The 115,343-nt window shown below is 33.0% G+C and carries 107 protein-coding genes and 1 pseudogene (1 of these 108 only partly in view); 29 read left to right on the top strand and 79 right to left on the bottom strand.

Features of this window, described 5'->3' with window-relative positions:
• Nucleotides 1-72: 72 nt before the first annotated feature.
• From uvrA to fakB1, 11 genes are all read right to left on the bottom strand, one after another.
• Nucleotides 73-2,907: an excinuclease ABC subunit UvrA gene (gene uvrA / locus E2558_RS00835; RefSeq protein ID WP_126565117.1), complete on the bottom strand. Its 2,835-nt coding sequence runs from the start codon at nt 2,905-2,907 to the stop codon at nt 73-75.
• Nucleotides 2,908-2,914: 7 nt separating this feature from the next.
• On the bottom strand, nt 2,915-4,900 hold the full coding sequence (uvrB, locus tag E2558_RS00830; protein ID WP_126565116.1) for an excinuclease ABC subunit UvrB: 1,986 nt from the start codon (nt 4,898-4,900) through the stop codon (nt 2,915-2,917).
• Nucleotides 4,901-5,184: 284 nt separating this feature from the next.
• Nucleotides 5,185-5,412, bottom strand: a complete 228-nt coding sequence (locus E2558_RS00825; RefSeq protein WP_126565115.1) for a CsbA family protein — start codon at nt 5,410-5,412, stop codon at nt 5,185-5,187.
• Between the two features lie 5 nt (nt 5,413-5,417).
• Nucleotides 5,418-6,059, bottom strand: a complete 642-nt coding sequence (locus E2558_RS00820) for a YfbR-like 5'-deoxynucleotidase (RefSeq protein WP_103298326.1) — start codon at nt 6,057-6,059, stop codon at nt 5,418-5,420.
• Nucleotides 6,060-6,276: 217 nt separating this feature from the next.
• Nucleotides 6,277-7,230, bottom strand: coding sequence for a COG3942 and LysM peptidoglycan-binding domain-containing protein (locus E2558_RS00815; protein WP_126565114.1), 954 nt, complete (start codon nt 7,228-7,230; stop codon nt 6,277-6,279).
• Between the two features lie 210 nt (nt 7,231-7,440).
• A protein-coding gene (prfB, locus tag E2558_RS00810) for a peptide chain release factor 2 (RefSeq protein WP_126565113.1) occupies nt 7,441-8,557 on the bottom strand; the annotation gives its coding sequence in 2 pieces (ribosomal slippage) (nt 7,441-8,484 and nt 8,486-8,557; 1,116 coding nt in all).
• Between the two features lie 222 nt (nt 8,558-8,779).
• Nucleotides 8,780-11,317 carry a preprotein translocase subunit SecA gene (gene secA / locus E2558_RS00805; protein ID WP_126565112.1) on the bottom strand — a complete coding sequence of 846 codons (2,538 nt, stop codon included), beginning with the start codon at nt 11,315-11,317 and terminating at the stop codon, nt 8,780-8,782.
• A 305-nt stretch (nt 11,318-11,622) separates the two neighbouring features.
• On the bottom strand, nt 11,623-12,201 hold the full coding sequence (hpf, locus tag E2558_RS00800) for a ribosome hibernation-promoting factor, HPF/YfiA family (RefSeq protein ID WP_126565111.1): 579 nt from the start codon (nt 12,199-12,201) through the stop codon (nt 11,623-11,625).
• 61 nt (nt 12,202-12,262) lie between these two features.
• On the bottom strand, nt 12,263-12,937 hold the full coding sequence (locus tag E2558_RS00795; protein ID WP_126565110.1) for a ComF family protein: 675 nt from the start codon (nt 12,935-12,937) through the stop codon (nt 12,263-12,265).
• Nucleotides 12,930-14,186, bottom strand: a complete 1,257-nt coding sequence (locus E2558_RS00790) for a DEAD/DEAH box helicase family protein (RefSeq protein WP_168210216.1) — start codon at nt 14,184-14,186, stop codon at nt 12,930-12,932. The genes E2558_RS00795 and E2558_RS00790 overlap by 8 nt, the downstream gene beginning before the upstream one ends.
• A gap of 129 nt (nt 14,187-14,315) precedes the next feature.
• Entirely contained in the window at nt 14,316-15,182 is an 867-nt protein-coding gene (gene fakB1, locus E2558_RS00785; protein WP_126565109.1) for a fatty acid kinase binding subunit FakB1, read from the bottom strand.
• A 142-nt stretch (nt 15,183-15,324) separates the two neighbouring features.
• Between fakB1 and E2558_RS00780 the strand changes: the two genes are divergently transcribed.
• A complete protein-coding gene (locus tag E2558_RS00780; RefSeq protein ID WP_126565108.1) occupies nt 15,325-15,966 on the top strand; it encodes a YigZ family protein in 642 nt (213 codons plus the stop codon).
• Nucleotides 15,967-16,039: 73 nt separating this feature from the next.
• Here E2558_RS00780 and E2558_RS00775 read toward each other — a convergent pair whose 3' ends face one another.
• Entirely contained in the window at nt 16,040-17,116 is a 1,077-nt protein-coding gene (locus E2558_RS00775; protein WP_126565107.1) for a glycosyltransferase family 4 protein, read from the bottom strand.
• Nucleotides 17,117-17,520: 404 nt separating this feature from the next.
• On the opposite strand from E2558_RS00775, the gene gdpS reads away from it, so the two are divergent.
• From gdpS to pepT, 4 genes are all read left to right on the top strand, one after another.
• A complete protein-coding gene (gene gdpS / locus E2558_RS00770) occupies nt 17,521-18,591 on the top strand; it encodes a GGDEF domain-containing protein GdpS (protein WP_126565106.1) in 1,071 nt (356 codons plus the stop codon).
• Between the two features lie 252 nt (nt 18,592-18,843).
• A complete protein-coding gene (locus E2558_RS00765; protein WP_126565105.1) occupies nt 18,844-19,605 on the top strand; it encodes a threonine/serine exporter family protein in 762 nt (253 codons plus the stop codon).
• A gap of 16 nt (nt 19,606-19,621) precedes the next feature.
• Nucleotides 19,622-20,116, top strand: coding sequence for a threonine/serine exporter family protein (locus E2558_RS00760; RefSeq protein WP_126565104.1), 495 nt, complete (start codon nt 19,622-19,624; stop codon nt 20,114-20,116).
• 14 nt (nt 20,117-20,130) lie between these two features.
• The gene (gene pepT / locus E2558_RS00755; protein WP_126565103.1) at nt 20,131-21,360 is read left to right on the top strand and encodes a peptidase T; all 1,230 of its coding nucleotides are present in this window, start codon (nt 20,131-20,133) and stop codon (nt 21,358-21,360) included.
• Between the two features lie 90 nt (nt 21,361-21,450).
• Here pepT and E2558_RS00750 read toward each other — a convergent pair whose 3' ends face one another.
• The 3 genes from E2558_RS00750 to E2558_RS00740 form a co-directional block, all read right to left on the bottom strand.
• Nucleotides 21,451-22,572: a glycerate kinase gene (locus E2558_RS00750; protein WP_126565102.1), complete on the bottom strand. Its 1,122-nt coding sequence runs from the start codon at nt 22,570-22,572 to the stop codon at nt 21,451-21,453.
• Nucleotides 22,573-23,067: 495 nt separating this feature from the next.
• A complete protein-coding gene (ytxJ, locus tag E2558_RS00745) occupies nt 23,068-23,388 on the bottom strand; it encodes a bacillithiol system redox-active protein YtxJ (RefSeq protein WP_126565101.1) in 321 nt (106 codons plus the stop codon).
• A 182-nt stretch (nt 23,389-23,570) separates the two neighbouring features.
• Complete coding sequence (locus E2558_RS00740; protein WP_126565100.1) at nt 23,571-24,446, bottom strand: EMYY motif lipoprotein; 876 nt, start codon at nt 24,444-24,446, stop codon at nt 23,571-23,573.
• A 111-nt stretch (nt 24,447-24,557) separates the two neighbouring features.
• Between E2558_RS00740 and E2558_RS00735 the strand changes: the two genes are divergently transcribed.
• The 3 genes from E2558_RS00735 to E2558_RS00725 all read left to right on the top strand — a co-directional run bounded on the left by E2558_RS00735 (nt 24,558) and on the right by E2558_RS00725 (nt 26,509).
• Nucleotides 24,558-25,073: a GrpB family protein gene (locus tag E2558_RS00735; RefSeq protein ID WP_126565099.1), complete on the top strand. Its 516-nt coding sequence runs from the start codon at nt 24,558-24,560 to the stop codon at nt 25,071-25,073.
• Nucleotides 25,074-25,231: 158 nt separating this feature from the next.
• Nucleotides 25,232-26,155 (top strand): UDP-N-acetylmuramate dehydrogenase, encoded by a 924-nt coding sequence (gene murB, locus E2558_RS00730; protein ID WP_126565098.1) that lies wholly within the window; start codon nt 25,232-25,234, stop codon nt 26,153-26,155.
• Nucleotides 26,156-26,194: 39 nt separating this feature from the next.
• Nucleotides 26,195-26,509, top strand: a complete 315-nt coding sequence (locus E2558_RS00725; protein ID WP_126565097.1) for a CHY zinc finger protein — start codon at nt 26,195-26,197, stop codon at nt 26,507-26,509.
• Nucleotides 26,510-26,737: 228 nt separating this feature from the next.
• Here the strand turns inward: E2558_RS00725 and E2558_RS00720 are convergent, their stop codons facing one another.
• The 8 genes from E2558_RS00720 to nrdI form a co-directional block, all read right to left on the bottom strand.
• The gene (locus E2558_RS00720; protein ID WP_126565096.1) at nt 26,738-27,775 is read right to left on the bottom strand and encodes a ferrated catecholamine ABC transporter substrate-binding lipoprotein SstD; all 1,038 of its coding nucleotides are present in this window, start codon (nt 27,773-27,775) and stop codon (nt 26,738-26,740) included.
• Nucleotides 27,776-27,931: 156 nt separating this feature from the next.
• Entirely contained in the window at nt 27,932-28,969 is a 1,038-nt protein-coding gene (locus E2558_RS00715) for a ferrated catecholamine ABC transporter substrate-binding lipoprotein SstD (RefSeq protein ID WP_126565095.1), read from the bottom strand.
• Between the two features lie 120 nt (nt 28,970-29,089).
• Entirely contained in the window at nt 29,090-29,869 is a 780-nt protein-coding gene (locus E2558_RS00710; protein WP_126565094.1) for an iron ABC transporter ATP-binding protein, read from the bottom strand.
• A complete protein-coding gene (locus E2558_RS00705; RefSeq protein ID WP_126565093.1) occupies nt 29,866-30,825 on the bottom strand; it encodes an iron chelate uptake ABC transporter family permease subunit in 960 nt (319 codons plus the stop codon). Before E2558_RS00705 ends, E2558_RS00710 begins: the two co-directional genes overlap by 4 nt.
• Nucleotides 30,815-31,783: an ABC transporter permease gene (locus E2558_RS00700; RefSeq protein ID WP_126565092.1), complete on the bottom strand. Its 969-nt coding sequence runs from the start codon at nt 31,781-31,783 to the stop codon at nt 30,815-30,817. The genes E2558_RS00705 and E2558_RS00700 overlap by 11 nt, the downstream gene beginning before the upstream one ends.
• 250 nt (nt 31,784-32,033) lie before the next feature.
• A complete protein-coding gene (gene nrdF / locus E2558_RS00695) occupies nt 32,034-33,002 on the bottom strand; it encodes a class 1b ribonucleoside-diphosphate reductase subunit beta (RefSeq protein ID WP_126565091.1) in 969 nt (322 codons plus the stop codon).
• A gap of 138 nt (nt 33,003-33,140) precedes the next feature.
• A complete protein-coding gene (nrdE, locus tag E2558_RS00690) occupies nt 33,141-35,246 on the bottom strand; it encodes a class 1b ribonucleoside-diphosphate reductase subunit alpha (protein WP_126565090.1) in 2,106 nt (701 codons plus the stop codon).
• Complete coding sequence (nrdI, locus tag E2558_RS00685) at nt 35,209-35,607, bottom strand: class Ib ribonucleoside-diphosphate reductase assembly flavoprotein NrdI (protein WP_126565089.1); 399 nt, start codon at nt 35,605-35,607, stop codon at nt 35,209-35,211. The genes nrdE and nrdI overlap by 38 nt, the downstream gene beginning before the upstream one ends.
• 872 nt (nt 35,608-36,479) lie before the next feature.
• On the opposite strand from nrdI, the gene E2558_RS00680 reads away from it, so the two are divergent.
• The 4 genes from E2558_RS00680 (at nt 36,480) to E2558_RS00665 (ending at nt 40,784) form a co-directional block, all read left to right on the top strand.
• The gene (locus tag E2558_RS00680; RefSeq protein WP_126565088.1) at nt 36,480-37,364 is read left to right on the top strand and encodes a DMT family transporter; all 885 of its coding nucleotides are present in this window, start codon (nt 36,480-36,482) and stop codon (nt 37,362-37,364) included.
• A 5-nt stretch (nt 37,365-37,369) separates the two neighbouring features.
• The gene (queF, locus tag E2558_RS00675) at nt 37,370-37,870 is read left to right on the top strand and encodes a preQ(1) synthase (protein WP_126565087.1); all 501 of its coding nucleotides are present in this window, start codon (nt 37,370-37,372) and stop codon (nt 37,868-37,870) included.
• A 302-nt stretch (nt 37,871-38,172) separates the two neighbouring features.
• Complete coding sequence (locus tag E2558_RS00670) at nt 38,173-39,678, top strand: S-Cys-Gly-3M3SH uptake peptide MFS transporter (RefSeq protein ID WP_126565086.1); 1,506 nt, start codon at nt 38,173-38,175, stop codon at nt 39,676-39,678.
• Nucleotides 39,679-39,854: 176 nt separating this feature from the next.
• On the top strand, nt 39,855-40,784 hold the full coding sequence (locus E2558_RS00665; RefSeq protein WP_126565085.1) for a diacylglycerol/lipid kinase family protein: 930 nt from the start codon (nt 39,855-39,857) through the stop codon (nt 40,782-40,784).
• A gap of 71 nt (nt 40,785-40,855) precedes the next feature.
• Here the strand turns inward: E2558_RS00665 and E2558_RS00660 are convergent, their stop codons facing one another.
• The 7 genes from E2558_RS00660 to E2558_RS00630 form a co-directional block, all read right to left on the bottom strand.
• Entirely contained in the window at nt 40,856-41,392 is a 537-nt protein-coding gene (locus E2558_RS00660) for a 5' nucleotidase, NT5C type (protein WP_126565084.1), read from the bottom strand.
• Nucleotides 41,393-41,515: 123 nt separating this feature from the next.
• A complete protein-coding gene (hisC, locus tag E2558_RS00655) occupies nt 41,516-42,571 on the bottom strand; it encodes a histidinol-phosphate transaminase (protein ID WP_126565083.1) in 1,056 nt (351 codons plus the stop codon).
• Nucleotides 42,572-42,697: 126 nt separating this feature from the next.
• Complete coding sequence (locus E2558_RS00650) at nt 42,698-44,212, bottom strand: peptide MFS transporter (RefSeq protein WP_126565082.1); 1,515 nt, start codon at nt 44,210-44,212, stop codon at nt 42,698-42,700.
• Between the two features lie 169 nt (nt 44,213-44,381).
• Nucleotides 44,382-45,896: an ABC transporter permease/substrate-binding protein gene (locus E2558_RS00645; RefSeq protein ID WP_126565081.1), complete on the bottom strand. Its 1,515-nt coding sequence runs from the start codon at nt 45,894-45,896 to the stop codon at nt 44,382-44,384.
• Nucleotides 45,893-46,855 carry an ABC transporter ATP-binding protein gene (locus tag E2558_RS00640; protein WP_126565418.1) on the bottom strand — a complete coding sequence of 321 codons (963 nt, stop codon included), beginning with the start codon at nt 46,853-46,855 and terminating at the stop codon, nt 45,893-45,895. The genes E2558_RS00645 and E2558_RS00640 overlap by 4 nt, the downstream gene beginning before the upstream one ends.
• A 171-nt stretch (nt 46,856-47,026) precedes the next feature.
• A complete protein-coding gene (recQ, locus tag E2558_RS00635; protein WP_126565080.1) occupies nt 47,027-48,805 on the bottom strand; it encodes a DNA helicase RecQ in 1,779 nt (592 codons plus the stop codon).
• Nucleotides 48,806-48,818: 13 nt separating this feature from the next.
• Complete coding sequence (locus tag E2558_RS00630; protein ID WP_126565079.1) at nt 48,819-50,699, bottom strand: ABC-F family ATP-binding cassette domain-containing protein; 1,881 nt, start codon at nt 50,697-50,699, stop codon at nt 48,819-48,821.
• 117 nt (nt 50,700-50,816) lie between these two features.
• Here E2558_RS00630 and E2558_RS00625 point away from each other — a divergent pair, with 117 nt between their 5' ends.
• Complete coding sequence (locus tag E2558_RS00625; protein ID WP_126565078.1) at nt 50,817-51,635, top strand: ZIP family metal transporter; 819 nt, start codon at nt 50,817-50,819, stop codon at nt 51,633-51,635.
• A 66-nt stretch (nt 51,636-51,701) separates the two neighbouring features.
• Here E2558_RS00625 and ltaS read toward each other — a convergent pair whose 3' ends face one another.
• The 6 genes from ltaS to E2558_RS00590 form a co-directional block, all read right to left on the bottom strand.
• A complete protein-coding gene (ltaS, locus tag E2558_RS00620) occupies nt 51,702-53,639 on the bottom strand; it encodes a polyglycerol-phosphate lipoteichoic acid synthase LtaS (RefSeq protein ID WP_126565077.1) in 1,938 nt (645 codons plus the stop codon).
• A gap of 511 nt (nt 53,640-54,150) precedes the next feature.
• Nucleotides 54,151-55,155: a 5-oxoprolinase subunit C family protein gene (locus E2558_RS00615; RefSeq protein ID WP_126565076.1), complete on the bottom strand. Its 1,005-nt coding sequence runs from the start codon at nt 55,153-55,155 to the stop codon at nt 54,151-54,153.
• The gene (locus E2558_RS00610) at nt 55,143-55,859 is read right to left on the bottom strand and encodes a 5-oxoprolinase subunit B family protein (RefSeq protein WP_126565075.1); all 717 of its coding nucleotides are present in this window, start codon (nt 55,857-55,859) and stop codon (nt 55,143-55,145) included. Before E2558_RS00610 ends, E2558_RS00615 begins: the two co-directional genes overlap by 13 nt.
• 314 nt (nt 55,860-56,173) lie before the next feature.
• Nucleotides 56,174-56,782 carry an aminotransferase class IV gene (locus tag E2558_RS00600; RefSeq protein WP_126565073.1) on the bottom strand — a complete coding sequence of 203 codons (609 nt, stop codon included), beginning with the start codon at nt 56,780-56,782 and terminating at the stop codon, nt 56,174-56,176.
• Nucleotides 56,783-57,928 (bottom strand): chorismate-binding protein, encoded by a 1,146-nt coding sequence (locus tag E2558_RS00595; RefSeq protein WP_126565072.1) that lies wholly within the window; start codon nt 57,926-57,928, stop codon nt 56,783-56,785. It abuts the gene before it with no gap.
• A complete protein-coding gene (locus tag E2558_RS00590) occupies nt 57,912-58,505 on the bottom strand; it encodes an anthranilate synthase component II (RefSeq protein ID WP_126565071.1) in 594 nt (197 codons plus the stop codon). Before E2558_RS00590 ends, E2558_RS00595 begins: the two co-directional genes overlap by 17 nt.
• A 369-nt stretch (nt 58,506-58,874) precedes the next feature.
• On the opposite strand from E2558_RS00590, the gene queC reads away from it, so the two are divergent.
• From queC to E2558_RS00570, 4 genes are all read left to right on the top strand, one after another.
• Nucleotides 58,875-59,546 (top strand): 7-cyano-7-deazaguanine synthase QueC, encoded by a 672-nt coding sequence (gene queC / locus E2558_RS00585; RefSeq protein WP_126565070.1) that lies wholly within the window; start codon nt 58,875-58,877, stop codon nt 59,544-59,546.
• 1 nt (nt 59,547) lies between these two features.
• Complete coding sequence (queD, locus tag E2558_RS00580) at nt 59,548-59,967, top strand: 6-carboxytetrahydropterin synthase QueD (protein WP_126565069.1); 420 nt, start codon at nt 59,548-59,550, stop codon at nt 59,965-59,967.
• Nucleotides 59,967-60,683, top strand: a complete 717-nt coding sequence (gene queE, locus E2558_RS00575; protein WP_126565068.1) for a 7-carboxy-7-deazaguanine synthase QueE — start codon at nt 59,967-59,969, stop codon at nt 60,681-60,683. The genes queD and queE overlap by 1 nt, the downstream gene beginning before the upstream one ends.
• A gap of 103 nt (nt 60,684-60,786) precedes the next feature.
• Nucleotides 60,787-61,401 (top strand): hypothetical protein, encoded by a 615-nt coding sequence (locus tag E2558_RS00570; protein ID WP_126565067.1) that lies wholly within the window; start codon nt 60,787-60,789, stop codon nt 61,399-61,401.
• Between the two features lie 51 nt (nt 61,402-61,452).
• Here E2558_RS00570 and E2558_RS00565 read toward each other — a convergent pair whose 3' ends face one another.
• The 9 genes and pseudogenes from E2558_RS00565 to norA form a co-directional block, all read right to left on the bottom strand.
• Entirely contained in the window at nt 61,453-62,451 is a 999-nt protein-coding gene (locus tag E2558_RS00565; protein ID WP_126565066.1) for a glycosyltransferase family 2 protein, read from the bottom strand.
• A gap of 152 nt (nt 62,452-62,603) precedes the next feature.
• Entirely contained in the window at nt 62,604-63,443 is an 840-nt protein-coding gene (locus E2558_RS00560) for an aldo/keto reductase (protein ID WP_126565065.1), read from the bottom strand.
• Nucleotides 63,444-63,545: 102 nt separating this feature from the next.
• Nucleotides 63,546-64,928, bottom strand: coding sequence for a hemolysin family protein (locus E2558_RS00555; RefSeq protein WP_126565064.1), 1,383 nt, complete (start codon nt 64,926-64,928; stop codon nt 63,546-63,548).
• 385 nt (nt 64,929-65,313) lie between these two features.
• A pseudogene (locus E2558_RS00550) lies at nt 65,314-67,286 on the bottom strand (PTS fructose transporter subunit IIABC).
• 5 nt (nt 67,287-67,291) lie between these two features.
• The gene (pfkB, locus tag E2558_RS00545; protein ID WP_126565063.1) at nt 67,292-68,212 is read right to left on the bottom strand and encodes a 1-phosphofructokinase; all 921 of its coding nucleotides are present in this window, start codon (nt 68,210-68,212) and stop codon (nt 67,292-67,294) included.
• Nucleotides 68,209-68,970 carry a DeoR/GlpR family DNA-binding transcription regulator gene (locus tag E2558_RS00540; RefSeq protein WP_126565062.1) on the bottom strand — a complete coding sequence of 254 codons (762 nt, stop codon included), beginning with the start codon at nt 68,968-68,970 and terminating at the stop codon, nt 68,209-68,211. Before E2558_RS00540 ends, pfkB begins: the two co-directional genes overlap by 4 nt.
• Nucleotides 68,971-69,125: 155 nt before the next feature.
• The gene (gene ybaK, locus E2558_RS00535; RefSeq protein ID WP_126565061.1) at nt 69,126-69,605 is read right to left on the bottom strand and encodes a Cys-tRNA(Pro) deacylase; all 480 of its coding nucleotides are present in this window, start codon (nt 69,603-69,605) and stop codon (nt 69,126-69,128) included.
• A gap of 88 nt (nt 69,606-69,693) precedes the next feature.
• Nucleotides 69,694-70,170 (bottom strand): hypothetical protein, encoded by a 477-nt coding sequence (locus E2558_RS00530; protein WP_126565060.1) that lies wholly within the window; start codon nt 70,168-70,170, stop codon nt 69,694-69,696.
• A 214-nt stretch (nt 70,171-70,384) separates the two neighbouring features.
• Complete coding sequence (gene norA / locus E2558_RS00525; protein ID WP_126565059.1) at nt 70,385-71,557, bottom strand: multidrug efflux MFS transporter NorA; 1,173 nt, start codon at nt 71,555-71,557, stop codon at nt 70,385-70,387.
• A gap of 196 nt (nt 71,558-71,753) precedes the next feature.
• Here norA and E2558_RS00520 point away from each other — a divergent pair, with 196 nt between their 5' ends.
• The 3 genes from E2558_RS00520 (at nt 71,754) to E2558_RS00510 (ending at nt 73,249) form a co-directional block, all read left to right on the top strand.
• Nucleotides 71,754-72,173 carry a PPC domain-containing DNA-binding protein gene (locus E2558_RS00520; protein ID WP_126565058.1) on the top strand — a complete coding sequence of 140 codons (420 nt, stop codon included), beginning with the start codon at nt 71,754-71,756 and terminating at the stop codon, nt 72,171-72,173.
• A gap of 186 nt (nt 72,174-72,359) precedes the next feature.
• Nucleotides 72,360-72,977, top strand: coding sequence for a DUF1361 domain-containing protein (locus tag E2558_RS00515; RefSeq protein ID WP_126565057.1), 618 nt, complete (start codon nt 72,360-72,362; stop codon nt 72,975-72,977).
• On the top strand, nt 72,974-73,249 hold the full coding sequence (locus tag E2558_RS00510; RefSeq protein WP_126565056.1) for a hypothetical protein: 276 nt from the start codon (nt 72,974-72,976) through the stop codon (nt 73,247-73,249). Before E2558_RS00515 ends, E2558_RS00510 begins: the two co-directional genes overlap by 4 nt.
• 115 nt (nt 73,250-73,364) lie before the next feature.
• Here the strand turns inward: E2558_RS00510 and E2558_RS00505 are convergent, their stop codons facing one another.
• From E2558_RS00505 to E2558_RS00490, 4 genes are all read right to left on the bottom strand, one after another.
• Nucleotides 73,365-74,738, bottom strand: a complete 1,374-nt coding sequence (locus E2558_RS00505; RefSeq protein ID WP_126565055.1) for a cryptochrome/photolyase family protein — start codon at nt 74,736-74,738, stop codon at nt 73,365-73,367.
• A gap of 94 nt (nt 74,739-74,832) precedes the next feature.
• On the bottom strand, nt 74,833-76,401 hold the full coding sequence (locus E2558_RS00500) for an SLC13 family permease (protein ID WP_126565054.1): 1,569 nt from the start codon (nt 76,399-76,401) through the stop codon (nt 74,833-74,835).
• Between the two features lie 168 nt (nt 76,402-76,569).
• A complete protein-coding gene (locus tag E2558_RS00495; RefSeq protein WP_126565053.1) occupies nt 76,570-76,866 on the bottom strand; it encodes a hypothetical protein in 297 nt (98 codons plus the stop codon).
• 92 nt (nt 76,867-76,958) lie between these two features.
• On the bottom strand, nt 76,959-77,885 hold the full coding sequence (locus E2558_RS00490; RefSeq protein WP_126565052.1) for a CobW family GTP-binding protein: 927 nt from the start codon (nt 77,883-77,885) through the stop codon (nt 76,959-76,961).
• Nucleotides 77,886-78,108: 223 nt separating this feature from the next.
• Between E2558_RS00490 and mgrA the strand changes: the two genes are divergently transcribed.
• On the top strand, nt 78,109-78,546 hold the full coding sequence (gene mgrA, locus E2558_RS00485; protein ID WP_126565051.1) for a global transcriptional regulator MgrA: 438 nt from the start codon (nt 78,109-78,111) through the stop codon (nt 78,544-78,546).
• 508 nt (nt 78,547-79,054) lie between these two features.
• Here the strand turns inward: mgrA and cydC are convergent.
• The gene (gene cydC, locus E2558_RS00480) at nt 79,055-80,719 is read right to left on the bottom strand and encodes a thiol reductant ABC exporter subunit CydC (protein ID WP_126565050.1); all 1,665 of its coding nucleotides are present in this window, start codon (nt 80,717-80,719) and stop codon (nt 79,055-79,057) included.
• Entirely contained in the window at nt 80,716-82,347 is a 1,632-nt protein-coding gene (locus E2558_RS00475) for an ABC transporter ATP-binding protein/permease (RefSeq protein WP_126565049.1), read from the bottom strand. The genes cydC and E2558_RS00475 overlap by 4 nt, the downstream gene beginning before the upstream one ends.
• A 406-nt stretch (nt 82,348-82,753) precedes the next feature.
• On the opposite strand from E2558_RS00475, the gene E2558_RS00470 reads away from it, so the two are divergent.
• The 4 genes from E2558_RS00470 (at nt 82,754) to E2558_RS00455 (ending at nt 85,609) form a co-directional block, all read left to right on the top strand.
• Nucleotides 82,754-83,623 carry an undecaprenyl-diphosphate phosphatase gene (locus tag E2558_RS00470; RefSeq protein ID WP_126565048.1) on the top strand — a complete coding sequence of 290 codons (870 nt, stop codon included), beginning with the start codon at nt 82,754-82,756 and terminating at the stop codon, nt 83,621-83,623.
• A 281-nt stretch (nt 83,624-83,904) separates the two neighbouring features.
• Entirely contained in the window at nt 83,905-84,579 is a 675-nt protein-coding gene (locus E2558_RS00465; protein ID WP_126565047.1) for a hypothetical protein, read from the top strand.
• Nucleotides 84,580-84,584: 5 nt separating this feature from the next.
• Nucleotides 84,585-85,046, top strand: a complete 462-nt coding sequence (locus E2558_RS00460) for a YaiI/YqxD family protein (protein ID WP_126565046.1) — start codon at nt 84,585-84,587, stop codon at nt 85,044-85,046.
• The gene (locus E2558_RS00455; RefSeq protein ID WP_126565045.1) at nt 85,043-85,609 is read left to right on the top strand and encodes an LOG family protein; all 567 of its coding nucleotides are present in this window, start codon (nt 85,043-85,045) and stop codon (nt 85,607-85,609) included. Before E2558_RS00460 ends, E2558_RS00455 begins: the two co-directional genes overlap by 4 nt.
• A gap of 63 nt (nt 85,610-85,672) precedes the next feature.
• Here E2558_RS00455 and E2558_RS00450 read toward each other — a convergent pair whose 3' ends face one another.
• The 4 genes from E2558_RS00450 to E2558_RS00435 all read right to left on the bottom strand — a co-directional run bounded on the left by E2558_RS00450 (nt 85,673) and on the right by E2558_RS00435 (nt 87,911).
• Nucleotides 85,673-86,215, bottom strand: a complete 543-nt coding sequence (locus E2558_RS00450; protein ID WP_126565044.1) for a GNAT family N-acetyltransferase — start codon at nt 86,213-86,215, stop codon at nt 85,673-85,675.
• Between the two features lie 105 nt (nt 86,216-86,320).
• Nucleotides 86,321-86,617 (bottom strand): hypothetical protein, encoded by a 297-nt coding sequence (locus E2558_RS00445; RefSeq protein WP_103298198.1) that lies wholly within the window; start codon nt 86,615-86,617, stop codon nt 86,321-86,323.
• A gap of 285 nt (nt 86,618-86,902) precedes the next feature.
• Nucleotides 86,903-87,394, bottom strand: coding sequence for an SA0632 family lipoprotein (locus tag E2558_RS00440; RefSeq protein ID WP_126565043.1), 492 nt, complete (start codon nt 87,392-87,394; stop codon nt 86,903-86,905).
• A gap of 67 nt (nt 87,395-87,461) precedes the next feature.
• On the bottom strand, nt 87,462-87,911 hold the full coding sequence (locus tag E2558_RS00435) for a GNAT family N-acetyltransferase (RefSeq protein ID WP_126565042.1): 450 nt from the start codon (nt 87,909-87,911) through the stop codon (nt 87,462-87,464).
• A gap of 128 nt (nt 87,912-88,039) precedes the next feature.
• Between E2558_RS00435 and E2558_RS00430 the strand changes: the two genes are divergently transcribed.
• Nucleotides 88,040-88,729, top strand: coding sequence for a DUF1129 family protein (locus E2558_RS00430; RefSeq protein ID WP_126565041.1), 690 nt, complete (start codon nt 88,040-88,042; stop codon nt 88,727-88,729).
• Nucleotides 88,730-88,841: 112 nt separating this feature from the next.
• Here E2558_RS00430 and E2558_RS00425 read toward each other — a convergent pair whose 3' ends face one another.
• The 4 genes from E2558_RS00425 to E2558_RS00410 all read right to left on the bottom strand — a co-directional run bounded on the left by E2558_RS00425 (nt 88,842) and on the right by E2558_RS00410 (nt 92,260).
• Nucleotides 88,842-89,330: a DUF456 domain-containing protein gene (locus E2558_RS00425; protein WP_126565040.1), complete on the bottom strand. Its 489-nt coding sequence runs from the start codon at nt 89,328-89,330 to the stop codon at nt 88,842-88,844.
• Complete coding sequence (locus tag E2558_RS00420) at nt 89,330-90,550, bottom strand: sugar efflux transporter (RefSeq protein ID WP_126565039.1); 1,221 nt, start codon at nt 90,548-90,550, stop codon at nt 89,330-89,332. Before E2558_RS00420 ends, E2558_RS00425 begins: the two co-directional genes overlap by 1 nt.
• 46 nt (nt 90,551-90,596) lie before the next feature.
• Entirely contained in the window at nt 90,597-91,451 is an 855-nt protein-coding gene (locus tag E2558_RS00415; RefSeq protein ID WP_126565038.1) for a LysR family transcriptional regulator, read from the bottom strand.
• Between the two features lie 170 nt (nt 91,452-91,621).
• Entirely contained in the window at nt 91,622-92,260 is a 639-nt protein-coding gene (locus E2558_RS00410; RefSeq protein ID WP_126565037.1) for a ribonuclease FAU-1 family protein, read from the bottom strand.
• A 219-nt stretch (nt 92,261-92,479) separates the two neighbouring features.
• Between E2558_RS00410 and E2558_RS00405 the strand changes: the two genes are divergently transcribed.
• Nucleotides 92,480-93,583, top strand: a complete 1,104-nt coding sequence (locus tag E2558_RS00405) for a 5-methyltetrahydropteroyltriglutamate--homocysteine S-methyltransferase (RefSeq protein WP_126565036.1) — start codon at nt 92,480-92,482, stop codon at nt 93,581-93,583.
• Between the two features lie 81 nt (nt 93,584-93,664).
• Here the strand turns inward: E2558_RS00405 and E2558_RS00400 are convergent, their stop codons facing one another.
• From E2558_RS00400 to E2558_RS00380, 5 genes are all read right to left on the bottom strand, one after another.
• The gene (locus tag E2558_RS00400; RefSeq protein WP_126565035.1) at nt 93,665-94,147 is read right to left on the bottom strand and encodes a cupin domain-containing protein; all 483 of its coding nucleotides are present in this window, start codon (nt 94,145-94,147) and stop codon (nt 93,665-93,667) included.
• A complete protein-coding gene (locus E2558_RS00395) occupies nt 94,147-94,863 on the bottom strand; it encodes a YebC/PmpR family DNA-binding transcriptional regulator (RefSeq protein WP_126565034.1) in 717 nt (238 codons plus the stop codon). Before E2558_RS00395 ends, E2558_RS00400 begins: the two co-directional genes overlap by 1 nt.
• Nucleotides 94,864-95,031: 168 nt before the next feature.
• Nucleotides 95,032-95,391, bottom strand: coding sequence for a transcriptional regulator, SarA/Rot family (locus E2558_RS00390; RefSeq protein ID WP_126565033.1), 360 nt, complete (start codon nt 95,389-95,391; stop codon nt 95,032-95,034).
• A gap of 140 nt (nt 95,392-95,531) precedes the next feature.
• Entirely contained in the window at nt 95,532-97,688 is a 2,157-nt protein-coding gene (locus tag E2558_RS00385) for a helix-turn-helix transcriptional regulator (protein ID WP_126565032.1), read from the bottom strand.
• A 320-nt stretch (nt 97,689-98,008) separates the two neighbouring features.
• The gene (locus E2558_RS00380) at nt 98,009-98,686 is read right to left on the bottom strand and encodes a Bax inhibitor-1/YccA family protein (protein WP_126565031.1); all 678 of its coding nucleotides are present in this window, start codon (nt 98,684-98,686) and stop codon (nt 98,009-98,011) included.
• A gap of 434 nt (nt 98,687-99,120) precedes the next feature.
• Here E2558_RS00380 and E2558_RS00375 point away from each other — a divergent pair, with 434 nt between their 5' ends.
• On the top strand, nt 99,121-99,942 hold the full coding sequence (locus tag E2558_RS00375) for a LysM peptidoglycan-binding domain-containing protein (protein ID WP_126565030.1): 822 nt from the start codon (nt 99,121-99,123) through the stop codon (nt 99,940-99,942).
• 341 nt (nt 99,943-100,283) lie between these two features.
• Here the strand turns inward: E2558_RS00375 and E2558_RS00370 are convergent, their stop codons facing one another.
• From E2558_RS00370 to E2558_RS00340, 7 genes are all read right to left on the bottom strand, one after another.
• The gene (locus E2558_RS00370; protein ID WP_126565029.1) at nt 100,284-101,288 is read right to left on the bottom strand and encodes an inorganic phosphate transporter; all 1,005 of its coding nucleotides are present in this window, start codon (nt 101,286-101,288) and stop codon (nt 100,284-100,286) included.
• 14 nt (nt 101,289-101,302) lie between these two features.
• Nucleotides 101,303-101,920: a DUF47 domain-containing protein gene (locus E2558_RS00365; RefSeq protein WP_103298500.1), complete on the bottom strand. Its 618-nt coding sequence runs from the start codon at nt 101,918-101,920 to the stop codon at nt 101,303-101,305.
• Between the two features lie 272 nt (nt 101,921-102,192).
• A complete protein-coding gene (locus tag E2558_RS00360; RefSeq protein ID WP_126565028.1) occupies nt 102,193-104,067 on the bottom strand; it encodes an FtsX-like permease family protein in 1,875 nt (624 codons plus the stop codon).
• Entirely contained in the window at nt 104,057-104,818 is a 762-nt protein-coding gene (locus tag E2558_RS00355) for an ABC transporter ATP-binding protein (RefSeq protein WP_126565027.1), read from the bottom strand. Before E2558_RS00355 ends, E2558_RS00360 begins: the two co-directional genes overlap by 11 nt.
• 124 nt (nt 104,819-104,942) lie before the next feature.
• Complete coding sequence (locus E2558_RS00350) at nt 104,943-105,983, bottom strand: sensor histidine kinase (RefSeq protein WP_126565026.1); 1,041 nt, start codon at nt 105,981-105,983, stop codon at nt 104,943-104,945.
• Nucleotides 105,976-106,650: a response regulator transcription factor GraR/ApsR gene (graR, locus tag E2558_RS00345; RefSeq protein WP_126565025.1), complete on the bottom strand. Its 675-nt coding sequence runs from the start codon at nt 106,648-106,650 to the stop codon at nt 105,976-105,978. Before graR ends, E2558_RS00350 begins: the two co-directional genes overlap by 8 nt.
• A 15-nt stretch (nt 106,651-106,665) precedes the next feature.
• The gene (locus E2558_RS00340) at nt 106,666-107,589 is read right to left on the bottom strand and encodes an NAD(P)H-binding protein (RefSeq protein WP_126565024.1); all 924 of its coding nucleotides are present in this window, start codon (nt 107,587-107,589) and stop codon (nt 106,666-106,668) included.
• Between the two features lie 162 nt (nt 107,590-107,751).
• Between E2558_RS00340 and E2558_RS00335 the strand changes: the two genes are divergently transcribed.
• Nucleotides 107,752-108,258, top strand: coding sequence for a GNAT family N-acetyltransferase (locus E2558_RS00335; RefSeq protein WP_126565023.1), 507 nt, complete (start codon nt 107,752-107,754; stop codon nt 108,256-108,258).
• A 132-nt stretch (nt 108,259-108,390) separates the two neighbouring features.
• Here the strand turns inward: E2558_RS00335 and E2558_RS00330 are convergent, their stop codons facing one another.
• The 8 genes from E2558_RS00330 to E2558_RS00295 form a co-directional block, all read right to left on the bottom strand.
• A complete protein-coding gene (locus E2558_RS00330; RefSeq protein ID WP_126565022.1) occupies nt 108,391-109,437 on the bottom strand; it encodes an alpha/beta hydrolase in 1,047 nt (348 codons plus the stop codon).
• 131 nt (nt 109,438-109,568) lie between these two features.
• Nucleotides 109,569-110,636, bottom strand: a complete 1,068-nt coding sequence (locus E2558_RS00325; protein ID WP_126565021.1) for a YkvI family membrane protein — start codon at nt 110,634-110,636, stop codon at nt 109,569-109,571.
• 282 nt (nt 110,637-110,918) lie between these two features.
• Complete coding sequence (locus tag E2558_RS00320) at nt 110,919-111,419, bottom strand: hypothetical protein (protein WP_126565020.1); 501 nt, start codon at nt 111,417-111,419, stop codon at nt 110,919-110,921.
• 132 nt (nt 111,420-111,551) lie between these two features.
• Nucleotides 111,552-111,932: a dihydroxyacetone kinase phosphoryl donor subunit DhaM gene (gene dhaM / locus E2558_RS00315; protein WP_126565019.1), complete on the bottom strand. Its 381-nt coding sequence runs from the start codon at nt 111,930-111,932 to the stop codon at nt 111,552-111,554.
• Nucleotides 111,933-112,141: 209 nt separating this feature from the next.
• Nucleotides 112,142-113,158 (bottom strand): FecCD family ABC transporter permease, encoded by a 1,017-nt coding sequence (locus tag E2558_RS00310; RefSeq protein WP_126565018.1) that lies wholly within the window; start codon nt 113,156-113,158, stop codon nt 112,142-112,144.
• The gene (locus E2558_RS00305) at nt 113,155-114,159 is read right to left on the bottom strand and encodes a FecCD family ABC transporter permease (RefSeq protein WP_126565017.1); all 1,005 of its coding nucleotides are present in this window, start codon (nt 114,157-114,159) and stop codon (nt 113,155-113,157) included. The genes E2558_RS00310 and E2558_RS00305 overlap by 4 nt, the downstream gene beginning before the upstream one ends.
• 32 nt (nt 114,160-114,191) lie before the next feature.
• Nucleotides 114,192-114,989 carry an ABC transporter ATP-binding protein gene (locus tag E2558_RS00300; RefSeq protein ID WP_126565016.1) on the bottom strand — a complete coding sequence of 266 codons (798 nt, stop codon included), beginning with the start codon at nt 114,987-114,989 and terminating at the stop codon, nt 114,192-114,194.
• Between the two features lie 318 nt (nt 114,990-115,307).
• A protein-coding gene (locus tag E2558_RS00295; protein ID WP_126565015.1) for a YitT family protein crosses the window boundary here: on the bottom strand, nt 115,308-115,343 show its 3' portion. The gene runs 798 nt beyond the window's last position; only the last 36 of its 834 coding nucleotides appear in the window; the start codon falls outside the window, past its right edge — the gene reads right to left on this strand; its stop codon occupies nt 115,308-115,310.

Genomic DNA, 115,343 nt, shown 5'->3' with positions numbered 1-115,343 from the left:
ACTTCCATCACTTTATATAGGAAAGACTACTTAAATATATTTATTTTCCACTCAATACCTACTGTGTCATATTTATTCGACTGAATCACGTTCAAGCACCGGTTTCAAATATTTACCTGTGTAAGATACTTCAACTTCAGCAATTTCTTCAGGTGTACCGGTAGCTACGATAGTACCGCCACCTTCACCGCCTTCAGGACCTAAATCAATAATATGATCTGCTGTTTTAATTACATCTAAATTATGTTCAATGATGACTACGGTATCGCCATTTTCTACAAGTCGATTTAAAACTTTCAATAATCTACTAATATCATCTACATGTAAGCCAGTTGTTGGTTCATCTAAAATATAAATTGAACGACCAGTTGAACGTTTATGCAGTTCTGATGCTAATTTCACACGTTGGGCTTCCCCACCAGATAGCGTAGTAGCTTGTTGACCTAACGTGATGTAGCCTAAACCTACATCTACGAGTGTTTGTAATTTACGATGTATTTTAGGAATATTTTCAAAGAAATAAGTCGCTTCTTCTACTGTCATTTCTAGTACATCTGCAATATTCTTACCTTTATATGTGACTTCTAAAGTTTCACGATTATATCGTTTACCATCACAAACTTCGCAAGGTACGTATACATCAGGTAAGAAGTGCATTTCAATTTTGATAATTCCGTCACCTTTACAAGCTTCACAACGTCCACCTTTCACATTGAAACTGAAACGTCCTTTTTGGTAACCACGAATTTTAGCTTCATTTGTTTGCGCAAAAACATCGCGGATATCATCAAACACACCAGTATATGTCGCCGGATTTGAACGAGGTGTTCTACCAATTGGAGATTGGTCGATATCTATAATTTTATCTAATTGATCAACACCTTCAATGGCATCATATTCGCCAGGTTTTACTTTAGATTTATTAATTTTTTGAGCTAAAGATTTATAGAGCACTTCATTTACTAATGAACTTTTACCTGAGCCAGATACACCTGTCACAACTGTCATCACAGATAAAGGAATATCTACATCTACGCCTTTTAAGTTATTACTACGTGCACCTTTAATACTAATCTTTCTATCAGTAATTTCGCGACGATGTTCAGGTACGTCAATGCGTTTTTTACCACTTAAATATTGTCCAGTTAATGATTTCTTATCTTTCATAACCTTGGCTGGTGTGCCGCTTGAGACAATCTCACCACCATGGTTACCTGCACCTGGACCAACATCTACAAGATAATCTGCTGCTCTCATAGTATCATCATCATGTTCAACAACAATCAGCGTATTCCCTAAATCACGCATTTCTTTTAAAGTACCAATTAATCTATCATTATCGCGTTGGTGCAATCCGATAGACGGTTCATCTAGTACATAGAGTACACCAGTTAAACGTGAACCAATTTGTGTAGCTAAGCGAATACGTTGGGCTTCCCCGCCTGATAACGTACCTGATGAACGATTTAATGTTAAGTATTCTAAACCAACGTTATTTAAGAAAGATAAGCGAGAAATAATTTCTTTTAGAATTTGGTTCGCAATCGCTCTGTCTTGTTCTGATAACTCGATGTTTTCATAGAATTGTAAAGCATTATTAATAGAATACTCTACAACTTCACCAATATTATAACCACCCACATAAACAGATAATGCTTCTTTGCTCAAACGTTTACCATGACAAGTCTCACATGGCAGTTCTGTCATGTACTTACTCATGACTTCACGTGTGTATTCTGATGGCGATTCATGATAACGACGATCAATGTTAGGTAATACACCTTCAAATTTCATTTTTCTGTGACGTGTACCACCATTACGGCTATGGAATGAGAATTCTATTTGTTTGTCGCCAGAACCATTCATCAAAATATCTTTTTGTCTATCTGTTAATTTTTTATACGGTTTATCCATATTAATTCTATAAACTTCACAGACACGCTTTAATAATGTTGGGTAAAAATCAGAACTTGTTGGTTCCCAAGGTTCAATTGCACCTTCATTTAAACTTTTATTTTGGTCTGGAACGACTAAATCAACATCGACTGTTAAACGTTGACCTAATCCATCGCATGTTGGACAAGCGCCAAATGGGCTATTAAAACTAAACATTCTTGGTTCTAATTCACCTATTGAAAAACCACAAATTGGGCAAGCATGGTTCTCAGAGAATTTAAGGTCTTCTCCATCGATAACATCTACTGTAATGTTACCTTCCGCTAGTTCTAAACCTGTTTCAATAGAATCAGCTAAACGTGATTCTATACCTGCTTTGACAACTAAACGGTCTACTACAACTTCTATTGTATGGTTCTTATTCTTATCTAACTCTGGCACTTCATTCATATCAACGATTTCACCGTCAACACGTAAACGTACATAGCCTTTCTTACCAATATCTTCAATTAATTTCTCATGGCTACCTTTTCTATGAGAAATCACTGGCGCTAAAATTTGAATTTTTGTACGTTCTTCAAGCTCTAAAATGCGATCTACCATTTGTTGGACAGTTTGTGATTCGATTTCAACATTGTGATAAGGACAGTACGCTTTACCTACACGCGCATAAAGTAAACGAATGTAATCATAAATTTCAGTTACAGTTGCCACAGTTGAACGTGGGTTCTTACTTGTCGTTTTTTGATCAATCGAAATGGCTGGAGACAACCCTTCAATTGTATCTACATCTGGTTTGTCCATTTGCCCTAAAAATTGGCGTGCATAGGCACTTAAAGATTCCACATATCGACGTTGACCTTCTGCATAAATCGTATCAAAGGCAAGTGATGATTTACCTGAACCAGATAATCCTGTCATGACAATTAATTTATTTTTAGGAAGTTCAATATCAACATTCTTTAAATTATGTGCTCTCGCACCTTTAACTACGATACTTGGTCCTTTCATTTATCTGTCACCCTTCTGCTTTTAATTCAAATAACATATCTCTCAATTCTGTTGCTCTTTCGAAGTCTAAATCTTTAGCTGCTTTTTTCATTTCTTTTTCTATATTTTCAATCGTTTTTTGACGTTCTTTCTTAGTCATTTTCTTAGGTACTTCTGTTTGTTGTTTATCATTAGTTTCATCATTCTCCACAGTAGCACTAATAACATCATGAATTTTCTTATTAATTGTCTTCGGAGTGATGCCATATTTTTCATTATGAGCCATTTGAATTTCACGACGACGCTGTGTTTCATCAATAGCATATTGCATTGAATCCGTCATCTTGTCGGCATACATAATTACTTCACCTTTATCATTACGCGCAGCACGACCAATCGTTTGGATTAATGAACGGTTAGAACGCAAGAAGCCTTCTTTGTCAGCATCTAAAATAACAACGAGTGATACTTCAGGAATATCAATACCTTCTCTCAGCAAGTTAATACCTACGACAACATCATACGTGCCCATACGTAAGTCACGAATGATTTCAATACGTTCCAGCGTTTTAATTTCTGAGTGTAAGTAGTTAACTTTAATACCCGCTTCTTTCATATATGTTGTTAAATCTTCACTCATTTTTTTAGTTAATGTCGTTACTAAGACACGTTCATCTCTATCAATTCTTTCTTGAATTTCACCTAATAAATCATCAATTTGATTCTTCGTTGGACGTACATCAATCTTAGGATCTAATAAGCCGGTAGGACGAATAATTTGTTCCACCATTTCATCCGTATGTTCAATTTCATATGGACCTGGTGTAGCTGATACATATACTAATTGGTTTGTTTTTTGTTCAAACTCTTCAAATTTAAGTGGACGGTTATCCATAGCGCTCGGTAAACGGAAACCATGATCTACCAACACTTTTTTACGTGCTTGGTCACCATTAAACATTCCTCTAATTTGTGGCAATGTCACATGCGATTCATCGATCATCACTAACCAGTCATCGCCAAAGTAATCTAGTAATGTATACGGTGTAGAACCGGGTGGTCTTAATGTTAAATGAACAGAGTAGTTTTCAATACCTGAACAAAAGCCCATTTCACGCATCATTTCTAAATCATAGTTTGTACGTTGTTCTAAACGTTGCGCTTCTAACAACTTATTCTCATCTTTTAGTTCTTTTAAGCGCTCTTCTAATTCTTTTTCAATACGTTCAATGGCTATTTTCATTTTCTCTTCACGCGTAACGAAGTGAGAAGCTGGGAAAATAGCAAAGTGTTCTCTTTCACGAATAACTTCACCTGTAAGGTAATTCACTTCGCGAATACGATCAATTTCATCACCAAAGAATTCTACTCGTATACACATTTCTTCACGTGAGGCTGGGAAAATTTCAACGACGTCACCACGTACTCTAAACGTACCACGTTGGAAATCAATGTCATTTCTAGAATATTGTACATCGACTAATTTACGTAGCAATTCGCTACGATCCATTTCCATTCCCACACGTACACTAACTACTAAATCCTTATATTCTTCTGGATTCCCTAAACCATAAATACAACTTACACTAGCAATAATGATGACATCATCACGCTCAAATAGTGCGCTTGTAGCAGAGTGACGTAGTTGGTCGATTTCATCATTAATCGATGCGTCTTTCTCGATAAAAGTATCCGTAGAAGGCACATAAGCTTCTGGTTGATAATAATCATAGTAACTTACAAAGTACTCCACTCTGTTTTCCGGGAAGAACTCTTTAAACTCACTGTATAATTGGCCAGCTAATGTTTTATTGTGGGCAATAATTAAAGTTGGTTTCCCAACTTCTTTAATAACATTACTCATGGTGAACGTTTTACCTGTACCGGTAGCGCCGAGTAATGTTTGATGACGTTTACCTTCTTTAACGCCTTCGACAATCTTTTTAATCGCTTGAGGTTGGTCCCCTTGCGGATCAAACTCAGAATTTAATTTAAATGGATAGTGTTCCACCATTCTTACAAGCGCCTCCTCAATTTATGCTTACTACTGTTATTTCCTATTCTTTGAAAAGTATTCTTACTTAAACTTATTTTAGCAAAAATATAAATAAAAATACAAACGTTTGTTCGCTTACGTTTGTATCTTCTCTACTTAATCATTCGAATATATAAAAAGAGATGAGCCTAAAGTCAAAGCATTTTAACCTAGAGGTCCCATCTACCTGTATCAACTCTTTTAAATGTAAAATTAATATAAACCAACTTATGACTAAATTCAATTTATCTGTTTATAAAGTATTAATCTTGATGTTTGTGAAATTCTAACTTGTCTATAATCACATATCCAGCTAATAATGACACTACGTCTATAAAGATAATCCATTCATTATGGAAAAATCCTTTATAAATCGATGTGGCAATTAAGACAAGCGTTACAAGCACACCCACCCATTTACTTCTCGTAATCACACTAAATAATACAACTAACACACATGGAAAAAAGGCGGCTAAAGCATACCAAATCATTTCATTCACCCATTTCTACGATTTAATATGGCCATCGTTGTTTCACGTAATTCAGCTCTTGGTATAAAGTTCTCAGTTAACATTTCTGGGATGACATTATCGATAAAGTCTTGTACTGAACTTAAATGATCGAACTGAATAATGGTTTCTAAACTATTTTCATAAATTTCAAAGAATAACGATTCAGGATTACGCTTTTGAATTTCACCAAACGTTTCATATAGTAAATCAATTTTATCTGCGACTGATAAAATTTGTCCTTCTAAAGAATCATCTTTTCCTTCTTGAAGTCTTTTGCGATAAATATCTTGATACGCTTCCGGGATTTCTTCATTGATAAAAGTGTTCACCATTTCTTCTTCAACCTGTGAGAATAACATTTTCAATTCAGTTCTAGCATATTTGACAGGTGTTTTAATATCTCCAGTAAATACTTCTGCAAAGTCATGGTTCAAAGCTTTCTCATATAAACTCTTCCAATCAATTGTATTACCATGATGCTCTTCAACTGTTGCTAAGTATTGTGCAATTTTAGTTACTTTGAAAGAATGTGCAGCTACATTATGCTCGAAGTATTTAAATTTACCTGGTAATCGAATTAATTTCTCTAAATCAGAAAGTCTTTTAAAATATTGATGAACACCCATATCGCGAAACCTCCATGTTTTATTAAATACAGATTATACTTATTTTTATTATACCAATCAATAATTTGATGAAAAGTGTCAATCTATATTAAATATGGCAAAACTGTGCTTTCTGAATTCAATACAGCACCTAAATAAAAAGCACTATACTTAGCAATTAGTGTTTTGCTAGCATAGTGCTTTCTCATATTTTAATTAATTGATTTAATATCATTTCTTAGTGGATAAAGTTATAACCTGAAGCATTTTTAATTGTACGGTTTGTCACGTTATTGTAATTACCATTCCAGTTCATTTCAGATACATAGAAAGAACCGTCACTATTCACACGTTCAACTACACCTACATGACCATAGTAACCAGCACTAGTTTGGAAAACAGCTCCAACTTCAGGTCTATTGTCTACAGCTAAACCAGCATTTCTAGCAGAATTAGCCCAGTTGCTTGCATTGCCCCAGAAGCTTCCTACTGAACGGCCTAATTGTTGACGACGACCGAATGCATAGTATGTACAGTTACCATAGTAATAACGATTACCTTGGTTGTTTACAGTACTATGACTATAGTTTGAAGCTACAGGTGCGCTTGTTACCCCAACATTATAGTTATGGCTAGTTGTATATCTTGATGGGGCTTCATATCCACTTGAACCATAGTGGTAACTAGTTTGGCGGTTTGTTACGACACCACTTCCTGTATCAACATGGTTATATGAACTAGCTAATTGTGTAGTATTCTGTCCTTGCTCATTAGAAGAAGTTGCATAAAGTTGAGCATAGTCAATAGAAAGATTGTCTAAACTTGCAGCACCTTTCTCAGTAACGGCAATTAAATCACCTGGATGAATAAGTGATGTTAAACCAGGATTTAAATCATATACTTCTTCTAAAGAGATATGATGTGCTTTAGCAATTTTATTTAATGTATCTCCAGCTTTTACTTCAACTACATCTTTATCTGGCACTATTAAAGATGTGCCTTGTTGAACTTCACTTGATTGAATATGATTTAATGATTGAATTTCACTGGCAGTCGTAGCAAATTGATGCGCTAATGTTTCTACTGATGTTGTATCTTCAACAACGTGTGTTTGTTGTGCACTAGCTATGCCATTAATACCAGCAAACGCTGCGATAGATGTCAGTGTTACAGTCAATGATTTTTTTCTCATGTTGTCATTCCTTTGTAGTAATGTATTCTTGTTCATTAATACTGTAGCACAAATTTTTTTGGAAAAGTGTAATGTTAAATCGTTGTAATATAAAGGTTAAATAACACTTCATATTTAATTAAAAACACCTATCTTAGTAATAAATATCTTTGCTAATTACACATAAAACATTCATTTTCAAATTAATTTAATAAGAATATACTTACCTTATTAGGCTTCATTATTATTCATTGAATGCCTCAAGTAAGCTTCAATAAACGGTTGAATTTCACCATCCATCACTGCATCCACTTTACCTGTTTCTTCATTAGTACGATGATCTTTCACCATTGAATATGGATGGAAAACATATGAGCGAATTTGACTTCCCCAACCAATCTCTTTTTGTTCACCACGAATTTCAGCCATTTCACGCTCTTGCTCTTCTAATTTCAATTGATATAATTTGGCTTTCAACATCTTCATCGCTGCTTCACGGTTTTTAATTTGTGAACGCTCATTTTGGTTATTCACAACAATACCTGTTGGATGGTGCGTAATTCGAATGGCAGATTCAGTTTTGTTGATGTGCTGACCACCAGCACCAGATGCTCTAAACGTATCAACCGTAATATCATCCGGGTTAATTTCAATCTCAATTTCATCATTATTAAATTCAGGAATCACATCACATGAAGCAAATGATGTATGACGTCGACCTGATGAATCAAATGGTGAAATTCTGACTAATCGATGTACACCCTTTTCAGCTTTTAAATAACCGTAAGCATTATGACCTTTAATTAATAATGTGACACTCTTAACGCCCGCTTCATCACCCGGTAAATAGTCCACTGTTTCAACTTTGAAACCTTGTTGCTCACCATAACGCTGATACATACGTAGTAACATGCTCGCCCAGTCTTGAGACTCCGTACCGCCTGCACCAGGATGCAATTCAAGAATTGCATTATTTGCATCATGAGGACCATCTAATAACAATTGCAACTCAAATTGGTCGACTTTCTCCTTGAAACCAATGACCTCTTGCTCCAAGTCCTCCTTCATATCCTCATCAAATTCCTCTTGCAACAACTCCCAAGTTGCAGTCATATCTTCGACTTCATTATTCAAATCATGATAACCATTTACCACAGCCTTCAATGCATTATTTTTATCAATAATGTCCTGCGCTTTATTCTGATCATCCCAGAAATTGGGCTCCGTCATCATTTCCTCATACTCTTGAATATTCGTCTCCTTATTCTCTAAGTCAAAGAGACCCCCTAATTTGATCTAAATCATTACTATAATCATCAATATTACGTTTAATTTCAGATAATTCCATTCGTATCTCTCCTATTAATCATTACTATACATTTCTTAATCATACATGATATTTCTCACACTTGTCATTTCTTTTGGAAAAGGCCATCACGTTTAACATTTAAAAGATATTGAAGTCTTACCATGTACACGTAAAATCAAATGTTACAGTACCTTGCCACTATAATAAAAAACAGGAGTGTGAATAGCTTCACATCTCCCATTTTCAGCAATAGCTTTATTATTATTCGTCTTTGCCATGGCAGTTTTTGTATTTCTTGCCACTACCACATGGACAAGGGTCATTACGACCAATCTTATCACCTTTAACCACAGGTTGTTTTTTGGCTTTCTCTTTACCGTCTTCAGCAGATACATGTTGTGCTTTACCAAAGTCAGTTGTTTTTTCACGTTCAATATCATCATCAACTTGAATGATGGATTTAAGAATAAATTTAGATGTATCCTCTTCGATATTTTGCATCATCATATCAAATAATTCATGACCTTCATTTTGATAATCACGAAGCGGATTTTGTTGTGCATATGAACGTAGGTGGATACCTTGACGTAATTGATCCATCGTATCGATGTGATCAGTCCAATGTGTATCAATTGAGCGTAATAAAATCATACGTTCAAATTCAGGCATTTGATCGCCAATTTTTTCTTTTTGGCTTTCATAAGCTTTTTCAATTTTAGCCCATACAACATCAAAGATATCTTCTGAATCCTTACCTTTGATTTCGTCTTCAGTCAAATCGCCTTCTTGTAAGAATACATCATTGACGTAGTTAATAAATGGTGTGTAATCTGGATTATCATCTTCTTCATTAATATGATAATTCACAGCACGTTGTAATGTTGAGCGCAACATTGCCATTACTAATTCAGAACTATTTTCCGAATCAATGATGTTATTACGTTCATTATAGATAATTTCACGTTGCTTACGTAATACTTCATCGTATTCAAGGATACGTTTACGCGCATCAAAGTTATTACCTTCAACACGTTTCTGTGCTGATTCGACAGCACGTGATACCATTTTAGATTCAATTGGCGTTGAATCATCCATACCTAGACGGTTCATCATTTTTTGAAGTCTTTCTGAACCGAAGCGTACCATCAATTCATCTTGAAGTGATAAGTAGAAACGGCTGTCCCCTTTATCACCTTGACGACCAGAACGACCACGTAGCTGATCATCGATACGACGTGATTCATGACGTTCTGTACCAATAACCGCAAGACCTCCGATTTCTTCGACACCTTCACCTAGTTTGATGTCGGTACCACGACCAGCCATATTCGTCGCAATCGTAACTGCACCTTTTTGACCAGCTTTTGCTACGATTTCAGCTTCACGTTCGTGGTTCTTAGCGTTTAATACATCATGACGAATACCGCGCTTTTTCAATAAGTTTGAAATATATTCACTTGTTTCAACCGCTACTGTACCTAATAGCACAGGTTGACCATTTTTATGTTTTTCAACAACGTCTTCTACAACTGCATCAAATTTACCTTTTTGACTAATATAGATTAAATCTGATTTATCTATACGTTGTACAGGTTTATTAGTAGGAATTTGCGTTACTGTCATATTGTAAATATTTCGGAACTCTTCTTCTTCCGTTTTCGCTGTACCTGTCATTCCAGCTAATTTATTGTACATACGGAAGTAGTTCTGGAAAGTAATTGAGGCCATTGTTTTAGATTCATTTTGAATTTTAACGCCTTCTTTGGCTTCAATCGCTTGGTGTAAACCTTCAGAGAAACGACGACCAGGCATCGTACGACCTGTAAATTGGTCTACGATTAATACTTCTCCATCGACTACCATGTAGTCTACGTCACGTTGTAAAGTAACGTGCGCTTTTAATGCTGTATTAATATGACTGATGATTTCTACATTTTGCACATCGTATAAGTTATCAATTTTAAACATACGTTCTGCTTTATCAGCACCTTGTTCTGTTAAGTGTACTGCTTTCGTTTTTTCATCATATTTATAGTCATCTTCAGCTTTTAACATTTTAGCGAAAACGTTAGCTTGAGTATAAAGAGATGTTGATTTTTCAGCTTCCCCTGAAATAATTAGTGGCGTTCTTGCTTCATCAATTAAAATAGAATCGACCTCATCAATGATAGCAAAGTGCAACGGTCTCATAACTCGTTCTTCCGCATAGTTCACCATGTTATCTCTTAAATAGTCAAATCCTAATTCATTATTTGTACTATACGTAATATCTTGCGCATATGCTTCACGTTTTTCAGTGGTTGATTTGCTATTTAAGTTTAAACCAACTGTTAATCCTAAGAATTCATATAGTTCAGCCATTTCTTCACTTTGAACACTAGATAAGTATTCATTGACTGTGATAACGTGCACACCGCGACCAGCTAATGCATTTAAATATGTTGGCATTGTCGCTGTTAATGTTTTACCTTCCCCTGTTCTCATTTCAGCGATATCGCCTTTATGGATAGCGATACCACCCATAACTTGAACTTTATACGGTGACATATTGAACACACGCTTCGCACCTTCACGTACAAGTGCATAAGCTTGTGGTAAAATTTTATCTAAATAATCATTTTGTTTTTTTACATCTTCAATTTCTTGTACTTCTTCTTGGAATTGTTTTGTTTTAGCTTTGATTTCATCATCAGTTAAAATAGCCATATCTTCCTCTAATGCAAGTACTTCATCAGCTATTTTACCTAAACGTTTTGTTTCTTTTTTATTGCCGTCAACAATTTTCGATAAAAATCCCATTACTTCCGCTCCTTTAGCTTAAAAAACTGTTAGGCCTACAACAATTTATCTTATCATTTATACTTTCAAATTTATACTTATATACTCATATAAACCTTAGGCTTAATTGTGTACAACTATTATAAATTACTTTAACTTTCCCTACTAATATTTGTGTTTAATTTCTTTCAATATCAATAACTCATTACTCATTACATTAGCACAGCATGTTCAGAGCGTCCACGAATAACGCTATTATTGAATATTAAAGAGCGCCCACACAATATGGACGCTCTCACTTTTAATTGTCATTCATTATATAGTGCTTATTCTGTTGTTTCAATTAATCCGTATTTACCATCTTTACGTTTATAAACGATGCTTGTGCCTTCAGTTTCGCGATCTGTAAAGATATAAAAGTCATGACCTAATAAGTCCATTTGTAAGACCGCTTCTTCAGAATCCATTGGTTTTAAGCTAAATTGTTTAGAACGGATGATTTCAATCTCATTATCGTTATCTTGATTATTATCCGCTTCTTCAGCTTGAACTGATGGTGTTTCAGGGAGTTCAGTCGCAAAAGCGTCTTGTTCCCCACGTGTTTTGTGTTTACGGTTAACACGTGTTTTATATTTACGAACTTGACGTTCTAATTTGCCAGTTACTAAATCAATACCAGCATATAAGTCATCATGACGTTCTTCCGCTCTTAATGTTACATTTTTTAATGGAATTGTAACTTCAATTTTAGTTGTTGAATTCTGATACGTTTTTACTTTAACGTGTGCTACTGCATTAGGCACATCGTTAAAATAACGTTCAAGTTTACCAATTTTGTCCTCAATATAGTTGCGAATAGCATCTGTAATAGTGAGGTTATCTCCATGAATTTCAAATCTAATCATAGCTATCTCTCCTTTAACCTCTTGTATTGGTAATGCTTACTATTATAATACCACGTTTATCTCATCTTGAAAACGCAAACACTTTGAATTTTCTGACATTTTTGTCACATAATAATTCTCCTGCATGGTGTACAGTTAAGCCAGTAGTATAAATATCATCTACAAGCAAAATGACTTTCCCTGTTAAATCAACCTCTTTATCAATATAAAAAGGGTTAGACGCTTGGGCACGTGCTATCTTTCCTAATCGAGACTGCTTAGGCCGAAGTTGTGTTTTTAATAGATTAGTATAGTGCACCCCCATATAATCTAAAACGGTAGTAACTGGATTAAATGTTCGTTCGGCATCGCGTTCATATGGAGATGGAATGGGAACAATCATATCATATGGCGTTTTAGGGAGTTTAAGTTTGGATGCTAATACTTTCGCTAAATAGTAGTCTCGCATGAATTTATAATTATGAATCACTTCTTTCATAACGCCTGTATATTGATAGTCACAATATAATTGAGACATTAAGGTAAACGTCTTTTCCAAAAATTGGCAATCAAGGCATACGTCACTGTTTGGAGTTTGCCTATTTAAACATCTAGGGCAACGGTGAGCTATTAAATCTAAAGTAACTGCTTCCCACTGTTGCTGGCAAGCATGGCAGAATGGTTCACGCGGACGATAGAAATTAAAAACAGTCAAGGTTTCCCGGATGGGTTGTAAACACTGAATACATCTATGCATTGATCCAACCTCTCGCTTTGCCTAGTTTGTTCATCTGTTTGATATCGCGTTTGGCCTGAATCATTGCTAGACTTACTCCTTCATGTAGAAATAATACTGTTCCTGTAGGTGCCTCTTGTTTCCGTCCTACTCTTCCTGCTATTTGTACTAGGGCTGCCTTTTCAAATGTATCAGCGTTAATCACAATGACGTCTAGCTGCGCCATCGTAAACCCTCTTTCTAAGATGGTGGTAGTAAATACGATAGTGTGTTCACCTCGACGCAATGCTTCGACTTTGTCAAAACGTAAAGCATCTTCACTCGATACACATATTAAATCAGGAAAGAAATAATGATAAGAGTCATATGCTTTAAGCATTAGTTCAATATTATTGAAGAATACTAAAGTAAAACGTTGCGCGCTCACTTGTTTTAATAATAATGTTTTCAGTTTATATTGTGCGCGAGAAGGCTTTAATTTAAAGTAACGAAATATTGGTTCGGGTAATGGATGTCTGTGAAAACGGGCGGGCAGTTTTAGAATATGGTCCATTTGGATTTGATGTAATAAATGTTTAGGAGGCGTAGCTGTCATAAAGATATGGCTATGCTTCGTTTTAGAGGCAAGAGCTATCGCTCCTTGTAATTGAACATCCATAGAGAGAGGAAATGCATCGACTTCATCAATAAATATGACATCGAAATGGCTTTTAAAACGAAAGAGTTGATGCACGGTGGCAATGATAAAGTGCGCATTGTATTGTTGGTAGCTTGATTGGTGTAATACATCAATGTCTTCATGAATAAATGCTTCCTTAATGCGCTTACTAATCTCAATCACCACATCGACACGTGGTGAAATGACCGCAACATTTAAACCTAATTGCCGTGCCACGCTTATTCCTTCAAACATCATTTCAGTTTTACCAGCGCCTGTGACTGCATATAATAATAAATTTTTGCCTTGATTGATTGCTTCAATAATTTGAGTTGACGCATAGCTTTGTTGTTCTGATAGTTGGAATGGCAACTCATAATAACCTTCCGAGACCTTGCCCACGCTCTCAGTTATTCTATAATTGGTGATATTGTCCATTCTTCCTAATTGAATACAACGACGACAGTAAATAATTTCTTTCTGAAAAATGGTTGAAGTATACTGACAGAAATAAATTTTATCTTCGTTGCCACATTGCATACAACGATGCCCCGCTGTCTTTTCAATAACACCTGGTGTAGTTAATTTCACTTGTTCATCGCTTAATACTATATGTGGGAATATTAACTTTCCATAATATTTTATAGTTCATCACGCCCTTTTCAAAAATAAAAAAAGCCTAAAGATAAGTGGGAGTGATCACTTTTTCAACTCTCATTGCTTATCTCTAGACTTAACTACTTAATTAATTTCGATTTTTCTAGGGAAGTATCCTAATCCTAATCCACCTGAACCTAAGTGGGAAGCAATCACGGGTCCAAATTCAGAGTATTGGATATTAATATCAGGATATGTTTCTTGTAAATGATGATAAAATGCGCGACCTTCATCTGTTTTATCACCATCAATGACAAATACGGTCACATCTTCAATATCTTTAATAAGATCAAAAATATTCTTCTCTAAAGTATTGAATGCACGTTTTTTTGTACGTACTTTTTCAAATGGATGAATTTTACCATCTTCTTCAAAGCGTAGCACAGGTTTCATTTTTAATAATGTACCTACCCAAGCTTGTGCACCTGTAATACGACCACTTTTTTGAAGATTTTTCAAGTCATCTACGATAAGGTACGCGCCTGCTTGTTCTCTCGCTTCTGTTAATTCTTCAATGATGATTTCTGGTGTGAATCCTTTCTCAACGAGGTCCATCGCATACATTGTGTAGCTACCTTCAATCATTGCAGCTAATTTACTATCAAATGTGTGAACGTTCACGCCCTCAACCATTTCGCCTGCTTGAGTCGCAGATTGATAGCTACCACTAATACCGCTTGATAAAGTAATAACGATAATATCCGTATATCCTTTATCACGCAAGTGTTCGTAATTTTCAATCCATTCGCCGATAGCTGGCTGACTCGTCGTCGGGAAAGTTTTAGATGAAGCCATTTTTTCGTAAAAGTGTTTAATTGGAACACCATCATTCTCAGTAAATGTTTCTCCATCATCAAATGCAACACTTAACGGTGCAATAGGCATTTGATATTTATCCATGAATGCTTGTGGTAGATAGCCAGTTGAATCTGCCATAACTGCAATTTTCATAGTAGTCCTCCTCAATTATACTCATCGCTATTATAAATTATTTTAATTAAAAAAGAAATTCATAATCATATATTTATTCATTCGAAAATTAGCGTGTATAATAAAAGACATATGAAATTTTATAATATGAAGAGGTGAAATTTTGAGCAACCCTATTATTACGATTAAACAAGAACACTCCATTGAAAATGTTATTAATAAATCTCGCTTTATCGCTCACATTAAACCAGTATCAACCGAAGATGAGGCAAAAGCTTTCATCCAAGAAATAAAGCAAACCCATAAAGAAGCGACACATAATTGTTCTGCCTATACAGTTGGTGATCAAATGAACATTCAAAAAGCGAATGATGATGGCGAACCTAGTGGGACTGCTGGTGTGCCTATGCTTGAAATTCTAAAAAAGTTAGATGTACATAATGTTTGTGTCGTGGTAACACGCTATTTTGGAGGAATTAAACTAGGTGGCGGTGGACTTATCCGTGCTTATAGTGGTGCCGTGAGAGACGTTATTTATGATATTGGTCGGGTTGAATTACGAGATGCTATCCCTACTATTGTAACGATTAGTTATGATTTAACTGGTAAATTTGAATACGAACTCGCTGCGACATCTTATTTATTAAGAGATCAAACTTACACAGATAAAGTGAGCTATCATATCGATGTTGTACAAACCGAGTATGATGCATTCATAGAATTCTTAAACCGTAACACTGCAGGTAATTATGATTTACATGAAGAAGAACCTAAAAAATTGCCATTTGATATCCCTACTAATTAAGACTTTAGCATTTATAATATTAAAAACCTTGTATAAGTTGAGTATTAAAAACATACTCGCCTCATACAAGGTCTTATTTTTTATCTGTTGTATCGTGAGCGTGGTGGTGCTCATTTTTCTTAGAAATCAAATTAATAATTGGCTTGTAATTATCATCTATCAATCCTGTAAATTCTACTATGAGTTCTATCGTAATCAGAATGAGAACGAACATGAGTAATACACCTAGTGGTTGAGATAAGTAGAGAATGATACTTGATAAGCTAAACATGATCGCAATTGAATAAATGAGTAAAACTGTTTGACGATGAGAATAGCCTAATGCTAGGAGTTTATGGTGTAAATGCGATTTATCTGCTTGCATAATGTGTTGACCGTTTCGCATTCTTCGTATCATAGCGAATAGTGTATCAATAAATGGTACCGCAAGAATAACGATTGGGAAGAACAATGAAATAAACGTAATGTTTTTAAAGCCGAGTAATGATAAAAAGCCTATGATAAAGCCTATCATTAAAGCGCCACTATCCCCTAAAAAGATCTTTGCAGGATGGAAGTTGAAACATAGGAATCCTAACAACGAACCTATTAATACACTACATATCATAATGATAAAAATATTTGCCTGTAAAATGGCAATAAACGCAATTGTAATTAAGCCAATAGCTGATACGCCAGAAGCTAATCCATCGAGTCCATCTATTAAATTTATTGCATTAGTAATTGCCACAATCCAAATAATCGTAATTGGGATACTTAAAATACCAAAATGAATCGTCGGTCCCATCGGAAAAGAAATAAAATCTATCGTAATACCGTAAATCACAACAATAGACGCAGCAATTATTTGTCCAATTAACTTGAGTATCGGTTTCAAATCATAAATATCATCAATTAAACCTACTAAGTACATCACAATTGCACCTAGGACTAAAGGCTTCACTTCTCTTTCAATTGGATTGCCTAGCCATATTCCAATAAGAAAGGAAAGTAAAATTACGGTGCCGCCTAACACAGAAACAGGCTTTGTATGTACTTTTCTATAATTAGGTTTATCAACTAAGCCAAACCTAGTTGAGACCCTAATTATGATAGGTGTGAGTATCAGACTGATGACCATTGTTACAGCAATGAGTAGTAAAGTATACATCAGTTCACCTTCATTAAATTATTCCTCTAATTTTTTCACATTTGCATTTTTCTTATTTACATTATTTTAAACGATATGTCTTATCTTTATATTGGACTATAGTAGGAAATTTCTCGTTACTTTTCTCTTTAAAACGATTCCATTATCTATAAAATCATCGTATTATCATGAATTTAATCATCATTATTATACTTTATTTTGAAAAGATTTTACTTTAAATAAGCGTAATGTAAATTTTTTGTAAAGATAAGTTATTTTTTCTATCATACCATTTCATTTATTGTTTGAACATGAAAGACCATTGAACTCAATTATTTTCTAACAATATAAGCTACTTCTTAATGACAAATAGTAAGTTTTCACTTACAATAACTAATGGTTAAATTAAAGGAGTCGATTTCCATATGCTTGAAGCAATCATTTATAATATTGCGGTCATGGTTGCGGGTATTTATCTTTTTCATCGGTTACAATACTCCGAAAATAAAATCATGGTCTTCTCAAAAGGCTATGTCACTGTCTTAATGACGCTAGTAGCTTTATTACTAGCTGCCTACCCTATTCCATTTCACCATGAATATTTAATCCATTTAACATTTGTGCCGTTACTATTTCTTGGACGTTATACCAATATAGGTTATACCCTCATCGCGGCAATTATCATTGCCTTAGTTGATGTCTTTACCTTTGGAAATTCTATTTTATACGGTGTCGTTTTAATTGTTATTGGACTTATTTCAAGTATGGTAGGACCATTTTTAAAGCAAAACGATATTATTTCTCTGATAATCTTAAATTTGATTAGCGTCATTATTTTATTAATTTTATCTATTTTCAGTCCTTTATATGATTTGATAGAAGTAGCTGTATTAATTCCAATTTCATTTGTCTTAACTATCGCCTCTGCTATCACATTTGTTGATATTTGGCATTTCTTCTCATTAGTTACGCGTTATGAAAATGAAGACAAATATGATTACCTTACAGGTTTAGGAAATGTAAAAGAGTTTGATAGACATTTAAATAAAATCTCGCAATTAGCAGAAGATAATAACGAAAGTCTTGCCTTACTTCTTATTGATATTGATGGATTTAAAGATGTGAATGATACTTATTCACATAAAGCAGGTGACGCTGTCTTGAAACAAATGTCACAGTTATTGAAAAATTATGTGCCAAGACAGTTTAAAATTTTCCGAAATGGTGGCGAAGAATTTTCAGTAGTTATTCGTAATTATTCACTAGATCAAAGTGTTAAATTAGCTGAAAATATTCGTACAGGTGTGGAAAAATCATCGTTCCATTTACCTAATAGAGAAGTCATTAAACTTTCCGTGTCGATTGGTGTAGGCTACTTATCTAAAGAAGATCATAAATCTCAACGTAAAGTATTTAAAGATGCTGATGATATGGTCCACGTGGCTAAGAATGAAGGCCGTAATCAAGTAATGTTTAATCCTATTATTAAATTATAGGGGTAATATTGACTGTCAATATGCTATTTATCATATCGCTGTGTTTCAGTCGATTGGAGTAAATAGTGATTGACAGTTTTTTATTTATTATTTTTAAAAGAAAGAATGACGTTTTCATGTCAATTGTAACTAATCGTTTAAGAAAATGTGTGATTAAACTCGGAGCTATTGCAAGTTATAACTTCAAGTTGTACACTTCAAATTGCCCTAACAAAAAAAATTAATTTATCTAATTATACGGAGGTGCCTTTTATGTCAGATTCAATCACTATTATCGATGAAAATAAAGTGATTGATGTGGTGTTAATAGCTGGAAGGATTTTGCTAGAAGCTGGCGCTGAAACATACCGCGTAGAAGATACAATGAATCGTATCGCTCATAGTTACGGCTTAAATGATACATACAGTTTCGTAACTTCCACAGCTATTATTTTTTCACTTAATGATCGAACAAACACACGTTTGATTCGAATTAGAGAACGCACGACAGATTTAGAGAAAATTGCGCTTACAAATAGCCTCTCACGAAAAATCTCTAGAAATGAATTAACCATTGATGAAGCTAAATCGGAGCTTATTCATTTAAGTCACGCTTCATTACAATATTCATTTTTATTAAACTTTTTTGCTGCTACGATTGCATGTGGCTTCTTCTTATTCATGTTTGGTGGTGTAGCATCAGATTGTTGGATCGCTTCACTCGCAGGTGGTGCTGCCTTTTTAACTTTCAGTTTGGTGCAACGTTTTATACAGATTAAGTTCTTTTCAGAGTTTGTAGCTTCAGCTATAGTTATTTCTATTGCTGCTACGTTTACTCAATTAGGAATCGCTACAAATCAGAATATCATCACTATCTCAAGTGTGATGCCGTTAGTTCCGGGTATTTTAATTTGTAACGCTATTCGAGATTTAATGGCAGGAGAACTCCTTGCCGGTATGTCACGTGGTGTTGAAGCGGCCCTTACATCATTTGCAATTGGTGCCGGTGTAGCCATCGTTTTATTAATCATATAAGAAAGGCTGTTAATAAATGTTATTTTATTTGTTTCATTTTACAATTAGTTTCATTTCTACAGTGCTTTTTTCCATCATCTTCAACGCGCCTAAGAGATTACTGCTTGCCTGTGGTTTCGTAGGTGCCGTAGCTTGGACAATTTATCAATACACTGTAGATATGGACTTAGGAAAAGTAGGCGCCTCTTTCCTTGGTAGTTTAATATTAGGCTTACTAAGTCACGTTATGAGTCGCCGCTATAAACGTCCAGTTATCATCTTTATCGTGCCAGGAATTATCCCCCTAGTACCTGGAGGAACAGCATACGAAGCAACACGTTTTTTAGTCTCAAATGATTATACACAAGCTGTAAATACATTTTTAGAAGTGACACTTATTTCAGGTTCAATTGCTTTTGGTATTTTAGTAGCAGAGATTCTCTATTACATTTATACACGCTTTAAACAGTTTTATGATAAAATCAAGGGTAAAACATACAAAAAAATTTACGATATGAATAATAGAGTCTAAGGGGATGTCTAGCTATGAAAGAACAAATTATAGACAGATTATCACGTTATGTAAAAATCGATACACAATCTAATCCAGATTCAGAAACGACGCCTTCAACAGAAAAACAATGGGATTTATTACGTTTATTAAAACAAGAACTTGAAGCATTTGGATTATCTACAGATATGGATGACAATGGTTATTTATTTGCTACGTTAGAAAGTAATATTGAAGAAGACGTGCCAACAGTCGGTTTCTTAGCCCATGTAGATACATCACCAGATTTTAATGCTACTGACGTAAACCCTCAAATCGTTGAGTCTTACGATGGTAAACCTATTCAATTAGGTAATACAAGTCGCGTGTTAAGCCAAGAAACTTTTCCTGAATTAAAAAAGCTTAAAGGTCATACATTAATGATTACAGATGGTACGTCATTATTAGGTGCCGATGACAAAGCTGGCGTCGTGGAAATTATGGAAGCAGTGAAATATTTGAACAACCACCCAGAAGTGAAACACGGACGCATTCGCATTGCATTTACACCAGACGAAGAAATTGGACGTGGTCCTCATAAATTTGACGTGGAACGCTTTAATGCCGATTTCGCTTATACAATGGATGGTAGTGAATTTGGCGAACTTCAATTTGAAAGTTTTAACGCCGCTGAAGCGAAAATTACAACACATGGTGTAAATGTCCATCCTGGTTCTGCTAAGAATATTATGGTTAATGCCCTTTCATTAGGCCATCAATTCCATAGTTTATTACCAGCTAGTGAAGTGCCTGAACGTACAGAAGGTTATGAGGGTTTCTATCATTTAATGAAATTTGACGGTAATGTTGAAAAAGCGACGCTTCAATATATCATTCGCGATCACGATAGAGAAGCGTTTGAATTACGTAAGAAAAAACTTCTAGAAATTCGTGATGATATTAATTCACATTATGAAGATTTCCCAGTAAAAGTGGACATTGAAGATCAGTATTATAATATGGCTGAAAAAATTGAACCACATCCTTATATTATAGATATTCCTAAAAAAGTGTTCGCAGATTTAAATATCGATCCTAATACTGAACCTATTCGTGGTGGTACTGATGGTTCACAACTTTCATTTATGGGACTTCCGACTCCTAATATCTTCACTGGTTGTGGCAACTTCCATGGTCCGTTCGAGTATGCATCTATTGATGTAATGGAAAAAGCTGTACAAGCGATTATTGGTATCGCTCAAGAAGTCACAAACTATAAAAAATAAGATATTGCAAATATATTAAAAGGCAAACCTTATCGTTGTGGGTATCTCCACCCAGACAACTTAGGTTTGCCTTATTTGTTATATATTAAATTATAGTTTATCTAAACTCGTTTTTAATAGTCGTAATGCTTGAACTGTATAGTGTCTAATTTGAATACCCATTTTAAAATCAGTGTAACTTTTAGGCATTTCAATAAATGTGTTAAACATAGCTGTGACATGATGTTTATCAAAAACATCGAATTTATCATCCGTTGCACAAATGGCAATGGCAGGTTTATGATGCTTCTCCGTTAACTCTGCAATTCTTAGTGTTGTCGTTTCTAAAAGGCTATCTTCTTCTTTTAAACCTTCCCCAAAAATAATCAAATCTGCTTGAGAAATTAAATCGTCTAAATGGGTAAGTTGATCTACTAATTCGTGACTAGTTAAAATTTCAGCACCATATAGTCCACTTAACACTGCTGCAATACCACCGCCGGCACCGCCTCGCTCAATAGGACCTAAAGCTACGTGTAATTCATTTTTAACTATTTCACTAAAATACCAAATTAAATTATCTAATTCTTTCGCTTTATCCAGACTAATGTGATGTGTATCTAATGTCTTCATTATTTCACTATTCTTGCCATATAATTTACTTGAGAAATCTGACATTAATTGAATTTTAGCATTACTAAATTCAGTCATTATTCCAGATAAATCAATATGTCGAATAAATTTAATAATGCGAGCACCTTCACGTGCATCTAGCAAATTATTCTCATCATCATAGAATTTACCGCCTAAAGCTTGTAGCATGCCAATACCGCCATCAAAGCTATCAATACCGCCAAGAGAAATAACAATATTATCAGCACCGTTTTTTAACGCGTCGATAATAATTTCTCCTAAACCAAAGCTTGAACGTTGCTCAATAGGTTGATGTCCTTTTAAAAATAAATTTCCTTCAATGACAGTTAAACCGTCTTCCGTCTGACCATACACCGCTTCAACTTCGTTCATATCTGCGTCATGCACATTTACTCTATATTTAGTCCCAGATTGCCACAAGAATACAGAATCTATTAATTCGTGGCGTCCATTAAATAATGGCACTTGGACAACATCAGCTTTTTCAATTTGACTTGCTACTGCTTCTTCTACATAGCGGTTCGCTTGATAACTCGAAATAATACCATTGAACTCGTCCATGGCTACTAATACTTTCATCCTTTAATCACCTCTTGCCACTTTTCCTATTATCTGAAAATAATATACACTTTATTATTTTAACTTCACTTTCACATTATACATGTGTTGCCTTCACTTTTACTAATGAAACAAAATGAAATGCTTTAATACATTTGAAAATTTTATGTAGATAATGAGTAACATTACGTAACTCTTAATTGAAAGTAAGTGTTTTCACACTTGCGTAAAGCGTTCTAAGATAGATTACGAAGTGGAGTTGTGTAGACTCCTAGGGGAGCAGTGCTAGTCGAAGACTACAGGCTGAGACAGCACCCCTGGAAAGCGAAACAACTTAAACGAGTAAATACCTATCTAAGAACTACTTTACATGACCAAGGCTCGTTCTCATAAACTAGCGAGCCAACAACACGAAAAATTGCAAATAAAAAAGCCAGTAAATGAAATTATAAAAAATCATTTACTGGCTTTTTACCTAGGAATAATATCCCCAAAAAAATTTGTATTTAGTTTATATTACTCTTCAGCTTGAGCTAACGAAGATACATTGATATCACTATGACTTGCATTCCATGTAGCTTCCCCTTCTACAAAGTAGAATGCTTGGGGAGATTCATGTTTTACATTCGTTTTGTCAGCAATATAATCAGAAAGCTTTCTTTCTTCTTGGACAACTAAATAATAGCCATCCATGTCTCTTTCATATAAAAACTTATTAAATTGATCAAATGCATCTGCTGAGATTGGACAAGTATCACTATGTTTTAATACAAATACATATTTATTTTCTTCTAGTACTTGTTCAAACTGGTCAATCGAACTCAGCTTTATAGCCATTCTATTCACCTCTAAAATTATTTATGCCCATATTCCTATTATTTATAATCATTATAAACTACTCAATGGGTACAATTATACACATTTCATTCTCTATTGTTAACCAAAAATTTTAATTTTTTAATATAAGATTTTAAAGATTATAAGCACATAATAACGTTTATAATCTCATATTTCCAATGTTATTTTTCTTTTATACGCTTGAATGCTTTTTCAAAATCATTGTTTTGTTTATTTAACTCTTTACCCATTTTCGGCAACTTTTCAACATCTATTTTAGAAAGTTTTTTCTCTATTTCAATTGTTTTTTCACGCGTATCATAATAGTTTAACAGATTGTAGTACATCTCAATGGCATTTTTGCGCGCTTCATTAACATTACTATCTGTAATATTAGTTTGATTAAGATCAGTTATTTGTTTTTCAATTAATGGCTTAATGTGTTTTTCGATGGCTTGCTTTGAATCAAACTTGTCATTTTCTAAATATTTTTGTGCTGTTTGTTGCAATTGTTTATTATTATATTCAATTTTAGTAGTTAATTGATTTGCGTCATCTTGATTGCTAGATTTTTTAATAGCTGTTTCTACTTGAGAACGATTCGTTTCAAATGATTTCGTATAATCTAATATATTCTCATTGGCATTAATTGACTGATTACATAAATCGACAAACGTTTTTATATCATTAATTCCTTTTCTTTCTTGGCTAACATTATTTAAATATTTCTGCTTTAAATCTTTTATTTCAGAAGTTTTAGCTGGTAATTGCTTAGCTTCTTTATCATATTTTTTAAATGTAGGCACTAAATGGTTATTAATGTCTTTTTGTAGCACTTTAAATTCTTGTTTATTTTTATCGGTAATATCTGTTTTACTTAATTCATTAAGTTTTGTTAAATGAATTTTATCCATGACTGTTTCAACATCTTTTTTCTTTTCTTCAACTTTATCTAAATGATGAGTAAAGTTTTTTAAATCTGCGTTATGTTGCGTTCCACATGACGATAGAACTACTCCAAATATTATGATTATCGAAAGAATTGCTATTTTTTTCATATCTGCACTCCTATCACCACGTATTATACCTAAAGCTATTTATATTGAAAATTATTTATGTTATAGTATTCCAGAATTTGCAAAATAATTACTCATTTGAAGGAGATTCTCATGTATTCAACCGTCCAACCATTTGTCGACAATTCATCTAAACAATATTATGAAGCACTATATCAGGATACTAAAAAATTACTCTTTGATTTATTAGATTCTCCAGTTCAGTTTACCCAACATATTGGTGGAACAAAGCATTTTAATTATGCTACTGAACCCATATTAGATATTTTAGTCGGCGTTAATAATTTACATGACATTACTTCTTTAGATGAAAAACGATTGAATTACGTAGGATTTTATCGTTTGCATCATCCATACAAGAAAAAAGTAATGATGGCTCACTTCAATAATATGATTGATTTAAAACAAACGATACGCCTTCATATTGTTCAAATGAATACATCTTTATTTGAACAATATTTAGCTGTAGATGAGGCACTCGCTTCAAAGCAAGACTTGGCGCTTCAATTTTCAGAAAAAAAGAAAGCTATGATTCAACACGTCAATCATATAAGAACTTATGAAAATCAAAAACAAAAATACTTCGAAAATTTATACAAAAAACTATAAAATTGAAAAAATTACAAAATATTATCCGAATGCCATTTAAAATGGGAATATGTGACATAATATGTCCTTATTTAATTATCTCTCATTTAGCAAATAAGATTTAAAGTTGATATAATAAGGAAGAGATTATAGTACAGAAGAAAAGAAAGGATGTACTTATGTTAAACAAAGATGACATCTTAAAAGATTTAAAATCCTTAATACCTGAAGATATTATTAAAGTCGATGAGCCTTTAAAACGTTATACATATACTGAAACTGGCGGTAACGCTGATTTCTATTTATCTCCTACCAAAAATGAGCATGTTCAAACTATTGTACGCTATGCTCAAGAGAAAGATATCCCCGTAACGTATTTAGGAAACGGTTCTAATATCATTATTCGTGAGGGCGGTATTCGTGGAATAGTCATTAGCTTATTATCACTTGATCATATTAATGTCTCTGATAATGCAATTATCGCTGGTAGCGGTGCGGCTATTATCGATGTGTCACGTGCTGCAAGAGACCACGTACTAACTGGATTAGAATTTGCTTGTGGTATTCCAGGTTCAGTTGGTGGCGCTGTTTATATGAATGCAGGCGCATACGGTGGCGAAGTGAAAGATTGTATCGACTACGCTTTATGTGTGAATGAACATGGAGACTTATTACAACTTACTAATCAAGAATTAGAATTAGATTATCGTAATAGTATCGTTCAAAGAAAACATCTTGTAGTCCTTGAAGCTGCATTTAGTTTAGCTCCTGGCAAATTAGATGAAATTCAAGCTACTATGGATGATTTAACAGAACGTCGTGAAACTAAACAACCACTTGAATACCCTTCTTGTGGTAGTGTATTCCAGAGACCTCCTGGTCACTTCGCTGGTAAATTAATACAAGACTCAGATTTACAAGGATATCGTATCGGTGGTGTAGAAGTTTCAAAAAAACATGCTGGTTTTATGGTTAATGTAGATAATGGAACTGCTACAGATTACGAAGATTTAATTCATCATGTTCAAAATGTTGTAAAAGAAAAATTTGATGTCGAACTTCACCGAGAAGTAAGAATTATCGGCGACCATCCAGAAGAATAATTTAAATTATTCTTTTTCAAAGTAAGGAGACGATATATAATGCCTCATGTATATGGTTCACTTGTAGATGAAGAAACACGTTGTGTGCATTATCATACATTCTTGGATGTCGTAGCGATTAAATTTAAGTGTTGCGATAAATATTATCCTTGCTATCAATGTCATAATGAACATGAATCTCATGCCATTAAACGATGGCCGGAAAAAGAATTTCAAACCAAAGCTATTATGTGTGGCGTGTGTAAACATGAACTGTCCATACAAGATTATATGATGACTGAGGTTTGTCCAAATTGTAACGCTCATTTTAATACCCGTTGCAAATTCCACTATCATTTATACTTTGAATTATGAAAATAAGGGAGTGGGACAGAAATTAAATAAATTTCGTCGTCTAACCCTAGCTTGCTTTATTAGTGGAATTTCTTAATGAAATTCTCTGTGCTGGGGCCCCGCTCCCCGGCAAGGATGACTAGATTTGAAAAAAGCTTAATTGAAGCGCATTTTCAAACCAGTCAGCTACTGCCAATATATTAGTAAAGGCTGAGACATTTTATTTTGTCTCAGCCTCTTTAATTTTTTTTATTTTACTTTATCTAATACTTTATTTAATTCATCAATTTGTTTTATAGTTGTAGATGTTGATCCCGCACTGAAGTACCATAATCTAGGATCTAATTCAAAAACATTACTAGCTTTAATCGCTTTTACATCTTTAATAACATTATTGGCCAGTGTTTGTTTCGCAGATGATTTACCACTTACTACTTGTCCTCTATCCATTGCTAAGATGATATCTGGATCTTTATTAGTGATATATTCATTACTAATATTTTGACCATGCGGACTCGCTTTAACATGTTTATCTGCAGGTTTAAAACCTAACGTATCAAATACTAAATCACCGAAACGTCCCCCAGGACCAAATGTAGATAATTCACCTTCATTTACTAATAGATACATGGTAGACTTATCAGCTTTTTGGGCTCTAGCTTTTGTATCTGCAATTTTTTTATCTAACTCATCCTTTAATGCTTTAGCTTTATCTTCTTTACCATATATTTTACCTAAGTTAGTTGTTACTCTTCTCATATCATCAAGATAATTTTTTTCAGTTGAACCAACGTAAAGGATAGCAGCATTAGGAACAGCTTTTTTCAATTCATCAATATTTTTTTGGGTAGCTGTTCTATTAGAAATATAAATGACATCAGGTTTGGCTTTAGCGACTTTATCAAAGTTAATTTGAATCATGTTACCTGTATTGATATATTTGTCATCTTTAAATTCACTTAGAAAATTAGGGAGTGTAGAAATTTTTTCACCTTTAGGTAAACCTTTAATTTGGTCTTGGACACCAAATGCTTTTAAAATATCAACAGCGCCATAATCAAAAACTATTGCACGCTTAGGATTTTTAGGTACTTCCACTGTTTCTTTGACTACCTTAGCATCACTACCATCTTTTTTCTCTCCACGCGTTTTGTAATTATTCTCTATTTTAACTGTTTGTTTACTATCATTATTTTTAGATTCGTTATTCTTACTATCAGAATCTTTGCCACATGCTGTTAATACTAAGACAAAACTTAATAATATAAATAAAATCAACTTCTTCATAGATGTAAAACCCCTTCGATGTATATTAATGATAATGATTATCAATATCATTAATAATATATTACTTTATTATAAAGTGTTTAGCAATATATTATTTTGAAGTTTTCTATAACAAAAAAGCTTCGTCTTTAATGACGAAGCCTCTTCTAACTAGTATTATTTATCCACTACTTTTTCTAATTCTTCAATTTGTTTAACAGTTGTTGTTGAAGAACCTGAAGCGAAGTACCATAATTTAGGATCTAATTCATATACTTCATTATTTTTAATAGCGTTCACATTCTTAATGACATTATTTTTTAAGACTTGTTTAGTAGTTGATTTGCCACCAACAACTGAACCACGGTCCATTGCTAAAATAACATCTGGATTTTGTTTAGTGATATATTCATTATTAACATTTTGACCGTGTGGACTATCGCTTACATTTTTATCAGCTGGTTTAAATCCTAATGTATTAAATACTAAATCACCAAAACGTCCATTTGGTCCGTAAGTAGATAATTCACCTTCATTTACTAATAAATACATTACTTTTTTATTAAAGTCTTTAGTTTTGTCTTTCATCTCAGAGATTTTCTCATCTAAATCTTTGTTAATTTCTTTTGCTTTATCTTCTTTATCATAGATTTTTCCTAAGTTCTCTGTATTTTTCTTCATATCGTCAACTAAATTTTTGTCTTCTGTACCAACATAGACAATTTTAGCGTTTGGTGCAGCTTTTTTGAATTCATCTAGATTTTTTTGATTAGCTGTTCTTCCAGAAATAAAGATAACTTCAGGTTTCGCCTCTGCAATTTTATCAAAATTAACCTCTTTTAAATTACCTGTATTTATGTACTTATCATCTTTAAATTCATCTAAGAATTTAGGTAAAGACTGATTGTTTTCACCTTTAGGTAAGCCTTTAACTTTATCTGCTACACCCATCTCTTTTAATACATCTAGTGCGCCATAATCTAATACGACAGCGTTTTTAGGATTTTTAGGAACTTTAACAGTATTAGATACTTTTTTCGCATCACTACCGTCTTCTTCTTTACCGCTTGCTTCAAAGTTATTTTTGATTGTTACTGTTTCTTTTGAGTCATTATTCTCACTCTTAGAATTGGAATCATTATTTTTTGATCCATTACTACAAGCAGATAAAACTAAAACTAATGATAATAATAAAAATAAGACTGTTTTTTTCATTTATACAATACGACTCCTTCATAAAATTTAACCTTAATGCTGAGTTATCTATAGACTTCTCTCTGATTTAACGTCTTCGATCGCATCACCCCTTTAAATATTGAGGTTAAACTTTACTTATTAAATTGAATCGAATGTTACTTCATCATAATATAGACAAATACGTTGTCCTCTTATCTCTTCTATATGAACATCCATTTCGTATAATTCTTTTAGAATATCTGATTGAATAACATTATCTTTAGTATCTGCTTTAATAATTTCCCCATCTTTAAGCGCGATAATATCATCTGAGTAGCAAGACGCAAAGTTAATATCATGTAGTACTATAATAATTGTCTTATCTAGTTCGCGACATAATGCGCGTAGTGTTTGCATGATTTGTACCGAATGCTTCATATCTAAATTATTTAACGGTTCATCAAGTAGGATATAATCTGTATCCTGTGCAATCGTCATAGCAATATAAGCACGTTGACGTTGTCCCCCTGATAAAGTTTTTATGTTTCTATCTCTGATTTCTTTAAGTTGTAAAAGATCTAAAGCATATTCAACTTTTTCATAGTCTTCTTTTTTCATTCGGCCTTTAGAATATGGAAAGCGACCGAAATTAACTAATTGTTCAACAGTAATATTCATTTCAGTATGATTTGTTTGTTTTAAAATACTTAACTTCTTGGCTAAATCGTCACTTTTATAATCTAAGACAGACTTGTCTTCTATTGTAATCGTCCCTTTTTCATACTCAAATAAACGACTGATTGCAGACAATAACGTACTCTTTCCAGCACCATTAGGCCCTATTAAAGAAGTAAGTCTTCCTTTTTTAATATCAACGTTAATATCTTTTAAAATAGGCTTATTTTGTATTGATTTATCGAGATTTTGAATTTGAATCAATTTGCACTTCTCCTTTTAACCAGTAAGTAAATAAAGTAACTACCACCGACTAAGTCCACAATTAAACTGAATTCTGAGGTAGCTTCGAACAGATTTTCAACTACCCATTGCGCTATAAATAAACTAATCCAACTAAATAAAATCGTCGCTGGTAAAATATATTTATGTTCATACGTTTTCATAAATTCATGTGCTAAATTAACTGTTAATAAACCAAGGAATGTTACAGGTCCTATTAATGCAGTCGAGATAGATACAAGTAAAGCCACCATAATGAGTAAAATACGTGTCATCTTATCATAAGAAACACCTAAATTAATTGCTTGCGCCTTACCTAATAAAAGCACGTCTAAATATGGGCGAAGTATAATAGTAATGATAATTAAAATAATTAATAAAATTCCTGATACTACGACCAAATTAGAATTGGCTGCTTCAAAACTAGCAAACATCGCACTTTGAACTGCGAGGAAAGAGTCTGGATTCATTATGAGTTGAAGAAAACTCGTGATACTACGGAAAAACGTTCCCAGTATCACACCTACTAATAAGATGAAATAAACTGAAAAGTTACCGAGCTTAAATATTCCTTGAAATAACAATAATGAAAATAAAACCATCGCAACCAAGGTAATTAAAAAATTTAAATAAACATTAGTAACAATAGTGGCTTGTTCACTTAATAAAAAGACTGGCAATACTTTAACAAATAGATATACTGAATCAAGCCCCATAATGGAAGGTGTTAACAATCTATTAGTAGTGATGGCTTGGAAGATAACCACTGATGTTCCTATCGCTCCACCAACTAATAAAATTAAAATAAATTTTTTCAACCGACTTTGAAATTGATATTCAAATATTTCGAAATCTAAACCTACCAATAAGTAAAAAATTGCCATACAAATCGCTATAACAGTTAATATGACTATTTTTTTGTTAGAACTAATTTGCATAATTTTTCCTACCTTTCATTAGCAAGATTAGGAAAATAATTGTGCCAAATACACCTATCGTTAAACCGATATTAATTTCATAAGGATAAACAATCAATCTTCCGATGATATCAGCAATTAAAACAAAAATCGCACCTAACATAAGCGTATGTGGCAATGCGTTTTTCAAATGATCACCTCTATAAATAGAGATAATATTTGGTACAATTAACCCTAAAAATGGTAAAGTCCCTACTGTTACTACAACTAAAGCTGTTAAGGTTGCGGTAATAAATAAAGCGATATTAATGATTTTTTCATAACTTACCCCTAAATTATGACTAAAGTCTTTTCCCATACCTGCAATAGTAAAATGATTAGCAAAAATAAAAGCTAAAATAAGTAAAGGCACTGTAAGATATAGAACCTCATAACGGCCACTTGTTATAATCGCAAAGTTACCAGTTAGCCAGTTTCCTATACTTTGTAATGCATTCGTTCTTAAAGCTATAAATGTAGTAAAACTTGATACAATGCCGCCAACCATAATACCTAAAAGTGGAACAAAAATGACTTCTTTAACTCGAATAAAATTAATTAATCGAACAAATAAAAATGTTCCTATTAAACTTAAAGCAACTGCAAATAACAATTTAATTAAAATATGACCACTTGGGAAAAAGATGAGTGAAATTAAAATACCTAATTTCGCCCATTCCATCGTTCCAGCCGTGGTAGGACTTACAAATTTGTTTTGCATCATCTGTTGCATAATTAAACCTGCTAAAGCAAGTGAGCTTCCTGAAAGAAGGATACTAACTGTTCGAGGAATTCGACTTGAAACCAAGATGTTCTTTTGTTCATCATTTAAATGGAAAATATCTGTGAGAGAGAGCTGACTCACTCCTACAAATAAGGAGACAATAGTTAAAACCACTAATAAAATAAGTAAAATATATCCCTTAAATAAAAATTTCATTAGCTATTCCCCTTACTAAATATGTATAGAAAATCATTTATTATTATGTGGATGATAATGATTATCATTAATACTAATATTAAAGATAGTGAGAATTAATTTCAATAGCTTTTCTTAATTTTTAATTTGTTACGCAAAAACTTTTATAGCATACTCTATTTAATCGCTAATATTTTTATTAATAACGTTTTCCTATACTAAAAAAGCGACTTCGATATATTAAAATCGAAATCGCTTCATATTATGCTTATTAATTATCAAAAATGAAATCCTCATCTTGTAATGCTTCTACATTTAACGCTAATGTGTAGCCATCACCTTTAACTGAGAAGAAATCATGGTTTTTAGTAGATGTATCTAAGGCATTTTCAATAATTGGGTTAAATTCTTTTTCCTCAAAATAAGGATCAAAGCCGAGATTAGATAAAGCTTTATTCCCATTATATTGCACATAGTTAAGCACATCTTCACTTAAACCGATATCATCATATAACATATGTGTATAAGATACTTCATTATTATATAAGTCATCTAACAGTTTATACATTTCTTTATCGGCTCTTTGTTTTTCATTCTCAGAAAGTTCATTTCGTAAACTTTGAGCATCTAGACCAGTGAAAACACCGTGAATAGATTCATCTAATAAAATCTTTCTGATAATCTCACCAGAAGTAGTCATTTTACCCTGTCCCGCAAGATATAAAGGATAATAGAAGCCAGAGTAGAATAAAAATGTTTCTAAGAAAACACTTGAAACTCTTGCGATATATTGATCATAAATAGATGCTTCTTTGCCCCATAATTTATGATAATTCTCGATAATTTTGTCAGATTTATATTTTAAATGAGGCTCTTCAATTACCCAAGTATCTAATAAATAGTTTGTTTCACTAGATGGAAGTAACGTTGTAAAGATATGTGAATAACTTTTAGCGTGAATTTGTTCCATCATTGCCATGAATGAATATACCGCTTTTTTACGCAAATCTGTTGTATGTAACATGATTAATGGCATACCATCATCTGCTTGATGTGTATCCAAACCTGTTAATCCTGCCAATGCACGCTTAAATGTATTCTTTTCATCTTCTGTTAGTGTCTTCCAACTCGCAATATCTTTTGATACCTTAAATTCAGTTTCCACCCACATTTGTGAGATATTTTGACGCCAAAACATGTTCGTCATATCTTCTTGAGTATTCCAATTGACGGCCTTCATTTAATAAATCCTCCTCTTTTATATCACATAGCTAAATTACATTTTTAAGAGGAAAAGGTACAAATTTTCTAGAACATGAGATACTTATACCTTCTCCTCTTTATCTATATAATCAATATCTAGTTATTGAACTGTTGATTAAATTGCACAACTTGTACATTCTTCTACACTTAATAATTTATTACGAGTGTAGTATAGAGATTTAAGACCTTTGTGATGTGCATAAACATATAATCTAGATAATTCACGTGTTGAAATTTCAGAATTAACATATAAGATAGTTGAAATTCCTTGGTCTACGTGTGTTTGAATTGTAGCGATTAAATCGATTAATTTCATTTGGTCAGTATTGAATGCTGATTTATAGTACCACATTGTTTCTGGTGATAGGAATGGCATTGGATAAAATGTTTCAGCATTACCATAAGTACGTCGTTCAATTTGATCAACGATTGGCATTACAGAGCTTGTAGCATTTTGCACATATGAAATACTTTGTGTTGGTGCAATAGCAAGTCTATAAGCATGATATAAACCGTATTGTTGTACTTGTTCTTTTAATGCTTTCCAGTCTGAAGCAGTAGGAATATCTAAATCTTCAAACAAGCGTTGTACTTTCTCAAATTGAGGCGTGATATCTTCTTTAGTGTAGAAATCGAAATATTTACCACTCGCATAATCTGATTTATCAAAATCCTGGTATGATTCTCCGCGTTCTTTAGCGATTTCCATTGATCGCTCAATAGAATAATAATTCATCATCATAAAGAAAACATTGGCGAAATCTTTTGCTTCTTCAGATTCATAACCAATTTTATTTTTAGCTAAATAACCATGTAAATTCATTACACCTAAACCAACTGAATGTAATTCACTATTAGCTTTTCTTACACCTGGTGCATTTTGGATATTCGCTTCATCACTAACTACTGTTAAAGCATCCATACCTGTGTGTACAGAATCTCTAAATTTACCTGTTTCCATTACGTTTACAATATTTAATGAACCTAAGTTACATGAAATATCACGTTTAATTTCATCTTCAATACCATAGTCATTGATAACTGAAGTTTCTTGTAATTGGAAGATTTCCGTACATAGATTACTCATTTTAATTTGACCGATGTTTGAGTTAGCATGCACTTTATTAGCATTGTCTTTAAACATTAGATATGGATAACCAGATTGTAATTGTGTTTGAGCAATCATATTTAACATTTCACGCGCATCTTTTTTCTTTTTAACGATATTAGGATTAGCTACCATCTCATCGTAATATTTCTCTAAATCAATATCATCAAGCGTCACACCATATTCTTGTTTTACAGTATGTGGTGCGAACATATAGAACTCTTTACCTTCTTTAGCAAGATCAAAGAATTTAGATGGTACGATTAAGCCAGTTGAAATTGTAGATAAACGTAAATCTTCATCTGCATTTACTTTTTTAGTATCTAAGAATTCCTCCACATCGTAATGGAAGATGTTTAAGTAAACTGCACCTGCTCCAGGACGTTGGCCTAATTGGTCGGCATAGCTAAAGCCACCTTCTAATGCTTTAGCAACTGGTAATACACCTTTAGCAACGCCTTTAATACCTTTAATGGCTTCACCACGTGCACGTAATTTAGATAAGTTGATTGCTACACCGCCACCAATCTTACTTAATTGTTTAGCAGTTGAATCGATAAAGTTAATTGAATTTAAACTATCATCGACTTCTAATAAGAAACATGAAACCAATTCACCACGACGAGCACGTCCAGCATTTAAGAAAGTAGGTGTAGCTGGTTGATAGCGTTGTTCAATCATCGCTAAAATAAATTGTTTAGCTTGTTGTTTGTTGCCTGCAGCTAAATATAAGGCAACAATAGCAACGTGTTGATTATAATCTTCTAAGTATTGAGATTTATCATTTGTTTTAAGTGCATAGTCTTTATAGAATTTGCTTGCTGACATGTAACTAGCAAATTCGAAATTAATCGACTTAGCAAATTCAGTAATTTCTACTAAATCTTCTTCGCTATATTGTTCAAAGACATTAAAATAAAAATTATTGTCTACTAAATAATGCAAACGCTCTATTTCACTATCAAAGTATATTGTTTTATCGTGAATTTCTTCTAAATATACTTTTAATGCTTCTTGATCTTTTTCTAAATCAAAGAAACCATTATCTTTACGTTTTGTCACTTCATTATTTAGCTCAATATGATTGTACTTTTTCTCGTCCATAATTTTCATTGAAATGCCCCACCTTATCTTTAAATTCAATAACATCTTTATTTGTGCCTTGTACTTCAAATTTCATTAACAAAGGTACATCGTAAGATTCCGAAATTGTGCGTCCTGCTTTGGCGAAGTTCTGTCCCCAATTACGATTACCACTGGCAGCAACTGCACGTAAATAGTGATGATTTACTTCTAAAAATGACTGTACTTCTTGAGGTACTTCCCCAAATCCAATTGTTCCAGTAACTAAAATATAAGGCTCTTCAATATTGTCCTTACAATTCTCTTTAGTTATTTCCATTACATCTGTAAGTTCACTACGTTTAATAAATCGTCGTACATTTCCAGAAAATGAGAAATAAACTACTTTCATTGGAACACCCTCTTTCGTCAATCTAGATAATGAATTAAAAAGAAGTTCTCTTAAATAAATAAGAAAACTTCAGACTGCAAATAAATCTTTTCAGTCTTTCCATTTTAAATTACTAAGTTGATAAACTCAAAATTTCTTATTATGTATAAGAAACTTATCGTAAACAACAACTAAATATATTTTACGAGTTCCACTTTTCTTTTAAGTTAATGATTTAGTAGTCAAATCTGACTTTCATTGTTTAACCACTACATATTGTGTTTAAACTCAATCATCTTTATAATGATTTTATTTCGCTCGTACGGATTTATAGTATGATTTTTCAAGAAAAAGCACATAAAACAGTGTGATATTTCTATTAAAATGAACAATTCATATAATGCTTTTATTTTCTTCAAACACAACATGTTGTGTTTGATTTCTAAAATCAATACTATATTCTGTGTTTCATTATACCGAATCGCATTAGTAATTAAAAGCCAAGATTTAGTGACAAAAGTTCGGGAAAACGTTTCAAAGTGCATTACACCAACTTAAATTCAGTAAAAATTTTTATTTTCATTTTCTGAGGGTTTTCGCTTGATTTTTTATCGATAATTTTAAACATTGAGTTATCAACGTTCTTGAGAATGAAATTTTAATGTATACAACAAATTTTGCGCAATACTTCACAAATTCTCAATCATTAAAACTAAAAACACGAATGAAACATATAAATTTAGAGCAGAATGATATCTTATTTCTACAAAAAGAACATATGTTCGTGTTTTCATTATATTATGCTCTTATAACGTTTGCAAGTGCTTATGCAATTTTAAAAGAATTATGCTACTATATATACGTTAATTTTTAAATAAATGAGGCGATAAACCTTGAATCCAAAAGTTAAAGGAATTATTGCTATTTTAATTTCTGCAGTTGGTTTTAGTTTCATGTCAGTATTTTTTAGACTGGCAGGAGATTTACCAGTCTTTCAAAAATCTTTAGCTAGAAATTTTGTAGCAATGTTTATTCCATTATTTTTTATTTTTAAATATAAACAGCCAATGTTCGGTAAGCTAAGTAGTCAACCTCTTCTAATTTCTCGTTCAACATTAGGACTCATTGGCGTTTTATTAAATATTTTTGCCATTGATCACATGGTGCTAAGTGATGCAGATACATTAATGAAACTGAATCCTTTTTGGACGATATTATTAAGTTTAATTTTTCTAAATGAAAAGGTTCGCAAGTATCAAATTGTCGCAATGATTGTAGCTATTTTTGGTATGTTGTTTATAGTTAAACCTGAATTTTCATCTACAATGATTACGTCACTAGCTGGCCTATTTTCAGGTATTTTTGCAGCATCTGCATACACTTGTGTCCGAGCATTAAGTACTAGAGAAGCACCATATACTATTGTGTTTTATTTTTCACTATTTTCAGTAGTTGTATTAATTCCATTTTCAATTGCAACGTTTGAGCCTATGACGACTATACAAATGGTTTACCTTTTAGGTGCTGGCCTTTCTGCAGCAGTTGGTCAAATCGGAATAACATTAGCGTATAGTTTCGCTCCTGCAAAAGATATTTCAATTTTTACTTATGCTTCCATTATCTTTACAGCATTATTCGGTTTTATTCTTTTTGGAGAAACACCAGACTTTTACGCTGTTATTGGTTATGTCATTATTATCGGTGCTAGCTACTATATGTTTGAAAAGGCGCGTCGCCAAAAGGTTTTACCTGAGCAACAAACTAATACTAAGGAGTGAGTCATTTGACTAAAGGACGTCAAAAAGATGAATTACAAGACATTACATTATTAGGTAATCAAAATAATAAATATGAATTTGACTATACACCAGAAGTGCTTGAAACATTTGATAACAAACATCAAGGACGTGACTACTTCGTAAAATTCAATTGTCCAGAATTCACATCATTATGTCCTATCACAGGACAACCAGATTTTGCTACGATTTATATTTCATATATTCCAAATGTAAAAATGGTAGAGTCTAAATCATTAAAATTATATTTATTTAGTTTCAGAAATCACGGAGATTTCCACGAAGATTGTATGAATATTATTATGAATGATTTAATCGAATTAATGGATCCGCACTATATTGAAGTATGGGGCAAATTCACTCCACGTGGTGGTATTTCAATCGATCCATATACAAACTATGGTCGCCCAAATTCGAAATATGAAAAAATGGCGGAACATCGTTTAATGAATCACGATATGTATCCTGAAAAAGTAGATAATCGTTAAATTTTGTAAATCTTCCACTAAATTGTTCGACAATTTAGTGGAATTTTTTTATTTTTGAGACATTTTCTTTAAATTTACTATTGCCTATTAGTGAATTAAAGCGTATTTTATTAATATCATTTAAAATTCTATAAGAATAAGACTATTCACGTTGAGAAAACTTATTCTTAATATTTTATTTAGTATCAATTAATTGACTGAAAATTCTAAAAATTTTTATTTTTTAAGAAATTCTATTCGATATTATATATATTATTTAGAAAAATTTTAGTCATTAAGGGAAAGAAAGGATTGGGATACTTATGGCAACAAACACTTCCCATGAACAAGCAGTTCAAAGCATACCTCAGAAAGGATTCTTCGGTCACCCTAGAGGATTAGGCGTACTTTTCTTTGTAGAATTTTGGGAAAGATTTAGTTACTATGGCATGCGTGCAATGCTTATTTTCTACATGTATTTCGCACTTAAAGATGGCGGATTAGGTATAGATCAAACGACTGCTATGTCTATTATGTCTGTTTACGGCGCACTTATTTATATGTCTTCGATTCCAGGGGCATGGATTGCGGATAGACTTACAGGAACACGTGGTGCCACATTGATTGGTGCTGTATTAATTATCATTGGACATATTTGTTTAAGCTTACCATTCGCAATGTTTGGCTTATTCTCTTCAATGTTCTTTATCATTATTGGTTCAGGTTTAATGAAACCTAATATTTCAAATATTGTTGGTCGTTTATACCCTGAAAATGACACACGTATGGATGCAGGTTTTGTTATCTTCTATATGTCAGTTAACTTAGGTGCATTAATTTCACCTATCGTACTTCAACATTTTATTGATATCAAAAACTTCCATGCTGGATTCTTAATTGCAGCCATTGGTATGGCACTAGGTTTAGTATGGTACATGCTTTTCAATAGAAAAAATTTAGGTACAGTGGGTATGAAACCAACTAACCCACTATCAGCAGAAGAAAAAAGAAAATACGGCTTAATCGTTGGTATCGTTGTAGCAATTATCGTCATCATATTATTAGTTACATACTTTACTCAAACATTAACATTCGATTTAATCAGTAATACAGTACTTGTACTTGGTATTGCATTACCAATCATCTACTTCACAACAATGATTCGCAGTAAAGACGTTACAGATGTAGAACGTTCTCGTGTTAAAGCGTTCATTCCATTATTTATCTTAGGTATGTTGTTCTGGGCAATTCAAGAACAAGGATCTAACGTGTTAAACATATATGGTTTAGAACGTTCTGATATGCAAATGAACTTATTTGGCTGGAAAACAAAATTCGGTGAAGCTTGGTTCCAATCAATTAACCCACTCTTCATCTTATTATTTGCACCAGTTATTTCAACAATTTGGTTGAAAATGGGTAAACGCCAACCTAGTCTACCAGTTAAATTTGGTATTGGTACATTATTAGCCGGTGCTTCATACATCTTAATGGGTGTTATTGGTATGAGCTATGGTAATACTCACTTCTCAGTAAACTGGGTTATTCTATCATATGTTGTATGTGTAGTCGGCGAACTATGCTTATCACCTACTGGTAATAGTGCTGCCGTTAAATTAGCCCCTAAAGCGTTTAACGCTCAAATGATGAGTATTTGGTTATTAACAAATGCATCAGCACAAGCACTTAACGGTACATTAGTTAAATTAATTGAACCTTTAGGTCAAACAAACTACTTTATTTTCTTAGGTACTGTAGCTATTGTGATTACAATTATTATTCTAGCCTTCACACCTAAGATTTCTAAAGCGATGAAAGGTATTCATTAATTCAATTTATTGCAGTAAAATTAAATTAGTTATTCGTGAGGTTGAAACAAGAGATGTGTTTCAACCTTCTTTTATATATGAATTACTTTTCTTCATTTTCAAAAGATGTAATTAGCATATATATAATTAGGGTATTAGTATATAATTGAAGTTTTAAGACGAAAGTAGGCATTTATATGACTCAAAAATTTAATCATGGCGTACTATTCTACCATGAACATAGTGGCCTAAAAGATATATACGAAGGTTTAGGAGCAGTAACGAAATCTCTAACTAAACTTTGTAAACACTTATCTATTCAATTAAGTGAAAACGAAGGCGATATTATTAAATATTGCGAACAAATTAAAACACATGCTTATAGCGATGATGTAGATATTGTATTTATATTAGGTGGAGATGGCACGGTGAATGAACTGGTCAATGGTGTGATGGCTAATGACCTTAATATTCCAATGGGTATCATCCCTGGAGGCACATTTAATGACTTCACTAAAACATTAAATCTAGATGCTGATTATGAAAAAGCGAGTGAACAATTAGTTGATGCTCATCTTGAAACATATGATGTCATGAAAGTGAATGGCACGTACGTACTAAACTTTGTTGGATTAGGCTTAATCGTGCAAAATGCCGAAAATGTTCAAGAAGGCCGTAAAGATATCTTTGGCAAATTAAGCTATATTGGTTCAACAGTTAAAACACTAATGAATCCCGAACATTTTGACTTTAAGTTAACGGTGGATGGAGAAGAACATACTGGTAATACTTCTATGCTTGTTATTGCCAATGGACCTAATATTGGAGGCGGACGTATTCCACTGACAGACCTTTCTCCTCAAGATGGGAAAGTAAATAGCTTCATATTCGATAAACAAAGCTTTAGCATCCTAAATGATGTCTTTAAGAAAAGAGATAGTATGACTTGGAATGAAATTACGCAAGGTATCGATCATATTCCAGGCTCTCATATCACTTTATCAACGGAACCTACAATGAAAGTTGATATCGATGGAGAAATTAATTTAGAAACTCCTATTGAAATCGATGTATTGCCTCAAGCACTTCAAATTCTTACTTGCTCTGACGATGAAAATAACAAATAACTGATTAAAAATAAACAGCGATTAAGGTAGCCTACAATGTCTTGCATTGTTGCATACCTTAATCGCTGTTTTTATTCTTCTCCTAGGAAAAATGCTTCCACATCTTTCCAGCCATTCACACGTTTAAAACGGTCTTCGTTAGTATTATGAGAAGCAGTAAAGATAATTGGTTCACCCTCGAATATTTGGAGCTGACGAGGATTATCATCTATTAAATAATCTGTTTTCACTACATTCTTACGGCCACAGAATACAAACTGTTGTGGATCTAAGAATGGGAAGAATTCAAGTAACCACTCATACTTGTCATGAAATGAAGTTGGCACATCCATCGCAGCAGTCGCGATATAGACATCATACTTCTCCGTCAGTTTCTCAACAACTTCTTGTGCGTGTGGCATCACTTGTAAATTTCTAAAGAAACCTGGTGCACGTAAAATGTCACGCACTAAACCATCATGTTCAGGAATAACATGCTTCAATTTCTGTCCATTTAATGATTCCACAGTAATGCCTAATTCTGTTTTAACATTAACTGCTTCAATAATCGCACCTAATGTATCAGCCAATACTTCATCCATATCAATTGCTATAGATTTTCTAGACATCTAATCTCTCCCTTAATCATTACCTATATACCGTTAAAGTATAGCAAAAATTTTAAGGTCAGAACAGAATTCAAAATTTGAACACTTACTTGACGGTGCACTCGATACAGATTATCCAAATTCTTAATAGTCAAAGTGTTTCAATACTTCAATCATTTTGTCATTTTGTTCAGGGAAGCCAATTGTAATACGCACGCCAGTTGGGAATGGACGCGTAATACATCCGACTTGTAACAATGCCTCATACAATGCTTGAGGTTTATCCGTTACAACAAAGACAAAGTTAGTTTGACTTGGTAAGAAATGTTCACTTTGTGGAATGCCATAGAATTTTTGACGTTCTACCGCATTTTTAGCTGTCACTTCTTTCAAATACGCTTGATCCTCTAATGCTGCAATAGCCGCATATTCTGAAAGTCGTGTCACATTAAATGGTGGACGAATGATGTTCCACTTTTCAATGGCCTCATTGGTCGCAACGACATAGCCAATACGTAATCCTGCTAATCCATAAGCCTTTGAAAATGTTCTAAGTAAAAACGCATTATCAAAACGTTCTTGTAACTTCAATGTGTCAGGATAATCTTCCGCCGTTACAAATTCAAAATATGCTTCATCAATCAGTACAGGTACATGACTAGGCACTCGTTCTAAGAAATGTTCTAATTCCTCATGACTGAAATACGTGCCCGTAGGATTATTAGGGTTACATACCCATACTAACGCCGTATCGTCATCCACTTCTTTTAGAATCCCTTCTAAATCAAAGCCACCATTCTTTAATGGCACTTGCACGACTTCCGCCGATTCGACAATCGCATTATGATAGTATTGTCCAAACGTCCCTTCACTCGTCACGATTTTATCCCCTGGTGATAGAACTGCACGTGAAATCATTAATATCACTTCATCTAGCCCAGCGCCAAATAGAATTCTTGAAGCATCTACATTTAAATGCGCACTAATCGCTTGACGTAATGCAGGTGAGCCTGTTTCTGGATAATAGTATAATTCATCTAACTGTGCTTGAATGGCCTCTTTCACTTTAGGCGATGGCCCATACAAATTCTCGTTAGAAGCCAACTTATAAAGTTCGCCTTCAACCCCATGTTTTTCTTTAAGCGCTTGCGGTGACAAGCCCGGTTGATATGCTGATAGTTGATTCAATTGTTGTTTCATGTACAACCACTCCTTTGTCTTAAATATAAACATTTATTTAAATTATACACTATTTATTCTTCTTTTTTGAAAATGGAGGCCCAACACTTTATTATCCTTTTCAAAAAATAAAGTAATAAAACTATATTATTGCACGTCGCCCATCGCTTTCTTAACCATTGGTGAAATCACAATTAAAACAACGCCAATAATTAACGTAAATAATCCAGAATATAAGAAGAATTCTTTCTCACTAATCATCTTAAATAACACCACAATTTGACTGTTAAGACTTTGGGCTGTCGCATTACTTAACATCCACAATGCCATCATTTGAGCTGAAAATTTCGCAGGTGCTAATTTCGATGTCACAGATAAACCTACCGGTGAAATACAAAGCTCTCCAATCGAAATCAAGAAGAAACTTAACACAAGCCAAATTGGATGTATTAAATGTGCATGACTACTTAACGGAATAATCATTACTAAATATGAAATACCTGCAAAGATAGCGCCAGCTGCAAATTTATAAACTGTACTTGGATTGCGTTTACCTAGCTTCGTCCATACATTCGCAAATACAGGTGCTAAAAAGATAATAAAAATAGGATTAATAGACTGAAACCATGCTGCTGGAATATGGAAATCAATTAAACCATGCGTTAATTTATTTAAACTTAATTCTGTTTTTTGGTCAGCAAAGTTAGCTAAAATCGTTGAACCTTGCTCTTGAATCATCCAAAAAGCGACAGAAGTAATAAATAATGGTATGTAACTATAAATTCTTGTACGTTCTTCCTTACGCGTTTTATTACTTGATAACATATAAACAAAAATACCAATTGGCAATAACACACCGATTAGCGTCACGATTACACTGAAGCTTGATAAACTTAAGTGACCTACTAATTGTAAAATAAGCAATACTATAGCGAATACTACAACTGCAATTGCTGTAATCATAGATAGTCTTTTGATTTCTTCTTTACGCAATGGATTAGGTACACTTACCCCTGCAAGACCTAAATTCTTTTTATTAGTGATTAAATAAATAACTAGGCCTATAAACATTCCGATTGCGGCTATCGCAAAACCGAAATGGAAGCCAAATCGAGTTTGTAAGTATCCTGTCGCAAATGGTGATAAAAAGCTACCTAGGTTAATCCCCATATAAAATATCGTGAAAGCCGCATCTAGACGTTTATCATTATGATCATACAACTCTCCTACTGTTGTAGAAATGTTTGGCTTTAGCAATCCAGTACCGATAATTAATAGTAATAATGCAATCATAACGACCGTTAGATTACCCGGTATCGTTAATAAAATATGACCAAACATGATTAAGATACCGCCATAAAATAGCGCATGTCTTGTGCCAATTATTCTATCGGCTATCCATCCACCGATTGTGCCTGACATATAAATCAACGCCCCGTATAAAGACACAATTTGTAAGGCTGTACCTTGTGGTAAGCCAAAGCCACCTTTACTTACAGAATAATATAAGTAATAAGCTAAAATGGCTTTCATACCATAATAACTAAAGCGCTCCCAAAACTCTGTAAAGAACAGCGTACTAAGTCCTTTTGGATGCCCAAAAAATCCTTTTTGAGGCACACTATTAACAATTTCTTGTCTTGAATAGTTTTTCGTATTCAATTTCCCCCACCCCTTATAAATACATCTATATATTTTTGTATTAAACTCTAGTGTAAAGAAGTTAAGTCAAGATTACAATTCAAGTTATCATTTACTGAATATAAAAAAGGAATGAAACAGTGCAATCAGTCGTCAAAAACCGATTGTTGTTTCATTCCTCAACAAATAATTATTTCACTAAGCCTTCTTTTTGTAGGTATTGTTTCGCTACTTTATAAGGGTCTTCATTCTTCACAGTTACCTTATAATTCATTTCTTGCATTTCTTCATCTGAAATTTTACCTGCCAATTTATTTAGCGGTTTTTTAATTTCTGGATGTTCTTTCAAGAATTTCTCTTTAAATAATGGTGCGCCTTGATATGGTGGGAAGACATGTTTATCATCTTCTAACACAACCATATTATATTGTTTTAACTCAGCATCTGTTGAATACGCGTCAATTAAGTTAATATCACCTTTCTCAACGGCTGTGTATCGCAATTTAGGCTCCATCTTCTTAATATTAGATAAGTTTAAGTCATACGCTTTCGCCACGGCTTTGTAACCATCAGGACGATCATTAAATTCCATCGTAAAGCCTGGTTTCAATTGATCTTCAACTTTCTGTAAATCACCAATTGTTTTAATATGATGTTCTTTAGCAAAGTCTTTCTTCACTGCTAAAGCATACGTATTGTTATATTTCATTGGTTTCAACATCGTCATATCATATTTTTTCTCAAGACTTTGTTTTGCTTGATTGTAAACCGCATTTTCTTTTTTCGATTTAAGGTCCTCTTTAGTTAATTCACCTAATACAGTTCCAGTAAATTCTAAATAACCGTCAATATCATCTGATTTCAACGCATTGAATAGGAACGACGTTTTACCCATGCCATCTTTAACATCGACAGTATCGTCAGTTTCATCTTCAATCAGTATTTTATACATATTTGTAATAATCGACGGTTCAGAACCTAATTTACCCGCCAACGTAATATTATCGCCCTTTTTCCCGAAAAGTGGTACGACAATAGCTAGCAAGATAATTAATACGATAATACCAATCGTAATAAGCAATTTCTTATATGATAACTTCTCCATAAAGCGAAGTACTAAATCAAAGATAATCGCAAGTAAAGCTGCAGGAATGGCACCTATTAAAATAAGAGATGTATTATTTCGGTCGATACCTAATAAAATTAAATCCCCTAAACCACCAGCACCAATTAGCGCAGCAAGTGTTGCAGTACCGATAATTAGTACCATCGCTGTGCGAATTCCGGCCATGATGACTGGCATAGCGATAGGTAATTCCACTTTCGTTAGACGACGCATTGGTTTCATGCCAATCCCTTTAGCTGCTTCTATAAGTGACGGATCTACTTCTTGAATACCAGTATATGTATTTCTTAAAATAGGCAATAATGCGTAGACAACTAATGCAATAATCGCAGGTACTCTACCAATACCAAAGATAGGTATCATTAAACCTAATAATGCTAATGATGGAATCGTCTGTAATACTGCAGCGATATTCATGACAATTTCTGATAATCGCTTCGTCTTCGTTAAAGCAATGCCAAGTGGCACAGCAATAAGGATAGCTATAAATAGCGCAATAAATGAAATTTGAATATGTTCAATAATCGTCCTAAGCAACTCACCTTTGCGATCGCTTAGTGTCGTGAATAATTCATTCATGCTTTAACCTCCTTGTCCGTTTCAGATAAATACTTAAAGATATCTTCACGTTTTAACAATGACTGAGTTGAGGTATCGGCATCTTCAACAATGACCGCTTCATGTTGAGCTAACGTTGAATAAATATCACGTAGTTTTACGTTGCTATGAACGATTGGATAGTCGTGTTGTACGCCGTTTTCAGTTAATGGCGCAGTTATATTTAAATCTTTTAATATTAATTCCTCTTTATCTTGATGTAAGTGATGACCCATGAATTCTTCAACAAATTGATTTTTAGGATGTGCGCGGAAACCTTCTGGTGTATCGATTTGTTCAACATGACCATTATTTAGCAAGCAAATTCGGTCGCCTAATTTCATCGCTTCTTCAATATCATGGGTAACAAAGACAATCGTTTTCTTAATTTGTGTTTGTAATTTGATTAAGTCATCTTGCAATTTCTCGCGACTAATAGGATCTAACGCACTAAATGGTTCATCCATTAAAATAACAGGCGGATCTGCTGCTAATGCGCGTACGACACCAACCCTTTGGCGTTGACCACCTGAAAGTTCATCTGGTTTACGGTCACGATATTTCTCTGGTTCTAACCCCACCATGTTTAATAATTCATCAACCCGTTGGTTAATATCATTTTCTTTCCATTTTTTCATTTGCGGTACTTGCGCAATATTCTCTTTTATTGTCATATGCGGGAATAAGGCAATTTGTTGTAACACATACCCTATATCCCAACGCATTTCATATACAGGATAATCACTAATAGGTTTATCTTTAAAATAAATATAACCTTCGCTTAATGGTATGAGTCGATTGATCATTTTTAATGTCGTTGTTTTACCACAACCTGAAGGCCCAATCAGTACAAAAAATTCTCCCTCATTTATTTTAAAGCTCACATTATCTACAGCAATATTTCTTCCGTAACGTTTAGTTACGTCTTTAAATTCAATCATTTCGTCACCTTCATTTATACTGCCTAGACAGACTTTTTGCATTACTTATTCCCTATTAAAACATGTTTAATGCTAAATTCATATTTAATTGATTTATTAATTTTAACAATAATTTTATATTCAAAAAAATAAGGTTTAGCACTTTATCAATGCTCAAACCTTATTTCATACTTATATACTTGTTTTGTAAGATTGAATTGTTTCTAAAAACTTAGGACAATAATGTTTTAATTTATAACTACCTACGCCGTCAATGGCAATCATTTCTAGTTTAGATTCTGGCTTACGCTTTGCAAATTCTTCTAGCGTATAATCTGAAAAGATACTTACTGGTGCAATATCTAATTTTTCGCTTAGTTGACGACGTACTTCAACTAATTCTCCATATAACGCTCGGTCTACACCTTCAACTGTATTAATAAATACTTTTTCTTTTGATTTTTGCTTAAATGGTGTTGTATAAACCTTCTTATCATTGTTAAGCAATTGTTTAACACTTTCGTCACAAGTTAAAATTTCATCGTATTCATTTAAGAACCCTTTAAAACGTAGTTCGTCAATTAAGTGACTTAACTCAGATGTTCTATAATCTTTCATTAAGCCGTGTGTAGTTAATTTATCGTAGTCATTATATTTGATATAGTCCGTAATTTCTCCACGCAGTACTTGGATGATCACACTATAACTTTCTTGTTGACGCATACGCGCGACACAACTAATAATCATTTTAGCTTCTTGCGTCATATCATAAGTTTTATTTTGTTGAATACAACTACTACATTGACCGCATTCTTCTAATTTCTCATTAGGTTCAAAATAATGCACGATTGTAGCTTCTAAGCATTTCTTCGTTTTAGTGTACTGAATCATTTTAGTGAGTTTTTCGCCCATTTTATCTTTATAATCATCATCAGCTTGAGAAACCGTAATAAAATACTCATGTAAACCTTTATCACGTTCACTAAACAATAAAATACATTCACTTTCTAAACCATCTCTTCCTGCACGACCCGCTTCTTGATAGTAAGATTCAATGTCACCAGGCATATTATAATGAATAACATATCTGACATTAGATTTATCAATACCCATACCAAATGCGTTAGTTGCGATAACTACTTTTACACGATCAAACACAAAATCATTTTGTGCTTCTTCACGTTCTTTATTCGTTAGTCCTGCATGATAAATCGCTGACGTCACTTTTACAGAATCTAGAGCTTCTTGTAATTCTTCCACTTGTTTACGTGTTGAACAATAAATAATACCTGCTTGGTCTTTGTGTTTTTGTACATAATCAATCACAAATTTCTGGCGTTGATAGGTAGGATTAACTTTGAAGATAAGATTACGACGTTTCGTGCTTGTCTTCACTTCGTCATATTTACCAATATTAAGTTTCTCCATAATATCTTGTTGTACTTCTGCAGTAGCTGTTGCTGTTAAGGCCACGATAGTGAAATTTTGAGGAAGCGTAAACACTTTCTGGATGACACTTTGATAACTAGGACGGAAATCATGCCCCCATTTAGAAATACAGTGTGCTTCATCAAAAGCAATTAATTGAATATTAAGTTTGCTTAGTAAGTTTAAAAAATAGCCATTGTCGAAACGTTCAGGTGCAACATATAAAAATTGAATGTCACCTGCCATTAATTCAGTTTCAATCTCTTTTTGTTGTTTCTTACTTAAACTACTATTTAAATAGGCTGCGTTAATCCCCATCGCCTTTAATTGGTCTACTTGGTCTTTCATCAAAGAAATTAATGGGCTAATAACAATAGTCGTTCCCCCAAGCATTAGACCAGGTACTTGATAACAAATAGATTTACCGCCACCTGTAGGCAGTACGCCCAAAACATTATGATGATCCATTATTTTAGTAATGATTTCTTTTTGTCCCGGTCTAAATGTTTCGTACCCAAAATAATGCGATAACGTTGCTTCCATACGAATTTTCCCCTTATTGCTCTTTTATTTCTTCAAGTTCACTCCATCTCGTGATGTCTATATCATAAGTTTGTTCCAGCTGTTCTTTTTCTTCATTTAATTCTTTAATTTTAGCGTAATCTGCACTTGCTTCTATCATTTCTTCGTCGATTTGTTCTAAGCGCACTTCTGTCTGCTCAATACGTTCCATCAACATTTCGTATTCTCGTTTTTCTTTATAAGACAATCCTGTTTTCTTTCTTACATTCGTTTTAGGCTTAGGCTGTTGCGCTTGTTTCTCAAGTGCCTGTAACTTATCTTGTTCTTTTTTATACGCTTCATAATCTTCAAAGTTCCCAATAATGCGTTCCATTTTCCCGTCATGAATATACCAATATTCTTGCGCCACTTTATTAAGGAAATAACGATCGTGACTTACTGTAATCACTGAACCGCCAAAGGTACTAATGTAGTCTTCGAGAATAGTTAAAGTCTCTGTATCTAAATCATTCGTAGGCTCATCAAGTAATAAAACGTTAGGTTGATGTACTAATAATCTTAATAAATATAAACGCTTTTGTTCTCCACCAGATAGCTTATAAATCTTTTTACCATGTGTTGAACTAGGGAATAGAAATCGTTCTAATAATTGCGTTACAGAAATAGAAGTGCCATCCTTCTCCTTAGCAACTTCACTTTCTTCTCTTAAATAATCAATCATTCTGATATCTCTATCCAATGTTTCTTCAGTTTGTTTAAAATAAGCAACTTTAACTGTTTGACCTATTTTCAAAGTGCCTGTATAGTCGACATCTTCTCCACTTAAAATATTCAATAATGTCGTTTTACCAGCACCATTAGGTCCTACAATTCCGATTCGTTGCCCACTTTGAATGATTTCAGTAATATCTTTAAATAATGTTTTATCATTAATTTGCTTCGTTAAATGTTCAAGTTCATAAACTTGCTTACCTAATCTCGAATAAGCAAGATTTAATTGTCCTTTATCTTGAGTATGATGAGCTTGTACTTCTGACTCTAAATCATTAAAACGATTGATGCGGGCTTGTTGTTTTGTTGTTCTTGCTTTAGCTCCTGCTCTCATCCAGGCTAATTCTTGTTTATACAATGATTTTTGTTTTTCTTGTTGCTTTTGTTCAATAAGTTCATTTTCCGCTCTCATTGCAATGTAATCTTCATAATTACCAGGATATGATTTTAATTTCCCTCTATCTAGTTCCACAATTCTTGAAGCAATTTCATTTAAAAAGTAACGATCATGCGTTACAAACAAAACAGTATGTGGATACTGCTTCACATAATTGATTAACCAATTGATAGATTCAAAATCTAGATGGTTCGTCGGTTCATCTAATAATAATAAATCTGGTTGTTCAATAAGTGTTTTAGCTAAAACAACACGCTTTTGCTGCCCACCAGAAAGTTCTTTTACTTTTTTAGATGTATCGTTAATTCCTAATTTAGAAAGAATCGTCTTAATCTCAGCATTATAATCCCAAGCGCTATGTCGATCCATTGCTTCTTGTGCTTCCATCATTTTTTGAAAATGACGCTCATCTTGTTGTTGCGTATATGCATTTACAGCTTCTTCATACGTTTTAATAATACGTAATGTGGTTGTATCTGAGCTTAATACAGCTTGAAAAACTGTTAAATCTTCATCTAAATCGTGCTTCTGTGAAGAATAACGAATACGATATTGATTAGGATGTGTAATATCGGCAGTAAAATCTTCATCTAAACCGCCTATTACTTTAAGTAACGTACTTTTCCCAGTACCGTTAATCCCTACTAATCCAATTCGTTCATGTTCAGAAATAGATAGATTCAAGTCATCAAATATCACTTTGTCTGCATATGACTTATTTAAATGCTCTATTTTATACGCTTCCATGCTTCTACTTCCTTTTGTATCGAAATATCGAAATTTCAAAATAATTTTGATAAGCTTAATTCAGTTCTATATATTATACACCTTTTTAAGTGTAAATGATACAAGGAGACAAGAGATATGATAGACTTTTTTGAAAGTTTACCGCCCTATTTACAAGCATTAATAGCTGGTATTATTACTTGGTTATTAACTGCTTTAGGGGCAGCTATGGTGTTTATATTTAAATCAGTAAATCATAGAGTTTTAACGTCTATGCAAGGTTTCGCAGCCGGTATTATGATTGCAGCAAGTTTTTGGTCTTTATTGCAACCCTCTATAGAATACGGTAAAGATAGTTCCTTACCTGCATGGTTACCAGCTGCCGTTGGATTCCTTTTAGGCGGTATATTTATACGTGAACTAGATTATGTCATTCCTCACATTCATCAAAAAGTCGGAGACAATAGTCAATATAGAGAAGGCGTTAAAACATCATTAAGTAAAAATGCGTTATTAGTTTTAGCGATTACCTTACATAATATCCCTGAAGGCTTATCTATCGGGGTAGCATTTGGAGGGATTGCTACTGGTAATGGCAAAGCAACCTTTTTCGGTGCTTTAGGTTTAGCAATAGGTATAGGTATTCAAAATATTCCAGAAGGTGCAGCCTTATCCATGCCTATTAGAGCAGCTGGTGCTTCTCGCTGGAAAGCCTTTAATTATGGACAAGTTTCCGCTATTGTGGAGCCTATCTTTGCGACGATAGGTGCAGCAACTATTATATTTATTACTCCAGTACTCCCTTATGCGTTGGCTTTTGCTGCAGGTGCCATGATATTTGTAGTCGTAGAAGAACTTATACCAGACTCTCAGTCGGGTGATAATACCGATTTAGCTACATTGAGTTTAATGGTTGGTTTTACAATTATGATGATATTAGATGTGGCGTTAGGTTAATCATTTATCATATAAAATATAAAAAAGCAGATTGAACGTTAATTAGTTCAATCTGCTTTTTCTATGTTATTTCTGGTTACCGTTTGGACCAGTTTTGTAATCATATTTAGATGGATCTACCTTTTTGAAATCAGGGTTTTTATAGAATCTGAATAAGTCACCATTTAATACGTCGTCACTCATTTCTAAATCTTTTTCAACCTGTTTCTTATTCTTCTCTAAATCTTTAGGTGGTGTCGTTAATAATTCGTTATCTTTATTAGAGAAAGCCTTACCGTTAACATACTTATAATCTTTAGTAATAAAGTCACCGTTACGGAATGGGATAACATCATTATGATCTTTAGATAACATATCTGTACCAAACATTAAGTAGTTTTTACTATCAATACCTACTAAGTGTAAGATAGTTGGCATTACGTCCATTTGACCAGCATATGTTTCATCTACGCCACCTGATTTGCCAGGGATTTTCAACCAGAAACCAGTACGGTTCAAGTCAGTAAATTTAGCTGGTGTGATTTTCTCACCTAATAATTTTTCCATTGCGTTATTATGGTTCTCAGAAATACCATAGTGGTCACCGTAAATCATAATAACTGAGTCATCATATAGACCTTTCTTCTTAAGGTCTGTGATGTACTCTTCTAAAGCTTGGTCAATATAATGTGCTGTTTGAATATAACCATCAACAGTTGAGTCACCTGTATTTGGTTTATCAATATCTGCATCTTGAGACTCTAATGTAAATGGATAATGGTTTGTTAATGTAATTAAGTGTGAATAAAACGGTTGTTTCATTTTAGCTTGGTAATCGGCTGATGCTTTAAAGAATGGTTTATCTTTTAAACCTAGGTTAACGATATTTTCATCTGACATATCGTAGTAAGTTGCATCATAAAATTTATCGATACCAAAGTGTTTGTAAATTTGGTCACGATTCCAGAATGTTTTATAGTCACCATGCATTACATTAGAAGTATAACCTTCTTTTTGATCTAAAATAGCTGGTAAAGATTGATACGTATTATCGCCTTTTAATGAATAAGCAGAACCTTGTGGTAATCCGTAAAGACTGTTATCCATTGTAAATTCGGCATCTGATGTTTTACCTTGTCCAGTTTGATGGAAGAAGTTTGGATAATATCTGAAATCATCATTACCAGATGATAATTTATTTAAGAATGGTGTAACTTCTTTACCATTTACTTTTTTATTAATAAGGAAAGTTTGGAAACTTTCTAAGTGAATTTTAATGATATTTTTCTTTTTAGCTACACCGAAATATTCTGGGTTAGGCTCTGTATTTTTTTGCTTCGTATAATTTAATACTTTAGTTAAATCGTCTTCAGATGCTAACGCTTTTTGTTGGTTGTTCTGAATTGTTTTAACGCCATCATATACAGTGAAGTTATATGGTCCTAAATATTTAACTAAGTATTTATGGTCAAACGTACGTGTTAATAATTCAGGGCGATCTGTTTCAGCAAATGCAAGATTTAAGAAAAATAATGCTACAGAAGCTGCCATTACAACTGGCACAAACTTTTTACTAAACACGCGTTTATCTAACCAACTGCCTTTAAATATAAGGATGAAAAGATAAACAATAGTGTCTAAGAAGTAAACAAAGTCATACCATTTAAATGACGCACCTACTGCTCCTCCCATTGATTCAACGTTACTTGCTTGGTTGAGCGTACTAAATGTTAAAAAGTCTGAGAAGAATCTAAAATACACGACGTTCGCGTAAAGTAAGAACGTTAATAAAAAACCGCCAATAAAGATGAACCAATATGCCTTTTTGCCTTTAAAGAATAAGAACACACTTAAAATAAGCGCAATCAGACTATATGGATTCATCAGTAGTATTAAATTTTGTACTAGTCCTTTAACACCCAAAGAAAAATCAACATAGTATGAAAAATACGTCTTTAAAGTAACTGTAAAAACAGTTAATAAGAAAAACGCAAAAAGACTTATTTTCTTTTTGTGTAAACTCATGAATGTTTCCTCCGTTTGTAGTTATTCAACTTTGAAGAAATGTTAAAGACTATTAAAAGACTTAAACACTCACTCAAATATGTCCGTAATGCAAGTACTTATAATTCGTTTCGCTTTTAAATTCATTTTAATTTCTATTGTAAGAATGTGCGTCATATTAGTTTTTAATTAAAGGGATACTTCCTTTAGTTAATTAAGCGTAAATAAACATTTTTACTTTTAAAACATATTTGGCACTATTCTATTAATTGTTAATTATTTATTAAGGAACGATGAAGTTTGTAATATTACTGTAACAAAGCGTCATAGTTCAATATATAAATATATAGTATTTTTACTCATTTATCAAGAAAAAACACATTGTCCCTTTGAACAATTAACTTACTTTTTTTCCTAAACTGATTTATATATTATAACTTCTTGCCATAATTATTTAATCAGACCATGGACCTACAAAGTATAATTCTGCACTTATAAAATCGTTATTTTTTCATTAAACTATAAATTTATATTACTTCATCATTTCCATTTGCATACGAAACTCGATACCATGGAATAATTGATTCATCCAGTTACTAAATTTCACAACATTCTTTTCAGCTGTCTCAATATCTATAAATTGAAATTTCAAACGCGCACCTTGTGGTTTTTGAGCTAATTTAGTTAAATGATAGCTAGCAATTGTGCCAATTTGAGGATAACTACCAATTGTGTAATGATCATTTAATAGAATAATTGGCGTGCCATCACGCTTTACTTGTATCGTGCCTTTTTTTACAGGTTGATGTGCTGGCATATCGTCGTAATACGCCTTAATTTTTTTACCGTCAAGTAACATTCCCACACGATTAGATTTGTTTGTCACTTTGTAATCTCCGTGAATAAAATTTGATTTTGTTTCCTCATCAAAATCTTCTGTTCCCTTATTAGCTACGACATGGAAGACATCCGAAATGTAATTAAATGATAAAGCGTAACCATCGATGCCCCAATCTGTCGTATGTTTTTCAGCTAAATTTTCAAAAAGCTTATGGTGACGTTCAGTATATTGACGTTTCATTTCAATTTCATCGCCATTTTCAAGCGTACGACCTTGATAACCGCCAATATTGACTTTCAAATCAGTAGATGTTGAACCTAACCATGAATCTAATTTGAAGCCGCCCCCAACCGCAAGATAAACACGTGACGTTTTATTCGTTTCTTTAAAAGATAAAACGTCATCTTTTTCAACTAGATATAATTTATAAGGCTTAACCTTCATCTTTTGAGTGTACGCCTCAAAATTATTGCCTGTTAGTGCAATTAAAGTAGGTTCAGTAAAGCGAATTCTCGCCATAACGTGTGTCATTTCGAGGGTTGCTTCATTCTTATCATTCGCGACAAGACGATTCGCTATTTCATGACCTAGCGTATCTAGAGCGCCACATGGAATGACACCTGCATGCTCATATCCATAACGTCCAAAATCTTGAAAGCTGCTAAATAATCCTGCTCTTTCTATTATGATTGACATGGTTTAAAATCTCCTAATTCTATTTCTTTACGTTTTTTAGGCTGAAAAGTGACATTATCTCCCAATTTCAATAAATTGAAATCTTCTTGATTAGGATTAAATAAATGTGTCGGTGTGTAGCCTATAACTAGCCAGTCATTATATGTATCTGTCGTTACAATGCCACACTTTTTACCTTCTAAAATAACCGATCCAGCTCTAACTAACTTTTTCTCTTCACTCGTGTGATTGACATATAATGCTTCATTCATCCCTGTTAAATATGGAAATCCAGGTAAATATCCCATCATCGATACAAAATACTGATTTCCAGAATGTAACTTAATAAATTCTTCTTCTGTTATATTATAATAATTTAACAATCCCTTTAAATCTGGGCCGAATTCTTCTCCGTAAATAATTGGAATATTATGAGAGGTACTATCCACTTCATTTAAATTAAGTACTTCTATTTCTTTATGAATTGAATGAACAAGATCTTTCATATATTGAAAAGGTGAAGTAATATGATGATGTTTAATCATATCCCTAGCATCATAGCAAATCATCATATCTGATTCAGTTGGAACAATTTCAGTAATAAATGGGAGATTTTTCTCTAATAAATGATGACGCACAGCTATTAAATCTCTTGTAACATTTTGCGAGACATCTTTTTCTATCGCAATAACAATTGCTTGATCTCCTTGACTATAAATTTTCATAACTCCACCTCATACTTACTATATTTTATTATTTCCGTCCTATTTTACTGATGATAAAAACTATTTAAAAATTCAATGATATATGGAATAAGTGATTTCATAAAAAAGTAGACACATAGGCACTGTAATACCACTACTATAGTTGCTATAAGACGTGCTTTAATTACAGCATTTCGTTGTAAATAACGATTTGCTTGCCATTTTCCCAAGCTATTTAACACAATGATGATTACAAGCCATACTATTACCATAAGTCGCTCCATTACTTTATTTGAATTTTTATGATTTCTTTTTGACCATCTTCCATTCACATTTTATATATAAATAGAAACCTCGGCAACCTCTCGCAAACTGTTTAGCAAATAGATTCGAACCTTATTTGCCCGTAGTTTTTCAATTAATTCATCTTTATTATAATTTTTAATGAACAATTTATGCTCATCAATTAAGCTTTGTCGCATGCAACCTAAGAGAAAGTCTTCCTCATAGCTTGGTGTATAATAATGACCATCTTCTTCAATCATAATATTCCCGATATCAAATTCTAAGATTTTACCTGTTTCACTATATAGTAAGACTAAGTCCGTTCGATGACTATGTTCGAGATGTTGACGCATGGTTGTTTTATTGATCACATATGCTTTGGCACAAGTAGCATTACTTTCTTTAAATTCAGCTGTAAATTTATTTTTGGTCATTAATGGCTTGATAATATGTGATAACTGGCCTTCTTTATCTATTTCTATTTTTAATCGAAATAGTCCTTTTGCATTTCTTAATCTTATTTTTTCCGTATATTGTTCCCATTCCCACTCTGAAAATGAAAAACCTAAACGCGCACAGGCTTGTTTTAATCGGGCAGTATGATATTGAAATCTTCGAATTTCGCCATTATCAAGGCGCATGGTTTCAAATAATTTCATTTATAACATCTCCAATATCTTCGTTTTATCACGAAACTCTTGTACTTCATTTTCCGGAACAGAGTCGATGGTAATACCTGCGCCTACGCCATAAATGACTTTGTCTTGTCGATATTCTAATGTTCGAATAGGAATGTTAAATATCATTTTATCATTGGGTATCATCAATCCAATTGACCCACAATAAATAGAGCGCGGACCAATTTCTAACGAATTGATATAAGACATAGTATTGAGTTTCGGCGCACCAGTGATAGAACCACAAGGAAATAGTGCCTTTAAAATATCGTGTAAAGATGTGTCATTAACTAAATGGCCTGTAACCATACTTGTCATTTGATATACGGTTTTATAGGTTTCAATGAAAAATGGCTTATAAACTTTAATCGTGCCAGTTTCAGAGATTCTTGAAATATCATTGCGCAATAAATCTACAATCATCACGTTTTCTGCACGGTCCTTAAGTGAATGTTGTAGCGTTTTATAATTTAGCGCATCCTCTTCTTCATCCACACTTCGTGGCATTGTTCCTTTCATCGGCTTACTCACAATAACATCATTTTCTCTATTGAATTCTCCTTTTTGGAAAAAGAGCTCTGGAGAAATAGAAGCGACTTGAACATCTTCCGTATCTAATAAAGCTGTATAACCCCCATTATTTGTTTGAGTTAAATAAGTATATAATTCAGAAATTGGATAATGGATATCGCTCGTTAAACGCGTCGTGTAATTAACTTGATAGGTCTCCCCTTCTACAATGGCTGCTTGCACTTGTTGTATTTTCGAGCGCATTTGTTCATCACTTTCTTGAAAAGTAAAATTGTGTTTTGGTACATAGTTATACGCACTTTCTATTGAAGACGTTTGCGCATCGTTAACATCGAAACTATAAGCTACCGCATTTAAACCGTTATGCTCGATAGGATACGTGACCATTTTACTATTAAAATAAGTTGCCGCTTCATAAGTTAAATAAACAGCTACATAGCGTCCATTTTTTTGTTCCTTTTCCGCGAATCGAACTACATCTCCTACTTCATTTAAAGAAGTAGCTAATAATTTATTCTTATAAGTTTTAAAGGTTAATTGATGCGTTTCATAGTCATCTGGATTGATATAATAACGATAATTAAATGTGATATTCATTAACTAACCCTACTTTCGATAAAAAATGACGCAATTGTTCATGTCCATACTCGCTTAAAATAGATTCTGGATGATATTGTACTGCAAAAATAGGCAATGAAATATGCTCTATTGCCATCGGAATGCCTTCTTCATTATGTGCCGTTATCTGTAACTGAGAAGGCAATGTTGCTTTATCAGCCATTAACGAATGATAACGCATCACTTCAAAATGTTGCGGTAAGTCTTTAAATATACCAGTTCCTGAATGACCCAAACGCGTCGTGTGACCATGGATTGGTTTCATGCCATGAATAATACGGCCCCCATAGTATTCAAATATAAATTGAAAGCCTAAACATACTCCTAAAATAGGAATTTCACCTTCATAATGTTGCATGATTTCTTTTAAAATAGGATAATCACTCGGTTTACCTGGACCTGGTGAGATTACTATGGCATCAATATGTAATTGGGACAACTTATCCATCGACACATCATCTACTTCGTAAACTTGAAGTGACAGCGTCGTTTCAGTTTTAATGTAATCAATTAAATTATATGTAAATGAATCTTTATTATCTATTACTACTATCATTGAGATTACTCCAACTTTCCAACAAATATATTCTTCAATTTTATTATAAATTCTCTTATCACGAAAATGTAAGGGCTTACCTTATCCACATTTAGAAATATTACTTGATTTTACTGATTGATTATATTAATCTAACTAGCGTACTAAAAATGAATCGACAGAGGTTCCTAGCTGAAACCCTCTATAAAAAACTAGACACTTAAAGAAATATTTCCTTTTAAACATAATAAGTAGATACACTAACTTATTTTTAATATTTCAAAAGTCTATCTTTTTTATAGAGATAGGCTTTTTTCTTTGCCTTAAAAAGATGGCTAGGTTATTTATCGGCAATCCAATATTAATCATCTTTTCAAAAGGAGAATAATTATGACGCAACAAACCTTAAATAAAGATAAAGCAATTGTAGTATTTAGCGGAGGCCAAGATAGCACAACTTGTTTATTTTACGCTAAAAAGCATTTTAAAGATGTAGAATTAGTGACATTTAATTACGGGCAACGTCACGATACGGAGATAGAAGTCGCAAAACAAATCGCACAGGAACAAGGCTTAAAACATCACATTCTTGATATGTCATTATTGTCTCAATTAACTCCCAACGCTTTAACACAGCATGATATGGACATTGAAACTGGCGAAGATGGCATTCCAAATACTTTCGTGCCTGCGCGTAATTTGTTATTCCTATCATTTGCTGGCGCGCTTGCCTATCAACTAAATGCTAAACATATTATCACGGGCGTATGTGAAACGGATTTCTCTGGTTACCCTGACTGTCGTGATAGCTTCATTAAATCTATGAATGTAACGTTAAGTCTTTCAATGGATAAAGATTTCGTCATTCATACACCGTTAATGTGGTTAGATAAAGCACAAACGTGGGAACTTAGCGATGAATTAGGCGTGCTAGATTATATTCGTTATAACACAATAACTTGTTATAACGGCATTGTTGGCGATGGTTGTGGGGAATGCCCAGCTTGCAAACTACGTCAACGTGGTCTTGAACAATATTTAGAAACTAAAGGAGTGAATTAACATGTTTCAACAAATTTATCCAACAGTAAATCATCCTTACAGTTTTGAATTAAACAAAGACTTTAATTTTTCAGCTGCGCATTACATTCCAAGCGAAGATGCTGGCAAATGTATGAGAACCCATGGCCATACATACTTCGTTAATTTAACAATTGCTGGCGATACACTAGATCATAACGGTTTTTTAATTAATTTTAGTGATTTAAAAAAACTGATTCATGACCAATTCGATCATTATTTATTAAATGATTTACCTCAATTTAAAGGTAAAAGTCCTTCAACTGAAATCGTAGCACAAACGATTTATGAAATTATTGAGACACATTTACAAACTTACGATAATCAACCACATTGCGTTCAAGTATATTTACGCGAAACGCCATCTAGTTACGTTGTCTATCGTCCTAAGGAGTTTAAATAATGGCAGCTAAAATTCCAGTATTAGAAATTTTTGGTCCTACTATTCAAGGTGAGGGGCGTGTAATTGGACGCAAAACAATGTTCGTGCGCACGGCAGGATGTGATTATCGTTGTAGTTGGTGTGATTCAGCTTTCACATGGGATGGCAGCGCTAAAGAAGACATCCAATTGATGACTGCTGAAGAAATTTATCATCAATTACGTGAAGTTGGGGGCGACCACTTTGATCATGTCACTATTTCAGGTGGTAACCCAGCACTCATTAAAGGTATTCAAGATTTAGTTGATTTATTTGAAGAGAAAAATATTTATACTGCTTTAGAAACACAAGGCAGTAAGTTCCAGCCATGGATGACTCAAATTGATGATTTAACGATCAGTCCAAAGCCACCTAGTTCTAATATGACGCCTAATCTAGATATTCTAGATAGCGTGATTGAACAATGTGTCCATGAATCGTTAAATTTAAAAGTTGTCATTTTCGATGATAAAGATTACGACTTTGCGAAAATGATTCATCACCGCTACCCTACGATTCCATTCTATTTACAAGTAGGTAACCCATACTTAGATGATAATGTCGCAAATCATACTGAAAAATTGTTAGAACGTTATGAATCATTAGTTGATACGGTCATGCAAAGCAATGATATGAACCATGTATATGTTTTACCACAACTACACACGTTACTATGGAGTAATAAAAAAGGCGTTTAATATAGTATTATAGTAAGTAATTATTTATTGAGTGTTTTGAAATGATTAAGTTTGTTTAAATTGCTATAATATTCTAATGAACTATGTGTGATAGGAGTACAACATGATTATTTATGTATTAATTAATATTGCCATTGTGCTTGGCATTTTCGGTTTCGACTTATATCGACATCGTTTTAAACAACTTAAGTTTAGCTCCGTTTTAATTGCTATTACTATTAACGCTTTTATTAATATTATTGTCATTGAAAAGTTTAATTTTATAACATTATGTTCAATTGTGTTTTTCTTATGTTGGATAGGACTCCAATACTATTTAAAAATGAAAGGCTTTACTTTTATCATTAAAGAATATAAAACTATTGCACTTATATTTGCAATTATTATTAGTTGTTCCTTATTTATAACATTTGGAACAAGTGATCATTCTCTATACATGTCAGTTCCCTATCTTGCACCAACAATTTTTATTATAGGGGCTGTAATCATTTTCTCTGCTACTTTTAATGCAAGTGAGCTTCAACGTACTAAATTACTGAGAAAAATTAAATATCCATTTATGATAGGTCACGTTATTATTATTATTTCAATTGTATTACTTACACTTTTAACACCTTTTTGGTACGTATTTGTAATTATTTACGTGTTATTTGCTATATATATTCTATGGCAGTTGAAATCAATACAACCTCAACACAATATATCTAAACAAATGTAAAAATGCTTGAAGACAACTCAATATGTTCTTCAAGCATTTTTATATTAAATATTAATAAACATTTTCTTTTTCGTGCTCTTGCTGTTGTGAGACGCCATCATTTTCAAGCGTTTGTTTCAAATTAGAAGCTTGAACGATATATTTAGGTCGTTCCTTCACTTCATAGTAAATACGGCCAATGTATTCGCCTACGACGCCTATTGAAATCAATTGAATACCGCCTAGCAATAACACTGCAGCAATTGTTGTAAAGTATCCTGGATTATTAATTCCATTCACCATAATACCTATTAATAAATAAAGAATATATACAATACTTAAACCAAATACAAACATCCCAAGATAAATCATTGCTCTTAAAGGTTTGTTATTGAAAGAAATTAAGCCATCGATACCGTAATTTAATAATTTGGTAAATGTCCATTTCGATTGGCCTACTTCACGTTCGACGTTTTTATAAGTAAAGATTTTAGTATTATAGCCTATCCATTCAAATAGTCCCTTTGAAAAGCGATTATACTCTTTTAAAGAAGCCATTGATTTTACAGCTCGTTGACTTAATAATCTAAAGTCACCGACACCATCAATAAATTTAATATCCTCTACAAAGCTATTAATCAATTTATAGTATAGTTTTGTCATTGATTTTCTCGCAAAATTCTCACCCGTACGGTCACGTTGTGCTATCACTTGGTCATATCCTTCTAAATAGCCATCAATCATTTTAGGGATAAATTCTGGAGGATGTTGTAAATCTCCATCTATCATTACTACAGCATCAAAATCTACACTATGCTGAAAACCAGCAATCATTGCTGATTCTTTCCCAAAATTTCGACTGAAAGAAATATACTTAACATGATTATCTACAGCTGCTAAGTTTTGGATGTGATCAATGGTATCATCTTTACTTCCATCATCAATAAATAATAGGTCATAGCTATAATCTTTGACCACACTATCTTCCATCAAAATTTCAGTCAATTTGTCGTAGGTCTTCGCTACAACTTCACCTTCATTAAAGCAAGGCACAATGACTCTGATTTTCATCCAATTACATCCTTTTCTACATTCTTAATATTATTTTATCAATAAAATTAATAAATATTCTACCTAAAACTATGTAATTAACAAAGAAAAAATAAAAATTGTATTAAATCAACAAAAATGTATTTCTAACTAATAGGTTTGAATGGAAAATATTATTTCAAATCCCCAATATTGACATCATCAGGGTCTTTACCTTGGCGTGCATTTTTATTTAAACTATCTATTTCTGCAATTTCAGTCAATTCTAAATTAAAATCAAAGATATCATGATTTTCACGAATGCGTGAAGGTGTCTTAGATTTTGGAATCACGATACGATTATGCGCTAAATGCCATCTCAATATAATTTGTGCAGGCGTTTTATCATATTGTTCTGCTAACTTAGTAATAACTGGATTATCAAACAAACCTCGATTACGCATTAATGGCATCCAAGCTGTAACTACAATGTCATGTTTATCACAGTAATCTTGAAGGTCTTGTTGATTAAAATAAGGATGTACTTCGATTTGATTAATATGAGGCACAATACTAGTCGCAGCCATTAATTTTTCCAAGTGATGTTCTTTAAAATTACAAACGCCAATTGCTTTTACCTTGCCTTCTTCATATAACTTTTCTAAGGCTTTGTAAGATTTAATATATAAATCATCTTCTTCACATGGCCAATGAATTAAATACAAGTCTAAATAATCAACACCTAAGTTCTCTAATGACTTATTAAAATAGTCTAATGTACTTTCATAACCTTGATAATCATTCCATAATTTAGATGTAATAAATAAATCCTCACGTGGCACGCCACTATTCTTAAGTGCTTTCCCTAACGCTTGTTCATTTCCATAGAAATAAGCTGTATCAAATGCACGGTAACCATCTTCTATCGCAGCTTGAATTGCTGTTTCCATTTCTTCTTCTGTAACTTTATAAACACCTAAGCCTACTTTGGGCATAGGATAGCCATTATCTAATATTTGAGTATCGTTAACCATGATTTACTCTCCTTTATATCATTATTAAAATTATTATAACTTTACGTTGAATATGTATAAAAATAAAGACACTTAGGTTTCAGTACCCAAGTGTCAGTTATTTTATTCATCAGCATCTTGTTTATGCTTATGTTTATGGTCTTGGTTATCTTCATCGTCTTCATCATCAATCGTTGGTCTAGTTTCAAGAAATTGATATTTTAAAATAACCCAAACTAATTGATGATTATCCATTTCAGAGATAATCCAACGATCGTAGTTAGTATCAATATGATCATTTACTTGTAAATTAGTGTTATGAGCTTGTAGCCAACCACCAATCGTATCGATATCTTCTGAATCTTCGAATTCAATACCAAATTGTTCGTTTAAATCATCTAAAAGAACACGTCCATTAATTTGATACGTATCATCTTCAAGTTTAACGATATCGTTCACTTCATCATCGTCAAACTCATCTCTGATTTCACCAACAATTTCTTCTAGAATATCTTCCATCGTTAAAATACCAGCAGTACCACCATATTCATCAATAATTAAACTAATATGAACATGCTCACGTTGCATTCTCACTAAAGCATCACTGATACGCGTTGTTTCAGATATCATTGGTAAGTCATGAATATAATTAGCAATTTTAATTGGCTTACCTGATGCGTATTCAGTTAAGAATTCCTTGACGTTAATAAATCCTTTAATGTGGTCTTTGTCACCATCTTCAGTGATTGGATAACGTGTAAATTGATGTTCTTTGATTGTTTCGAGTAATTCATCCACATTGAAAGGTTCGTTTAATGTAACCATTTGAGTACGTGGCACCATGATATCTTTCGCATGTCTTTCATCGAATGAAAAGATATTTTGCATATAGTTAAGCTCAGTTTGGTTAATTTCTCCACCATTATAACTATTGTTGATAATAATCTTAATCTCTTCTTCTGACATCGCATCAGTTTGAGCATCTGGATCTACACCAATCATTCTAATAATGACACGCGCAGAACCATTCATTAACCAGATTAATGGTTTCATGATATTTCCGAAATAGTATAGTGGTCTAGCATATGTTAATGCTAATTTCTCTGTATGTTGAATTGCTATAGATTTAGGTGCTAATTCACCTAGAACTACATGTAAATATGTTACAGCAATGAATGAAATAATGAATGAAATTGTTGTTGTTAAGGCATCAGGTAAATGAAGTAAATCAAAGATAGGATGTAACAACTTTTCAAATGTTGGTTCACCTAACCAACCTAATCCTAAAGAAGTTACCGTAATACCTAACTGACAAGCTGATAAGTAATAATCTAAGTTTGCAATCATTTTCTTAACAATCTTAGCACTACCGTTTCCTTCATCAGCCAATTGTTCAATTCTTGTAGAACGAACTTTTACTAACGCGAATTCTGAACCTACGAATACTGTAGTTAAAGCAATTAATAAAAAGAATATTACTAAGTTTATTATGGTCACTGTATCCAATTAATTCCCTATTTCTAGGGATTCACCTCCAAATATTATGTGTCCCATATGGGTAACACGGATTTATTGCGTTTTTCTTTATAACAATATGTTCACATGTTAAGACCTTCCCATTGCGACACCCCCGAAAAAATGTATTACTTTTATTTTATCATATATTAATTATAAATAGTTGAATGTAACGCTTTTAAATGAAAAGTTACAACTTATCATTTAAAACTATGATTGCATAATAGTCAAGGACGTCTACAGACTCTTACTCATTTAGCATCTTTCTATTCTATACTCTCATATGTCTACCCATTTTTGCATGTTTTAACATTAATTTTAAATAAAAATCTCTTGCCCTATTTCTCAAGAGCAAGAGATTGATTAATCTATTATATTATTCATCCATAGATTCAGATGCTTTAATTTCGTCACGTGTTAATTTAGGTTTTAAGATACCGTACATAAATGCTGAAACTAAAGTACCTACGACTAAAGCGATTAATGTTTGTAAAATATGGCTAAAGTCTGTAGCTGCGATAACGATGATACCACCGTGTGGCGCATTAATTCTTGAGCCAAGTGCTAATGCGATCGCACCACCAACACCTGAACCTACCATCATTGATGGAATCACACGTAATGGGTCAGCTGCTGCGAATGGAATTGCACCTTCTGTGATGAATGAAAGTCCCATTACATAGTTTGGTACGATTGAACCGCGTTGTTCTTTAGTAAATTTACGTTTGAAATGAGCATTGCTGTTGCAATTGCTAATGGTGGAATCATACCACCTACCATAGCTGCTGTAATTGGTGCTGCGTTACCTTCAGTTAAAGCAGCTGTAGCGAATACGTATGCCGCTTTGTTGAATGGACCACCCATATCGATAGCCATCATAGCACCGATAACTAAACCAAGTAAGATAATATTTGAACCTGATAAACTGTTTAAACCATTTAATAATAAGTTATTTAACCATGCTGCTGGTGGATTAAATACATAAATCATTAATAAACCAGTGATTGTTACACTTAATAATGGATAAATTAATGTTGGTTTTAAACCTTCTACAGCTTGTGGTAAACCACGAGTAATATATTTAATACCTTGAGTTAAGTAACCTGCTAAGAAACCTGCAATAATACCACCAATAAATCCAGAACCACCTGAAATAGCTAACATACCACCGACTAAACCAGCTGCGAAACCTGGTTTGTCTGCAATACTACGCGCAATGAAACCAGCTAAAATTGGAATGATTAAAGCGAAAGCACTCTTATTACCAATGTTCCATAATTGTTCAGCAAATGCATTATGTTCCGCACTCTTAGGATCAAATGAGTTAGGACCGAATAAGAATACAATCGCCATTAAGATACCACCAGCGATAACAAGTGGTAACATATTTGAAACACCATTCATTAAGTGTTTGTAGAATGCTTTACCAAAACTTTGTTTTTCATTACTTTCACTGCTTTGAGCTTTAGAACTACCGCCACGAGCTACGAATGGTTTACGACTTGTATCAAGTGCAGTATTAATTAACTCTTCTGGTCGTTTAATACCATCAGCAACTGGTACTTCAACCACATTTTTACCATCGAAACGATCTGTTTCAACATGTACGTCAGCTGCAACAATAACACCTGTCGCTCTTTCAATATCTTGTTATGTTAAATGGTTTTTAATACCGCCAGATCCATTTGTTTCGACTTTAATTTTAACGCCCATTTTATCAGCTTGTTTTTTCAAAGCATCACGCGCCATATAAGTATGAGCGATACCTGTAGGGCAAGCAGTAACTGCAAGCACATATGGTTCATTTGAATTTTGAGTTGCAGTGCCAGCAGTTGCCGCGCCAGCTGTAGCAGCTTCTTGTTCTTGCGCCTCTTTTTCTTCTTCTTTAGTTGCTTCATCATCTGCGTTGTCAATAATTTGAAGTACTTCTTCAGGAGAATTAGCATGTAATAAGTTTTCTCTTACTTTGTCATCCATTAAAATACCAGATAACTTAGCTAATGCATCTAAATGTGTTTGTGCGCCACCTTCTGGAGCAGCAATCATAAAGAATAAGTGTGCAGGTTGTCCATCTAAACTTTGATAATCAACACCAGCTTTAGATTTACCAAAAGCGATTGCCGGAGATTTTACGGCAGCCACTTTAGCGTGTGGAATGGCAATACCTTCACCAATACCAGTTGTACTTTGTGATTCACGATTGTGGATAGCTTCTTTAAATTGAGTAATATCACTCAATTTACCAGCTTTATCTAATTGATTAACTAATTCGTCAATGACACCATTTTTATCTGTAGCTGATAAATCCATTGCAATCGTTGATTTTGTCAGTAATTCTGTAATTCTCATCTATTTCACTCCCCATCAAGTACTGTAATAGTAACTTGTGATTTAATATTTTCTATATCTTCAATATTAGCTAAATCTTCTGTGAACGCTGTAGCTGTTCCAGAGGCTACGGCTTGTTGAAAAGCATCTTCAAGTGATAAACCAGATTCTAGACCAGCTACCATTCCAGCAACTGTACTATCTCCAGAACCTACAGTGTTAACAACTTGTCCTTTAGGGTTTTGTGCTTTAATACTGCGTTTATCATCAATATAAATAGCACCATCGCCACCTAGAGAAATAATGACAGATTGAGCACCCTCTTTTAAAATTCCTCTGCCATATTTCACAACATCTTCGTCACTAGTGACTGTCATATTAAACATTTCTTCCAACTCATCTTTATTTGGTTTAATAAATAATGGTTGATATTTCAATACTGTGTTAACTAAATCTTTTTCAGCATCGACTACTAATTTAGCGCCTGTTTGTTGCGTAATGCTAGCGATTTGTGCGTAAGCATCACTCGGAATGCTTTTCGGAACGCTACCAGCTACGATAACTGTATCTTCTGAAGTGGTTTGCTTAATTTGAGTTAACAATGACTGAAATTGTTCAGCTGTCACATTAGGACCTGGCGCATTGATTTCTGTTTCATCGCCAGATTTCAATTTAACGTTAATACGTGTATCATCATCTACTTTTATGAAATCTGTTTTAATATCACTTTGTTGTAAAGTATTGGCAATGAAATCTCCTGGAAAGCCTCCAGCAAAGCCTAAAGCAGTCGATTGAACACCTAGTGTTTTTAACACACGTGAGACATTGATGCCTTTGCCCCCAGCAAATTTATATGTTGCTTTGGCTCTATTTAAACCTTTAAGTTCAAAGCCATCCGTAAACATAATGTAATCGATGGATGGATTAAACGTTACTGTATAAATCATGACTCTCCTCCTAAAAATTGATATTTATCTCTATATTTAGCGTAGTGCTTGTGCATTTTTACTTGTTTAGAAACAATTAATTCCACTTGATGATTGTCTATTGGAACATGCGCGAAATATATTTCATCTAATTTTGATTGATCCAGTAAAATATACGATTGCGTTGCTTGTTCAATTGCTTTTTCTTTAATCAACGCTTCTTTTTCATCTGGCGTAGTAAAACCATATTTTAAATCAATGCCATTCATTCCTAAAAATGCTTTATCGAAACAATAACGACCTAAAGTATGTAAGGCACTTGCTCCTACTGTTGCAAGTGTAGTGGCTTTGACTTCTCCACCTATCATTAATGTTTTAATGCCTTGACTCAAAAGTTTCTCTACATGTGTGAGACCATTCGTTACTACAACAATATTTTTCGCTTTTATAAAAGGAATCATTTCAATTGTAGAAGAACCAGCATCCATAAATATACAATCATTATCTTGAATTAATTGCGCAGCTACTTTTCCAATTTCTCGTTTTTCTTTTAAGTTCAACGATAATTTTTCAGAAAGTACTGGCTCACTATTTCTCTTGGTATTAAGCATCGCTCCACCATGAACACGTTGGAGACGGCCTAATTGTTGCAACTTTGATAAATCTCTTCTTACTGTTGAAGCACTACAACCCGTGCGTTCAATCAATTCTTGAAGGGTTAAAAAATCAGTTTTTTTCAGTTCTTGTAGTATAATGTCATGTCGTTTTTCTGAAATCATTAGCTCACCCCTCTTCACCCCAAATTATAATGTGTACGCTTACATTTTCCAATCAAAAGTTGTCAAAAGCACTCAAAAACATTCAAAATAGCCATAAAAATGACAGATATTGCTTTCTTAATTTGTTCTGTAGCAATATCTGTTGATATAGTTCGTTATTTTTGAAGGATATTGGCCGTTTGAGCATGGGTTATGTCAATTAAATCATTAACATTTACCACGATTTGAATGCCACGTTGACCACCACTTACATGTATTTTCTCTCTATTCAATGCCGACTGATCAATAGTAGTTTTAAACAAATGTTTCATACCGACGGGTGAACATCCACCACGAATGTAACCTGTCACTTGTTTTAAATTCTCCATTGGCATTAAAGTCAATTTCTTCTCATTCACTACATGCGCAGCTTCCTTTAAATCTAATGTTTCATTTACGGGTATCACAAAGACAAAATGATCATGGTTTGCATTTTCTAACACTAATGTCTTATATACATCATCAACATTCGCTCCTACTATATGGGCAATCGCTTTGCCATCCATATGACCATCGCCCACTTCGTAAGTTCTTACTTCATAGTCAATTTTTGCTCTATCTAACATTCGCATTGCATTTGTTTTCTTATGCTTCATTTTATCACCTCGTTAATACTGTTATTTATTCTACTACTATTTTGGCCAAATATAAAAAAAGCGCTCTTTTCTACTTAAAGAAAAGGCGCTATTTGTGATTAGTTGCTGTTATTGGTTCAATTTTACCCATCTTGTTAATGGCGATGTCGTTTGGTTGCTTACTGTCATTAGATTGAAGCGCAAACGTCACATCTTGATTCGTTTCATCTGTTTGATTCAGTTGCGTTGTTTTCCCATAATGTTGCTTTGAATAGTTCTCAGCAATAATTTTACATTCTTCAGCTGAATACATATGTGTTGGCTCAGTTTTATTTTCTTGTAGTTGATTATAACGAATTTCCGCTTTTTGTTCTTCTGCATTCTTTTCTGATGCTTTTGCCGTATGGTTGCTACTAATATTTAATATATCTTTGGCTTCTGATACTTTTCCCATTTTTGAAAATGAAGAAATCGTGTGATGTACTTTAGCTAAGGCATCTTGATTTGTTGCGATAAACAGTAAAAAAGCTAAGCAAATTGATAAAATAATAGCTACCATACCTAATAGTATGTTTTTAAAGTTCATCTCCTTACCCACATTTCTCTCTAAATTTTTTCTTATCTTAACATACAAATGGGCAAAAATAATTATGTAGACTGCAATTTAAAATAACTGTAATCTTTGTAACAGTTATATTACCGAACGACTTAATATTGTTACATATTAACAACTTAAATGTAAAAAACAATAACCTCCCCAGTTAATATTTACATGCTAACTGGAGAGGTCTAATATAGGTTTATTTAGATGTATTGCGACCACGTTGTTTCGTTCGCAATGCCTTTTCAATAAAAATAATAAGAATACCAAGTAACATAACGATGATAGACATATATAATGGAAATTCTAAATTAACATCAAATAGTGCACCTGCTACGAGCGGGCCTATAAAGTTACCCATGCTAGTAAATGTAGAGTTCAAACCTCCAGCAAATCCTTGACGATTGCCTGCAATATTTGAGTAATAATTTGTCAGTGCCGGGCGAATTAAATCAAAGCCAATAAAGACAATGAAGCTAATAATCATAATTGTCCAGTAGTTATTGGATAATATAAGTAAACCAAGAACGATAGCTGAATATAATAACGACCACACAATAAATGTTAATTCCGTCATATATTTCATGAATTTATCGAAAAAGAAGACTTGGAAGACGGCACCTGCAATGCCTCCACCTACGATAGCAATTGAGATATCTCTTGGTGTATAATCTGCTTTCTCAGCTGTATATAATGAGAATAACGTTTCAAAAGCGGATAAACCAAAAGCTAAGACAAGTGTCAAAATAATTGGAGTAATAAAGACTTTCCAGTTAATTTTAGTGAGTGTTTCTGGTTCAAAGTTATGGAAAGTTTCATTCGATTCATGACGTGGACTATGAATTAATATTAAAGACAAAATAAATGCTAGAATACCAAGCGTACCTGCAAAATAAAATGGCGCGCGATGGGAGAATTCAGCAAGAAAGCCCCCTACTCCAGGTCCAAGAATGAATCCCGAATTAATAATGGCAGACATGTAACCAAAGTTTTTAGCTTTATCTTTAGCTGGTGAAATGTCAGCAATCATACCGGTTACACCTGGCATGACCATACCTGCGCTAAATCCTCCTAATATTCTGGAAATGATTAATGTTGAAAAATGATGACCGACTGCAAATAAATATTCTGAAATAGCGAATAAAATAAGACCGATACAAATAATTAACTTTTTACCTAATTTATCTGCTAAGGTGCCTCCAAAAGGTGAAATAATCATTTGAGAGAGCGCAAAGGCTGCAACTAATACACCTAGATCACTCCCTTTTAATCCTAAATCTTTTAAGTACACCGGTAGAACGGGGATCACTAATCCTATACCTACGAAGATTAAGAAAATATTGAAATATAATGTAAATAATTGTTTTTTCATGCTGTCACCTCTTTTCAAAGAATGTATCTTCACAAAATTTTATTAATATTTTTAGTTAAAAATTACATAATATTGAAACATTGTATACTATTCTCTTTCTATATTACAATAGGAAAATGTAAATTCTAAATAATTCAACTTATAACCTATCTCAACGTATAATGTAGTTAACTACTATTTATTTGAGGTGAAAATAATGAAATATCAAAAAGATGGTCAAACATTTCTTTTAGTATTAGATAAAAGTGAAGATATAGTAGAACAAGTAACGCAATTTGCTGAAGAACAAGAGATGAAATTTGGTACAGTGAGTGGTATTGGTGCTTGCGATAATGTAACATTGAATTTTTATAATTTAGAAACGCAAGAATACGAAGCAAGAGAAGTAAATGAAGCTTTAGAATTAACAAGTTTATTAGGCAATATTTCGCATATTGATGAACAACCCTTTGCACATTTACATGGAACATTTGGCACTCGCGATTTCCAAACATTAAGTGGGCATTTAACTAAAGCTAGAGTGTCAGCTACAGCTGAAATTGTAATTACAATGACAAATATGGATATTAACCGTACACACGATAGTGAAACAGGTTTAAATTTATTGCGTCCATAATTTCTTCGTATATCGGCTATTTATTAAAAATTGATAAATAGCTAATTGTTTTGTATTTCAGTGCTATATCAATTAATATGCAATATACAGGTAAATTAGTTGATTACCTATTTATGAAAGTTTAATATTAAAAATTGACTAAACAAATTTAGCGTTTTATTAATATCAAAGAAAGTAGTGTATGATATGACAGCGCGTTATATTGCAAGGCTATATTTTATTATTCTTTTTACTGTGTCATTATTTGAATCGCAGGTTTTTAATTTTATGAGTTTAAATCTTTTCTTAGCTTACATACCTTTTGAGCTATGTTTGCTTTTAAGACTATTTAAACCTAGAAAACCATTTGAATGGCCACTATTTATTGTGTTTGCACTTATTTTTATATTATTAGTGCCTAACACTTTTTATATGCTGACAGATTTAATACATCTTAACCAATTCACTTTTGATTTTTATGTACGTTTAAATTTAATGGAATGGATTTATTTCACATACTTACTTTTAGGTGTCTTTTTAGCAATTTATTGTATGGTATTAATTTTCATTAATTTATCTCATATCACTTCAAATCAATGGCTTAATCGTTCATTAATTATCGTATTAATGTTCTTGAATGGTTTAGGCATTTATATGGGACGTTTTTTAAGATTCCATACCGTACATCTCATTACAAGACCATTCACAATTATTCATCAAGTACTTAATGAGTTAAATCTTCATACTATTATTTTCGTACTATTAATGGTATTACTTCAAGCTGTTATTATTTTATTTGTAAAAGGAGTGCGTGTAGCGAAATGATGAATATTTTTTTACTCCTTATTATAATAGTAGCTTTGCAACTTGCTATAGGTCATTTCTTTAATCGTATTGGTTTCAGCATGGAACATAGTTTATTACTTATGCTATTACCACTAGGTATCGGTTTATTTCTTGTACAAGTTTTTTATTATGAACGTCACTACCCTAGATGGGAAGTACCGTTTCACGTAAAACTTAGATTAAAATATATGTATTTAATCACTTTCTTAGAATATGTAGGCGTTTATCTATGTTTATTTGTTTTAAAATAATATATGTATGATAGAAACTGACTGTAAAATTGAATAAATAAAGAAGCCAGTAAATGAGTTTATAACATTCATTTACTGGTTATTTTATTAGGAATTATATCCTTGACTCTTTAATTTAAAGATTTTTAAAAGTAGACATTACATATTCTCGAGCGCTTTTATGATCGACGATAGGTTCTGGATAGTCTTTACCTAATTTAAGCCCCTCTTTCTCAAGTTGTGATTGATGTTTTAACGGTTCATGTAGCCATTTAGCTGGCATATCCTCAAGTTCCGAAACAAATTTTTTAATATATAGTGCGTCTTTATCGAAACGCTCACTTTGTCTTATTGGACTAAACATTCTAAAGTATGGTACAGCATCTGTTCCCGTAGAAGCCGACCATTGCCAACCGTGAACATTTGAAGCTGAATCGAAATCTATAAGTTTCTTTCTGAAGTAATCTTCTCCCCATGTCCAATCGATAAATAAATCTTTAGTTAAGAATTGTGATACTACCATGCGCATACGATTATGCATATAGCCAGTTTCATTTAATTCAGCCATAGCTGCATCTACTATTGGGAAGCCTGTTTTCCCTTCATACCAACATTTGAAATCTTTTTTATCATACGACCATTTGATATGACGATATTTTTCATTAAAAGCTTCATGTGCCGTATTAGGATATTGCGTCATTAAAACATAATAAAATTCACGGAACATTAATTCTCGGATAAACTTTTCAAAATTACTTTCATCTTCTTCGTAACTTTCCAGTAACTCAGTGATAATCTGTTTAATATCAATAAGTCCGTAAGCTAATACGATACTTAATTGACTTGTTAATACTTCAGGTAAATACTCTCTATTTGAATCGTAATTTTGAATATCATTTTCTAAAAAGTCGTGCCACTGATCTAAGGCCTGTTCTTCAGATAAACCATCATTTGAATCATCTTTATCTAATGTTTGTTGAGATTTAGCACATAATTTTGCAATATCTTTGAGATTATAATCATAAGCTGAGTGTTGTCGTAAGCTAGAACGATGTGCTTTGTAAAAACTTGTGAACACTTTATATGGCGTACCTTGTTTATTCATTGTGGTACTTGGTTTAAAGTAATGATTCGCTCTTAACGTAACTACCGAAATATCATAGTTATTAAATGCTTTTTTCAAGTGGCGAATGTCATAACTTTCTTGATGATAGCTCATAATATCGCCTGCCACGACCACCTCTTCAATATGCTTGTCCTTGCAAAAGTCCCCTAACTCGCTATATTCAATTAAAAATGGTTCAATATCGTGTTTTTTTAATTCTTTTAAAAAGTTGTCCAACACACCGTAATAATAGTTACGTTTCATTTCAGTGCCTTCTTCCTCAAATATTTCCTGAGGAATAATTAAATAACATTGATCAATATCATTTTGTTGTTGGCTTATATATTCAAATAATGGATTATTTTGTGTTCGAAAAACTCTATTCAATATGACACCTATATTCATCATTTCACTCCTCACTTCGCGTTCATTTTCTTTACCCTTTTTCAAGAGAATAAAAAACGTGAAGTACAACTATGTCATCTCATATTTAAAATAACTATACTAAACCAAGCCAATGCCAATACGTTAAACTCAATATGATGACAAGTATATAGCCAACAATTGTTAAAGGAATGCCTGTCTTTAAGAAGTCTTTAACCGTAAAGGTATTTGTACCATACGCAAGCATGTTTTGAGGGGCGCTAACTGGTAGTAAAAATCCGAAACTAATAACAAACTGCTGTATTAATACAAATCCTATAGATTGATCACCAAGATGTAGGGTCGATGTTAATGAAATAAATACCGGAATCAGTGCTGATGCTAAACTTGTAGCACTTGCGAAACCAAGATGTATGATAATGTTAAATAATGTAATTAATGCGATGGTAGCGATAATTGGTAGATGATCAAGACCCATTAAGCCAAATGTTTTATCGCTTAGCCATTGCGCTGCACCCGTTTTTAACAATACATTGCCTAAAGATATACCGACACCAAATACAATAATTGTGCCCCATGGGATTTTCTTTTCAACGCCTTTCCATGACATTACTCCTACTTTCGGCGTAAGCATGATAGCTAAAGCAATAATCGTTATAGAAGCTGAGTCTATGGGATGTAATATTTTTTCTGTTGACCAAAAAATAAGTAATAAAATTGAAATAACAATTAAACGCCATTCTTGAGGAGAAACAGGACCTAATTTATCAAGCTCTGCTTTAATTAACTTCTTCCCACCTTCAATTGATTCACGTTCTGGAGGCATAACTTTCATCATTATAAAATATAAAGCGATAGACATTAGTATAGACCATGGTGCAGCATATAAAAACCATTCTCCCCATGAAACATCATGCCCTAAGTTTTGATTAATAAAATTTACCGCTACAATATTCTGAGCAGCAGCCGTTTTAATACCTATATTCCAGATGGATACAGCTTGTACAGCTGTAATAATTAATAATGAAGCCAGTTTACTATCTTTCGATACTTTAAATGCAGCAATCATTCCAAGTAAAATCGGAACTACTGCGCCAGCTCTAGCAGTAGCTGAAGGTACAAAGAAGGCTAAAATAATAGATACTAAAATAGCACCAATAACTATATTACGTGTTTTATTTCCTACTATAGATAACACAAGTAAAGCTAAGCGTTTATGTAAATTTGTTTCTTGCATAGCTGCAGCTAAAAATAAAGCGGCTGCTACAAGTGCAACTGCAGAGGTTGAGAACCCACTAAAAGCGTGACTCAGTGCATTCCCTGTCCCTAATAAATCATTACCAGATAATATTTTATCGCCAGCTTTCGGATTACCAAGCTTTTCAGTAAGATTTTGAACTGGACTAAAACCGAGAATTAAAATAATTAAACCTAAAATCATTGTAGAAGATACTGGATAAGTAACCGCTTCAGTTACCCACATAATCACTGCAAAAGCTAAAATCGCTAAGGCGCCCTTAGCCATAATAGGTAAGCCTGCTGGTGTAGGTAATAATAAAATAATAAATAAAACAACAAAACTTGCTATAATCCAAAATGGCTTATATCCTTTGCTTTTCTTTTCATTTTCTTTCTGATGATTTGCGCTTAAATTTTCCGTTTTTGATAACGTTTTGTCTGACATTTTTATTACCCTCCTTTAAGATGGATACACTACTAGTATATCAAGAAAGCGCTTTATTTAAATAATACACAAAATAATGTCCTTAATTTTTAATAATTTTTAGATAAAAAATAAAAGAACTTTGAAATGCTATTAATACATCACAAAGTTCTTTTTAATACAGTTGGTTTATCCAAAAATTTCACGATTTAATCCAAATACATATAGTAATATAAAGAATACTGCGGCACTTAAAATCGTTAAAATCAATGTTAAAATTAGCGTTCGCTTAAATTTATTAATAAATGCGATAAATAACATACCTAAATTATAAGCAAAGAAAAGGCCGAATAATGCCATCGTTACTTTGATATTAGTATAAAAAATGTTTAGTAATAAAACGATAATCGCAAAAATAACATATGGAATTGTAATCCATTTAAATTCAAAGCTGATTTGCTTTGTACGTTTATCTTCATTATTCATGCACAAACCCTCCTTTTTACATTATAAGATATAACCTAACTTTCTCCTATATATTACATGTGACAAAGTCTTAACATTCACATGAGTCTCTTTTAAGTAAATTGAATCATCTCTAACTGGTTACGCAGACGATTTATATCTATACCTTCTCCAATAATTACAATCGTTAAAGGGACATTTTTATCGATTACTCCATAATCGGGTAAGCCCATAGAATATTGGAATTCATATGTCGCTTCAGGCAAATCTCTGAATTTTACAAAACCCTTTAAACGTAAGACATTATCAGGCAATCTTAAAATAAATTGATAGAAGAGTTGGCGATCTATGGCAGAGGTAAACGTATATTGCATAGATTGAATGCCATGATGATGAGCATGACGATGTGATGTTAATGGATGATGATTACTCCCCTCTAACTGTTCATCATCCACTTGGCTATACGTCGTACTAATTAGCGTCGCTTGAGAGTTAAGACGTTTTAATTCGGCTTCAATATCTCGCAATACTTCTTCCTCTACTAAATCAGTTTTGTTAAGAATAATCACGTCACTATATGCAATTTGCTCTTCCATTAAACGCATAGTCGACTCAGTGTAGTCATCTTTTTTTGAAAATCGTTGCGCATCTACGAGACCAATAATTTGTGGCGTTTGCACCTCTTTAATAATAGTAGGATCTTGGCATGCAGTAAAAATTTCTAATGGATGAGCAATACCTGTTGCTTCAATGACAATATGTTGCGTTTCTTCTTGTTGAACTAATATATTCAATTGATTGACTAAATCATTATTTAAATCACAACAGACACAACCATTAATTAAAGATTTAACCGACACATCTTCGCCCACTAACAAGCTGTCGACATCAAATTGTCCAAATTCATTCATAATAATAGTAACTTTCTCATCTTTTTTTAATAATTGGTCTATATAATATTTTAAGAATGTAGTTTTGCCACTTCCTAAGAAGCCACTAACAATTGTAATAGATATTTTTTCATTTTTATTATTTATCATTTTTAAAACTCTTTTCTAATCAAAAAATATTTGAATTTGATAATATAAGTATATGTTTTAGATTATACTTGATTAAAATAGAATTATCTTCTAAAATTTAAGCATACTTTAATTTTAGCATGGCATTGAAACGAAGTGTGTTGCAAGTTATATTTTACACAACATAGACGAAATTTAATCCGAAATATAGAGAGACGGATAGAATGTCTGGAGGAGAACTTTAATGTCTGAACAACATAATTTGAAAGAGCAACTATGCTTTAGTTTGTACAATGCACAAAGACAAGTAAATCGCTACTATTCAAATAAAGTCTTTAAAAAGTACAACCTGACTTACCCACAATTTTTAGTGTTAAGTATTTTATGGGATGAATCTCCTGTAAATGTTAAAAAGGTAGTAACTGAACTCGCCTTAGATACTGGTACGGTATCACCTTTATTAAAAAGAATGGAACATGTTGATTTAATCAAACGTGAACGTTCTGAAGTTGACCAACGTGAAGTATTCATTCATCTTACTGAGAAAAGTGAAAAAATCAAACCTGAATTAAGCGATGCATCTACAAAAGTTGCTACCGCTTCTTCATTAAGTACTGATGAAGTGAAAGAACTCAATCGTCTATTAGGCAAAGTCATCGACGCCTTTACTGAAAACAAATAAAATGACATGCTAATACAACGCTAATTAAAGTTATACGGTTTGAATCAATTTTATATATTTATCAATAACGAAAAACCTGAGGTATCTAAATGCAATAGATATCTCAGGTTTTTCGTTTCAATTAATATTTATACAAATGGTTTTAGAAATGAACTGCAAATATTGGTACATAGTTAAAAGTATTGATACACGTAAGTGCTATGCACTTATGTAAGAAATTCTAAAAATAAACTACGATTGTTGTTGAGTGACGCCTGAGGGAGTTAGAGTTATTAATGAACGTAAGTATTCACACACTTACGTAAGTAGTTCTAAGATAGATTACGAAGTGTAGTTGTGAAGACTCCTAGGGGAGCAGTGCTAGTCGAAGACTACAGGCTGAGACAGCACCCCTGGAAAGCGCAACAACTTAAACGAGTGAATATCTATCTAAGAACGCCTTTACATGACTACAGGCTTGAGCCTTTCCCGCAAGAAAGCGTCGCAACAAAAATGAGTAAATGTTCATCTAAGCATTTTCTTTCATCAAACGACTGAAATAACTATCCTTTTCAACTAGAGCTTCATAACTCCCTTGTTCAATCACTTGACCATCAATCATCACAACAATTTTATCAAATCGCGATAGTAACTCTATATCATGCGTAGCAACTACCATTGTTTCCGAATATTGTTCCACCAAACGCATCACATTTTGAGTATTCGCTTCATCCAATGCTGTCGTTGGTTCATCTAATATCCATACATCCGCCTTTTTCAAGAGCAAGCGCGCAAACGCCAATCGTTGAATCTCTCCTCCCGATAACGTATGCCCATCAAGTGTAAGCTGTTGATCTAATTTTAAATGTCCTAAATTAACTTGTTCTAACACTTGCAGTAATGTTTCATCCTTTTCTTCTGAAAATAAATTCTCGCGAATGGTACCGTCAAATAACTGTTGCGCTTGCAATAACACGTTAAGTTCACTATAACGTGCATCCTCTGTGATATCTGTCACTGTCTGACTATAAAGTCTAACGTCACCATGTGGTATCTCATATAAACCACTTAAAATTTGAAGTAACGTACTTTTACCAGAACCAGACGGACCGATAATTGCCACTTTCTCTCCCTTATTGACAGTTAAATTAATTTTATTTAACACCGGCGTCTCTTGATAGAGATAATTAAACGTTAGATCTTTAACTTCAAATACGTTTCCATCTCTAGAAGTAATGTCAGAGGTTGAAGTAGTAGTAGGATACGACAAAACACCATTTAAATCTTCCAACGCTTCATCTGTATCGGCTTTATAATATGCAAAGTTACTCATTGGAACGGCTTGTTCAAATAGCGTCAACATCATTAATACAATACTTGTTAAATAGATAACATTAAGCTGACCATTGCCCACTTGTATTGCACCGAGAGCAAGACTCGCAAATAGAGCTAACATTGCAAGTATATTTAGCATATAATCATACAACGTTAAGAAACGTGTCTCTTTCGCTTGCAATGTATCATACTGATGCATTGATGTGAGCACAGCTTGACGATATGCTTCAGTTTGATTAAAACAATTTAATTCTTCATAACCTTCTTTATAATCATAAAATTTCGCTAAAGTATCTTGTTGCTGTAATGCCACTTGTTGTTTTAATGTACGTGCACGCTTAGCACTAAGCCACGGTACTATCCATAACGAACATAGCATACTAATCACAATAATAATTGCATGTGCCACGCTAAAATAAATCAACGTTACAGCTGCAATCATTGCTGTAAAGCCAATAACGATTGGTGGGTAGTACACACGTAAATAGATGTTTTGAAGTGCTTCTACTTTACTTATCATTTTAGAAATAAGGTCACTTGATTTATATTTACGATAAATATTCGGTACACGTGGAATTAAGTGTTTCAAGAATTGCACCCTTACATCACGAAGCATTGTAAATGTCGTGCGATGGGACAATAAGCGTTCTCCATAGCGTGCAAAAGCACGTAGGAAACCAAATAATTTTACAGATACAACGAGTACTATTAACGCATATAAGGGGGCACCTAGGGCACTTTGAGTAACCATATACCCGCTTAGAAAGAACATAGCTAATGCCACTAAACCTCCTGCTATGCCTGTTAATATCGCTAATATCAAATCTTTATCAGGTCGAAATTGAATACGTGGTTTCATCGTTGTTCACCACCTTTTGTGTAACTCACGGAAATATCATCATCATCTTTAATAAGTTGTCCGTGTTCAATAAATAAGCGACGCGTTGCTTGTCGAATAGTAGATGTACGATGCGCAATGATAATCATTGTTGTATGCTCGAAATATTGCGCAATAGCTTGTTGAATCACTCTTTCGGTGTCTAAATCTAAACCTGTCGTCGGCTCATCAAAAATGACGATATCTGGATTTGTTAATAGCACGCGTGATAATTCAAGACGACGCATTTGTCCTCCAGATAACATTTCGCCACCTTCCCCGATAGGCGTATGGATGCCTTGAGCTAAGCTTTGGACTTTATCTTGAAGTCCTACCCTTTCTAATACTTCAAGAACAACTTCATCTTTGACGTCCTTAAACATCGCAATATTTTCTTTTATTGTTGCTGAAAATAGGTATGGATGTTGACTAAGCATGCCTATATTAGACACGTCACTGCTAAATGTCACATTTCCATGTGTCGGTTTGAGCGACTGTGTAAGTAAGCGCGCCAGTGTTGTTTTACCTGCTCCACTTGGGCCTACAATGGCAATTTTCTCACCTTGATTAATCTTTAATGATACGTCTTTGATGACAAATGTAGTGGTGTTAGGATATTGATAATGAACATTTGCCATCTTAATTTGGGACGTTTGTGTAGGTACAATTTCTGGTTTACTGTTTGGTTCTGCATTTTCAGAAGCTAAAAATTCAAATACGATATCGCTTGCACCTTCACTTTGCTTGCCGGTATGGAAAGCTTGGCCTAAATCTTTGATAGCATTGTAAAATTCAGGCGCTAGGATAATCGCGATTGCGGCTGTTCTAAAGTTAATGTTATGAAAGACGACGAGGCTCAATGCTGCTTCTAATGCTACTAATCCAATGCCAAGCATGCTAATAAATTCGAGCATAAGGCCTGAGAGGAAAGCGCTACGTAGAATTCGCATCGTGAGATCTCTGAATTGTGTGCTATCTTTATAGATTTGGGATTCTGTGTGTTCAGTACGTTTAAATAGCTTTAATGTGATGAGACCCTGTGTTACGTTTAAAAATCTTTGGCTAAATTGGTTAAGATGTGTCATTTGGTCTTTGGATTCGTCTCGTGTCTTCAGGCCAAATATAATGTAAAACAGCGGAATAAAGGGCGCTGTGACTATCATGATAAGTGCTGTATTTAAATGAATAAAACACATGGCTAAGATAATAATGAATGGTATCATCATTGATTTAAAGACTTGGGGTAAATAGCTTTTGAAAAATGGTGCTAAGCCATCAATCGTTTCTGTCAAAATGTTAATTTGTGTACCAATGGCGACGGATGACTGTTTAAATAATACTTGTTCTCTGAGCTGATGTTTTATTTTTGTTGCTAATCGATCACCTAAGCGCAAATTAATCGTATTTAATGTGGCTCTTAAAATAAGTACGATTAAAATCAGTAATAATAATGGATAAATAGAGGTATGTTGGTGATAAAGCATGCGATTTAAGAATTCGGCAATACTCATATTTTGTATCACTACGCTAATGGCGAGTAACAAACTGATGATTCCCATAAAAAATGGGAATATTTTATATTTAAAGACTAAATTCATTAGTTTTTTCATTTTAACTTCACCTAATTTACTATTATAAGAACTTATAACCTATTTATCATTTAATTAAATTTGAAAAATTAGTGACAAGGTGGATTGCTAGTAATATAAGATGAGGTGCTTTTATATTTTGAGTGTATGCAGATTTCATACTTTAGTCCGTTGTATTGAATAGGTCATTAAATATAAATTATTAAGTGGGTATTTAAAATATTTTGTAACATAACAACTATTTATATGTAGCACTTTCATTATAAAATTTATTTTCTCTTTCTATTTTTTGATGTTTATAGTGTTCTACTTTAATATCATTAGCAAAGCTTTAATTTAATATGATATTATAATAAAGTGAATTTTGACAACAATATATTTTAAGACTACAAAATTTTAATTTTTTAATAAAAGAAAGAGGTTACTTATGATTATTATCGAGTTTATCAAAGCTTTAATCCTAGGTATCGTTGAAGGTTTGACTGAGTTTGCGCCAGTATCCTCAACAGGACATATGATTCTTGTTGACGACATGTGGTTAAAATCAACGAATTTTCTAGGTTCTCATTCAGCTTTTACTTTTAAAGTTGTCATCCAATTAGGATCTGTTTTTGCGGCAGCTTGGGTCTTCCGTGAACGTTATTTCGAAATGTTACATATTGGAAAACATAGAAACTCTTCTATAAATGAAGAATTTCGTTCTAAACCACGTCGTTTAAACTTATTACATATATTAGTTGGGATGATTCCAGCTGGTATTTTAGGCGTATTATTTGATGATTTTATTGAAGAACATTTATTTAGTGTGCCAACTGTTATGATTGGTTTATTCCTTGGTGCAATTTACATGATTATAGCAGATAGATTTAGCACTAAAGTCAAAAACCCACAAACTGTGGACCAAATTACTTATCTTCAAGCTTTTGTAATTGGTATTTCACAAGCGATAGCAATGTGGCCTGGTTTCAGTCGTTCTGGTTCTACAATTTCAACTGGTGTACTTATGAAATTAGACCATAAATCGGCTTCAGATTTCACATTTATTATGGCTGTACCAATTATGTTAGCAGCTAGTGCTTTATCATTAGTTAAAAACTTACAATATATCGAACTTGCACATATTCCGTTTTATTTAATCGGTTTCTTAGCTTCATTTATTGTTGGTTTAATCGCAATCAAAACATTCCTACACTTAATTAATAAAGTTAAATTAATTCCGTTCGCTATTTATCGAATCGTATTAGTAATCTTTATCGCAATTCTTTATTTCGGTTTCGGAATTGGTCAACATATTTAATATACAAGAGGTTGGGACAAAAGCGTTTAGGATTTGAGCAGAACCGAACAATGAGCAAAATTGTTTCTCAAATTTTGTCGAGTTGTGAGAGATTCTGGCGAAAATCCTGCTTTTGGGACGCCGTTAATCGGTTTCCCAGAGCACAAATTCTTTATGTCTCAACCTTCTTTTTTTATTTTAAAAGCGTTCACAACAGTAAGTGTTTCCGCTAGTGCCCTCGTTTACTTTCATGTATCATAGGGTATTGAAGGGATATAGTAAAATTAATGGAGGCAACGAGTATGGACAAAAAGACGATCATTAAAACAACGATTAATGTATTACCAATTTTTCTTGTGCCACTAATTGTGGAACGTAAACGTATTAAGTCTCATCCTGACGTTCAAAAAGCTTCACACGCTACATCAAATGCGTCACATGCGATTGCTGGCAAAGCTTCAGATGTTAAAGATTATTTTGGTGATAAAAAACAAGAATTTGATAATAAACGCGAATTGAAAAAAATTGCGAAAGAAAATGATCCAAAATACATTCAGAAAAAAGGCGAAAAATTAGCGAAGAAAAATCGTAAAGAAGCTGACAAAATGGATAAAAAGCTTCAAAAAAATATTGAACAACGCCACAAAGAAGAAGAAAAAGCACGTGAGAAAAATGAAAAACAACGTATTAAAGAATTGAAAAAAACTCAAAAGTATCAAGAAAAAGTAGGTTTAACACCTGGTAAACTTGATGATGAAACTGAGAAAAAAGGCGAAAAGCTAGAAAAAGAAAATAAAAAAGAAGTTAATAAATTAGATAAAAAACTTCAAAAGAGTATTGATAAGCGTCATAAAGAAGAGAAGAAACTTCAAAAGCAACAAGAAAAAGCACGCATCAAAGAAATGAAAAAGTTTAAAGACTATGATGCTAATAGTGTAGTAACTCAAAATAAACAAGAAGATTATACTAAGGCATAATTTTTATGACAACAGTATTTATTGATGGCGATGCTTGTCCAGTAGTCGATTCAGTTATTGAATTAACTTCTGGGACAGGCATTTTTGTTACAATTTTACGTAGTTTTAGTCACTTTTCAAATAAGGTTTATCCTGAACATGTGAAGACGTTGTATATAGATGATGGCCCTGATGCCGTAGATTATAAAATTATTCAACTAGCAACCTCGGATGATATTGTGATTACACAAGACTATGGTTTAGCTAGCTTACTGTTATCTAAAGTTCAACTGGTGATGCATCATAAAGGGCATATTTTTAATAATCAAAATATAGATATGTTATTACAACAACGTTATAATAACGCACTTATTAGACATCAAGGTGGTCGACATAAAGGGCCTCCCCCATTTTCAAAAGAAGATAAACAACAATTTAGAATAGCATTTAAACAAGTTATTCAGCAATTGAAGGAGGATACAATATGAAACGTATTGCGGTATATTGCGGTGCAAGTAAAGGAAATGATCCAATTTACGTTGAAGAAGCTTACAAATTTGGTAAGTATATGGCCGAGCAAGGTTACGAGTTAGTGTTCGGTGCTGGTTCAGTTGGGATTATGGGCGCCATTCAAGATGGTGTATTAGATCATGGTGGTCGTGCCATTGGTGTGATGCCTAAAATGTTAGATGAACGTGAAATTACGAGTCAAAAAGTAAGCGAATTGATTCTAGTGGATTCAATGCATCAACGTAAAGAAAAAATGACGGAATTAGCAGATGCCTTTGTAATGGCTCCTGGTGGTGCAGGATCACTTGAAGAATTCTTTGAAATGTATAGTTGGGCTCAAATCGGCATTCATCAAAAACCTATTGGCGTTTTCAATCTAAATGGCTTCTTTGAACCGCTTCAACAGTTAATCGCTCATATGATTGGAGAAGGGTTTATTGATAAAAAGTATAAAGATTTAGCCCCTCTTTACGATACAAAAGAGGAATTAATAGAGGGTTTATTAAATTATAAACCTTTAGGTGTTCGTACATACGACTAATTTGGCAATAATTAAGCGACATTAAGAATGGATACCATATCCGTTCAAATGTCGCTTTTTTCATTAAGTTAATTTTTTATAATAACGTATTTGTCGCTTTAACATATGGTATTTACTTAATTCTGGTAATTCAAAGTTGTCGTAAAAGGTCATACCAATTTTTTCCATTACTTTTCTGGAAGGTAAATTCTCTTCAGCTGTGAAGCTATATATCTCTTCAATGCCTTTTTCTTTTGCAAATTCAAGTACGGCTTCAGCACCTTCTGTAGCAATTCCATTGCCCCATACTTCTGGAATAAGACGCCAGCCAATTTCGTATAGCGGTAATTCTTCGAATGGATATTTGCTATCTTTAGGTAAGTAATTCACGCCGATATATCCCAACCATTCTCCCGTTTCTTTAAGTTCGACTGCAAATAAACCGATGCCCTTTTCTTTAAGTATGTCATCCATCTTTTTCATGTCTAATTCAGAACGACGATAGCTCAATAAACTTGGGAAATAACGTCTCACTTGTGGATTGGCATTCATTTTTTGAAAAGGTAATAAATCTGCTTGTTCCCAATCGCGTAATTTTAATCTTTCTGTCTCAATATAAACTACCATTACGACCACCTCAATACAGAGAAAATACAATTATTAAAAAAGTGCGATATGGTCGAAGATCCATAGCACACTTTATTTATACTTCGTTCTATTAAACTTTCTAGATTAAGCTTTTGAAATATAGCTAATAAGTTTAATGTGGACTGGAATTTCTTTTAATCGGTCACGTTGATCTTTCGGTGCAATAAATGTAGCATCTACAAAATCATTACGATGATTTAATTTAAATGTCGCAACAAATGTATCTGTGTCTGATTCAAAGTTTGGTAAATGTGCTACTACACGTTTAATTTCACCAGTAGAGTCTACAATTGTGCGTCCAGTAATATTCTCAATTTCACGACCTAATTCCGGTAATGTGATGTCGCGACCTTCTAAAATGTGAAAATCTTGTTCATGCATAAGTCATCTCTCCAATATTGTTTTTATTTAAATTTGTAACTAATCTAATTCTTAAAATTTTATAATTATGAATCATTCATAACTACATATACTCATCTTTTATTCATACGTTGTTGAATATGTATGAGCTAATTGTTGATAATGTAAGTATTTGTCTTACGTTTACCCTACCTCAATTATAATCAAACTTTTTACATACTGTGCTTATATCGCCATCAATCTAAAATGGAAATATTAATTAGACAATGCTTGATTGTCTTGAGTTGTGGAATCTAAAGTGTTTTTTTAATTACTAGATGAACTATTCTCTTCAGATGAATTATCATCAACATTTGAATTTTGAGTGGAATCACTCGACTCATTACTACTATTGGAATTAGACTGTTCTCCGCTATTATTAGAATTTTCAGCGCTTGCATCCTCATTTGATGATGTTTCAGATGACTCATTGCTTTGAGTATCTTGAGAAGCCTTTGATTCCGACTCATTGCTAGACGCTTCACTTGAACTATCTGAAGAATCCTTCTCATTATCACGCTCTTCTTCTTTTTTAGCTGATTCAGTCGCTACCGAATGGTCAACGTCTTTTTCTAATTTTTCGCGTTGCTCATTCAATTTTTCTTTTTGTTTTTCCAAATCTTTCTTTTGATTTTTCAACTCATCATTTTCTTTTTTCAATTGCTTAATATCATGTTCTAATGATGCTCTTTCGTCACTCTTACCACATGCAGATAACATGAGCATTGCAGATAGCAAAAGTACTAACCATTTCTTCATGTTTCTCTCCTTTAATTACAAGTCAATACACCTTATTTTAACACGAATTAAAAATCTGTTCATTGGATTACCTTAAGTCTTTACGCATCTTGAGATGACTAACTTCATACCCTCTCGCTTTGTTAATATGAATCATTTTCTCATTGTTAGCATCTACTGTTCCTTCTATCGCTGAAGCACCTTGATTAACCGCCCATTGTTCTAACATTCGTTTTAATTGTGTAGCATAACCTTTTCCTCGAAAATGAGGACCCGTATACAACATTTCCGTTATTACTGTATCGAAGCTTCGTTCATAATGTCCCCAAACAAAAGCAATTAATTGTGCTTTTTGGCTATCAAGTTTTATAAATATTACACCTTCACTATACTGAAGTCTTCGAACAATCATTTCTTGTCTTAATGCAATCGACATACGCGTAGCATTATAATCTACTTCACGCTGTTCTAAATAATATTCATGGAGTCTCGCAATTGTTTCAATCCATTTTGTATCTTCAATCTTTAACTTTTGCATAAACTTTTTCCTTTATTTTCAGATTATATTCTATACTTAACTATGATATGATTATCCATATTTAACATATATTAATCTATTTTTTTAAAACTAAAAAAGTTTAGACATTAAGGGAGATTAAATCATAAATGAAATCCACTGCCAAGTTAGCACGTGAAAATAATGTTAAATCATTACGCTTAAATAATACAGATAGAGAAATTTTTGAAAACTATATGACGTACGTTCGTGCTGATTTACGTGTTAACCCACACGATAGTGAGCTCATGCTTAATCGTATCTTAAAGCAACTACTTGCTGCTGAACAAGAAGGCACATTGGCTTTAGAATTTTTCAATCATGATCCAGAGGCGCATGCGAAGAAAGAAATTAAATCATTACCTAATGAAACATTTCAAAATATCTTTAAATATATTTTTAGAAATTTTATGTTCTTAATCGGTATATTTTGTTTTTTCAAAGGATTTATTGGGTTCTTTATTGGTGGAGATAACAATGATGTTTATTTATATTCATTTCCTCTTACTGTAATTGTTAGTATTTTTATTATATTTTTATTCATTCTTGTCATATTTAAAACGGTTCAATTACAAAGTTTTAATAATTCTCATTGGATATGGTTATTTAATTATGGACTCATTATTTTATTAATTATTGCGTTATTTTACGTTATTTTTATTCCACAATCATTTTTAAATTTTGGTCCTTATATCCGTATTAGTAATTGGGCTTTTATTATTATGTCGCTCATAATTACACCGATTGCGTTTTATATCGAACATCATTTTGGCAACCAAGATTCAAATACTGTCTTATAAATTAATCATTTTTCCTATCTTTTCAAAATATATACTTTTGATATAAAACGAGCCCATAAATGCGTCTTAGCATTTATGGGCTTTTCGTGTGATTATATATTTTAAATTTTAACTATCCTACAAACCACACATCAATGAAGAACCAAATGACCATGATCACCATGATGATGGCTTGTGCTACTGTACTTGCCAAGAAGGCCATTACTGAGCCAAAACTTGCTTTTAGAGCTTTTCCAAAATCAAAATCTTGTATTAATTCAACGACTAATACTGCTACAAATGGCACGATAATAATACCAAATGGTGGTAAAACAAAGCATCCTACAATAACGCCAATTAATGCGACGTATTCACCTAATTTAGAGCCACCAAATCGATTTACGAAATATTTATTCATTATGAAGTCTGATAATAAAATGAAGACGGTAAATATAATCATCGCTACATAGAATATCCATGATAATCCTTTATCGTGAAAACCGAATTGATAAATTAAAAAACCAATCCATAATATAAGTACAGATGGAATAATTGGTTTAATTAATCCAATAAAAGCAATGATAAATGCTAATATAATTAAAATCCATAGTATGATATCCATTATTCCACTCTCACATCCGCTTCTGTAAATTTTTGATCTTTAGTAAACAAGATTAAAATCATGCCTAAGAAAATAGATGTCGCTGAAACGAAGAACACATTCTCCAAACCAACCCAATGACTCATAGCTCCACCTAATAAATTTCCTAACAATTGACCAATTACCATCGCATTCGCAAATAGCGTCGATGCATAACCTGGGAAATCAGGTAAAATATCTTGGAAGTAGCTAATTCCTAGTCCTAATAGAATCGCTAAAAATAATGCTAAGAAAATTTGGCCAACCATCATCATATAAATGTTCTCAAATACACCAATACTAAAGTAAAAAGCACCACCGCTAATCGCGCCAATAATCAATAGCGTGCGCGTGGCAAATTTCGCTGATAGTATACCTAAAATCACCATGAATGGTACTTCTAAGCCGGCGCATAAACTTGCCAATGTGCCTACATATCCTTCTTCTTCTTTTAAATAATCAGTGACAAATAAAGGCATGTTCATTGTATACATCCACTGACCAATATGTAATAAGATAAAGGCAATAAATGGAATAAAAAGTGTTTTATCCTTCAACATATTCGGGGCTGTTTTCTCAATATTTGCTGTGCCACCTACTTGATCTTGTGGATTTAAGTTCAAGTCCTTATAAAAGAAAATTTGAAGTACTAATGTAAATAAAAGAATAATAACCGTACCGCCGAAGAGGCCTGCGTAGCCTGAATATTGAATTAAGTATGCGCCAATTAAAGGACCGAATAAAAATCCAAATGAGAACATAGAACGCAATACGGTATTAGCAAACTTGGCATTATTTCTGGACGAGGACGCATTAATAGACTCTCTTGCAGATGCATAAAGTTGAGGCATAGCCGGTGCAAATAACCCTTGAAAAATAGCATACACAATAATAAATAACCATTGATTATGTATATAAAAATAAATTGAAAAACTGATGGCTCCCATCAACAATGCGCTTATAATTAATACTTTCCGATTCACTTGATGTGTATCAGAAAAGCGCGCTACGATAGAATTCACCGTAAATTGACTGACTGCCGCTAAAGCTAGCAGTAGTCCGAATTGGTTAGTAGACATCCCCAATTCCTTCGTTGCAAATAAAACAAAATAAGGCACCGTAATGGCGATCCCCATTCCTAATAACATCATATTTACAACAAATAACTTATAGTTTTTAATATGCAATAATGCTGTAAACATAGAATACACCTCAGTTCTTCGAATCAATTGCACTATTTAGAAACTATTATCGAATATAGTTAAGCATAAGCGTAACAAATGATTCAACTTGTGGAAGTTGTAACATACTACTGTCATAACTCATGTAAGTTGAACGGATAAGTGGTTGTGAATCGATATTAACCTTCTCAAATTCAAATAAATTCTTATCGATATTCTTCATCATAATTTCCGGTAATATCGTTACCCCAACACCACTGATTAACATCTCCTTGCATGTCGCAACTTGGTCAACCGTAATCGTCGCGTGATAGTCTTGACCAAGATTCTCATTATACCACTCTTTAATCTGATTAATATAAATTGGATCAGCTTGAAATTCAATAAATGGTAGTTTAGATACTTCTTCACGACGTTCTTTCGGATAAATAAAGTAATGATCATCATCAAAGAGATGACTATTCGTCAAATTCATCACTTTATTTCCGCGTGTAATCATGACGTGATAATCTCTATGATTCGCTTTAATCTGTTCAGTTGATCCTACTTGAACTTGGATTTCTACATTTGGAAATTGTGAATTATATAAGCTAAGCACTTCTGGTAACAAGGTTTGTCCTATTAACGATGAACAGCCTATCGATATTGTCCCATTGACTTCGCCAATATGGGCTTGCATTTTATCAAAAAATAATCGCTCACGTTTTAACATATCACGTGCATGCTCAATAATCATTGCACCTTCTGTAGTTGTGATAAGTTGTTTCTTTGTACGAATAAATATGTCTACACCAAATGAATGCTCAATGGCTTTTAAACGTTGTGTTACTGCAGGTTGTGAAATATATAGAATTTCAGCAGCTTTGCGCAACGTTCTTGTTTCATCTAATGTAATTAATAAACGGTAATCCTCTATTTTCATAGCTTCCCCCTACTTCTGTTTATCCACGAATATGGCTATGACTGTTAAGATAAATGATAGTGAAGGTCATTTATAATAATTAAACTAATGATGTAGTAAACAACGCTTAAGATGTCACATTCATTGCACATAGGATACATATACGTGCGATGTGCGAAGTGCAATGTGCACTATTTAAGATGTGATTTATTTTGTTTCATATGATGCTTATACGTTTTATGATGAGTGATTTCACTTGGTTTATTTGAATGATTGGGTTTGTTTGGTTTATCCAATTTGCTCACCATTTTGTTGTAACAATACATAATACGCTGATTGACTTCCGAAAAGTTCTCACTGATTTCAATCATTAATTGATGCGCAATCATATAGGCTTCATGATATTGTTTTCTAGTGATTTGTCCATTTTCCAAAGCCAAAGCTAAATCATCTTCATCTACGAGTTCATATTCGCCTGTGGAGGGTAAGACTAAAACATCTAAAAATAAGTCTAATGTTCTCGCATTCCCTTTTTGCGTAATATTTTTAATATTAATATCAAAATAGTATTCCAACGGCTGACCTTTATCATCAAACATTGCTGTAATACTATAACGTTTCTTTTCCGGCAAGATTTGTAACCATTGATAGTTATCTTTAGCAACAACTATATTCTGGCCTACTACCGTCACCTCTAAAGGTTCGCGAACCTTCTTCATCGTGACCAAGCCAATAATACCCTTAAATCTATTATTATTTACCTTAACCTCTATGTAATCACGTTCAATAAGGCGACGCCAGTGACGTTTATCTATGTATTTTATTTTCATAAAGCCACCAACTCCTTGTCATTATTATATTAAACTGACCTAGTGATGTCATCTTAAGTCGTATATATTTGTAATTCGCACATATAGTCATTAAAGTTTTCATATTTATTTTACTACATCTATTAATCTTTTAGGGAAAATTGACAAAAATACTCGTATTTGATAACTTTATTTTACATTGTCAGAAAATTCTAAATAGAGTGTAAAGGAGTTTTGCTTATGTCAATTAGACCATTTCGAGCTGATCACGTTGGAAGTCTTTTACGTCCTCAACGCTTAAAAGAGGCACGCGCTAAATTTAGCAATAATGAAATTTCTCAAGAAGATTTAACACAAATTGAAAATGAAGAAATTGAACGTATTATTGAAAAACAAATTGAGATTGGCTTACATAGTATTACTGATGGTGAATTCCGTCGTAGTTGGTGGCACTTTGATTTCTTAGAAAATATTAATGGCGTAGAAGGTTATACACCTGAACACGGTTTAGAATTTGAAGGTGTAGAAACACGTGCACATAATGTGAAAGTCGTGGATAAAGTCAGCTATAATCCTCAACACCCCCACTTTGAGCATTTTAAATTTTTATATGACAAAGTAGATGGACGCGCTACAGCTAAAGTGTCTATTCTTAGTCCTAACCAATTATTCCACCCTAATATATTAAATGAAGATGTTTATCCTAATATTGAAGACTTTGCGCATGATATCGCTAAAGTATATCACCAATCCTTACAAAAATTTTATGATTTAGGTGCACGTTATATCCAAATCGATGATGTGTATTGGGCAGGATTAACTGAAGGTACTCAAAAAGTACGTGGACGTCAACGTACTGATGAAGAAAAAGTACAAGCTAGAGAACTTGCTTATAAAGTGATTAATGAAGCAGTAGACGGTTTACCCGATGATTTGGTATTAACGACACATATTTGTCGTGGTAATTATCAATCTACGTGGGCGATTTCTGGTGGTTACGAAGCCATTGCGCCGTATTTGTTTAAAGAACACTTGCATGGTTTCTTCCTAGAATACGATGATGATCGTTCTGGCGATTTCGAGCCTTTACGTTATTTTAATAAACAGGCGTATGCCGTGCTTGGTTTAATTACATCGAAAACGCCGGAACTTGAAGATAAGGAATTAATTAAGCAACGTGTCAAAGAAGCACAACAATATGTCGATTTAGACCATATTTGTATTAGTCCTCAATGTGGATTCGCCTCTACTGAAGAAGGTAACCGCCTTACTGAGGAAGAGCAATGGGCGAAGTTAGCATATGTTGTAGAATTGGCGAATGAATTGCTAGGTAGTGCTGAATGATAGGCTTGTTAATGTAAGAAAGCTACACGGAGACACGCATCACTCGCCTTTTGGGGGCGAGTGATGGGTGCTCGGTGTAGCTTACTTGTGTGGTAAAGCGTAGCGCTGGATGATTTCTTTATGTTCGGGATACATATGATGTAACTCGTCTTGGGTGAATAACTCGAAATGGTTAAATTCAAATGCTGGCTGGCACATACACCCTACCAAGCTATAACCTTCTGTATCAGTTAGACTTGAGGCGAAGATGGTACCTTTTGGCACGAGGTGTTGTAATACATTCCCCTTTTCCAAAAAAGGACCTAATTGTGCAGTTTGATAATCGCCGTCTGGTGTAATCATATGAATTGTTAAAGGTGCGCCGGCATGATAGTACCATACTTCATCGGCATCGATGCGATGGAAGTGCGAGATATCGCCTGTGTTCAGTAGGAAATAAATGCTACTGAATGGCGCTCTTTCTGAGTTACTCATATGTTCTCGCATCGTTTCTTTAAAGTAGCCACCTTCTGGATGGGGCGTAAGATTAAGATGCTTTATCCAATATTCTGCGTTAACATTCATTATTTTAAGTCCACGTTATGGAATACGTTTTGAACGTCTTCTAAATCTTCAAGTGCGTCGATTAATTTTTCAAATGTAGCTTGGTCTTCTTCAGATAATTCGATATCTGTTTGTGGTAACATTTCAAATTCTGCAATCTTGAAATCTTCAACACCTGTTTGACGTAAAGCATCTTGCACTTGTGCAAATTGATCTGGTTCAGCGTAAACGATGGTTAAATCGCCGTCTTCTACAACGTCTCTTACATCTACGTCTTGTTCCATTAATGCTTCAAGGACATCGTCAGCTGATTTGCCTTCAATACCAAATGTAGCAGTATGGTCGAACATGTAGGCTACTGAGCCAGATACACCCATATTTCCGCCATTCTTACCGAAAGCTGCTCTTACGTCTGAGGCAGTACGGTTTACGTTGTTCGTTAAAGCATCAACGATTAACATTGAGCCACTTGGACCGAAACCTTCATAACGTAGGTGATCGTAGTTTTCATCTCCAGCGCCTTTTGCTTTATCGATTGCTCTATCGATAATGTGATTTGGTACAGAATAAGTTTTAGCTCTTTCAAGCACTAATCTTAATGCTTGGTTAGATTCTGGATTAGGCTCACCTGATTTTGCAGCCACATAAATTTCTTTACCAAATTTAGCATATATTCTACTTGTATTTTTATCTTTTTGGGCTTTTTTCTCTTTAATGTTGTTCCATTTACGTCCCATAATGTCATCTCACTTTCATACTCAATAATCCTTATTATATAGTATTACTCTAGTGTTGTCTAAAGTAGGTGTGTCACATAATGGCTACCTATTTATTACTTTCTTTTTTATTAAAGCACAAAAAAAGACTGACAAAGCATAATCTTTGTCAGTACTCTCCCAATTTTTTTAAATGTTTAAAAATTTTTCCACATCATTAAATAAAGCATCAAATTTTTCAATATTCTTTTTATCCATATAGATAAAAATTTTTCGCTCATCTTCAGTTGAACGAACTTTACTTAATCTTTCTTTTTCTATAAGTCTGCGTATTGAAACTAATAATTTAGTTCTACTTAAATCCAGCTCTTCGATTGCTATCTTTAAAAAAGACTGCATTAAAATTTGTTCTTTCGCAGCATGTTCGTGAGCCAGTTTTAATAAAGCTAAATCATTTAATGTCAACTTATATTGTTTATCGATATATTCTGACAATGCTTTATATTGTTTGTAGAATTCGAGTAATTTATTCAATTTGTCATCATTCAATGCTACTTGCACCTCCAAATATAAGCAGACAACTTAATATCTATTATCCTTCATATTTGGAACCCTGTCGTTTGCATTTGTTTAGAAATATTTGTCGAATTTACTAACAAACTTAAATATTGTTGTGTAAAACTATTTATTTATATCATTTTATCTTTATATAATTTAATAATAATGAGACCATTGTAGTTTAGTTGTATTTTTAACGGTTCATTTTTAAATTGATGTTCAATAATTTTATATGCTGGATGAATTGAATGATCCATTTTTCTTAAGAAATTGTATGACCAGTCATATTTGTCTCTAATGTCTTTTGCAATTACATGCTCAATATTACCATGGAAATCGTCGACTTTTTGAATTTTAACTAAGTAATTCCGTTTGTATTCCTCATTTTTAAAGTCTAAATAAATATCCGTTTGATCATAGTCAGCATTTAATGACTCACTTTCAGATACACGCCAATCATATACAAAAATTGTGTAGTGAGTCCCATTGTTAATAACGATATAATTATCTTTAATATATTTAGGATAATTGCTCATTATAATAAGTTGATTAATAATTGTTCCTAGTATAGTCTTAAAGCCATTTTCATCAAATAAGTGTAACGCATTAAACAGATTAGAATAGTGCTTAAAATTAAAACCGATTCCATTAAAATAACATGCTGTTTTAGTAAATGTTTCCATTAATAAAGGCGCACTATTAGTTAAAACGTTGTGGTCACTATTTAAGAAATGATGATTTTCAAAGTTTAAAAATATAAACTTTTGCTCTTCTAAATCTATTTGTTTTAAAATGTCCCTTATATTTTGATAGCGTAAAATATTTTTCACTAACAAACGGTTATTTTCTTCTACAAGGTATGGCATTTTCAATTTAGCATTATCGATGTATAAAAATTCAAAATTCACTCTTTTTATTTGAGATTCTAATGTTTTAAATAGAACAGGATCATTGAGCAATTTGCTTATTTCCAAACCGAATGAAAATCGGGTTGTCTTATGTTGAATTTTTAAAATAACTCTATATATCGATTTTAAGTTAATTTTCTCTAAATCAAACACTAAGCCTAATACATGTTCTTCTTGAACTTGGATGTTATTTTTAGTGAAGTAGTCTAATACATTTTCATAATTTAATTCTAAAAAATTTATTAATTCTAAGTCTTCTAATCTAAAACTAACATTTAACTTATTCTCAATAATATATTTAAAGAGTTGCTGCCATTCATCCTCAGTAAGTTGTTCTTTAAGATCTTTCATATCGACTTTTAAATAAAATTTCAGTGTAGAATTTTCGTGATAAAGTACACGAGCAAATTCTTCTAAAAATAATAATCGAATTTCTTCAACCGTATTAACTTGTACAACTAAGTAATAGGGATGTACTGTACCATCTATTTTAGAATCAACATAAATTTTATGTTCAATTTTTTGTTGATAATATTGTTGTTTTAAGTTAATGAGATTTTCAATTTTATGTAAGTCATCATCTATATGACTTTCATAATCCATAAATATCGTTTTTTCATACTTATTACAGGAACGATAATCATTTGGAGTAATCCCTACATAACTTTTAAACGTTTTGGAGTAACTCGAAGCATTACTAAATCCAACTTTTTCGCTAATTAAACTAATAGTATCATTAGTGGTTAATAATAATTCAAAAGAGTTAGCTATTTTAAGAGTATCTATATATGTTTTAAAGCCTATATTTAATAATTGATTAAATTGCGCTGACAGATTGGATTTAGATGTGAATAATTTAGAGGATATATCTTTTAAAGTTAACTTTTCAGTTATATTGTCATTAATATATTTCAATACTTCACTTAGCTCACCATAGTATGAGAAATTATACTGATTATTCGCTATATTTTTTTCAATACTACCTTGTTTGCCGATAATATTAACGATATCTTCAATAGGTTGTTCATCTTCTGTTGTGGCAGTATTTTTTAAATAATTATCTGCTATTTGCAATAAAGATCGTTTTATCGCATTCACCGAATTGACTAAATTCATTGAATACTTGTAATCGAAAAATTTATAACCTTGTTCTCTAAACCAATCACTAGATATATATAGCATAATAGTCTTAGTATTTTCTCTGATAGAAAAGATATCTGAATTATTAATAATATAAATCTCATCATCTACAGTAACCAGTTTTGTGAAGTGTTTTACTTTCAACTGACCTTCTATTGGAAAAAGAAGTATTATTCCATCTTGACAGCGTTTCATACTATATTCATGTTTGGTTAATAAATGAAAATAGGCACTGGACATACATTCACCTCTTTCTTTTCATGCTAGCTTTACTCTTTTGACCGATTTATTTTTTCCTAAACATATTGATTTAGTGTTTAAATGTAAATCTACCACAATATTAAAACTAAATCAAAAATGCACCTATATATAAATTAAGTTTATTTTTTTATTAAATTAATATTCAAAAAAGCTAAAAAAAGATGTCACGTTAATTGCCATCAATTCTTACAAATATAAAGTAACTTGTCATAATAAATAATTACTCTACAAAATTGAAAAGATTGAAAACAATCCGTCAACATCTCTGATATATAATAAGATATTATATATTCTAAATTTTAGTTTTTAAAGCGATTTGCTAATCTTAACACATCTTTAATAATATTTAATAAATTGATAAAGAGGTTGAACCCCATTTCTCTAGGCGTAAAATTACCTCTCTTCATTCTATTAAAATCATATAAGGTATATAGTAAAAATAGAATAAGACCAATAATTGTAATGGCAGTATGATAAATTGGATTATGTACAAACATTCCAATTAAACCACCAATAATAAGTGCAATGAATGCTACAAATAAATACTTTCCTAAACTTGAAGCGTCGCTAATAATAAAATAGCCTAAAATACCAAATACAATAAAGGCACCTATCGCTAATAAAATGTTTTTATAAAATACTTCTGCACCTAAATTCTGAATATATGTCGTGAAAGTGGCATATGATAATAAACCTATGATAATAGCATAGATATGCGAAATAATTAATCCATATTTACGTGCACGTTGAATAAATAATGTAGCTAAAATAAGCACAAATAAAGCAATTGATAACGGTCTTCTCCATTCCATTGGTAAATATTGGCCAAAATAGCAACCTATTCCAAAGATTATCCAATAATATGTGAAGAAGAGCCAAACTTTAGAATAAGCATGAGCACTTTGACTATCGTGTGATTTATGTTTTTGCTTATTTCTAGAAGTAGTCTGCTGAGAAGCATTTGAAGAATCTGCCATGTTTCTAACCTCTCTTTAATAAATTTTATTTTCTCTGTCATTTTGATTGTAACTTATGATCCTTGAATTTTAAAAGTTCCAATCTCTTTCTTACCTTTTCTTTTTTTAATTTAGCAATGTTTTAGCATTACTATAATCATTTTCACCTATTTTAATTGTAAATTTTAGAAGTTACATGAATATGAAATGTTACAATTTTCTTCTTTTATAAAAAATATATATTATTACAAAGCCTTCAAACTCACGTGTATCAACGGGAGAAACTCTTTTACAAAAAACAAGTCAAATGTTAATAATATTACAAGATAATAACAATGCCCAAACTAGTTAAAAATTTTGATAACATATTTACGTGATATATGAATGAAATGATAAGTATTTAAGTAAAAAAACTAATTTATAATAATTATTAGGACTCGAGGAGGATATCAAGTTTGAAAAAGTTAGCATTCGCAGTTTCAGTTACATCTGGGGCCGTCGCATTATTTTCTCATCATAACGCTGAAGCGTCGACACAACACACTGTCCAAGCTGGCGAATCTTTATGGAGTATCGCCCAGAAATACAATACATCAGTAGATAGTATTAAACAGAATAATAACCTTTCCAATAATTTTATTTTCCCTGGGCAAGTACTTACAGTTGGCGGTTCAAGTAATTCTAGTGCTTCTACTTCAAGTACAAATACCGCTTCTACTTCATCATCAGTCTATACAGTGAAATCAGGCGATTCTCTTTATCTTATTGCTAATAAATATGGTGTTTCAGTAGATGCCATCATGAAAGCCAATAATTTATCTGGATATTTAATTACGCCAAATCAACAATTAAAAATTCCTAGTGGCAATAGCACTACTTCTACAGCTACTGCTCCTAAGGCTAATACAACTAACAAAAGTAATAGTTATACTTCTCCTACATACAGTCATCAAAATTTATATACAGCTGGACAATGTACTTGGTATGTCTTCAATCGTCGTGCACAAGCTGGCTTACCAATTAGTACATATTGGTCTGATGCAAAATATTGGGCAGGAAATGCTGCACAAGATGGTTATTTAGTTAACCATGTAGCTACAGTGGGTTCAATTATGCAAACTACTGCTGGTTTTTATGGACATGTAGCATACGTAGAACGCGTGAATGCAGATGGAAGTATTGTAGTCTCTGAAATGAACTATTTAAATGGACCTTACAACACAAACACACGTATTATTCCTGCATCAGTAGTTTCAAGTTATAATTACATTCATTAATTTATTAATTTATTTTAAAATAATGATTAAAGTCTAAAACCATAGAAATCCCCTCCATAATTAAACGTTATGGAAGGGATAACTTTATATAAATAACTTTTTCTCACTTCAATAAATTAAGAGGTCCAACTCAGTCTGGAGGCTTTAAAGAAATGCTTAGATGATTAATGTTACCATACTTGCTTAGATTAAAATCTCAAGATCAGTTCGTACATACTCAAATTTTCCCTCTCAGTAAACAGGTATTTATAGATAAACAAAAATCCTAGTACACTAAATCATCTAAACAGATGTTGTTAGTCTACTAGGAATTTTTTACTGTAGCTACTTCGAATCGATTTCTATAAGAATATACTCATTATCCAGAAGATAACTGCTGCTAAAAGAGCAGAGATTGGTAATGTAATAATCCAAGTGATAATCATACGTTGTGCTGTGCTCCATTTAACACCTTTTGCTCGGTTAGAAGCCCCTACACCAAGGATTGATGAAGATACAACGTGTGTTGTTGATAATGGGAAGTGTAATGATGAAGCAACAAAAATTGTTAATGCTGATGATAAGTCAGCAGCTGCACCATTAGCTGGACGGATTTTCATGATGTTTCCACCAACTGTTTTAATAATCTTCCAACCACCAATGGCAGTACCTAGACCCATCGCAGTCGCACAGGCTATTTTAACCCAAAGTGCAGGTTCAACATTTGCACCATCTTGAACACCTGCGACGATTAAGGCTAACGTAATAATACCCATTGATTTTTGTGCATCATTTGTACCATGAGAGAATGATTGTAATGCTGCAGTAAATACTTGGAAGAAACGGAAATTACGATTTGCTCTCGTTAAGTTCGCATTCTTGAAGATGATTTTAACTAATGTATACATAATGAAACCAACACAGAACGCGATAATTGGTGAAACAATTAATACGATAATAATTTTAGTAAAACCTTGATAATGAAGTACTCCAAATCCTTGAGCAGCAATAGCGGCCCCTGCTATTGAACCGATTAATGCATGTGAAGAAGAACTAGGAATACCATAAAGCCAAGTCACTAAGTTCCAAATAATCGCTGCTACAATTGCTGCTAATACTACCACTAAACCGTGATGCAATTTGAACGGATCTACAATATCTTTAGTAATAGTACCAGCTACGCCAGTAAATGTTAACGCACCGACGAAGTTCATAATCGCTGCTAATAAAATCGCAGTTCTTGGCGTTAATGCACGTGTAGATACTGCTGTAGCAATCGCATTGGCTGTATCATGGAAACCATTGATAAAGTCAAAGATTAAAGAAAATACAACGATAGCTATAGTGACAATTAGTACATAATCCATAAATTAAAACTCCCTTAGCTATTTTTCATAATAATCGTTTCAAAGTTATTTGCTACAACTTGACATTTATCTGCTATTTTTTCCATGCTTTCATAAATATCTTTTATTTTAATTAATGTGATTGGATCTGTTTCACTATTGAAAATATGTTTAATTGATTGTCTTAAGATACCGTCACAGTTTGTTTCAAATTCTTTAATGTTAATAGAATGAATACGCATGTGAGATAATTTTTTATCAACTAATAATCCTACAGCTAATTTCATTTCTGCTACTGCTTTTTGGATGTTTTCTACGAATTCAGCCATATATTCATCCGTGTATTCAATTGAATACATTTCAAACATACCAGCTGTTACTTCCATAGCATCAAGTACATCATCGATAGCGTTACATAAAGATAAAATATCTTCACGTTCGATTGGTGTAATGAATGTTTGATTTAAATCTGTAATAACTTGATGCATAAGTTCGTCACCATGTGACTCGTATGTTTTGATGTTGTCAGAATAAGCTTTTAAATCTAAATGCGTATTGAAATCCATTTTCCCGAATTCAACTGCTGCACGATCCAAGTTAAATACCATTTCTTCTAATTGAACCATGAACTTATCCTTTTTCTTAGTAAACATTATAAAGCCTCCAATTTAGCGATTGTTACCAACCACATTGTTAATTTTTATTCGTTGTAAGACAATTAAATATACAGAATACATTTACGATAAGAACTTTCAAATGCCTATTTCTGACAATTTGTAAATTTTATGTAAATATAATGTTTTACTTTTTTTAAATGTAAGACTCTAATACTGAATTTGTCCCTATTTGAAAATATCACAAAATTTACATATCCACAATTACATTTACAAATTCTTTACAAACAGAAAACATTAGCTCAATTTTTCTAAATTGAGTGATTAATTGTTCGCTTTGAATGGTTGTAAGCTATAATCGCAAAAATACTATAGATTATTGTATAAATGACCATAACTACAAAAATAGGCCTTTGATTACCAAACCCAATTAACTTCATGAATACTAAGGCTGCAAAATAGGCATGTAGCAATGCAATAATTAATGGTAAACCGAAGTTAAACGCTACTTTTAATTTTAAGCCTTGGGCCATATCTTTTTGAGTAAATCCTAATTTACGTAATACTGAGTAGTTTTCTAAATCATCTTCAGTTTCATCAATTTGCTTAATGTAAATAATACATCCTGTGGCTATTAAGAACGCGACGCCTAAGAATGATGAAACAAATAATAAAATACCAGTTAAACTAGATATTTCACTTACAACTTGACTTCTTGTTTGAACATCTTTATTTAAATTACTCACTATTCGTTCTAGTTTAGGAAGATCTTTATTATGTTTTAAATCAAAACCATATTGCGATACAATATTTTTACTTTTTGAATGTGCTTTAAGGTAATTATATTCTTCATGATTAAGCACTAATGTAGGTCCACCTAAATCCACATCTTCTTCAAAATAAATTTTCTTTACTACATTATTTAGTTTAATTTTGACGTTGTGTTTCTTAGTGCCTATGATTGCTGTGCCATGTTCTCTATATTGCATTAATCCGTGTGCTACACCTTTAGGTATAAGTAGCGTGGCTTGCCCTTTTCCTAAAGAAATATTAGAAAAGTATTTGTCACTTGTAATCGTTACACCATATGGCCTACCTGGACTCACATCAAACAAATGATCTTTATATAATTGAGAGTAAACTACTTCTTTAAAGTCATAATTATAATGGATGTGATGATGCGCTAATTCAATTCCAAGTTCATTTGCTGTATTTGCATTTTTCAATGTTACTTCATGGGGTGACTCTAGAAGCACTTCATTGTTTAATGAACTTCGGCTGAGTGCTGCAAAGCATAATACAGAAACTGTAATTGCAGAAATAACTGCCATCACTGTTAGTGAGAATGCATTCTTTCGAATACGAAACATAAGTGACGAGGTAAAAATAACATCATTTACACTTACGTTGCCACCTTTAAAACGCTTCACCATCTTTAATATGAGAGACACAGTGCTTCTGAAAAAGAAGTAAGCCCCGATAACTGTAAGAAATAAAATAATAAAAGGTATAAATATATTATCTATCAGATCAAAGAAACGCGTTGATAAATAATAGCCTACAAGAATTAAAACGATGCCCAATACACCTAAAATAATTTCACCAATAGTGAGCGTCACTTGGTTTTCATCTTTATTTTCGTGAGCAATGGAATGCTTACTTAAATATATCCAGGCTTGTATGATAATTAAAAAATAAGCCATCACTAAAATTAGCAAGTTCTGTCCAATGGCTTGAAAACTAAAGACAATGGAGACTGAGGTATGTATTCCTAAAATTTTTAATACAATCATTAATAAAATTTTAGATCCTAAAATACCAATCCCAATACCTAAAATAGCAGTAAGTAATAAAATAAATATTTGTTCTAGCATTAACATATAAATAATACGCTTTTTATCTAAACCTATTGTCTGTAAAAGCCCAAATTCATAACTTCGTCGCTTTATAAACAACATGTTGGTATAGATAATAAAAACGATAATAATAATAAATAGAAAATAACCCCCAATCTGAGAGCCTTCTCGCACCATTGATAATGATTGATGTATATGTAAATGATGGACATACTTAATAGTAATAAAACTGAAAAATAATACGATACTAAGAATGAGTGAGAAGAGATAAATAGCATAATGCGTCACGTTTTGCTTAAAATTCTTCCAAATAATATGACTAAAACTCATAAACCATCCCACCTAAAATACTTTGAGCACGTAATATCTCTTTATGGAATGTTTGACTATCATCTTCACCTTGATACAATTGCGTGAACACCTGTCCATCTTTCAACATAACTACACGATTAGAGAAACTGGCCGCTAAAGGATCGTGCGTCACCATTACAATCGTTGCATTATATAATTCATTAATCATTTGAAATCGTTGTAATAAATCTCGCGTATTCTTTGAATCTAATGCTCCAGTTGGCTCATCAGCAAAGATAATCTTTGGATGTGTAATAAACGCACGCGCCGCTGACGTACGTTGTCGTTGACCACCAGATATTTCCGAAGGGTATTTATTACTAATATCAAAAATGTTAAGCCTTTTTGTAATACGTTCGTACCGTTCATTCATTTCTTGTTTACTCAATTTCTGAACTGACAAAGGCAACATAATGTTTTCTTTAACTGTTAAGGTATGTAATAAATTGTATTCTTGAAAGATAAATCCTATCTCTTTCTTTCTAATTTCAGATAACGCCTTATTCGATAATTTTTCTAATTGTTGCTCTCCTAAAATCACTGAGCCGTGCGTCAAATAGTCAATTGAACTTAATACATTTAATAGAGTCGTTTTTCCTGAACCAGATGGCCCCATAATAGACACGAATTCACCTTCATCAATGGCTAAATCAATTCCCTTTAATACTTCTTGCGCGGTTTGTTTCGTGCCATAAGTCTTTGTTACTTGTTTTGCCTCTAATATTGTCAACTGGATAGTTCACCTCATTCTCCTTTATATTCAATATTGCTAAGAATTTCGCACTAATTTAGTCAGTTTTATTATATCCTCTAACGTGATAATAGAAATGAAGATGAAATAACAAATCACGTATTTAGTATGACAGTGTTGTCACTTGACCCATACGTTTTGTGATTTCATTTTGCTTCGGAAAAGTTAATACAAAAGTAGTTCCCTCGCCGACAGTAGATGTTACTTTCACATCTATTCCTAACTGTTGTTTCACACTATCAACTAAATACAAACCTATACCAGAAGACGTGGTTTCATTACGATTTGCTGTAGAAGTAAATCCACGTTCAAATATACGTGGTAAATCTTTGTTACTAATGCCTCTTCCGAAATCTTTAATTTCCAATGCTACATAATCATCACGATTAAAAGTGCGAATGACAATATCTTGATTTTGAGAATATTTCAATGAATTCGATAAGATTTGACGTATCATCATGCGACACCATTTCACATCTGTATACACTTCAGGTGTAATATCAAAATTCAAATCAAAACCTATCCCTTTAGCTTGACTAATGTGGCGTGTTAATTGAATTTCATCAATGACCAACCGCTTCAAAGGAACTAATTCAAAGTACATATCTTTATTTTTCGATTCTAAACGAGTTAAATAAAGTTGTTTATCTAATAACTCATTAATACGCGCCCATTCGTACAATAGTGCTTTTTTATGTTCCACATCTTCTTCTTGATCAATTAATAGCTTCATCGCTGTAACAGGCGTTTTGATATCATGCACAAACTCAGTTAATGACTGTTCTGTATTTTGTATATGCAATTGTTGTTCTACTACTTTTTCTTTTTGATTTGTTAATTTGCGGTACAAATAATCCACCATTTCATGTTGAAATGGATTTTCCGCTAACTCTTTATGCTTAATTTCTTCAATTTCTTTATTGTTATGCAAATGTTGATATATTTTTACTTCTTTTAGAAAAGTAAAAACAAGAAATACACACGTTAAACCAAGATTTAACGAAACAATATAAGCCACGCTACGAATGGCAATATCGTAATCAATATAAGCAATACCTAGTAAAATGAGATGTAAAAAAACTATCCAAAATATCCAATTACTTCGTGTTTTTAGAAACAACCAAAACCACTTTATATTACTCATGTGCCATGTAACCTTTACCTACTTTAGTTTCAATTTGCGTATCCATTTCAATATCAGCTAGTTTCTTTCTTAAACGGTTAACATTTACAGTTAAAGTATTATCGCTGACAAAAGCTTCATCATCCCATAATGCCGTAATTAAGGTATCGCGCGTAACAATTTGATTTTGTTTTTGAATAAGCATTTCTAAAATAATCATTTCTGTTTTAGATAAATAAATGACCTTATCACCTTTTTGAATGCTATCTTTAGATAAATCGACTATTGTATCTTGCCAATTCAGTGTACGCTTTTCTTCCGCACCAAATTCATATACACGTCGATAAATGGCTTGTAACTTCGCAATTAATACATTGGTATGGAAAGGTTTTTGCATATAATCGTCAGCGCCAAGTTCCATACTCATCACTTGGTCCATTGGATTATCACGAGAAGATAAAAATAGAATAGGTACATTAGAAACTTGTCTAATTTTACGGCACCAGTAAAATCCATCGTATTTAGGTAATTGTACGTCCATAATAACAATTTCTGGCTTGGCTTCTTCAAAAGTCTCTATTACCGCACTAAAATCGTTAATACCTGTTACGAAAAAATCCCAATGTTCTAATTCTTTCTTCAGTTCTTGGAATAATGTTTGATCATCTTCTACTAATAATACTTGCATGATTTTATCACCTTATCATTTTGTATATTTCATTTTTTCTCCAGATTGGACGCGTCCATTGAAATGTTTAATACGACAATCAATTTCAAATCCTCTCATAATTAAGCCTTGTATTGGCGCTTGAACAAAATAATACACTGGCCAGAATAATCTAGGAATGTAGTCGTATAAATGGACTATAACGAGACGTGTACCCTTAATTTGGCGAAATTCTAACTTCCCTTGTTTTTTAAAATTAGGTTTAACCAATGAACCGCCTACAAGATGTAATGTAACTAGTCCAACATCATTTTCCATCTTCTTTAAAATTAATAACGGCTTATCCTTGTTACGTGAATAAATAACATAATTATCATCTTTTTTATGCGTATGTACAAATGTTCCTCGTGTCTCATTAAGCCATGTAAAGAAATAATCAACGATGTGCGTTAATGTCCACTTTCTAGGCAAGATAATTCTTAACGCTGTACGTACATCATCATATTTAGATACTTGTAGTTCTACATTAATATGAGGCCGTTTAATTTGCGTATTGGTTGTTTCTACAGGCACCCCGTAACGTTCCAAACGTTGTACCGTTTCACTGTCGAAACGACTACCGCTCACGTACACTATTTTATGAACCCCTTGTTTAGCTGCAGCTCGAGCAAAATTATCTGCAGCAATTAAATTTAAATCACGTGCCGTTGCTTGAGTTAATTTAGCAGAGTTTTTATTCGGATCTAAATAATAAACGGCAATGTCCATTCCTTCCATAGCTGCTACAACATCTTCATAATTATAAATATCCCTTTGCAACCACTGAATGCGATTATTATGTTCTTTTTTAGTATTTGGATATTTAGACAATGCATATAAGTTAACATCATTTTCTATTGCATTACTAATATATTTACCAATATAACCGCTACCGCCAGCTAATAATACATTCGGTTTCATAATCAGAATTACTCCTTTAATTTTCGAAATTTTTTTATTATATGTATATACAAAAATTATTGGTATAATAACTTTTGAGATAAGAGGAAGACCTAAATCTATTTAATTATAAAGATTTAAAAGTCTATCCCTTTTAAATGCATTACATTGGGAGGAAGCCAAATGGCTCATATCATTCGCGAAATCAGTATCAAAGACGTTGAAGCTTTTATAAAACTTCTTAGTAAAATCTATGATGAATCTGACTATACACTTTATAATCCTGGCGAGTTCACACCAAGTGTTTCGAGTATTAGTGACTATCTAGAACGCATCATTACCTCTCCACGTAATACGATTTATGTTGCCGAACAAGATGACCAATTAGTAGGATCTGCACTAGTTACCACTGAAGAGTTAGAGCGTACAAAACATGAAGCCGTGCTTACAGTTGGTGTCAGTCAATTATATCAAAAACATGGTGTAGGATTAGCACTCATCAATGCTGTAGAGGCTTGGGCAATTAATCACGACATTAAACGTCTCGAAGCTTCAATTGTTCCTGAAAATGACCGTGCTGTTGAACTTTTCAAAGGTGCTGGTTTCAACATTGAAGGCGAACTTAAAGACAAATTATACATCGATGGCAAATACTATAATAAATATGTCATGGCCAAGTTACTCATCTGAATAATTACAGTATATATTATACGCTAATCATAGTCATAATGATTCATTTTAATCATACATTTACTTCATCTAATATAATAAAAACGTCCTGATAGGAATTGCTTTCAATTCTCAGGACGTTTTTTGTTAATTTTAATAAGGTGATAATGAAAAATGGCTATCTGAATTCGTCGAACCATCTAGTGGTGCTTGTTGCTGTTGTTCAACACCTGAAGATGACGTATTACGACTTAAAAATTCAAGAACCCGCTTCATATTTTCTTTAGATTCTGGTTTATCCAAATGAAATTGATACTGATGATGTAAATGATGTGAACCATCATAAAATAATGTACTGACAGGTACATTTTCTTCTTTCAACTTATGGTAAAACTCAATGTTTTGACTATAGAATGGATCGGCATCACCTACTGATAAATAAGTAGCTGGATAATCTTTAGTGACTTGATTAATGGTAGACATTTGAGAAATATTCTTAAACTCTGTTTCCCAATGGCTTTTACCAGTATAACTGCGCATAAACATTTGAATTCTAGGGAATTCCGTCGCTCTAACTGTCTTCATGTCATAGAACCCACCAAAAAAGATAGCACCTTTCAATTGTTTTAGCGTAAATTGTTGTTTAAAATTCATTTCTTGTCTTAATTGGGGATTAGTTTGCATTGCGACGAATTGACTTGTTAATTGTGCACCAGCCGAATCTCCACCTATCACAACTTGATTCCAATCTATTGGAAAATGTTCTTTATTATTCTTGATAAATTGTACTGCTTCGTCCATTTGGATCAAAGGTGTAGGATACTTAAAGTTTGGCGCTAAAGCATAGTTGACATTAACGACTACATAGCCCTGTTCTACGATTTGCGAAAGTAATGGATTCTTATACTGCTTATCTCCTGCTACATAACCACCACCATGCATCCAAAAAATAACAGGCAATTTATTATCTTTATCCACGTCAGTAGGCGTCATGATATCTAATTGACTGCCTGGTATATGTGAATTGTAAGTTATATTTTGAAAAAGTTTAACGTTCGGATTATCGACTTTTACCTTTTCACGGGCAATTTGTTGTTTTTTTGTGTGTTGATAATGTGAATATAAATTCCACGCTACCAATCCTCCCACAATTAACACAACTATACTTGTGATGGTTAGCCATTTACGTTGGTTCGTCATCCCTTGCAGTCCTTTCAACTGATGATTGGTGATTTGGTTCTGCCTTTTCAAAAAAAGAAAAAGCAATCCGTATCAAGTTCACGAATTGCTTTTAAGGGTAAAACATTCAATCTAAATTGTAAAGTCTGGGTTTATGCAATATGGTCTTTATCGTCTTTCTTACGTAGGTAGTATTTAATTAATACAGCTACAACGATGAATAGACCAACAACACCCATAATGTTATATAAGAAATTGATTAAATCTGCGAATCCAACGAAACTTAGGATAAACGCAGCAATCATCATTACGATAATGAAGATATGATATTTTTTGCTATAAGGCTCTGTAAAACGAGCAGCAAATGAATAGCATAGACCTAAGATAGTATTGTACATTACCACTAACATAATAATAGTAAGTACAAGTCCAATCCAAGGATTAATATCATTAGCTAATGTTAATGTTGGAATTTCAACATTTTTAATATGAGGATATTCTGCTTGTAAGGCGAAATTGATTAATGCTAATAGGATAGTATAAATGACGCCACCAAACATTGCACCAGCACCTGATATTTTACGTTTTGTTGCGTCACCACCGATAGCAACGATGGTACTAAAGCCTACTGCAAAGGCTAAACCGCCATACATTAATCCTCTTACAATACCCCAGAAGACACTTGTTTTGTCTACTGTTTGATTCACTTCACTGATTGAAACGCTACCTGCAAATAAATAATAAACGGCAATAAGAATTACCATAATAATTAAGAATGGTGTAACTACTCCCAGTGCGCTAACAATCTTATTGAAGTCGAGTAATAATGTTAAATAGATGATAACTGTCATAATCAGAGCGCCTAACCAAGTCGGAATTCCGAAACTTTCTTGGAAGGTTGACCCTGCACCGGCTATCATCGTAACAGCGATACCGAATAAGAAGAAAACAAGAATATAGTCGAAAATCTTACTAAATTTTTCCCCAAATAAATACTGTAATGTTGATTCATGGTTTGTGGCCTCAAAAGCGGTACCAATCTTCGCAACTTGACGACCGATGAAACCAAGAATTAAACCTGAAAGTAATACACCAATATATGACCATAGACCATATGGTGTAAAGAATTGCATAACTTCTTGGCCAGTTGAGAATCCAGCACCGACCACAATACCCACATAAGCGAAACCAATTTTTATAGCTTCTTTATTTAACCCCATGCGTTATAATAACCTCCTTATATTTGACACGTTGTGAATTATAACGTATTGATAAGAATATGCAACAGTGTATATTCGTTAAATGACAACGATTTGGGCTATCATACCTATTCTGATAACGATTAGAAGAAATTAAATTATTTCTTAAAAATGTAAATGTTCGACGTTTTTTTCATAAATGAGTAACTAGTAATAGAGGAAAAATACACTTTTTAAAAATATATAAATAAAAACCAGTATAAAGAATATACTTACCCTTCATACCGGTTTCGTTAAATTTATTTAATTAGAACGACCATATTGTTGTAATTCATTAATGTCCACCACGACGTTATCCATGTGTTTTGCTGTTTCTTTTAATGCGTTTCTAGCAACATGGTTACTTGGATCTAATTTTAAAATTTGTTTAGCTACTTTAAATGCTTCAGAATCTGAAATAACAGGTTCAGGAATAGCATGTAGTAATAACATTTGTAGTAAACTTTTAATTTCTTGACCATTTGTTAACTGAATAGAAGATTGTGCGTGATAATACGCTGAATCAAGCGCGCCTTCTACTTCACTTAATGGGTAAACTAATAATAGGAATGCCAAGTCATGCAATTCAGCGCTTTCTTCAAATTTAATCATATCTAAGATACATGTATAAAACATCATACTTTCATGTTCATGGGCGCAAGAAATATAAGCCTCTTCGAAATCTAAGAAGTCAGCTTGAGTCATAAGTTGTCTAACTTGTTCAAATTCACCATTCAGTACATAATTCTTGATGCGCTCTTGCATGGTATTGCCCTCCCATATTAGTTTTTACAATACTATTATTTTACCACAATTAATTTCATTTTCTATTTTATAAATAAATTAATCAACATTCAATTTGTTTACTCTAATAAGTATTAATATCCAACCGCTGTTCTATTTAAAAGAAGCTGACTTAAATGAAGCTTTCTCAATTTCTTCAATTGCGTCATTCACACTTCCACCTACTGATAATTTAACAGCTGCTGTAAAGCTACCTTCTACAATTGGCGCATTAATTTTTTTAATATTATAAGGACCATTGTACGTTTCAATCGCTAAATCAATATTCATTTCTGCAGAACCTAAATCATAAAAACATAAAGCATCATCGTCTAAATCATTCAATATCTTTTGAACTTCATCTAACGACGTACTTAGGCCATGGTCTACGCCACCATATGTAATTATTTTAACACCTTTTGCCATATTATTCAGTAAGGCTTTAGTCCCATTTGCGATGTCTTCACTATGACTCACAATGACGATTATTGCCATTATTATCCACCTCTAGTTATCTTTTGCTATAGCTTTTGCCTACATTATAATGCACCTATTTTGTATACGCTATCATTTTTCAAATATGCAATAAATTTAATCAATATTCTAAGTATCCATTCAATGCTTGGCGTGGTTGGTCCTGCATTTTCAAAAATAAAAAAAGCAAGGAATATCTTTATAAAAAAGAAAATATTCCTTGCTATAAGTTAAATGTGTTTAGATTTATACATTAGATAAATAAAGTACGGTGCACCGATAATTGCTACGACGATGCCTGCTGGAACACCGGTTGGTTCAAGAATCACTTTACCGAGCGTATCTGCGAAGACAAGTAAGAATGCGCCTACTAAGATAGCGATTGGTAAGAATAATTGATGGCGTGGACCGACAATGGATTTAGCAATATGTGGGCCCATTAATCCAATAAATGCAATTGAACCTGCAACGGCAACAGCGACTGATGATAGAATGACGGCGACGAAGAATAAAATAACGCGTTCTCTTTCTAATCGGACACCTAAACCTTTCGCAATATGTTCATGCGTATTGATCAAGTTAAGTGTATTAGATTTATAAATTAAATATGGAATAAGAATAACTAACCATGGAAGCGTAGCAATCACAAATGTCCAATCATCGCCCCAAATATTTCCTGCAAACCATGTAGCAATAAATTCTGATTGATCCTCATCAAATTTCGACATTAACGTAATGGAACCGCCATATAAAGCTGTATTCATTCCTACACCTATTAATACCATACTAGCAGGAGTGATACCGTCTTTCTTGTTAATACTGAACAAGAAAATGATAATTGCTGTAGCAATACCACCGATGACACTAATCATAGGTAACATGTATATAAAATTATCTGGATGAATTTGTCCAATTGTTAGGAATAATGCAATTGCAAATCCACCGCCTGAGTTAATCCCTAAAATTCCTGGTTCAGCAATTGGATTCTTGGTTACACTTTGAATGATGGCACCACTTAAGCTTAACGCTGCGCCTGCCAAAATTGTAATTAACATTCGCGGGAATCTAAATTGCATTAAGATAAGCTGATCATAGTATTCACCTTGACCCATTAATGTCTTAAAGAAGCGTCCAACTGGTATTTTATATTCTCCTGAAGAAATGCTCCATGTGCACGCGACAAACAATAGGATAGCAAAGGTAATTAGCGTAATGATTTGTTTACGTCTTAGTTTAGGATGTATCATATTGTGCGTCCTCCTCTTTTAACTAAGTATAAGAAGTAAGGCACACCAATGAATGAAATGATAGCACCTACTGGAGCATCGCCCAACATTCGCGCTATAGTGTCGGCAACTAGCATTAATAAAGCGCCTGATAGGGCTGTTAAAGGGATGACTTTTGCATAATCAGTACCGACTAAAAATCTAACAATATGAGGAACCATCAAACCTACAAAGGCAATTTGACCGACCATAGCTACAGCAACACCGGCTAAAACCATTATAAGTAATAAACTAACACCTCGTACTAGAGTAATATTTTGTCCTAACCCTTTAGCTAGTGATTCACCTAAATTTAAGATGGTTAATTGTTTACTCATCGCAACAATAATAATAATTGCGATAATAATGATTGGGCCGCTCCATAATAACTGTGGCCAAGTCGTACCAGAAACACCACCTGCTGTCCAATATGTCAGTGATTGATTTAATTTAAATACTAAGGCTATACCTTGGCTGAGCGCAGTAAGTAAAGCACTGACCGCTGCACCTGCTAAGATAATTCTCATAGGATTAAAACCATCACGTCTTGAACGACCAATCATTAATACAATGAAACCACCTAACATTGCTCCAATGAAACAAGCAAACATAATCATAAGAAATGGTGCTTGAGGGAAAAATGCAAATGTGAGTGCTAATGCAAATGAGGCACCTGCGTTTAATCCAATTAAACTTGGATCCGCTAAGCCATTTTTTGTTACACCTTGAATAACTGCCCCTGCTACTGATAGTGCCATGCCTACAAGCATAGCGCCTAAATCACGAGGAATTCGTATTTCACTAATAATATTATGCTGTTGATTCTTTGAATTATAATGAAAAATCGCATCTATAATAGTTGAGAAATTAACTTTAGCTTCCCCTATTAAAATTGAAATTAACAACGCAATCATTAATAGGATAAACACTAGAATCATATAGCCTATAAATCCAAACGTCCCTTTATTCTCTTTCATTGTCATAGTTATTTCTCTTTCCTTTATTTTCATTCATATTACGAATAAGTACGTTCAAATAAATCATAAGTCACAAGTAAAGGTTTGCCCGTTCTTGGATCTTCGCTTAGGACTACATCAATATTAAATACGCGTTCTAAAACATCTTTCGTTAATACTTCTTCTGTCGAACCACTAGCTAAGATTTCACCATTTTTCATCGCAATTAAGTGGTCTGAGAAGCGGATAGCTTGGTTGATATCATGCAATACCATGACAATCGTACAACCTTGCTCTTTATTAAGTTGTTGGACTAATTCTAAGATTTCTAATTGGTGTGAAATGTCTAAATAAGTTGTTGGTTCATCTAAGAAAATAATATCTGTCTTTTGAGCTAATGCCATCGCAATCCAAACGCGTTGACGTTGTCCACCACTTAAATCATTAATAGAACGATGACGGAATTCAGACGTACCTGTTACGCTCAATGCCCAATCAATTTCTTTTTTATCTTCTGCAGATAAACGTCCAAAGCCCTTTTGATGTGGGAAGCGTCCGTAAGATACAAGTTCTCCAACTGTTAAACCATCTGCTACTTCTGGTGTTTGAGGTAATATAGCAATTTTTTTAGCAATTTCTTTCGTTGATTGTGTATGAATATTCTCCCCATCTAATTTAATTTCACCATTTTTAATAGATAGCAAACGTGATAAAGCCTTTAATAGCGTTGATTTCCCACAACCATTTGGTCCAATAATAGAAGTCACTTTACCATCTGGAATTTCAACATTTAAGTTATTGATAATTGAATGATCTCCGTACCCAATCTCAACTTCTTGTGCTTTTAAACGATTCATAATTCCCCTACTTTCTTGAAAATAAATCTATTACTACGCTGTTAAATACTATTTTCTACATATATGTCAATTCATAATTGATAATAATTATCATAGTCAATGGCATTATTATAACATTTTCATAGTATGATGACTATTTCAAAATGAAAAAGAAGCGGGGGTAGAAGTTGAAATAACTTCGTTCCCCGCCTCTGTAATGATGACTCAATTTGAGAAAGATTAGTTTTAAACACATTTTCAAACCAGTCAGCTACTGCCAATATATTAGCAAAGGCTGAGACATTTTAATTTGTCTCAGCCTCTCTTTAGAAATTTTATTTATTCATCTACTAGGAAACCATTTCCATATACATC

The sequence above is a fragment of the Staphylococcus pragensis genome, assembly GCF_004785665.1.
Taxonomy (GTDB): domain Bacteria; phylum Bacillota; class Bacilli; order Staphylococcales; family Staphylococcaceae; genus Staphylococcus; species Staphylococcus pragensis.
Note: the sequence above shows the minus strand (reverse complement) of the source record. Positions and strands in the feature narration are given on the sequence as shown.

Excerpts from the sequence above, each read along its gene's own strand:
- uvrA (WP_126565117.1), bottom strand. The coding sequence starts at position 2,907 with ATGAAAGGACCAAGTATCGTAGTTAAAGGTGCGAGAGCACATAATTTA.
- uvrB (WP_126565116.1), bottom strand. The coding sequence starts at position 4,900 with ATGGTGGAACACTATCCATTTAAATTAAATTCTGAGTTTGATCCGCAA.
- E2558_RS00825 (WP_126565115.1), bottom strand. The coding sequence starts at position 5,412 with ATGATTTGGTATGCTTTAGCCGCCTTTTTTCCATGTGTGTTAGTTGTA.
- E2558_RS00820 (WP_103298326.1), bottom strand. The coding sequence starts at position 6,059 with ATGGGTGTTCATCAATATTTTAAAAGACTTTCTGATTTAGAGAAATTA.
- E2558_RS00815 (WP_126565114.1), bottom strand. The coding sequence starts at position 7,230 with ATGAGAAAAAAATCATTGACTGTAACACTGACATCTATCGCAGCGTTT.
- secA (WP_126565112.1), bottom strand. The coding sequence starts at position 11,317 with ATGGGATTTTTATCGAAAATTGTTGACGGCAATAAAAAAGAAACAAAA.
- hpf (WP_126565111.1), bottom strand. The coding sequence starts at position 12,201 with ATGATTAGATTTGAAATTCATGGAGATAACCTCACTATTACAGATGCT.
- E2558_RS00795 (WP_126565110.1), bottom strand. The coding sequence starts at position 12,937 with ATGCATAGATGTATTCAGTGTTTACAACCCATCCGGGAAACCTTGACT.
- fakB1 (WP_126565109.1), bottom strand. The coding sequence starts at position 15,182 with ATGAAAATTGCAGTTATGGCAGATTCAACTGGCTATCTACCACAAGCA.
- E2558_RS00775 (WP_126565107.1), bottom strand. The coding sequence starts at position 17,116 with ATGTATACTTTACTACTCATTGCTGTAACAATGGTCATCAGTCTGATA.
- gdpS (WP_126565106.1), top strand. The coding sequence starts at position 17,521 with ATGCTTGAAGCAATCATTTATAATATTGCGGTCATGGTTGCGGGTATT.
- E2558_RS00765 (WP_126565105.1), top strand. The coding sequence starts at position 18,844 with ATGTCAGATTCAATCACTATTATCGATGAAAATAAAGTGATTGATGTG.
- E2558_RS00760 (WP_126565104.1), top strand. The coding sequence starts at position 19,622 with ATGTTATTTTATTTGTTTCATTTTACAATTAGTTTCATTTCTACAGTG.
- pepT (WP_126565103.1), top strand. The coding sequence starts at position 20,131 with ATGAAAGAACAAATTATAGACAGATTATCACGTTATGTAAAAATCGAT.
- E2558_RS00750 (WP_126565102.1), bottom strand. The coding sequence starts at position 22,572 with ATGAAAGTATTAGTAGCCATGGACGAGTTCAATGGTATTATTTCGAGT.
- ytxJ (WP_126565101.1), bottom strand. The coding sequence starts at position 23,388 with ATGGCTATAAAGCTGAGTTCGATTGACCAGTTTGAACAAGTACTAGAA.
- E2558_RS00740 (WP_126565100.1), bottom strand. The coding sequence starts at position 24,446 with ATGAAAAAAATAGCAATTCTTTCGATAATCATAATATTTGGAGTAGTT.
- E2558_RS00735 (WP_126565099.1), top strand. The coding sequence starts at position 24,558 with ATGTATTCAACCGTCCAACCATTTGTCGACAATTCATCTAAACAATAT.
- murB (WP_126565098.1), top strand. The coding sequence starts at position 25,232 with ATGTTAAACAAAGATGACATCTTAAAAGATTTAAAATCCTTAATACCT.
- E2558_RS00725 (WP_126565097.1), top strand. The coding sequence starts at position 26,195 with ATGCCTCATGTATATGGTTCACTTGTAGATGAAGAAACACGTTGTGTG.
- E2558_RS00720 (WP_126565096.1), bottom strand. The coding sequence starts at position 27,775 with ATGAAGAAGTTGATTTTATTTATATTATTAAGTTTTGTCTTAGTATTA.
- E2558_RS00715 (WP_126565095.1), bottom strand. The coding sequence starts at position 28,969 with ATGAAAAAAACAGTCTTATTTTTATTATTATCATTAGTTTTAGTTTTA.
- E2558_RS00705 (WP_126565093.1), bottom strand. The coding sequence starts at position 30,825 with ATGCAAATTAGTTCTAACAAAAAAATAGTCATATTAACTGTTATAGCG.
- E2558_RS00700 (WP_126565092.1), bottom strand. The coding sequence starts at position 31,783 with ATGAAATTTTTATTTAAGGGATATATTTTACTTATTTTATTAGTGGTT.
- nrdF (WP_126565091.1), bottom strand. The coding sequence starts at position 33,002 with ATGAAGGCCGTCAATTGGAATACTCAAGAAGATATGACGAACATGTTT.
- nrdE (WP_126565090.1), bottom strand. The coding sequence starts at position 35,246 with ATGAAAATTATGGACGAGAAAAAGTACAATCATATTGAGCTAAATAAT.
- nrdI (WP_126565089.1), bottom strand. The coding sequence starts at position 35,607 with ATGAAAGTAGTTTATTTCTCATTTTCTGGAAATGTACGACGATTTATT.
- E2558_RS00670 (WP_126565086.1), top strand. The coding sequence starts at position 38,173 with ATGGCAACAAACACTTCCCATGAACAAGCAGTTCAAAGCATACCTCAG.
- E2558_RS00665 (WP_126565085.1), top strand. The coding sequence starts at position 39,855 with ATGACTCAAAAATTTAATCATGGCGTACTATTCTACCATGAACATAGT.
- E2558_RS00660 (WP_126565084.1), bottom strand. The coding sequence starts at position 41,392 with ATGTCTAGAAAATCTATAGCAATTGATATGGATGAAGTATTGGCTGAT.
- hisC (WP_126565083.1), bottom strand. The coding sequence starts at position 42,571 with ATGAAACAACAATTGAATCAACTATCAGCATATCAACCGGGCTTGTCA.
- E2558_RS00645 (WP_126565081.1), bottom strand. The coding sequence starts at position 45,896 with ATGAATGAATTATTCACGACACTAAGCGATCGCAAAGGTGAGTTGCTT.
- E2558_RS00640 (WP_126565418.1), bottom strand. The coding sequence starts at position 46,855 with ATGATTGAATTTAAAGACGTAACTAAACGTTACGGAAGAAATATTGCT.
- recQ (WP_126565080.1), bottom strand. The coding sequence starts at position 48,805 with ATGGAAGCAACGTTATCGCATTATTTTGGGTACGAAACATTTAGACCG.
- E2558_RS00630 (WP_126565079.1), bottom strand. The coding sequence starts at position 50,699 with ATGGAAGCGTATAAAATAGAGCATTTAAATAAGTCATATGCAGACAAA.
- E2558_RS00625 (WP_126565078.1), top strand. The coding sequence starts at position 50,817 with ATGATAGACTTTTTTGAAAGTTTACCGCCCTATTTACAAGCATTAATA.
- ltaS (WP_126565077.1), bottom strand. The coding sequence starts at position 53,639 with ATGAGTTTACACAAAAAGAAAATAAGTCTTTTTGCGTTTTTCTTATTA.
- E2558_RS00615 (WP_126565076.1), bottom strand. The coding sequence starts at position 55,155 with ATGTCAATCATAATAGAAAGAGCAGGATTATTTAGCAGCTTTCAAGAT.
- E2558_RS00610 (WP_126565075.1), bottom strand. The coding sequence starts at position 55,859 with ATGAAAATTTATAGTCAAGGAGATCAAGCAATTGTTATTGCGATAGAA.
- E2558_RS00600 (WP_126565073.1), bottom strand. The coding sequence starts at position 56,782 with ATGAAATTATTTGAAACCATGCGCCTTGATAATGGCGAAATTCGAAGA.
- E2558_RS00595 (WP_126565072.1), bottom strand. The coding sequence starts at position 57,928 with ATGAATATCACATTTAATTATCGTTATTATATCAATCCAGATGACTAT.
- E2558_RS00590 (WP_126565071.1), bottom strand. The coding sequence starts at position 58,505 with ATGATAGTAGTAATAGATAATAAAGATTCATTTACATATAATTTAATT.
- queC (WP_126565070.1), top strand. The coding sequence starts at position 58,875 with ATGACGCAACAAACCTTAAATAAAGATAAAGCAATTGTAGTATTTAGC.
- queD (WP_126565069.1), top strand. The coding sequence starts at position 59,548 with ATGTTTCAACAAATTTATCCAACAGTAAATCATCCTTACAGTTTTGAA.
- queE (WP_126565068.1), top strand. The coding sequence starts at position 59,967 with ATGGCAGCTAAAATTCCAGTATTAGAAATTTTTGGTCCTACTATTCAA.
- E2558_RS00570 (WP_126565067.1), top strand. The coding sequence starts at position 60,787 with ATGATTATTTATGTATTAATTAATATTGCCATTGTGCTTGGCATTTTC.
- E2558_RS00565 (WP_126565066.1), bottom strand. The coding sequence starts at position 62,451 with ATGAAAATCAGAGTCATTGTGCCTTGCTTTAATGAAGGTGAAGTTGTA.
- E2558_RS00560 (WP_126565065.1), bottom strand. The coding sequence starts at position 63,443 with ATGGTTAACGATACTCAAATATTAGATAATGGCTATCCTATGCCCAAA.
- pfkB (WP_126565063.1), bottom strand. The coding sequence starts at position 68,212 with ATGATTTATACAGTAACGTTTAATCCATCCATCGATTACATTATGTTT.
- E2558_RS00540 (WP_126565062.1), bottom strand. The coding sequence starts at position 68,970 with ATGATTTCAGAAAAACGACATGACATTATACTACAAGAACTGAAAAAA.
- ybaK (WP_126565061.1), bottom strand. The coding sequence starts at position 69,605 with ATGAAGCATAAGAAAACAAATGCAATGCGAATGTTAGATAGAGCAAAA.
- E2558_RS00530 (WP_126565060.1), bottom strand. The coding sequence starts at position 70,170 with ATGAACTTTAAAAACATACTATTAGGTATGGTAGCTATTATTTTATCA.
- norA (WP_126565059.1), bottom strand. The coding sequence starts at position 71,557 with ATGAAAAAACAATTATTTACATTATATTTCAATATTTTCTTAATCTTC.
- E2558_RS00520 (WP_126565058.1), top strand. The coding sequence starts at position 71,754 with ATGAAATATCAAAAAGATGGTCAAACATTTCTTTTAGTATTAGATAAA.
- E2558_RS00515 (WP_126565057.1), top strand. The coding sequence starts at position 72,360 with ATGACAGCGCGTTATATTGCAAGGCTATATTTTATTATTCTTTTTACT.
- E2558_RS00510 (WP_126565056.1), top strand. The coding sequence starts at position 72,974 with ATGATGAATATTTTTTTACTCCTTATTATAATAGTAGCTTTGCAACTT.
- E2558_RS00505 (WP_126565055.1), bottom strand. The coding sequence starts at position 74,738 with ATGAATATAGGTGTCATATTGAATAGAGTTTTTCGAACACAAAATAAT.
- E2558_RS00500 (WP_126565054.1), bottom strand. The coding sequence starts at position 76,401 with ATGTCAGACAAAACGTTATCAAAAACGGAAAATTTAAGCGCAAATCAT.
- E2558_RS00495 (WP_126565053.1), bottom strand. The coding sequence starts at position 76,866 with ATGAATAATGAAGATAAACGTACAAAGCAAATCAGCTTTGAATTTAAA.
- E2558_RS00490 (WP_126565052.1), bottom strand. The coding sequence starts at position 77,885 with ATGATAAATAATAAAAATGAAAAAATATCTATTACAATTGTTAGTGGC.
- mgrA (WP_126565051.1), top strand. The coding sequence starts at position 78,109 with ATGTCTGAACAACATAATTTGAAAGAGCAACTATGCTTTAGTTTGTAC.
- cydC (WP_126565050.1), bottom strand. The coding sequence starts at position 80,719 with ATGAAACCACGTATTCAATTTCGACCTGATAAAGATTTGATATTAGCG.
- E2558_RS00475 (WP_126565049.1), bottom strand. The coding sequence starts at position 82,347 with ATGAAAAAACTAATGAATTTAGTCTTTAAATATAAAATATTCCCATTT.
- E2558_RS00470 (WP_126565048.1), top strand. The coding sequence starts at position 82,754 with ATGATTATTATCGAGTTTATCAAAGCTTTAATCCTAGGTATCGTTGAA.
- E2558_RS00465 (WP_126565047.1), top strand. The coding sequence starts at position 83,905 with ATGGACAAAAAGACGATCATTAAAACAACGATTAATGTATTACCAATT.
- E2558_RS00460 (WP_126565046.1), top strand. The coding sequence starts at position 84,585 with ATGACAACAGTATTTATTGATGGCGATGCTTGTCCAGTAGTCGATTCA.
- E2558_RS00455 (WP_126565045.1), top strand. The coding sequence starts at position 85,043 with ATGAAACGTATTGCGGTATATTGCGGTGCAAGTAAAGGAAATGATCCA.
- E2558_RS00450 (WP_126565044.1), bottom strand. The coding sequence starts at position 86,215 with ATGGTAGTTTATATTGAGACAGAAAGATTAAAATTACGCGATTGGGAA.
- E2558_RS00445 (WP_103298198.1), bottom strand. The coding sequence starts at position 86,617 with ATGCATGAACAAGATTTTCACATTTTAGAAGGTCGCGACATCACATTA.
- E2558_RS00440 (WP_126565043.1), bottom strand. The coding sequence starts at position 87,394 with ATGAAGAAATGGTTAGTACTTTTGCTATCTGCAATGCTCATGTTATCT.
- E2558_RS00435 (WP_126565042.1), bottom strand. The coding sequence starts at position 87,911 with ATGCAAAAGTTAAAGATTGAAGATACAAAATGGATTGAAACAATTGCG.
- E2558_RS00430 (WP_126565041.1), top strand. The coding sequence starts at position 88,040 with ATGAAATCCACTGCCAAGTTAGCACGTGAAAATAATGTTAAATCATTA.
- E2558_RS00425 (WP_126565040.1), bottom strand. The coding sequence starts at position 89,330 with ATGGATATCATACTATGGATTTTAATTATATTAGCATTTATCATTGCT.
- E2558_RS00420 (WP_126565039.1), bottom strand. The coding sequence starts at position 90,550 with ATGTTTACAGCATTATTGCATATTAAAAACTATAAGTTATTTGTTGTA.
- E2558_RS00415 (WP_126565038.1), bottom strand. The coding sequence starts at position 91,451 with ATGAAAATAGAGGATTACCGTTTATTAATTACATTAGATGAAACAAGA.
- E2558_RS00410 (WP_126565037.1), bottom strand. The coding sequence starts at position 92,260 with ATGAAAATAAAATACATAGATAAACGTCACTGGCGTCGCCTTATTGAA.
- E2558_RS00405 (WP_126565036.1), top strand. The coding sequence starts at position 92,480 with ATGTCAATTAGACCATTTCGAGCTGATCACGTTGGAAGTCTTTTACGT.
- E2558_RS00400 (WP_126565035.1), bottom strand. The coding sequence starts at position 94,147 with ATGAATGTTAACGCAGAATATTGGATAAAGCATCTTAATCTTACGCCC.
- E2558_RS00395 (WP_126565034.1), bottom strand. The coding sequence starts at position 94,863 with ATGGGACGTAAATGGAACAACATTAAAGAGAAAAAAGCCCAAAAAGAT.
- E2558_RS00385 (WP_126565032.1), bottom strand. The coding sequence starts at position 97,688 with ATGTCCAGTGCCTATTTTCATTTATTAACCAAACATGAATATAGTATG.
- E2558_RS00380 (WP_126565031.1), bottom strand. The coding sequence starts at position 98,686 with ATGGCAGATTCTTCAAATGCTTCTCAGCAGACTACTTCTAGAAATAAG.
- E2558_RS00370 (WP_126565029.1), bottom strand. The coding sequence starts at position 101,288 with ATGGATTATGTACTAATTGTCACTATAGCTATCGTTGTATTTTCTTTA.
- E2558_RS00365 (WP_103298500.1), bottom strand. The coding sequence starts at position 101,920 with ATGTTTACTAAGAAAAAGGATAAGTTCATGGTTCAATTAGAAGAAATG.
- E2558_RS00360 (WP_126565028.1), bottom strand. The coding sequence starts at position 104,067 with ATGAGTTTTAGTCATATTATTTGGAAGAATTTTAAGCAAAACGTGACG.
- E2558_RS00350 (WP_126565026.1), bottom strand. The coding sequence starts at position 105,983 with ATGAGTAATATAAAGTGGTTTTGGTTGTTTCTAAAAACACGAAGTAAT.
- graR (WP_126565025.1), bottom strand. The coding sequence starts at position 106,650 with ATGCAAGTATTATTAGTAGAAGATGATCAAACATTATTCCAAGAACTG.
- E2558_RS00340 (WP_126565024.1), bottom strand. The coding sequence starts at position 107,589 with ATGAAACCGAATGTATTATTAGCTGGCGGTAGCGGTTATATTGGTAAA.
- E2558_RS00335 (WP_126565023.1), top strand. The coding sequence starts at position 107,752 with ATGGCTCATATCATTCGCGAAATCAGTATCAAAGACGTTGAAGCTTTT.
- E2558_RS00330 (WP_126565022.1), bottom strand. The coding sequence starts at position 109,437 with ATGACGAACCAACGTAAATGGCTAACCATCACAAGTATAGTTGTGTTA.
- E2558_RS00325 (WP_126565021.1), bottom strand. The coding sequence starts at position 110,636 with ATGGGGTTAAATAAAGAAGCTATAAAAATTGGTTTCGCTTATGTGGGT.
- E2558_RS00320 (WP_126565020.1), bottom strand. The coding sequence starts at position 111,419 with ATGCAAGAGCGCATCAAGAATTATGTACTGAATGGTGAATTTGAACAA.
- dhaM (WP_126565019.1), bottom strand. The coding sequence starts at position 111,932 with ATGGCAATAATCGTCATTGTGAGTCATAGTGAAGACATCGCAAATGGG.
- E2558_RS00310 (WP_126565018.1), bottom strand. The coding sequence starts at position 113,158 with ATGATACATCCTAAACTAAGACGTAAACAAATCATTACGCTAATTACC.
- E2558_RS00305 (WP_126565017.1), bottom strand. The coding sequence starts at position 114,159 with ATGACAATGAAAGAGAATAAAGGGACGTTTGGATTTATAGGCTATATG.
- E2558_RS00300 (WP_126565016.1), bottom strand. The coding sequence starts at position 114,989 with ATGAATCGTTTAAAAGCACAAGAAGTTGAGATTGGGTACGGAGATCAT.